Annotated in this window: 106 protein-coding genes, 1 tRNA gene and 1 rRNA gene (1 of these 108 only partly in view); 56 read left to right on the plus strand and 52 right to left on the minus strand. The window is 37.7% G+C overall.

All coding sequences use genetic code 11. The annotated features are described in order from the left end of the window. Positions 1-977, plus strand: partial view of an oxidoreductase gene (locus CSP5_RS08905; protein ID WP_277868663.1) — the 3' portion only. It extends 676 nt beyond the left edge of the window; the window shows 977 of its 1,653 coding nt (coding positions 677-1,653); its start codon lies beyond the left edge, outside the window; it ends in the stop codon at positions 975-977. Here the strand turns inward: CSP5_RS08905 and CSP5_RS08910 are convergent. The 4 genes from CSP5_RS08910 to CSP5_RS08925 all read right to left on the minus strand — a co-directional run bounded on the left by CSP5_RS08910 (position 966) and on the right by CSP5_RS08925 (position 4,088). Further along, complete coding sequence (locus tag CSP5_RS08910) at positions 966-1,712, minus strand: RNA 2'-phosphotransferase (RefSeq protein WP_172399461.1); 747 nt, start codon at positions 1,710-1,712, stop codon at positions 966-968. The two genes, CSP5_RS08905 and CSP5_RS08910, sit on opposite strands and share 12 nt — an antisense overlap. Position 1,713: 1 nt before the next feature. Further along, positions 1,714-2,568, minus strand: coding sequence for a ribose-phosphate diphosphokinase (prs, locus tag CSP5_RS08915; RefSeq protein ID WP_148690199.1), 855 nt, complete (start codon positions 2,566-2,568; stop codon positions 1,714-1,716). 65 nt (positions 2,569-2,633) lie between these two features. Then, the gene (locus CSP5_RS08920; RefSeq protein ID WP_148690200.1) at positions 2,634-3,368 is read right to left on the minus strand and encodes an enoyl-CoA hydratase/isomerase family protein; all 735 of its coding nucleotides are present in this window, start codon (positions 3,366-3,368) and stop codon (positions 2,634-2,636) included. Positions 3,369-3,413: 45 nt separating this feature from the next. Beyond that, the gene (locus CSP5_RS08925) at positions 3,414-4,088 is read right to left on the minus strand and encodes a uracil-DNA glycosylase (protein WP_148690201.1); all 675 of its coding nucleotides are present in this window, start codon (positions 4,086-4,088) and stop codon (positions 3,414-3,416) included. Between the two features lie 181 nt (positions 4,089-4,269). On the opposite strand from CSP5_RS08925, the gene CSP5_RS08930 reads away from it, so the two are divergent. Together CSP5_RS08930 and CSP5_RS08935 are read left to right on the plus strand one after the other, a co-directional pair. Beyond that, positions 4,270-4,728 (plus strand): hypothetical protein, encoded by a 459-nt coding sequence (locus CSP5_RS08930; RefSeq protein ID WP_077076689.1) that lies wholly within the window; start codon positions 4,270-4,272, stop codon positions 4,726-4,728. 46 nt (positions 4,729-4,774) lie between these two features. Next, entirely contained in the window at positions 4,775-5,419 is a 645-nt protein-coding gene (locus CSP5_RS08935) for a metal-dependent transcriptional regulator (protein WP_077076912.1), read from the plus strand. A gap of 32 nt (positions 5,420-5,451) precedes the next feature. Here CSP5_RS08935 and CSP5_RS08940 read toward each other — a convergent pair whose 3' ends face one another. Beyond that, positions 5,452-6,753 carry an MFS transporter gene (locus CSP5_RS08940; RefSeq protein ID WP_077076913.1) on the minus strand — a complete coding sequence of 434 codons (1,302 nt, stop codon included), beginning with the start codon at positions 6,751-6,753 and terminating at the stop codon, positions 5,452-5,454. Between the two features lie 457 nt (positions 6,754-7,210). Between CSP5_RS08940 and CSP5_RS08945 the strand changes: the two genes are divergently transcribed. After that, on the plus strand, positions 7,211-8,935 hold the full coding sequence (locus CSP5_RS08945) for an ABC transporter ATP-binding protein (protein WP_145984008.1): 1,725 nt from the start codon (positions 7,211-7,213) through the stop codon (positions 8,933-8,935). Further along, complete coding sequence (locus CSP5_RS08950) at positions 8,919-10,703, plus strand: ABC transporter ATP-binding protein (protein ID WP_021789752.1); 1,785 nt, start codon at positions 8,919-8,921, stop codon at positions 10,701-10,703. Before CSP5_RS08945 ends, CSP5_RS08950 begins: the two co-directional genes overlap by 17 nt. Positions 10,704-10,719: 16 nt before the next feature. Here the strand turns inward: CSP5_RS08950 and CSP5_RS08955 are convergent, their stop codons facing one another. After that, positions 10,720-11,646, minus strand: a complete 927-nt coding sequence (locus tag CSP5_RS08955; RefSeq protein WP_148690202.1) for a TIGR01777 family oxidoreductase — start codon at positions 11,644-11,646, stop codon at positions 10,720-10,722. Between the two features lie 143 nt (positions 11,647-11,789). On the opposite strand from CSP5_RS08955, the gene CSP5_RS08960 reads away from it, so the two are divergent. Beyond that, the gene (locus CSP5_RS08960) at positions 11,790-12,965 is read left to right on the plus strand and encodes a thiolase family protein (RefSeq protein ID WP_077076914.1); all 1,176 of its coding nucleotides are present in this window, start codon (positions 11,790-11,792) and stop codon (positions 12,963-12,965) included. Between the two features lie 32 nt (positions 12,966-12,997). Here CSP5_RS08960 and coaA read toward each other — a convergent pair whose 3' ends face one another. Continuing rightward, on the minus strand, positions 12,998-13,948 hold the full coding sequence (gene coaA / locus CSP5_RS08965; RefSeq protein ID WP_021789749.1) for a type I pantothenate kinase: 951 nt from the start codon (positions 13,946-13,948) through the stop codon (positions 12,998-13,000). Positions 13,949-14,121: 173 nt separating this feature from the next. Between coaA and CSP5_RS08970 the strand changes: the two genes are divergently transcribed. Genes CSP5_RS08970 through CSP5_RS08990 form a run of 5 tightly spaced genes read left to right on the plus strand, consistent with a single transcriptional unit; the run spans position 14,122 to position 20,105 of the window. Further along, on the plus strand, positions 14,122-15,123 hold the full coding sequence (locus CSP5_RS08970) for an ABC transporter permease (RefSeq protein WP_077076690.1): 1,002 nt from the start codon (positions 14,122-14,124) through the stop codon (positions 15,121-15,123). A 9-nt stretch (positions 15,124-15,132) separates the two neighbouring features. After that, complete coding sequence (locus CSP5_RS08975) at positions 15,133-16,152, plus strand: ABC transporter permease (RefSeq protein ID WP_021789747.1); 1,020 nt, start codon at positions 15,133-15,135, stop codon at positions 16,150-16,152. Continuing rightward, complete coding sequence (locus CSP5_RS08980; RefSeq protein ID WP_077076691.1) at positions 16,153-17,694, plus strand: oligopeptide/dipeptide ABC transporter ATP-binding protein; 1,542 nt, start codon at positions 16,153-16,155, stop codon at positions 17,692-17,694. Between the two features lies 1 nt (position 17,695). Then, positions 17,696-19,147, plus strand: coding sequence for an oligopeptide/dipeptide ABC transporter ATP-binding protein (locus CSP5_RS08985; RefSeq protein ID WP_021789745.1), 1,452 nt, complete (start codon positions 17,696-17,698; stop codon positions 19,145-19,147). Between the two features lie 58 nt (positions 19,148-19,205). Continuing rightward, positions 19,206-20,105: a hypothetical protein gene (locus CSP5_RS08990; protein ID WP_077076692.1), complete on the plus strand. Its 900-nt coding sequence runs from the start codon at positions 19,206-19,208 to the stop codon at positions 20,103-20,105. A 34-nt stretch (positions 20,106-20,139) separates the two neighbouring features. On the opposite strand, the gene CSP5_RS08995 is transcribed toward CSP5_RS08990, so the two are convergent. From CSP5_RS08995 to CSP5_RS09025, 7 genes are all read right to left on the minus strand, one after another. After that, positions 20,140-22,110 carry a 4Fe-4S binding protein gene (locus tag CSP5_RS08995; RefSeq protein ID WP_148690203.1) on the minus strand — a complete coding sequence of 657 codons (1,971 nt, stop codon included), beginning with the start codon at positions 22,108-22,110 and terminating at the stop codon, positions 20,140-20,142. A gap of 50 nt (positions 22,111-22,160) precedes the next feature. Further along, the gene (arsB, locus tag CSP5_RS09000) at positions 22,161-23,453 is read right to left on the minus strand and encodes an arsenical efflux pump membrane protein ArsB (protein WP_021789742.1); all 1,293 of its coding nucleotides are present in this window, start codon (positions 23,451-23,453) and stop codon (positions 22,161-22,163) included. Then, positions 23,440-23,844: an arsenate reductase ArsC gene (locus CSP5_RS09005; RefSeq protein WP_021789741.1), complete on the minus strand. Its 405-nt coding sequence runs from the start codon at positions 23,842-23,844 to the stop codon at positions 23,440-23,442. Before CSP5_RS09005 ends, arsB begins: the two co-directional genes overlap by 14 nt. Beyond that, positions 23,837-24,178, minus strand: a complete 342-nt coding sequence (locus CSP5_RS09010) for an ArsR/SmtB family transcription factor (protein WP_148690204.1) — start codon at positions 24,176-24,178, stop codon at positions 23,837-23,839. The genes CSP5_RS09005 and CSP5_RS09010 overlap by 8 nt, the downstream gene beginning before the upstream one ends. A gap of 116 nt (positions 24,179-24,294) precedes the next feature. Further along, entirely contained in the window at positions 24,295-25,785 is a 1,491-nt protein-coding gene (locus tag CSP5_RS09015) for an ABC transporter permease (RefSeq protein WP_077076694.1), read from the minus strand. After that, a complete protein-coding gene (locus CSP5_RS09020) occupies positions 25,767-27,254 on the minus strand; it encodes an ABC transporter permease (protein ID WP_172399462.1) in 1,488 nt (495 codons plus the stop codon). The genes CSP5_RS09015 and CSP5_RS09020 overlap by 19 nt, the downstream gene beginning before the upstream one ends. Next, a complete protein-coding gene (locus CSP5_RS09025) occupies positions 27,202-28,134 on the minus strand; it encodes an ABC transporter ATP-binding protein (RefSeq protein WP_021789737.1) in 933 nt (310 codons plus the stop codon). The genes CSP5_RS09020 and CSP5_RS09025 overlap by 53 nt, the downstream gene beginning before the upstream one ends. A gap of 89 nt (positions 28,135-28,223) precedes the next feature. Here CSP5_RS09025 and CSP5_RS09030 point away from each other — a divergent pair, with 89 nt between their 5' ends. Further along, the gene (locus CSP5_RS09030; RefSeq protein WP_077076696.1) at positions 28,224-29,159 is read left to right on the plus strand and encodes a hypothetical protein; all 936 of its coding nucleotides are present in this window, start codon (positions 28,224-28,226) and stop codon (positions 29,157-29,159) included. Between the two features lie 146 nt (positions 29,160-29,305). Then, on the plus strand, positions 29,306-29,449 hold the full coding sequence (locus tag CSP5_RS09830; protein ID WP_021789735.1) for a hypothetical protein: 144 nt from the start codon (positions 29,306-29,308) through the stop codon (positions 29,447-29,449). 642 nt (positions 29,450-30,091) lie between these two features. On the opposite strand, the gene CSP5_RS09035 is transcribed toward CSP5_RS09830, so the two are convergent. After that, a tRNA-Ser gene (locus CSP5_RS09035) sits at positions 30,092-30,174 on the minus strand. Between the two features lie 116 nt (positions 30,175-30,290). Here CSP5_RS09035 and CSP5_RS09040 point away from each other — a divergent pair. Both CSP5_RS09040 and CSP5_RS09045 read left to right on the plus strand, forming a co-directional pair. Continuing rightward, complete coding sequence (locus CSP5_RS09040) at positions 30,291-30,743, plus strand: universal stress protein (protein WP_021789734.1); 453 nt, start codon at positions 30,291-30,293, stop codon at positions 30,741-30,743. Between the two features lie 484 nt (positions 30,744-31,227). Further along, positions 31,228-32,592, plus strand: coding sequence for an aspartate ammonia-lyase (locus CSP5_RS09045; protein WP_021789733.1), 1,365 nt, complete (start codon positions 31,228-31,230; stop codon positions 32,590-32,592). Between the two features lie 49 nt (positions 32,593-32,641). On the opposite strand, the gene CSP5_RS09050 is transcribed toward CSP5_RS09045, so the two are convergent. Then, entirely contained in the window at positions 32,642-33,250 is a 609-nt protein-coding gene (locus tag CSP5_RS09050; RefSeq protein ID WP_021789732.1) for a class I SAM-dependent DNA methyltransferase, read from the minus strand. Between the two features lie 129 nt (positions 33,251-33,379). Between CSP5_RS09050 and CSP5_RS09055 the strand changes: the two genes are divergently transcribed. Continuing rightward, the gene (locus tag CSP5_RS09055; RefSeq protein ID WP_021789731.1) at positions 33,380-34,513 is read left to right on the plus strand and encodes an amidohydrolase; all 1,134 of its coding nucleotides are present in this window, start codon (positions 33,380-33,382) and stop codon (positions 34,511-34,513) included. A gap of 79 nt (positions 34,514-34,592) precedes the next feature. After that, positions 34,593-35,810, plus strand: a complete 1,218-nt coding sequence (locus tag CSP5_RS09060) for a tRNA (N(6)-L-threonylcarbamoyladenosine(37)-C(2))-methylthiotransferase (protein WP_021789730.1) — start codon at positions 34,593-34,595, stop codon at positions 35,808-35,810. On the opposite strand, the gene dph2 is transcribed toward CSP5_RS09060, so the two are convergent. The 6 genes from dph2 to CSP5_RS09090 form a co-directional block, all read right to left on the minus strand. Next, positions 35,800-36,801: a diphthamide biosynthesis enzyme Dph2 gene (gene dph2, locus CSP5_RS09065; protein ID WP_021789729.1), complete on the minus strand. Its 1,002-nt coding sequence runs from the start codon at positions 36,799-36,801 to the stop codon at positions 35,800-35,802. The two genes, CSP5_RS09060 and dph2, sit on opposite strands and share 11 nt — an antisense overlap. A 24-nt stretch (positions 36,802-36,825) precedes the next feature. Continuing rightward, a complete protein-coding gene (gene hutI, locus CSP5_RS09070) occupies positions 36,826-38,076 on the minus strand; it encodes an imidazolonepropionase (RefSeq protein WP_148690205.1) in 1,251 nt (416 codons plus the stop codon). 5 nt (positions 38,077-38,081) lie between these two features. Then, positions 38,082-38,783, minus strand: coding sequence for a hypothetical protein (locus CSP5_RS09075; RefSeq protein ID WP_021789727.1), 702 nt, complete (start codon positions 38,781-38,783; stop codon positions 38,082-38,084). Beyond that, the gene (locus CSP5_RS09080; protein WP_021789726.1) at positions 38,776-39,636 is read right to left on the minus strand and encodes an NAD(P)-dependent oxidoreductase; all 861 of its coding nucleotides are present in this window, start codon (positions 39,634-39,636) and stop codon (positions 38,776-38,778) included. Before CSP5_RS09080 ends, CSP5_RS09075 begins: the two co-directional genes overlap by 8 nt. A gap of 4 nt (positions 39,637-39,640) precedes the next feature. Beyond that, the gene (locus tag CSP5_RS09085) at positions 39,641-40,414 is read right to left on the minus strand and encodes an MBL fold metallo-hydrolase (protein ID WP_021789725.1); all 774 of its coding nucleotides are present in this window, start codon (positions 40,412-40,414) and stop codon (positions 39,641-39,643) included. A gap of 129 nt (positions 40,415-40,543) precedes the next feature. Then, the gene (locus tag CSP5_RS09090) at positions 40,544-41,128 is read right to left on the minus strand and encodes a flavoprotein (RefSeq protein ID WP_021789724.1); all 585 of its coding nucleotides are present in this window, start codon (positions 41,126-41,128) and stop codon (positions 40,544-40,546) included. Between the two features lie 355 nt (positions 41,129-41,483). On the opposite strand from CSP5_RS09090, the gene CSP5_RS09095 reads away from it, so the two are divergent. The 4 genes from CSP5_RS09095 to CSP5_RS09110 all read left to right on the plus strand — a co-directional run bounded on the left by CSP5_RS09095 (position 41,484) and on the right by CSP5_RS09110 (position 46,100). Further along, a complete protein-coding gene (locus tag CSP5_RS09095) occupies positions 41,484-42,008 on the plus strand; it encodes a hypothetical protein (RefSeq protein ID WP_021789723.1) in 525 nt (174 codons plus the stop codon). Between the two features lie 14 nt (positions 42,009-42,022). Next, positions 42,023-42,862, plus strand: coding sequence for an ABC transporter ATP-binding protein (locus CSP5_RS09100; RefSeq protein WP_021789722.1), 840 nt, complete (start codon positions 42,023-42,025; stop codon positions 42,860-42,862). Continuing rightward, positions 42,843-43,601: an ABC transporter permease gene (locus CSP5_RS09105; RefSeq protein WP_241810757.1), complete on the plus strand. Its 759-nt coding sequence runs from the start codon at positions 42,843-42,845 to the stop codon at positions 43,599-43,601. The genes CSP5_RS09100 and CSP5_RS09105 overlap by 20 nt, the downstream gene beginning before the upstream one ends. A 111-nt stretch (positions 43,602-43,712) precedes the next feature. After that, positions 43,713-46,100 (plus strand): M1 family metallopeptidase, encoded by a 2,388-nt coding sequence (locus CSP5_RS09110; protein ID WP_148690206.1) that lies wholly within the window; start codon positions 43,713-43,715, stop codon positions 46,098-46,100. On the opposite strand, the gene CSP5_RS09115 is transcribed toward CSP5_RS09110, so the two are convergent. Together CSP5_RS09115 and CSP5_RS09120 are read right to left on the minus strand one after the other, a co-directional pair. After that, the gene (locus CSP5_RS09115) at positions 46,097-46,732 is read right to left on the minus strand and encodes an HAD family hydrolase (RefSeq protein ID WP_021789719.1); all 636 of its coding nucleotides are present in this window, start codon (positions 46,730-46,732) and stop codon (positions 46,097-46,099) included. The two genes, CSP5_RS09110 and CSP5_RS09115, sit on opposite strands and share 4 nt — an antisense overlap. A 49-nt stretch (positions 46,733-46,781) precedes the next feature. Continuing rightward, positions 46,782-47,924, minus strand: coding sequence for a cytochrome P450 (locus CSP5_RS09120; RefSeq protein WP_148690207.1), 1,143 nt, complete (start codon positions 47,922-47,924; stop codon positions 46,782-46,784). A gap of 335 nt (positions 47,925-48,259) precedes the next feature. Here CSP5_RS09120 and CSP5_RS09125 point away from each other — a divergent pair, with 335 nt between their 5' ends. The 7 genes from CSP5_RS09125 to CSP5_RS09155 all read left to right on the plus strand — a co-directional run bounded on the left by CSP5_RS09125 (position 48,260) and on the right by CSP5_RS09155 (position 60,718). Then, the gene (locus tag CSP5_RS09125) at positions 48,260-49,726 is read left to right on the plus strand and encodes a hypothetical protein (RefSeq protein ID WP_148690208.1); all 1,467 of its coding nucleotides are present in this window, start codon (positions 48,260-48,262) and stop codon (positions 49,724-49,726) included. Between the two features lie 200 nt (positions 49,727-49,926). Beyond that, complete coding sequence (locus CSP5_RS09130) at positions 49,927-52,443, plus strand: YncE family protein (protein WP_148690209.1); 2,517 nt, start codon at positions 49,927-49,929, stop codon at positions 52,441-52,443. Between the two features lie 217 nt (positions 52,444-52,660). Continuing rightward, positions 52,661-57,664 (plus strand): S53 family peptidase, encoded by a 5,004-nt coding sequence (locus CSP5_RS09135; RefSeq protein ID WP_148690210.1) that lies wholly within the window; start codon positions 52,661-52,663, stop codon positions 57,662-57,664. A gap of 39 nt (positions 57,665-57,703) precedes the next feature. Continuing rightward, on the plus strand, positions 57,704-58,237 hold the full coding sequence (locus tag CSP5_RS09140; protein WP_148690211.1) for a class I SAM-dependent methyltransferase: 534 nt from the start codon (positions 57,704-57,706) through the stop codon (positions 58,235-58,237). Between the two features lie 107 nt (positions 58,238-58,344). Continuing rightward, positions 58,345-58,533 carry a hypothetical protein gene (locus tag CSP5_RS09145; RefSeq protein WP_148690212.1) on the plus strand — a complete coding sequence of 63 codons (189 nt, stop codon included), beginning with the start codon at positions 58,345-58,347 and terminating at the stop codon, positions 58,531-58,533. Positions 58,534-58,573: 40 nt separating this feature from the next. Next, on the plus strand, positions 58,574-59,776 hold the full coding sequence (locus tag CSP5_RS09150) for an NAD(P)/FAD-dependent oxidoreductase (protein ID WP_172399465.1): 1,203 nt from the start codon (positions 58,574-58,576) through the stop codon (positions 59,774-59,776). Between the two features lie 324 nt (positions 59,777-60,100). Further along, positions 60,101-60,718 carry a DUF981 family protein gene (locus CSP5_RS09155; protein WP_148690214.1) on the plus strand — a complete coding sequence of 206 codons (618 nt, stop codon included), beginning with the start codon at positions 60,101-60,103 and terminating at the stop codon, positions 60,716-60,718. 94 nt (positions 60,719-60,812) lie between these two features. On the opposite strand, the gene CSP5_RS09160 is transcribed toward CSP5_RS09155, so the two are convergent. Next, the gene (locus CSP5_RS09160) at positions 60,813-61,124 is read right to left on the minus strand and encodes a transposase (protein WP_148690215.1); all 312 of its coding nucleotides are present in this window, start codon (positions 61,122-61,124) and stop codon (positions 60,813-60,815) included. 153 nt (positions 61,125-61,277) lie between these two features. Here CSP5_RS09160 and CSP5_RS09835 point away from each other — a divergent pair, with 153 nt between their 5' ends. From CSP5_RS09835 to CSP5_RS10005, 4 genes are read left to right on the plus strand one after another with little or no spacing between them, the layout of a single operon-like run. Continuing rightward, complete coding sequence (locus CSP5_RS09835; protein ID WP_172399466.1) at positions 61,278-61,430, plus strand: hypothetical protein; 153 nt, start codon at positions 61,278-61,280, stop codon at positions 61,428-61,430. 5 nt (positions 61,431-61,435) lie between these two features. Then, the gene (locus CSP5_RS09165) at positions 61,436-61,669 is read left to right on the plus strand and encodes an MFS transporter (protein WP_148690216.1); all 234 of its coding nucleotides are present in this window, start codon (positions 61,436-61,438) and stop codon (positions 61,667-61,669) included. 21 nt (positions 61,670-61,690) lie between these two features. Continuing rightward, a complete protein-coding gene (locus tag CSP5_RS09170) occupies positions 61,691-62,635 on the plus strand; it encodes an MFS transporter (RefSeq protein WP_148690217.1) in 945 nt (314 codons plus the stop codon). 11 nt (positions 62,636-62,646) lie between these two features. After that, a complete protein-coding gene (locus tag CSP5_RS10005; RefSeq protein WP_277868664.1) occupies positions 62,647-62,769 on the plus strand; it encodes a hypothetical protein in 123 nt (40 codons plus the stop codon). Between the two features lie 178 nt (positions 62,770-62,947). On the opposite strand, the gene CSP5_RS09175 is transcribed toward CSP5_RS10005, so the two are convergent. The 5 genes from CSP5_RS09175 to CSP5_RS09195 all read right to left on the minus strand — a co-directional run bounded on the left by CSP5_RS09175 (position 62,948) and on the right by CSP5_RS09195 (position 68,411). Continuing rightward, positions 62,948-63,133 carry a DUF1059 domain-containing protein gene (locus CSP5_RS09175; protein ID WP_148690218.1) on the minus strand — a complete coding sequence of 62 codons (186 nt, stop codon included), beginning with the start codon at positions 63,131-63,133 and terminating at the stop codon, positions 62,948-62,950. A 146-nt stretch (positions 63,134-63,279) separates the two neighbouring features. Beyond that, a complete protein-coding gene (locus tag CSP5_RS09180; RefSeq protein WP_148690219.1) occupies positions 63,280-64,212 on the minus strand; it encodes a TIGR00269 family protein in 933 nt (310 codons plus the stop codon). Further along, positions 64,212-65,507 (minus strand): tryptophan--tRNA ligase, encoded by a 1,296-nt coding sequence (locus tag CSP5_RS09185; RefSeq protein ID WP_077076706.1) that lies wholly within the window; start codon positions 65,505-65,507, stop codon positions 64,212-64,214. The genes CSP5_RS09180 and CSP5_RS09185 overlap by 1 nt, the downstream gene beginning before the upstream one ends. Before the next feature lie 10 nt (positions 65,508-65,517). Further along, complete coding sequence (locus CSP5_RS09190; RefSeq protein WP_171970483.1) at positions 65,518-66,420, minus strand: Rossmann-fold NAD(P)-binding domain-containing protein; 903 nt, start codon at positions 66,418-66,420, stop codon at positions 65,518-65,520. A 5-nt stretch (positions 66,421-66,425) separates the two neighbouring features. Then, complete coding sequence (locus CSP5_RS09195; RefSeq protein WP_021789705.1) at positions 66,426-68,411, minus strand: (Fe-S)-binding protein; 1,986 nt, start codon at positions 68,409-68,411, stop codon at positions 66,426-66,428. Between the two features lie 83 nt (positions 68,412-68,494). Between CSP5_RS09195 and CSP5_RS09200 the strand changes: the two genes are divergently transcribed. Then, positions 68,495-69,085 carry a HemK2/MTQ2 family protein methyltransferase gene (locus CSP5_RS09200; RefSeq protein WP_148690220.1) on the plus strand — a complete coding sequence of 197 codons (591 nt, stop codon included), beginning with the start codon at positions 68,495-68,497 and terminating at the stop codon, positions 69,083-69,085. On the opposite strand, the gene CSP5_RS09205 is transcribed toward CSP5_RS09200, so the two are convergent. Further along, positions 69,064-70,008 (minus strand): hypothetical protein, encoded by a 945-nt coding sequence (locus CSP5_RS09205; protein ID WP_077076708.1) that lies wholly within the window; start codon positions 70,006-70,008, stop codon positions 69,064-69,066. The genes CSP5_RS09200 and CSP5_RS09205 overlap by 22 nt on opposite strands. Before the next feature lie 334 nt (positions 70,009-70,342). On the opposite strand from CSP5_RS09205, the gene CSP5_RS09210 reads away from it, so the two are divergent. From CSP5_RS09210 to CSP5_RS09220, 3 genes are read left to right on the plus strand one after another with little or no spacing between them, the layout of a single operon-like run. Further along, positions 70,343-71,005 carry a hypothetical protein gene (locus CSP5_RS09210; protein ID WP_148690221.1) on the plus strand — a complete coding sequence of 221 codons (663 nt, stop codon included), beginning with the start codon at positions 70,343-70,345 and terminating at the stop codon, positions 71,003-71,005. A 39-nt stretch (positions 71,006-71,044) separates the two neighbouring features. Further along, positions 71,045-71,233 (plus strand): hypothetical protein, encoded by a 189-nt coding sequence (locus CSP5_RS10085; RefSeq protein ID WP_148690222.1) that lies wholly within the window; start codon positions 71,045-71,047, stop codon positions 71,231-71,233. Continuing rightward, positions 71,233-72,495, plus strand: coding sequence for a cobyrinate a,c-diamide synthase (locus tag CSP5_RS09220; RefSeq protein WP_077076710.1), 1,263 nt, complete (start codon positions 71,233-71,235; stop codon positions 72,493-72,495). Before CSP5_RS10085 ends, CSP5_RS09220 begins: the two co-directional genes overlap by 1 nt. A gap of 38 nt (positions 72,496-72,533) precedes the next feature. On the opposite strand, the gene CSP5_RS09225 is transcribed toward CSP5_RS09220, so the two are convergent. After that, positions 72,534-73,442 (minus strand): branched-chain amino acid transaminase, encoded by a 909-nt coding sequence (locus tag CSP5_RS09225; RefSeq protein WP_021789700.1) that lies wholly within the window; start codon positions 73,440-73,442, stop codon positions 72,534-72,536. A gap of 206 nt (positions 73,443-73,648) precedes the next feature. Here CSP5_RS09225 and CSP5_RS09230 point away from each other — a divergent pair, with 206 nt between their 5' ends. Both CSP5_RS09230 and CSP5_RS09235 read left to right on the plus strand, forming a co-directional pair. Further along, on the plus strand, positions 73,649-74,173 hold the full coding sequence (locus CSP5_RS09230) for a hypothetical protein (RefSeq protein WP_148690223.1): 525 nt from the start codon (positions 73,649-73,651) through the stop codon (positions 74,171-74,173). A 136-nt stretch (positions 74,174-74,309) separates the two neighbouring features. Beyond that, positions 74,310-75,074, plus strand: a complete 765-nt coding sequence (locus tag CSP5_RS09235) for a hypothetical protein (RefSeq protein ID WP_021789698.1) — start codon at positions 74,310-74,312, stop codon at positions 75,072-75,074. A gap of 111 nt (positions 75,075-75,185) precedes the next feature. Here CSP5_RS09235 and CSP5_RS09240 read toward each other — a convergent pair whose 3' ends face one another. Next, positions 75,186-76,076, minus strand: coding sequence for an electron transfer flavoprotein subunit alpha/FixB family protein (locus CSP5_RS09240; RefSeq protein WP_077076713.1), 891 nt, complete (start codon positions 76,074-76,076; stop codon positions 75,186-75,188). Continuing rightward, positions 76,073-76,822: an electron transfer flavoprotein subunit beta/FixA family protein gene (locus CSP5_RS09245; RefSeq protein WP_077076714.1), complete on the minus strand. Its 750-nt coding sequence runs from the start codon at positions 76,820-76,822 to the stop codon at positions 76,073-76,075. Before CSP5_RS09245 ends, CSP5_RS09240 begins: the two co-directional genes overlap by 4 nt. A 156-nt stretch (positions 76,823-76,978) precedes the next feature. On the opposite strand from CSP5_RS09245, the gene CSP5_RS09250 reads away from it, so the two are divergent. Genes CSP5_RS09250 through CSP5_RS09260 form a run of 3 tightly spaced genes read left to right on the plus strand, consistent with a single transcriptional unit; the run spans position 76,979 to position 80,294 of the window. Further along, complete coding sequence (locus CSP5_RS09250) at positions 76,979-78,169, plus strand: acetyl-CoA C-acetyltransferase (RefSeq protein ID WP_241810758.1); 1,191 nt, start codon at positions 76,979-76,981, stop codon at positions 78,167-78,169. Further along, complete coding sequence (locus CSP5_RS09255) at positions 78,170-79,294, plus strand: acyl-CoA dehydrogenase family protein (RefSeq protein WP_077076715.1); 1,125 nt, start codon at positions 78,170-78,172, stop codon at positions 79,292-79,294. Continuing rightward, on the plus strand, positions 79,287-80,294 hold the full coding sequence (locus CSP5_RS09260) for an acyl-CoA dehydrogenase family protein (protein ID WP_077076716.1): 1,008 nt from the start codon (positions 79,287-79,289) through the stop codon (positions 80,292-80,294). Before CSP5_RS09255 ends, CSP5_RS09260 begins: the two co-directional genes overlap by 8 nt. Positions 80,295-80,357: 63 nt before the next feature. Here the strand turns inward: CSP5_RS09260 and CSP5_RS09265 are convergent, their stop codons facing one another. After that, on the minus strand, positions 80,358-80,822 hold the full coding sequence (locus CSP5_RS09265) for a hypothetical protein (RefSeq protein WP_145984012.1): 465 nt from the start codon (positions 80,820-80,822) through the stop codon (positions 80,358-80,360). A gap of 170 nt (positions 80,823-80,992) precedes the next feature. On the opposite strand from CSP5_RS09265, the gene CSP5_RS09270 reads away from it, so the two are divergent. Beyond that, a complete protein-coding gene (locus CSP5_RS09270) occupies positions 80,993-81,526 on the plus strand; it encodes a cob(I)yrinic acid a,c-diamide adenosyltransferase (protein WP_021789690.1) in 534 nt (177 codons plus the stop codon). Positions 81,527-81,541: 15 nt separating this feature from the next. Here CSP5_RS09270 and CSP5_RS09275 read toward each other — a convergent pair whose 3' ends face one another. The 4 genes from CSP5_RS09275 to glgB are packed head-to-tail and all read right to left on the minus strand — an operon-like array spanning position 81,542 to position 88,545. Next, positions 81,542-82,870, minus strand: coding sequence for a hypothetical protein (locus CSP5_RS09275; RefSeq protein ID WP_077076717.1), 1,329 nt, complete (start codon positions 82,868-82,870; stop codon positions 81,542-81,544). Next, positions 82,867-84,522 carry a maltose alpha-D-glucosyltransferase gene (treS, locus tag CSP5_RS09280; protein ID WP_077076718.1) on the minus strand — a complete coding sequence of 552 codons (1,656 nt, stop codon included), beginning with the start codon at positions 84,520-84,522 and terminating at the stop codon, positions 82,867-82,869. Before treS ends, CSP5_RS09275 begins: the two co-directional genes overlap by 4 nt. Beyond that, positions 84,519-86,438, minus strand: a complete 1,920-nt coding sequence (locus CSP5_RS09285) for an alpha-1,4-glucan--maltose-1-phosphate maltosyltransferase (RefSeq protein WP_021789686.1) — start codon at positions 86,436-86,438, stop codon at positions 84,519-84,521. The genes treS and CSP5_RS09285 overlap by 4 nt, the downstream gene beginning before the upstream one ends. Position 86,439: 1 nt before the next feature. Beyond that, positions 86,440-88,545 (minus strand): 1,4-alpha-glucan branching protein GlgB, encoded by a 2,106-nt coding sequence (gene glgB, locus CSP5_RS09290; RefSeq protein WP_197683162.1) that lies wholly within the window; start codon positions 88,543-88,545, stop codon positions 86,440-86,442. Positions 88,546-88,801: 256 nt separating this feature from the next. Between glgB and CSP5_RS09295 the strand changes: the two genes are divergently transcribed. After that, positions 88,802-89,671, plus strand: coding sequence for an Mrp/NBP35 family ATP-binding protein (locus CSP5_RS09295; RefSeq protein ID WP_077076719.1), 870 nt, complete (start codon positions 88,802-88,804; stop codon positions 89,669-89,671). A 271-nt stretch (positions 89,672-89,942) separates the two neighbouring features. Here CSP5_RS09295 and CSP5_RS09300 read toward each other — a convergent pair. The 3 genes from CSP5_RS09300 to CSP5_RS09310 form a co-directional block, all read right to left on the minus strand. Continuing rightward, a 23S ribosomal RNA gene (locus CSP5_RS09300) occupies positions 89,943-92,856 on the minus strand. Between the two features lie 240 nt (positions 92,857-93,096). After that, entirely contained in the window at positions 93,097-94,065 is a 969-nt protein-coding gene (locus tag CSP5_RS09305) for a PhoU domain-containing protein (protein ID WP_077076720.1), read from the minus strand. 60 nt (positions 94,066-94,125) lie between these two features. Next, the gene (locus tag CSP5_RS09310) at positions 94,126-94,902 is read right to left on the minus strand and encodes a hypothetical protein (protein ID WP_077076721.1); all 777 of its coding nucleotides are present in this window, start codon (positions 94,900-94,902) and stop codon (positions 94,126-94,128) included. A 228-nt stretch (positions 94,903-95,130) separates the two neighbouring features. Between CSP5_RS09310 and CSP5_RS09315 the strand changes: the two genes are divergently transcribed. Genes CSP5_RS09315 through pth2 form a run of 3 tightly spaced genes read left to right on the plus strand, consistent with a single transcriptional unit; the run spans position 95,131 to position 96,624 of the window. Next, positions 95,131-95,736 carry a CBS domain-containing protein gene (locus CSP5_RS09315; protein WP_241810759.1) on the plus strand — a complete coding sequence of 202 codons (606 nt, stop codon included), beginning with the start codon at positions 95,131-95,133 and terminating at the stop codon, positions 95,734-95,736. Continuing rightward, positions 95,717-96,271, plus strand: coding sequence for a CDP-2,3-bis-(O-geranylgeranyl)-sn-glycerol synthase (locus tag CSP5_RS09320; RefSeq protein ID WP_021789679.1), 555 nt, complete (start codon positions 95,717-95,719; stop codon positions 96,269-96,271). The genes CSP5_RS09315 and CSP5_RS09320 overlap by 20 nt, the downstream gene beginning before the upstream one ends. Next, positions 96,265-96,624, plus strand: coding sequence for a peptidyl-tRNA hydrolase Pth2 (pth2, locus tag CSP5_RS09325; RefSeq protein WP_021789678.1), 360 nt, complete (start codon positions 96,265-96,267; stop codon positions 96,622-96,624). The genes CSP5_RS09320 and pth2 overlap by 7 nt, the downstream gene beginning before the upstream one ends. Here pth2 and CSP5_RS09330 read toward each other — a convergent pair. Next, positions 96,621-97,145, minus strand: a complete 525-nt coding sequence (locus CSP5_RS09330; RefSeq protein WP_021789677.1) for an NOB1 family endonuclease — start codon at positions 97,143-97,145, stop codon at positions 96,621-96,623. The two genes, pth2 and CSP5_RS09330, sit on opposite strands and share 4 nt — an antisense overlap. A 1-nt stretch (position 97,146) precedes the next feature. Continuing rightward, positions 97,147-98,301: a citrate/2-methylcitrate synthase gene (locus tag CSP5_RS09335; protein ID WP_021789676.1), complete on the minus strand. Its 1,155-nt coding sequence runs from the start codon at positions 98,299-98,301 to the stop codon at positions 97,147-97,149. A 240-nt stretch (positions 98,302-98,541) separates the two neighbouring features. On the opposite strand from CSP5_RS09335, the gene CSP5_RS09340 reads away from it, so the two are divergent. Continuing rightward, positions 98,542-98,970, plus strand: coding sequence for a PadR family transcriptional regulator (locus CSP5_RS09340; protein ID WP_077076723.1), 429 nt, complete (start codon positions 98,542-98,544; stop codon positions 98,968-98,970). A 6-nt stretch (positions 98,971-98,976) separates the two neighbouring features. Here the strand turns inward: CSP5_RS09340 and CSP5_RS09345 are convergent, their stop codons facing one another. Both CSP5_RS09345 and CSP5_RS09350 read right to left on the minus strand, forming a co-directional pair. Next, positions 98,977-100,392, minus strand: coding sequence for an AMP-binding protein (locus CSP5_RS09345; RefSeq protein ID WP_171970484.1), 1,416 nt, complete (start codon positions 100,390-100,392; stop codon positions 98,977-98,979). Positions 100,393-100,457: 65 nt separating this feature from the next. After that, positions 100,458-101,870, minus strand: coding sequence for a bifunctional ADP-dependent NAD(P)H-hydrate dehydratase/NAD(P)H-hydrate epimerase (locus CSP5_RS09350; RefSeq protein ID WP_021789673.1), 1,413 nt, complete (start codon positions 101,868-101,870; stop codon positions 100,458-100,460). A gap of 58 nt (positions 101,871-101,928) precedes the next feature. Between CSP5_RS09350 and glnA the strand changes: the two genes are divergently transcribed. The 6 genes from glnA to CSP5_RS09380 all read left to right on the plus strand — a co-directional run bounded on the left by glnA (position 101,929) and on the right by CSP5_RS09380 (position 105,327). Further along, on the plus strand, positions 101,929-103,260 hold the full coding sequence (gene glnA / locus CSP5_RS09355) for a type I glutamate--ammonia ligase (RefSeq protein WP_021789672.1): 1,332 nt from the start codon (positions 101,929-101,931) through the stop codon (positions 103,258-103,260). A 169-nt stretch (positions 103,261-103,429) separates the two neighbouring features. Beyond that, positions 103,430-103,882, plus strand: a complete 453-nt coding sequence (locus tag CSP5_RS09360; RefSeq protein ID WP_021789671.1) for a 30S ribosomal protein S19e — start codon at positions 103,430-103,432, stop codon at positions 103,880-103,882. A 12-nt stretch (positions 103,883-103,894) separates the two neighbouring features. Further along, the gene (locus CSP5_RS09365) at positions 103,895-104,236 is read left to right on the plus strand and encodes a DNA-binding protein (RefSeq protein WP_021789670.1); all 342 of its coding nucleotides are present in this window, start codon (positions 103,895-103,897) and stop codon (positions 104,234-104,236) included. 2 nt (positions 104,237-104,238) lie between these two features. Beyond that, complete coding sequence (locus CSP5_RS09370) at positions 104,239-104,394, plus strand: 50S ribosomal protein L39e (RefSeq protein ID WP_077076725.1); 156 nt, start codon at positions 104,239-104,241, stop codon at positions 104,392-104,394. Between the two features lie 9 nt (positions 104,395-104,403). Next, positions 104,404-104,673: a 50S ribosomal protein L31e gene (locus tag CSP5_RS09375; RefSeq protein ID WP_021789668.1), complete on the plus strand. Its 270-nt coding sequence runs from the start codon at positions 104,404-104,406 to the stop codon at positions 104,671-104,673. Next, on the plus strand, positions 104,674-105,327 hold the full coding sequence (locus tag CSP5_RS09380; RefSeq protein WP_021789667.1) for a translation initiation factor IF-6: 654 nt from the start codon (positions 104,674-104,676) through the stop codon (positions 105,325-105,327). It abuts the gene before it with no gap. Positions 105,328-105,331: 4 nt separating this feature from the next. Here CSP5_RS09380 and pyrE read toward each other — a convergent pair whose 3' ends face one another. Together pyrE and CSP5_RS09390 are read right to left on the minus strand one after the other, a co-directional pair. Next, the gene (gene pyrE, locus CSP5_RS09385) at positions 105,332-105,835 is read right to left on the minus strand and encodes an orotate phosphoribosyltransferase (RefSeq protein ID WP_021789666.1); all 504 of its coding nucleotides are present in this window, start codon (positions 105,833-105,835) and stop codon (positions 105,332-105,334) included. Between the two features lie 76 nt (positions 105,836-105,911). Further along, complete coding sequence (locus CSP5_RS09390; RefSeq protein WP_148690225.1) at positions 105,912-106,769, minus strand: fumarylacetoacetate hydrolase family protein; 858 nt, start codon at positions 106,767-106,769, stop codon at positions 105,912-105,914. Between the two features lie 176 nt (positions 106,770-106,945). Here CSP5_RS09390 and CSP5_RS09395 point away from each other — a divergent pair, with 176 nt between their 5' ends. The 3 genes from CSP5_RS09395 to CSP5_RS09405 all read left to right on the plus strand — a co-directional run bounded on the left by CSP5_RS09395 (position 106,946) and on the right by CSP5_RS09405 (position 109,722). Further along, positions 106,946-107,989, plus strand: a complete 1,044-nt coding sequence (locus CSP5_RS09395) for a cell division protein FtsZ (protein WP_021789664.1) — start codon at positions 106,946-106,948, stop codon at positions 107,987-107,989. A 56-nt stretch (positions 107,990-108,045) separates the two neighbouring features. Then, positions 108,046-108,672: an orotidine-5'-phosphate decarboxylase gene (gene pyrF / locus CSP5_RS09400; RefSeq protein WP_148690226.1), complete on the plus strand. Its 627-nt coding sequence runs from the start codon at positions 108,046-108,048 to the stop codon at positions 108,670-108,672. A 162-nt stretch (positions 108,673-108,834) separates the two neighbouring features. Beyond that, positions 108,835-109,722 carry a coiled-coil protein gene (locus CSP5_RS09405; RefSeq protein ID WP_021789662.1) on the plus strand — a complete coding sequence of 296 codons (888 nt, stop codon included), beginning with the start codon at positions 108,835-108,837 and terminating at the stop codon, positions 109,720-109,722. On the opposite strand, the gene CSP5_RS09410 is transcribed toward CSP5_RS09405, so the two are convergent. The 4 genes from CSP5_RS09410 to CSP5_RS09425 all read right to left on the minus strand — a co-directional run bounded on the left by CSP5_RS09410 (position 109,719) and on the right by CSP5_RS09425 (position 115,201). Beyond that, positions 109,719-110,807 (minus strand): sugar phosphate nucleotidyltransferase, encoded by a 1,089-nt coding sequence (locus CSP5_RS09410; RefSeq protein ID WP_148690227.1) that lies wholly within the window; start codon positions 110,805-110,807, stop codon positions 109,719-109,721. The two genes, CSP5_RS09405 and CSP5_RS09410, sit on opposite strands and share 4 nt — an antisense overlap. Positions 110,808-110,936: 129 nt before the next feature. After that, positions 110,937-112,610, minus strand: a complete 1,674-nt coding sequence (hutU, locus tag CSP5_RS09415; RefSeq protein WP_148690228.1) for a urocanate hydratase — start codon at positions 112,608-112,610, stop codon at positions 110,937-110,939. Positions 112,611-112,694: 84 nt separating this feature from the next. Then, a complete protein-coding gene (locus CSP5_RS09420) occupies positions 112,695-113,282 on the minus strand; it encodes a DUF998 domain-containing protein (RefSeq protein ID WP_148690229.1) in 588 nt (195 codons plus the stop codon). A gap of 86 nt (positions 113,283-113,368) precedes the next feature. After that, positions 113,369-115,201 carry an alpha/beta hydrolase family protein gene (locus tag CSP5_RS09425; protein WP_148690230.1) on the minus strand — a complete coding sequence of 611 codons (1,833 nt, stop codon included), beginning with the start codon at positions 115,199-115,201 and terminating at the stop codon, positions 113,369-113,371. Between the last annotated feature and the right edge of the window lie 142 nt (positions 115,202-115,343).

The raw sequence follows: 115,343 nt of genomic DNA on the forward strand, positions 1-115,343 counted from the left end.
CTGATTATGGACTTAAAATAGCCAATTCTCTGAAAAATTTAGATTATGTTCATTTCTCCGCTGGTAGGACAGCCCCGCCCGGTTCTTCGGCCTCATATTATTCTGAGAGAAATCATATTGGTAATAGCCTAAAGAAGAAACCAGATATAACAACAATAATGGTTGGGTCAATTGTTGATATTGAATCCGTAAGAAAGGCTCTTGAAAAGAGTGATTTGGTTGCCATAGGCAGGGCTGCACTGGCAGATCCCTACTTTCCACTTAAGCTAAAAGCTGGCATGATGCCAAGACCATGTATCAGATGCAATCAGGCCTGCAGAGATTTTGGATTTGGACAGGTAAGATGCACTGTCAATCCAATAACAGGAAATGAAACCTATTACCATGCTGAACATATCACAGGACATGTAAAAATAGCAGGTGCAGGTGTCGCAGGGATGGAAGCTGCAATATATCTAGCTAGAGCAGGAATGGATGTAGAGATCAGTGAATCAGATGACAAAATAGGGGGCCAGATCAATGAAATAGATGACCCCTCAAAGAGAAAAGAGTTTATGGAATTGTTAAATTTTTACAGGCAGGAGATAAAAAGACTCAGAATAAGAGTTAATTTCAACAAGAGAGTGTCAGAAAAAGATGTAGATATCTTTCTAGCAGGGGGAGACAGGTATGAGAATATAAAAGAGAATGATGATGTATTCATTGATTCAAATATTTACAAGAATCTTGACCAGGCACTTAACATCGCTAAAAGATGCCGGGTATATATTACAGAGAGGAGTCTCACTTCTCTGGACAGACATAGACAGATGGTGTACAGGCAGATGGCAGAGAGCAGGGGAATTATATTTGTAAAAGAACCTGATCAGAGATTCAAGTCAAGTAGTATAGAAAGGTTTCAGTACGACATATATGGGGCAGCCACAAGGGGAATTACAGCCGCAAGGGATTATATTCGACTTAAATCAGTGCTTTAGATTATTCTTCTCCCCTAGAATTCTCCTTTCCCTCCTCTCCTTATAATTTTCAACTTCTTCCCTTTCTTCATGAGATAATTCGATTTTTTCCTGTTCGATAGATAATATGAATTCAGGCGGAATTTCGGTTGTTAGATAAACCTCTTTTGAGGCCCTGTAAACCGGTATTTTCTTCCTTAGTTCGTCGGTATTTATACCTATGACCAAAGGATCATCTACGTGGAATAGTCCTGTTACATACGTTTTCCTGAATGTGGAAGAGAGATGTATATACGTCTTGTCAGAAGGGCTAATCCCTGTTTCCCTGATTAGTGAAAACTCTTCTTCTGTGGTCTGGTAATAAAGTATGTCAGGTATATCGTCAACTGGAAGATCATCAAGAATCACTGGGATAGTATGATCGTATGTTGCTCTTATTTCTCCCCTTTCATTCACCTGATATCGCCCCCTTTCATCAGTTTTACCAAGTGCTTCTATATGAATTGGCGCCAACCATCCAAATTTTCTTCTCTGAGTCTTTATTGCTGGGACTATAGAATAAATTTTTGCATAACCATTTTTTGATAACTTTATTCCATAATTTTCTGGAAAATGTCTAAGGATTCCAGCAAGAATTCTACCAATTGCATCCACCTCGTCTGGATACATCAGGTTTCGTCCCTCCTGTCCACACTTCGGACACTCAAACCCTCTGTAAAAACCATCAATTGGGCATACCCTCAGATTCTTTTCCAATCTAATCACCAGTGATGAAATCTGATAGTTTCCGGGATACATTAATCTTACTATAACTTGACTTAATTGTATCTGTGACAACTAATTCTGCACACTCTGCAGCGATTTTTCTGGCCGAATCGTTTATAAATAGGCCGTGGGTTGCTGATACAAACACGGCTGAGGCCCCAGAATTTTTTATAATCTCCATTGATCTCAGGATTGTTCCACCTGTAGAAATGATATCGTCTACGAGCAATACCCTCATTCCTGATGCATCTAAATGATCCATGTTATATTCCACAGTCGTTGCGTCTATTCTCTTTTTATTCATGAATCCGCTTTTACATCCAAGGATGTCCGCAACCTCCTTTGCTCTAAAGAATGCACCATCATCAGGAGCCATGACAAGATCTATATTTTTTTCCTTAAAATAATCTGCTATGCTTGCTGATGCATGAAAATCTCTGCATTTACTTTTTGAGTACCTGAACGAGGATGTATCATGAATATCAATGGTGATTATTTCATCTGCATATTCCGATATGGAAGATATAAGGACTTTTGCGGATATTGCCTCACCTTTCTTGTAGATCATATGCTGCCTGGCATATCCAAAATAGGGTATCACCGCAATCAATTTAGATGGATGTTCCTCCCTTGCAGCATCAAGCAGGAATGACAGTTCAAGTATATCAGAATCAATGTTAGTATTTCCAACAACAGCAACCTCTCTGTCACCAAGATCCTCCAGTAACCTGAAATATCTTTCTCCATCAGGGAATACTTTGCGTTCAACCTCCACTTCTTTCATTGAACTGCTGGTCATCATGTTTTTTGCAAATTCACCGGTTCTGGAGGTTGAAACTATATACATATGTGCCGAATGTCATTTTTTTATAAATATATATTTGAATTTGCTAGACCACACTACTCAATATTCTATTTATTGAGAAAAGCTTTAAGGAGTTCCTTAGTTGTTGTGTTTTGAGTTAGTTTTATAAAGGACTCTTCTTCTGCCTTCATATCCTCTGACGGATTAAAATTTAATGATCTCCTCATGGATTTCTTTATTGCTACTATTGTCGCACTATCCTTAGATGCAATTTTTCTTGCAATTTCAAGCATCTCTTCCCTGGTCCTTACGGTTTCCTGTATTATCCCTCTTTCTTTTGCCTCCTTGGCTGAAATTATATTACCAGTGAGCGCAAGATACATTGCATTTTTATACCCCACTTCCCTCGGAAGTATAGTGTTTCCTCCAGCCCCTGCATTTATTCCAATATTAACTTCAGGCTGTCCTATCCTTGACTTCTCATCTGCTATGATCATATCTGACCATTGAGCTATTTCAAAACCGCCACCGAGCGAAAACCCGGTTAGATATGAGATAAATATTTTGTCAGAATTGATCATTTCACTAACAATATTGGACATTTTTTCCCTGAAGGAAATAGCAAGAGCGGTATTCATCTTTAATAGTTCATTTATATCAGCTCCAACCGAGAAGTCACCACTGCTGGAATCGATTATAATCACTTTCAGATTCTCATCTTCTTCTATAACTCTAATGGCTTTTAACAGCTCTTCCAGTAATTCCTGGTTAATGGCATTTCTCTTTTCCTTTCTTGAAAGTGAAATTTCTCCAATGGTGTCATTTTTAGATATATCTATCATATTGATCAACTAAGGAAAACTATTATCTCAATGGCTTTAATCTTTTCACTCTGTCATTTCTTTAGCTTTCCTGAACAGCTCCACAAATTTTTCCGCTGATATTCTTCCAGTGTTCACATTCCTTGGACTTGGGTGAAATATGCACATAACTCTGTATCTATCAATTTCATAGATTTCACCATTTCCAAACTTCCATCCTCTTACTGTTTTTCCCATTTCCCTCAGGGATTGAACTACCGCATCAAACGCTATCTTTCCCAGAACGACTATAATCTTCAGATTTTTCATCAACTGGATCTCTTGAAGTAGATACATATTACAATTAGTTATTTCTCCTTTTTCTGGCTTGTTTTCTGGTGGAACACATCGAACAGCAAGTGATATATAGGAATCAAAATATGTGAGACCATCATCTTTTGAAAGAGACGTTTTCTGGTTTGTTATGCCTGCATCGTATAAACATGAAATGAGAAATTCTGAACTTTTATCCCCTGTAAAAACACGACCCGTTCTGTTTCCTCCTGAGGCAGCAGGTGCAAGTCCTACTATCATCATTCTTCCGTTTATATCTCCATACCCGGTTAGTGGTTTTCTCCAGAATATTTCTCGTTCGTATTTTTTTGACTTTTCAAGAACATGCTCCCTAAAATCTACAAGTCTAGAGCATTTTCTGCAATTGATAATTTTCATGTTAAGAGCAGATATAGAATCCTCATCCATGGAAAGACATAGCTTTCTTACTAAAAATAAACACCATCAACAGGACACCATTTTAATCATAAAATAAGCCAGAAAAATAAAAGAATTCGAGAATAACATAAAATTGATGAATATATGTATGTTACAGTAAAATTACCAATTGTTTAGAATAATATTAATAAATTGATTGAATTGAAGTGCTATGAAGCTTACATCAGTACTGGGGGGTGTTGCCCTTCTTTCATTTTATATATTCATAGTAGTATATTATAAGTTTATTTTATTTTATATTATTGACCTAATCCCGGTGCTGGCCCTTGGAGGTTTTCTACTTGTAAGTGGTGCGCGATCAAAGAGTGTTAAGAATATCAAGAGAAAATCTGATCAGTCCATATTTGATGGTATTATGAATATAGGTCTTGAGAAGATAAGGAAAGGAGACCTTACCGTTGATGAAACCACATTTTCAGTCATAATGAATAAGATTAGTAAATTCATAGTTGAGCAGCATGAAGTTCCAGAATTTGGCTTTAATTCTCTATACCTTAAGTCAGGTACAGAGCCTGAGGCTGAAGATCTTGAAAATAAAATTAAAAACCTTGGTATATCCTGTAAAGTAATCCAGGATCGTGGAAAATATTACGTAATGATTGAACTCTGAATTCTTGGAAGGAGAGTATATTATCCAGAATGGAATTATTATTATTATGAGTACAAATCTTTCGGTCACAACTGAGGATTATTTAAAATCTATATATGAATTAAATGAATACAAGGGTTTTGCGACCCTGGCTGATATTTCACAGATACTTGGAACAGCGAGGCAGACTGTTTACGATGAAATAAAGATACTTCTTGATAAGAACTTTGTGAAAAGGAAAGATAGGGGAAAGTATTCTCTCACTGATGGAGGTGAAAGAGAAGCTAACCTGTTTTTGAGGAAACATAGAGTTGCCGAGATACTTCTCTGGAAAGGGTTGAATATGAAGTGGTCCAAACTTGATGATCAGGCAATGGGCATAGAGCATGGCATGACGGAGGAGATTATTTCAGCGGCGTGTAAGAAATTTAACTGCGAAAAATGTCCTCATGGAAATCCAATACCAAATAGCAATGGAGACGTTTTCCTTCCTGCAGACCTGAAATATAAGGAGCTTGAAGTTGGAAAAAGGTACTTTCTGAATAGAGTGATTTTTGAAACTCCCGATATCCTGAAATTTCTTGAAGAAAATTCTCTCCTTCCGAATGTCATTGTACTGAAGGACAATAATCAAAATGAGCTAATGATGAGTGATGACAGGAGAATTGGTATTCCCGATTATGTACTAGATGCTCTGAGATTCAGAAAATGAATTTTTAGGATCAGAACGTTTCCCTCAGTTCATCAGTTGTTAATAGGATCTTTAAGCTTGTTTGAACTCTCTTTTGATAATAGTAATCCTATGAGAAGAACGATTGTTCCAATGAACAGAAAGACCAACCATGATTGTCCAGTTGTACCGAACAGATTTTTAGAAGAGAAGTATATTACTGCAGAAATTCCAAAGCTAGCTGGTATTGCAGCACCGTTGTATATGAATCCTATTGATGTAGTCCTGTGTGACTTGCTGAAAACCTCTGATAGGAATGCAGGTATGGAAGCGAATATTGCTGCTTCGATGAATGCCTGAATGGAAAATGCAACAATGGTTAGTGTGAGATTTCCAGAAAATACAAGGTAATAAAGCGGTATTAATGATATAAGGAATATTATGGAAAACACAGTCATTGTCAATTTTCTTTTAAATATTAGGAATGCAAAAACTCCGCCAATCCAGACGCCTATCAGTGATATGAGATTTATGTAAGAATTATAAAGATCATCGGCAGATCCTGATATTTTTGTATACAGCTCCCCAAGAAATGTGGGATAGAAACTCAATGTTATTGTATTTAACAGTAGCAGGCCTGCCACCAGCAAAAAGGCTGAAACGAGTATTCTTGTTTGTAATATGGTACCTTCTAGTGGAACTTTTTCAATTTCATTCCTGGATTTCATTTCATCAAAAACAGGGCTCTCGTGGGTAAATAGCCTGATGATTACTGCAACTATTCCTGGTATAATGGTTGTTGCAAATATGACCCTCCATACAAGATCGTCTGCCTGTGCTGGACCATAATAAGACCTGATAAAAGACGCGACAAGCAAAAGAATGAAATATCCAACACCATAACCACTCTGTACGAAAGCACCTACTGCTACCCTTTTTCCCTGAGGTATTGCTTCCATAGATAGTGCTGTTCCTCCTGAATATTCGGCACCTGCAAAAATACCAACTAAGAATAGGAGTATGTAAAGTATTGCTGTAGCAGCATAACCTGCGGACTGGTAAGTTGGGATAAAGGCAATCAGGAATGAAAAGAATGAAAACCCTACTATTGAGTACAGTAACATCTTTCTTCTCCCAAGCTTATCTCCAAGAAAGTTCCCAAGTGCTATTGATCCAACAAATCTTGCAAGGGCTCCTACTGCAAGCCCCAGAAATGTCAGAAAAAGAGAATCTGAAAAGTTTGATGGAAAGAATACACCAGATATGGTTACAGCAACAACCACGTATGCTATTGATGTATAACCGTCCATCAGCCATCCAGAGAATGCCGAAAGGATCTGGGCAACCTGAGTTCTATTCAGCTTTTCCGATTTCATTTGATTACTTTCATTTATAGCCATGAAGATATTCACCCATCTACTTATATTTGAATATACTAAATTCCAGTGATTTCAAAGGTTTTACAAATGTAGAGCTTACGGATCTATCCTGTATTCTTCTCCCATCCACTTCATTGAATTCAAACCTTTTCACTCAGCCTTTATGAATCACGTATATATATTTATATTCTTATTTTATATTCATATTTAGATCTAAATTCCCTTTCATTTATACTTCAACAATTTATTCATTTATTTGATTATTGGCATCTTGTAGATTAGAAGTGTTGAACGATAAACTCCTCGGATCATCACCATGACAAATTTTAATCGTTTAAGTTTTAGTAATCTGCTTCAATCTCTACACTATTATAAAAGTTTTGGAATCAACTACAAAACTTTAAAATTCTCGTCATAATATAGGGTTATTTTGAATGATAATAAAAAAAGTTTTTTGAAAAAAATAAAGGGAGTGTTTGAACCTCTTCTATTCTCAAGAGAGTACCTTAAGAACAAGAAGTGGGTAATTTACCTTATAATTGGATTTGCAGTGCTTTCTACTGCCACAAGGTTGCTTGTCCCAATTATAATTGGAGCAATAATTGATTCCCTGGAATCCAAGAATTTCAACGCGATTTATCTGGAGATTGAATACATTCTTCTTCTGGCAGTGCTATCAGCAGTTGCCTCTTTCGTGGTTAACTTTGGAGCGCAGTACTCCAGTCAGATATATGCCTATAACCTGAGAAAGAAAGTTGTAAATAGCATGGTAAAGAAAAAGACTAAATTCTTTCAGGACAAAACATCTGGTGATCTTCTCTCCAGAACAACAATGGATATTGACGCGAGCAGAAATTTCATTATGAATTCTCTATCACAGTTAATTCCAACTATTCTAATAATAATATTTGCAGTTGGTTATCTCTTCTACATCAACGTATTCTATTCCCTATTCTTTCTTGCAACTGTTCCAATTCTTATCTTTATAGGCATAAAGTTTCAGAGGAAACAGAGACCACACTGGATGAAGATAAGAGAAACCTATGGAGTTATGACTGAAAGCATTCAGGAAGACATCACTGGACAGAGGACCGTCAGATCATACCTGCAGGAAGAGCCTCAGATAAATAGATTTACAGGAATAACAGACACGTATTACGGCGAATACATGGAAGTGGCTAACCTGCGGGGATTTTACAACAACCTAATGCCATTCATAATAAGTGCTGCCGCCACTGCTGTAATATTCTATGGAGGTTACACATCAATTATAGCTAGAAGCGATGTTGGTGGACTGGTAGCTGCTGTAAATATATTTACAATGGTAACTTTCCCGGTAAGTTTTCTTGGAAGACTGATTGCATTTTCAGAAAATGCCAGAGCGGGAATAGGAAGGATAAAGGGGGTACTCGACAGGGATCTTGATGAGGATGTTTTAACAGATGGTGATTTCCCAAAAGGAAATGGTATAAGCATGAGGAACATCAGATATAAGCGGGGAGACAGAGAAATCTTAAGAAATATTGATTTAGAAATCCCTCCTGAGTCGTTTGTGTGCCTTACAGGTGAAACAGGTACTGGTAAAAGTTCCCTTGTTAATCTCATACCAAGACTTGAAGACCCCGCTGAAGGAGAAATTTTTATCGGTGGTGTAAACATAAAGGATATTCCACTTTCTTCATTGAGAAAGAATATAGCTATAGTTCCTCAGGAAATAAGTCTTCTCTCAGGAACTATAAGTGAAAATATAATATTTGGAAGAAAGGGAATAACAGAAGAAATGGCCAAAAGGGCAGCTAAGATTGCAAGAATAGATGACTTTATAGAGAATCTTCCAGAAGGTTATTCAACAATTATTGGGGAACGGGGAATAACACTTTCAGGAGGTCAGAGGCAGAGAGTTGCACTTGCAAGGGCAATAGCATCAAATCCAAGAATACTGATTTTGGATGATGCCACTTCAAGCGTTGATCCAGAGACTGAGCTAGCAATTTTCTCGAGGATCGTGAAGAACATAGAAGGCATTACTGTCGTGCTCGTGTCCCTGAGATACTCGGCTATGAAATATGCAACAACAGTTTATGAGCTTGAGGATGGGGAAATAAAACAGCTCGATAGTATTGAAGAATTAAACTACGCGATGGAGAAAGAGGGGTACGAAAATGAAACAGACCTATGAAGAAATAGAAGAAACTTACATAAAGACCCTAAAGGGAAGGGCGGCCCTTAAGAGACTCTTAAAGGACATGGCAAAAAACAGGAAGCAAATGGCTGTACTCATTGCCTCAGTGATGATAACGGCCATTGCAGCTACCTTCTCTCCTCTCGCTATTGGGGATGCAGTCAACGGAGTGGCTGATAGAAGCTTCAAGGTTATACTTGATTTCAGCCTTCTATTCATTGGACTGGCGATGATACAGTTTGCATCTAATAGATTCAGGGTGATAAGCTCAACCATACTCGCTCAGGGTACTGTAAAAAATCTTAGGGACAGATCATTCAAAAGCATCCAGCACGTTCCCATATCATTTTTCAGCAAGGTTAAGGCAGGTTTTTTGATCAGCAGAATGACAAACGATGGTGAAACACTTGGTGAGTTTCTTACCTTCCAGATCCCCTCAGTTGTCTCTGGAATGACAACAGTAATCCTATCAATTGCAATTATGCTATATCTAGATTTTAACCTTACACTCTATGCCCTAATAGTGCTTCCTTTTCTTTCTATTTTCACCATATCACTTCAGGGAAAGGTGAGGAAGAATTATCTTAGAACAAGAAGGACAATTGCAGCCATTACAGGAAATCTTGCTGAAAATATATCGTCCATAAGAAGCATAAAAGCATTCAACGTAGAATCATATACTGAGGAAAGATTTGATGGTCTCAACAATGATAATCTTAATGCAAATATCAGGGCATCACGGCTTTCTTCAATGTACGGTGCGATAGTAAGAATAATTGAATATTCTGGAATAGCTATCGTTGTGCTGGCAGGAGCAATACAGTTGAAGGCAGGATTAATTTCAATTGGTATCCTTGTTTCATTCATCTTTTACGTTCAGGAGTTCTTTGACCCAGTGATCCAGCTTTCACAGCTTTATAACTCTTACCAGTCGTCTATTGTAGGAGTAGGAAGGATTTACGGAATTATAGACAGCAAGAAAGAGGTTCAGTCTGAGGGAGAGATAAATATATCAACTCTCAATGATTCAATTGTTCTGAAGGATGTGAACTTCGCCTATGACGATTCAGATGCCCTCAAAAATATTAATCTCACCATAAAGAAGGGAGAGAATATTGGAATTGTTGGGCACACAGGGGCTGGGAAAACCACACTTTCTAACCTGATAATGAAATTTTATACTCCACAAACCGGGGAGATACTGGTGGATGGGAGAAATCTTTCAGAAATTAACACAGAATCCTACAGGAACCTCATATCTCCGGTACTACAGGAACCATTCCTTTTCAGGGGCACCATATATGAGAATGTAAAGATTGCTGCCCCTGACAAATCAGAGAACGAGATAGAAAAACTTGCTTCCGATTTCAGCCTAAAAAGAATCTTTGACAAGTTACCAGAGGGAATGGAAACTAACGTCGGAGAACTTGGGAGAAGTCTATCAGAGGGACAAAAACAGGCAATAGCAATTCTGAGAGCATTATGCAGGGATCCACAAATCATCATAATGGATGAACCAACATCAAACATTGATCCCTACTCCGAAAAATTCATCTTTCAGAGTCTGGAAAAATTTGCCCGTGAAAGAACACTTATTCTGATAACACACAGGTTCTCTATGATATCTCTGGTAGATAAGATAATAGTGCTACAGGACGGCAAGATTGTTGAATCTGGAACTTTCCCAGAGTTGAGGGAAAAGAAAGGAATATTCTCCCAGATGTATGATATTCTCTACGGAAACAGAGGCGAAAGCATAGAATAGGTGAAAAAAAGTGAACTCAATTAACTTTTTTCTTCAGGATATCCTCCATTGCTATGTTGATGTCTGAAAATTTAATTTTATAACCAAGAGATTCTATTTTTTCTGATTTTATTAGCTGACTTTTTAGGACAAGATCTGAAGCTTTACCGAAGAGAGATTTTATGATAAAACCTGGAATAGGCAGACCAGACTTTTTCTTAAGTGCCTTTCCTACACTTTCAGAGAATATTCTGGACGTACAGTTACCTCCTACACTGTTTATTGGACCTGAGAAGTTAGGGTTTTCAATTGCGGATGTTATAATTCCAATCTCATCATCCATGTGAACCCATGGGAATATCTGGCTACCAGGTCTTACATATCCTCCCAGACCCTTTAAGAAATATGGCACTAATGCGGCCAGTGCTCCTTCGCCATTTTCAAGTACCAGGGTTGTTCTTACAGTTACAACTCTAACACCAAAATCCTTCGCTCTATATGCTTCCCTTTCCCAGTTGGATACAAGGTTTGCCCAGAAGTCTTTCCCCTCGGGAGAGCTTTCTGTTGCTGCAACATTTTCTGAATATCCATATATGCCAGCCGCAGATCCATTTATTAGTACTTCTGGCTTTATACTGCATTTTCCTATTGCTTCAACTATGTATCTGGTTCCCTTTACCCTGCTATCTACTACCTCTTTCTCATAATCTCCTCTCCACTTTGAAAAAATAGGAGCTCCCGAGAGATTTACCACACCTTTTATTCCGTTCATGAATTCAGAGAGTTCATCTGGTCTGTTTATGTTGTATTCTATATAGCTTACAGCACCCGGTAATATTTCCATGGCTCTCTGAGTATTCCTTGAAACCACATACAAATCATAATTCTTCTCCTTAAGTGAATTGTAGAGCCTTTTCCCTATGGAACCTGTAGCTCCAATTAACATAACTTTTTTATTTTCCATATGGGTAAAACAGGACTGAGTTTAATAGGATTTATTAAAAAAATTTTTTATGAATATTAAGTTATACATTCTTTCTATTCTATTTTGCATTTATAATTTCTTCAGAATGATAAGTGATAATTATTGGAACGCTATTCTCAAAGGTGAAGAGAGAATTAAAGGAAGCTTATGTAATTGAAAATTTGAGAACGCCATTCGGGAGGAGAAACGGATACTTCAGGAACACACACCCTGTCAATCTTCTTGGAAATTTGGCCCGTGAGTTGCTTTTGAGGTTGGATATAGAAGCCTCCAGCGTTGATGATTTTATAGTTGGAAGCGTAGATCAATTTGGTGAACAGTCAGCAAACATAGCCAGAAACGCCTGGCTATCAGCAGGTCTCCCAGAAACTGTCCCAGGTGTTACAGTAGATAGACAGTGTGGTTCAAGCCTACAATCCGTACAGTTTGGTTACAGTGGAATCGAATCTGGAATTTATGATCTTGTGCTTGCAGGTGGAGTTGAATCGATGACGAGGGTACCAATGTTTTCTAGCATTAAGAGTGATTCAACACCCATGACCAGTGAACTCAAGAAAAGATATCCTGTAGATGATGAATGGTTCAGCCAGGCCAGAGCAGCATCAATTGTTGCCGAAAAATATGGTATAACGAGGGAAGAGATGGATACCTTCAGTCTTGAGAGTCACAGGAAAGCTTATTCAAAATCCAGAGAGACAAAATCCGAAATTTTCCCATTAATGGGAATGGATAGGGATGGAAATAGTAAGGTTATGGACCGGGATGAGGGTGTGAGAACGGATAGCACCATCGAAAAGCTATCAGGATTGAAGAACGCATTTGATGGTGTTGAGAATATCACTGCTGGAAACTCCAGTCAAATATCTGATGGGGCATCCCTCACCCTCATTGCTTCGGAGCAGAAAGCTGAACAGCTAAATCTGAATAAAAGGGCAAAGCTAAAATCCTTTACCGTTGCCGGAGTGAATCCAGTTGAAATGTTAACAGGGCCGATTGATGTTACAAAGAGAATACTTAAGAAAGAGGGTCTTACAATAAACGACTTTGACTATTTTGAAGTTAATGAGGCTTTTGCTTCCGTTGTACTTGCATGGATTAAGTCTACAGGTGCTAACCCGGATAAGGTCAATGTCAATGGAGGGGCAATAGCCATAGGTCACCCACTGGGAGCTACCGGTTCTAGACTTGTGGGGACAATGGTTAACGTTCTTGAAAATAGAAAAGCCAGTAGAGGTCTCATTGCCATATGTGAGGGCGGAGGTATGGCAAATGGAGTTGTGGTGGAAAGGATAGAATGAGGAAATTATCGAAATTTTTTAACTTTAAGTAGTTATATCTTCCTTAACTGAATGTAATTTACGTCATGGTTTTCTCTCTTCCTCAGGATTAACTGTGCATGATATTTCGTTCTCTCTATATTCATCCTAAGATTGAGTCCATTTATTCTCTCCCATATATCCAGTCCGATTTTTATTGCGTCCTCATCTGGAATTGATGCATATTTCCTGAAATAAGAGTTTGGATCTTTGAAGGCTGTTTCCTTAAGTTTCAAAAATCTCTGGATAAACCATTCTTTAATTGTCTCTTCCTCAGCATCCACATATATAGAAAAATCGAAAAAGTCAGAAACCATAAGATCGTGAAAGTTGTCGTTTATCCTGTCAGAATGAGATTGAAGAACGTTCAGACCTTCAAAAAGTATTATGTCAGGGTTTACAATTTCAATTTCTTCCTCTGGAACAATGTCATATTTTAAGTGTGAATAAAAAGGAGCCTTTAGATGACTCACACCAGATTTTATCCTGTATAGGAACTTGATCATAGATTTAAGGTCATAACTTTCTGGAAATCCCTTTCTTTCTATTATATTTCGTCTCTTCAACTCCTCATTTGGATAGAGAAAACCATCTGTGGTAACAATATATACATTAAGTGAATTTTCCCACGAAGAAATAAGCTCCTTCATAATTCTAGCTGTTGTGCTCTTACCCACTGCAACACTACCTGCAATTCCAATAATATAAGGAACCCTCTCATTTTCCATTTCAAGGAAAGCCTTTCTTGTCCGGTTCAGACGTCGGTAATTGTCATAGTATACCTTGAGTAATCTTGTCAGTGGTGCATAAATATCCTTTACCTCCTTCATAGATATATTTTCATTTATGCCTCTGATTTCCCTTAATTGATCCTCTGTAATCGTGATTTTTTTTCTGTCTCTAAGTTTTCTCCACTTCTCCCTTTCGATCGTCACAAATGGTGTTTCATAATCTGAGGATTCCATTTTTACATCAGATGCGAGATTGCTTGTAGAATTTAAACAATATCATAACAAGTCATAGAAACTCACCATGTTTGAACTTTATTAAATTTTATAACTCATTATTCTAGGAAATTCTATTTTTAATCCTTATACAAAACCAAATAGGTTATATAACACTGTTTTTTAATAGATTAATGGATTTGAGATTCTACATTCTAAGGAGGGTAGTGGTTATTATCCCCACATTGTTCCTCCTATCTTTCATTACTTTCATATTTGCAAGGCCATTTTTACCTGTTTATGGTAGTTTTTCAAATGGATATCTCTCTTTCCTCTCTATGATTTTTCATGGAAATTTTGGGACCATAAGTACTTCTATTTTCACAGGTCCTTTCATAATAGGTTTCGAACTCTATTTTCCAGTTACTGTAGAGATAGTAATCCTGACTGTGATACTAACATTTGTAATAGGTGTCCCACTGGGGACATATATAGGGAGTTCAAGAATTAAAGAGACAGACTTTATTGCACGGATATTTTCACTTATATTTTATTCCATGCCACTTTTCTGGATTGCAATGATTCTGGAATTCACATTTGGTAGCGGAATTGGAGTTTTTGCCGGACTTTTTGGTAATCATGCAGGATTACCTGTTCTAGGGCAGGGTTACTCATCTACCACGAATGTCCCGTGGATATCTGATCAGGTATCCTACCCTACTCACATGTTATTTTTTGATTCACTTCTTCATGGTGATTTTACTTTAGCTTATATCTCATTTCTGCACCTTATTATTCCAGTTATTGCTCTTACATTGAGTATCCTTGCAATCATAATTAGATACATAAGAGCGGGAGTTATAGATTATTCTAGCAATACATATACAAGAAATGCTGTTGCCAGAGGAATAGGTCAAAAGAGAGTTGTTATGTATTATTCAAGGCGAAATGGATTCTTCCCATCAGCTACCATAATAGGACTCATAATTGCATATCTATTAACTGGAAGCCTGCTTTTAGAGTATTTCTTTGGAATAAGGGGACTTGGATTCCTCATTGTTGAGATAATAGGGAATATAGGGGCAAATGGCCTGGCCATGGCCTCCCTTGTTCTCGTTTTTGGCATTATATTCATGATAGTGAATATTGTGGTCGATCTGGTATATGTGATACTGAATCCTGAGGTGAATTTTTGAGGTGTATCGATGAATAGAGTGAGCTCACTGTTTAAAATTGAAAAACAGGACAGGAGTGATCATGGATATAAACTAACCTTTAGAATGTTACTCAAGAGGAAGGCATTTACTGTGGGATTCATCATCCTTATGGTTTATTCCATAATAGCAATACTTGATGTGGCAGTCCCTCAATATTTGGGAGCTGGTTATGGCTTGATTTCACAGCTAACACGATTTTCTTCGGATACTGGATCTACACCGTTGCCGCCAACACTGAAACCATCCTCAATGTATGGTAATGGTCCAGCATGGTGGTATTATTTTGGGACTACCTACGACGGCATCCCAATACTTCCTGCCATTCTTTCGTCTTTGTATATAGATCTTGGATATACAGGTCTTGTAATTCTCGTTTCTTCACTTTCTGGATTACTTATAGGGACAGTATCAGGATATTTTGGAGGTGCGATTGATGAGGCACTTATGAGAATAATGGATGCATTCATCAGTATTCCTTTCTATGTTACCGCAATCGGTCTGGCTATTCTTTTTTCGATTTCTCTGGAAGCAAATGGCACATCATTTGATGGACTTGATATAATTTCACTTGCCCTCATAATATCTCTCTTCCCGATTTATGCAAGAATATGCAGATCGGCAACAATAAACCACAGAAGGATGAGATATATGGATGCAGCAAAAACCAGTGGGCTAACTCCCCTAAGGAATGCGTTCAGCCATGTTATGCCTGATGCCATTGCCCCTGTGATCGTCCAGATAACGCTCAACTTTGGGACAGTTATCCTGTTTCTTTCCCTGATTGAATACCTTAACATTCAGAATATTATTGGTGTATCAATCTACCTCCCTGATCTGGGTAATCTCATAGCTCAGGGTAGTCTGCTTATTAAGTTCATCCCTGGAGGGTTTTCTAACTGGTGGACAACAGCTATTCCAGTATTTTTCCTGCTTCTTATAGTTGTTGGAGTTAATATAATGGGTGACAGTCTAAGGGATTCACTTGATCCAGAAAGGAGGTGGAGATGAATGGATAAGTCTTCTTCTAAGAGTAAGGCACAGATTTCACTGAGTGTCGAGAACCTTATAACCTCCCTGACTGTTAATGGAATCAATTACAGATCACTCGATGGGATAAGCCTAACCATAAAAAAAGGGGAGGTTTACGGTTTAACAGGGGAGAGCAATTCTGGAAAAACTCTACTTGCTGAGAGTATAATGAATCTAATTCCTGAAAATAAAGGAATGGTCGAAAGCGGAAACGTAATATTCAACAAAATTAACACCATGTACTATCATACAGGAGAGACAAGAAAGTCACTTTTTTCAATAAAAAAGGACAAAGAAGTAAAGAAAAAGAAGCCAAAGAATTATGACAAACTTATGGAAGAACTGAGAGGAAAACGTATTTCTTATCTTATGCAGGATTCATTCCATTCACTAAATCCATCAATGACCATAGGAGATCACATGGTGGAAGTACTAATGAGGCACAGAATTCCGGAGATTGGTAGAAATATCATTAAAAAATCCAAATTAACAAGAGATTCTTTCATTGATTTCCTTGAGGAAGTAAAGGGTATTAAAGTCTTTAAAAAACGTGAATCTATGGTTGTAGATTACTGCAAGACTAATGGGCTAGACTCACATATTTCTGAAGTGATGGAAATAGTTGAAAATGATATAGATTATGAAATGCCCGTTTCTCTACTAATGGATAAGGTTAACCCAGGGCTGAAGGAAAAACAGGTCAGACAGATAGAAAAGATCTCTGACTATTATAATTTGCTTTCAAGAATAGATATGATGAAACTTGAGATGTGCTCATCTGATTTGCCGGAGCGGGAGAATTTAAAACTAAATATTAAAACTCTGGAGAGAGAGTGTAATAAGAAATATTTTCCTCTAAAGATCTCGTTATTGTTTAGTAAGAGATTCATGTTAAAGGAATTCGTAAAAGAAGCCAGGGCATATTCCATAGAGACCATGAAATCAATTGGAATTGAAAGGGCGGAGTCCATATTTAATAAATATCACGATCAGCTACCTCCGGGAATAAGACACTTATGTCTTTTTGGTCTCGCAATAATAGGAGACCCAGATCTTATGATACTGGATGAACCCACTTCGTCCATGGACACTTTTACCCAGACGAAGTTACTTGACTCTGTTAGAAAATTATCACATTCAAAGGGAAAGACAGTTCTTTTTATCACAAACGAGATTGCATTGCTTGCAGGAATAGCTGGAAGATTGGGAATAATCTATGCGGGGAACTTAATAGAGGAATCAACAACTCTTGAGATATTCAACAATTCAAAACACCCATTTACCATTGATTACCTCTCATCTTCAAAAGTCAGTATGGAAGGTACTGAAAATAATGTTCCTCTTGAATTCATACAGGGTGAACCGCCAGATCTGGTGAATCCACCCAGTGGATGCAAATTTCACCCCAGGTGCAAATTTGCAATGGATGTATGTTCAGTGAAGGTTCCGGGAATGATAGAAGTGTCAAGAAATCACAGGGTAGCCTGCTTTTTATATTCTGACAAAACGGAGGTTCAGTAAAATGGTTGATGGTAAAATTGTGCTTTATGCCTCTCATATCTCCTATAATACTCCAAAAAGTGATATATTTGGTATGGAAAATTCAGGTATAAGAATACTTGATGATATATCATTTAAACTTCACGAGGGTGAATCCATGGGTATCATAGGAGAATCAGGAAGTGGAAAAACTGCACTTATTGATATTTTATTATCCCTAATTAAACCAACTTCTGGAGAATTATTCATGGATGTTACTAAGGAGGTTGGTGAAGAGCTAGATGAAATTAACAGGCGAATAGAAAAGATAAATGAACTTTTTATAGAAAAATATGGATATAATCCTGATGAAGAGGAGATAGAGGGAAATGATGAACTCGATCTTCTTACAGAGAGATATGAAGAATTGTGCAAAGAGCTCTCCATATTCAGGATGAATAATAGAGAGATAAGCAAAAAACGTGGATATATTCAACCAGTATTTCAGGATGTATATTCAACTCTTGATCCAAAAAAGGACATTATGAGTTCCCTGTCAGAACCCTTAAGGTACATCCAGCACATTAATCGTGAAGAAATAGGTTACAGGTTACAGAATATTATGACTGAAGTAGGAATAGATGAGAAATCACTTTCCAAATATCCAGTCCATCTTAGCGAGAGTGAGAAACAGAAAGTTGCCATTATGAGAGCATTATCAGTAAACCCCAGGATAGTTGTTATGGATGACCCTACAGCATATCTAGATGTCACAATGAAAATAAAGCTATTCAACCTTATAAATCAGAGAAGATCAGAGAATGGGACGTCATTTATAATAGCCAGTAGCAACCTAAGTTTTATCAGCACTTTCACACAAACTGTGGCAGTCTTATGCAGGGGGAGAATAGTAGAAATAGGTCCATCCATAGATATTTTCTCCAATTCGCTTCACCCTTACACAAAGGCACTGATTTCTTCCATTCCCAGTTCTGATCCGTCAATTAAAATTGAGGGCATAGCTCTTAGAAAACATGGACCTGACTATGAACAAATACCAAAGGGATGCGTATTCCATTCCAAATGCCCAAACGTTATGAGTAATTGTGGCTGGTCAACTGAGGATATTCAACCTTACATCAGAGAAATTATTGATGAATATAGACTTGATGATCCTGCTTCCATACCTGAAATTGAGAATATAATATCTGACGAGGGCGAAAATCTGATTGAAATTTCATTCAGGGATGAAGAGAATTATGATCAAAATATAGTGAGAAGAAAGATTGAGGAGCTTATTGAAATAAGAAAACAAAAACCTGATGGAATCAAATTTGGAGCAATTGATTTCATAGAGTTTGAGGCTGAGAATAATAATCTTATCATACAGTTGATAAAGCCGGTTTTACCAAAAATGATAGAGGTCTCAGAGGATCATTTTGTTTCATGTTTCATGTATACTGTAGATGAAGAAGAGAAAGAGCCCCAAAACTAAGTTCACACATTTTAGAAAAGTCTATACTGTATTATACTAATTTTTAATTCTGCTCCATATGCATGATCTCCTGTATATTATTCTTACAGAAATACTAATGACGCCATTCATAGTGTTTGTAGTACTTTTCGTTTCTTCAAAATTTAGTTCCATGACTGTAAGAAGCATTTCCCTCATCCTCTTTCTACTGTCAATGATGTCAGGAATGCTGAATTCTCTGAACTATTATCTTCTGTATCCTCATGGCTTCCTAAACCAGGTAATGGCAATCAACATTTCAATGTTTGAAATGACAATTATTATTTCATATATTCTTGTTTCAGCTTTCAACGGTAATATTGGCAAAATGACAAAGACACATGCTAAATGGATAGGAATACTTGTTGGGTGGAATGAGGTCTCAATGGCTCTGTTCCTGTACTCACTAGCATATGGCTTTGGGACAAACGGAGAACTGGTGAATACAATTAATATAATCGGAGCTGGAATCACGAACTACCTTTTTACCATCCCCATGATTATTGAAATGGTATCGCTTCTATTTCTAAAGATTCACAACGGATTGACGTTGAGAATTTCAACTGGAATAATTGCAATGCAGGCCTCAGATCCTGGTCTTTTCAGTGGTCTCTATTCTATTCCGCTTATTATTGTGTTTTCCACAGTAATGATAGTAGTTCTATATTTTGTTCTATCGTACACATATAAGAACAGAAAGAATTTGGAAAATGAATGGAGAAAAATGTTGAATTATTTCATCTTTCTAATACTTCTTTCATCTATTGGTCTTGTCATGAGTGCCATAATTCCAGGGCCATTTGGAGTTAAATGGATAATTTTTGCCCTTTCAATGGCCTTCTCAATGGTATATTATTTCCTTATATCCTTTAAGTTCTTTGACTCCAGCACACCAGTAGCAATCAGGAGGAAATTACTTGAAAGTGAAAGCACAGACTGATTATGAAAATATACATCAATGATTCGTCACTACTTCACTCTTTCTTCATTACCTTTTCTTTTAGGAAATTTCTAACATCATAGAAGAATATATTTTCATATGGGCATGCCTCTACGCAATCTCCTACGCCAACGCATCTTGAATTCTTGAACTGTCCTTGGGATATAAAACTGCCTGGCTGGGATGATAACCCTACTGGGCATGCAAGAGCACAGTCTTTTGTCTTACATGTTACACACTGACTAGGATCCTTAACCTTTAGTTTAAAAAGCCCATATTTTCCAACAAAGCGATTGAAATTTCCCCAGTGGCAGTAACCTGTGTTAATACATCCATAATTTCCGAAATATGGCATCGTGAGGAAAACTGCGTACCACATTATGTCAAATATAATTATGTACATGAAAAAAAGAGGATCAGTACCGTAAATTTCGTAGTTTAGGATATGATAATGATATAAGAAGGAGAAAAGGGCAGCAACTGCCAGAGAGATATAGATTGTAAATGAAACTACCCTGTAAATAAGATTTCTTTCTCCCCCAGTGCTCAATTTTTTGGCAGTAGGTGTTGTCCTGTTAAATTTCTTCATAGAATCGTAAAAAGTGCCCTGATACATAAGTGGAGCTGTACAGAATACTGAACACAGTTGCCTTGCACCAAAGAGAAGTGATAATGAACCACTTATAACGTAAGTAAGAAGCATAGGTATTATTAGAGCTGGAGCAAGCCCTCCAGCTGTGCCTATTCCCATGGACCACCCAATAAAGGGGTATATCCTGGAGTTTGTTACAAGGAAGCTTGGTATAAGGATTGAGTAGATACCATAGGCACCAATCATCAGTCCTAACCTGATTTTGTTTTCAAGTTCTCTTGTTTTCATTATTTTGAAAACTACCAGGGAACCCATTTCAAATCCCATCATTATGAGAAACCATGAGGAACCTGTAATACCACCTACAAATACAACTGTATTATAGAAGAATTCTGTAATCATATTGATGATACTTCCAGAAAAAACAGCAAGATGGAGACTGTTTATGAAGAATGACGTTCCATAATATTGAAAATCAAATGTTGCTCCCATTGCAAATTCAGCAATAAAAACATCCATAAGGAAGAGCGTTGACCACTCTTTATTAGCAAGCCAGTAAACTTTTCCCTTGCCACTAAAATAATTCTTTCTAAGAATTGCATTGATATATACAATCATTTCAAGAAGAACCGCGATAGATACAATTAAAACTGATGATTCGTACTGAAAAATCATTACCCCAATCATCATGAGGCCGTAGATCAGCAATATCTGTAATAGATATCTTGAAAAATTCTTATTGACATAACTTTCCCTGTAGAGACTTTCGAAAATGAATATGAGAAGGGCAGTCATTACTGCGCCACCAGCGAACACTGAAATGCTGATCCATGTATTTTGAGGGATAGCAGTTGGTGTGAAAAACATGACCAGTGACTGAAAAATTATGAAAATGAATGCTATCTTTTCCCCTTTTCTTATTGTGAAAATTGCGGTTAGTCCCATTTCCAGTGCCATGGGAAAAATGAACCAGAATGATGAAACCGTTTGAGAGATTAATGCCACAAAACTTGTTCCATAAATCGTAAATATTGTTTTTGATAGGATTATTGAATTAAAATCAAGACTCATCAGAAATTCATTCAGTAATGTGAGAAATATTATGACTGGTATGCTTATTCTTATTTCAATATCTTCCTGTTCAATTGAACGTACAAAGAGGATCAGTGGGTATATGATTTCTATTGCCATCAGCCCTGCTGAGATGACAATTGCATCTTCCAGTGAGATTGTGATAACTCCTGAAAGATATATCGAAGGACCGAGCAACATTCCGTTCATCATTGCCAGCAATATGTATGTGATAATTTTTCTCAGAGGGTTTTCAGCAGTTCTTGACAAATACAAAATATATGATGTGAATATTCCCATGAGACCCGCAATAAGTCCCAGTATCCACATATCATAGTTCATCAGAATCAACTTAGTAGAAAATATTGGTATTTAAGATATGCCAGAAAAATTTAGAGAACGATAATACTTTCCACGTAAAGTGTCATCAGCGTAATAAACAGAACGGGAATACCTACAATAAGTCCCAGTTTCATATATTCAATCGTATTTATCTTTATCTTGGCCTTTCGATCCAGCATATATAGCCATACGAGAGTCGCCAGAGATCCTATGGGTGTAAATTTTGGCCCTATGTCATTGCCTATTGCATTTGTCAGTAGAATTATTCCAGATATGTGAAGATGCTGTAGTGTAAGATCACCCAGCAATACTGAAGGAAGATTATTCATTATAGAGGCTGTGAATGCAAACAGGAATCCAGTCATAACAAAATTCATACCAAAGGGGAATGATTGAAAGTACCCTACTGCCTTTGCCATGTAAAAAACCATCCCATTTGTTGCAAGTGCATAGACCACTATGTACATTCCAAGAGAGAAAAGGATAATCTGCCATGGGGCTTCTTTCACAGGCTTTACATAATCTATTTTTCTGTTTTTTCTTGCAAGTAGCAACATGAAAACTGCTGCCGGCATGGCAACTATTGAGACTGGAATATTATAGATTCCACCTACTGAATATAATACCACAAGACTAATGATTACTGGAAAGAAAAGTTTAAAAATTACAGGATCTTTGATATCCTCATTCTTGAACTCAACTTTTTTTGGGATTTTAACGGGTATTGACTTTCTGAAATAGATTAAAAGAAATAGGAGGCTCGCAATAATGCTCACCAGATCGGGGACTATCATTACCTCCATATAAGGAAAGAAATCTATTCCAAAATATGTGGCTGCTATAATATTTACAAGATTACTAACCAGAAATGGGATACTGGCAGAGTCAGCTATGAAGCCAACTGCCATTATATAAGCGAATATAGCTTTCTTATCAAGACCTATCCTGTACAGAAGGGCCACTATCACCGGGGTTAAAACGAGGGCCGTACCATCGTTGGCAAAAAAGGCTGAAATAAAAGATCCCACCAGGATTACTAGTATGAATAATCTCTTTCCCGATCCACCTGAATAATTGAGTATCTTTGTCGCAAGATATTCGAAAACCCCTGCTTCATCAAATACCAGTGCTATAATCACGACGGATACAAATGTCAGGGTTGCGTTCCAGACAATCGATACAACATTTAAGAAATCCACAAATGTTGTGAAACCAGCTAAAACTGTTATTATTGCTCCGATTGATGCTGAGTATCCAATTTGAATTCCCTTTGGCTTCTTAATTACAAGACTTAGGGTAAATATGAAAATTCCAAGACTTATGATGAAATCAACTAAGTTCACTTGACAGTTCCCCGACCTTTTTAATGATTTGATCCCTAATGCTCCTTACCTCTTCCAGAGATTTTCCCTTAGGGTCCTCTAATTCCCAGTCTACCATTTTTTTCTTAAGTCCAGCAACCAAAGGAGCTGGACATGAGTCTTCTGCTGAACATCCCATTATGATCACCATATCGGCCCATTGAAGCATTTCTGCATCCATCTTTTTCGGGAGGGTTAAATTAATATGAATTCCAAGTTCTTCCATTACCTCAATTGCCAACGGGTTAATACTAGTCCCGGGCAATGTTCCTGCACTTTTGCAAGTTAATCCAATATGATTTCCATAGGCCTCAGCCATTTTGCTTCTGGCTGAATTCTCAACACACAGGAAAAGTATTCGGTTTTTATTCATTTAATGAACCTTTCAAAATTTTAGATCCTATTGCACTGGTTTTGTAATAAATCCACCTTCCATCTTTTCTTCTGTTCAACAACCCACTTCTAAAAAGTTCTTTTATTTCATTTGATACAGTTGGCTGTGGTGAATCGGTTATGGCTGAAATATCACATACACATAACTCCATTTTTTCAAGCAAATGGATAAACAAGAGTCTTTTTCCATCGGACAATGCTCTGAACATCATTTCTTCCGTACGAATATTTGAGACAAACTTATTTTCAGATACAAATTGCCTAAGCTCCAGAAGTTTCTCTTGGTCAATTTTTCTACAAGTTTCAACATTCATATATTCTGATATATAAATGTGTTACTTAAAATTGACTATATATTTTATGGATGGATATGCCCAGATGTGACCACAAATTTTAAAATTCCTTCGGTTTTCCGAAAAGGGTTTAATTCCTAAGATTCTAGCCTTCCAAATTGGATTTCCCCTAATAGATAGAATATGATAGTCCAAATCAAGCTAGCTGTAAAAACTTCTATGAATGTAAAACCTACTGTATTTGCGTTTATACTTAATTTCTGAAAAGCATTTATAGGGCTAATGATAGAGATATAAGTTATATTTGGAGTGAGGAGTAAGTCACTCCTAATAGTGCTGAAAGGAACTAACCTCGTAAAGAACAAAGATATTCTACTAAAACCGTAGAAAAGGAATAGAATGAGAGTCAGTGGATAAATGAGCTGTTTGGCCTTGTTTTTCGTTCCGCTAATAAGAAAAAAAGTTAGGGATGAAGCTGACATGCCAACCATGAAAAGATCGCTAAAAACATAAAGAGAACCAAATTTTGTCAAAAATGTTCCAAGGAGATATATTGATGACAGATAGGATGTTAGGAATGTCGCCAAAACTGCAAGGAAATTTGCTGTTGCTAAAGCCAGGTATTTACCAGCATAAATATTCCATCTCTTCACGGGTAGAGAGAGAATAAAATCAGTTTGACCATCGCTTACGGGAAAACCTACTATAAATATTATTGTAAGAGCCTCAAATAAAATTAGAAACAGGGATAACACAGTAGATATCTCTCCAATGAATTCTGAATTCACTGTACCTTCTGATGGAAGTATGTAGAACAACTGATATGTTTTATTATTGATCTTATCTGTGCCGTTACTTATTCCATAATCTCTAGGTATGGATAGATGAGACGTTACCCATGATCCATTTACGCGATGTTCTAGTAATCCCCATGCATTTCCGTGGGTAAAATTATATGAGATAGATAATGTCTCGTGAGTAAAACCCCCACTCTCCCCTAGATTTATGATTTTACCATTAGAGAGGAGAAGACGATAATCCATTGTTTTTGTATATTCAGGGAATACATTTACATTAATTATTTCAAGAGATCCCTTGTACGCCAATGCACAATCATAAACTGGAAAGTAATAAGTAGTGTTTACTGGTGTAGAATTTACCGGCACAATAATTTCTGGCTCAGAGCCGTATTTTGCAATTGGTGAAAAGACACGATAAGCTTTATTAGATCGAAACGAAGTAAATGCATATCCATTCTTTATTGTAAAATTAAGACGGTGAATAATGCTGCCCGAAGTGAAATTGCAGTTTGCCTTATCTGTTGGACCAACCTCAAGGAAACACTTCTCATTATTGAATGGAATCCCGCTAGTCGCATGATAATAATATATGCCAAAGTTATATGTACCATTTTCGTAATCATAAGTAATAAAACCTCTTTCCTGCGCCCCGATGGATTTCTTATTTTTTGGAGAGTAAGCAAAGGCAGTAATAGACATTATTATAATTATAAAAATAATCATTGCAATGAAGCTTTTTTTTCGGACTGTGTTGATAAAAGTATTTATTATCTTGTTTTTGCACCTCTTTCCCTTAAATGAAATTCCATTCATTCCTTTTTTGACCAAATAATAACGCCTCCAACTGAAAATATAACAATCCAAAAAATTATTGAAACTATCACTTTTTGATTGTCTGGTAAGCAAAGAGAGTGAACTGGAGAACCCTGATAGGAAAAGAAGATGCGATAGTACTCAAAAGGGTTGAAAAATTCAAAGTTTAGTACTTCTGAATAATAAACGAGGAAACTAGAAACTAAGCGATCATAGACATAGTAAGTAAATAAAGTTATTACTATCGGCAATGATATTATTTTAATAAGACTCTTTGATATTGAAGTTATAAAAAAGGATAGGGATACACCAAACATGCCCAAAAGGAGTATGGGAATAAAAACCTGAGCAATTCCGGAGTTGTTTGTAAAGAAAGAGTTTAAAATAGTATTCGTTAAATATGAGGATAAAAGTACTGTCAAAGTAAATATCCCTGTGACAAATAACAGAGAGATGTACTTCCCAAGGAAAATTTGCCATTTCTTTATTGGCATAGAGTTGGCAAACTCTATTTCCCCGTTAGTTTTTTGAAACCCGAATGCAACTGTGGAAATTATGGAGCAAAAAATGACCAAAATTAGAGAAAATTGTCCAGAAAATTGCATTCCAAGGTTATCAGTAATTATGGTAACTGAGGGGTATGAATAGAAATAGATTGGGTATTGTGTAGAGTGTAAAGATGAGGTTGTCCATGTGCCATTTACCTTTTTCTCAAGCTCTCCGGTTACAACACATCGTGCAGTTAATTCTGAGCTGGATAGTAATGGACCTGAAGCATGATTATTCTTAAGTTGCTCCTTTGTTGGCACCGGAATTGATATAACTCTGTGTTCAAACCCGCCTAATAACCCGAGATTAAGAGTTACATTGTCCGATTCAACAAGCCGATATTCATAGTATGAGGTTGGTTTATAATTATAAACATTGTTTACCAATAGGAGAAAGCCAATGTTTGTATTATTCCCATCATAAACGGATTGGTAAGAGATGTTATTGTTAGAAATATTCCCATTTATAGGGCTCAATGTCCCTCCTGTGCTTCCCAAATTATTAAATGATACGTGGCAACACCAATATTTGTCAGATTTAAAAGAAATATTTGCATATCCACTTGAGTTAGTTGTAAAATTGATTGTAATAGTCCTCTTTCCTGAAAGGCTTTGGTTTTTTATCAGAAGGTCGGGGCTTAGTCTGACATGTCCTTTTAAACCTGACAAAGGCTTACCGCAGTTTGAGGAGTATGCGTGAATTCCGAAGTAGTAAGTCTGATTGTGATAAGTAGTACAGGATTCACAATAATTTGCAGCATTTATGCTCTCACTTGTTTTTTGGGTTCCAGAGATGCTAAACACAGTTAGAAAAATCATAAAAAATATGATTGACATAAGAAATATCTTCTTTCTAAAAGTGTTTTTAATTACTGACACAATTCTATTCGCTGATCTTCCTTTTGAAATACTCCTCCACCTCCTCTTTTCTTTCACTGAGAGAAATGACATCCAATTGTATTTTATTTAGTGATTCTGCAACCTTGAAGGAACTGCCCTTTTTTCCTGAATAGTTTTTGATTGTTGCTTTTCCATACCTTTTACTTTCTTCAATTGATAATTCCACATCTCCAAAGGCAGACAATATGTTGACGATATTTTCATTATCAATTTCATTTTTACAGTAGAATGAGACTTCCACCGTTACTTTATTCACTATGTCATCTACCATTACATTGTCTAAGATCTTTCCCTTATTAATGATGATGAGTCTGTCACATAGTTCGGATATTTCCGGAAGTATGTGTGTGGAGAGAAGTACGCTCTTCCCTTCTTTTTTAAGATTCCTTATGGTGTCCTTGAGAAAGAATACTCCAGATGGATCAAGACCATTGAATGTTTCATCTAACAGGTAGTTCTTAGAATCCATGAATATTCCTATGGCAATATGCATCCTTTTCCTCATGCCGTTTGACATGTTTCCGATTCTGATGTTTGCCTTGGTATCTAAGGACACAGCCTTCATGGCTTTTTGCATTCTCTCAATGATCTCGGCTCTTCTCATACTCAAATAAGTACCGACTTCCATGAAAATGCTTTTGGGTTTTTCCATATTATCCAATAGGGAGTTCTCCGGAACCCATGCAACTGCACCATTAATCCTTATTTTATCTTTTCTTACAGACATACCGTCAATAAGAACATCTCCTTGACTGGGGTTAATGACCCCACAGGCTATTTTCATTGATGTGGTTTTGCCAGCACCATTCAATCCTGCAAAACCTACCACTTCTCCTTCTTTAACAGTAAAGTCCACCTGATCCAAAGCTTTAAACTTTCCGAAATTCTTTGATACATCCTGGAATTCAATGGACATATGCAGGAATTACAACTAATGTACTTAAATGTTGCTAAGTATTTATTAAAACGGTATATATATATATAGTGGTTTGTGTATTATATTTTATGGACGAACAGAAAAAAAACCTTGAGAAAGTTATTCTTTCTATTGCAATAGTGTTTTTGTTTGTTGCGATGGGAGGTATTAATGTTATGAGCGATAGACCTGGAAGTGCTGTTCCGAGACAGCATTATAAAATCGAAGCCAAAAATGTTGTCATGGGAGGACTAGCTGATAAGGGAAATATAACGATGGACAATTTAGTAACAACTTATAATTGGGCAGGATATTGCTTCTTTGATGCGAAACCTTGGTACTATTTCACATCCACGCCGTATGAAATTGACTGGGTATCGGAATATATACATGTGCCAACTACTTCACCGCCTCCCGCAACTGATACTGAACCTTCTTTGATAACTATGTGGGATGCCCTTTCATCCAATTCACAGGGTGATAATATGTACCAAGCAGGAATTCAGATAGACCCATACAATGGTTGTGTCTCTGTTGTTTGTGAACATTTTGCGGAAGGTGTGCCGGGGCATGAAAAAATATATGACTATGCCTCACATAACAAGAAGCCTGTGCTTGAAGGACAAAATTTGTATATATATCTTGTGCATAATCAAAACAAATTCACATTTGAAATCAGCGATATAAGTAATGGATGCGTGTATGAAAATAATACCACAATAACAAGAACCCCATTAACTCCGAGATTTTTCTTGTCGGTAATTGAAACTCCAACAATCAACGAAGTGAATGGCGAGTATCGCTACTTTTCTGTACCTCCATTTACAACTTTCGTTGTAAATAGTTTGGTTTATCAATCCAACGAAAAAATTACTGGAGCAAGTTCATACAATTCTGGCAGTTATGGAAAATATACATTGAGGCAGTCAGGCAGCATATCGCAAAATATAAAGACAAGTTTTAGCACAGCTTGCAGTCCAGATGGTGGTTATTCCGTTCAGTACTGTAGCTCAGATTATACTTAAAATTATAATTCCCCATTATTTTTATAAAATTTATTCTTTTTATGCAGTTCCTTGATGGAAGACCTTAGTATCACTTAATGAAAATTTCTGAATGTGTTAAATCATAGATAGATATTAAATTTATAAAATACAAACTGGTGCAACCAATGTTGATAAATGTATACCTAGGACGAAAGAGTGCAATTGTGAGTAAATCGCTTGATGTACTTTCAATGAAGGGAAATAAAAAGCCCTTTATAGAGGATTATTCTTCAATGGAGATTCATCTTCACCAAGATGTTCACATGTAATTTTCAAATGGTTAGATAATCAGACAAAGATAGAAAATTTATCAGAAGGGAAGGTTGAACCCACAGTTCAAAAGGAATTACTGCTTGTGATGACTAACTCAATCTAAATTATTATGTCGCAGCGAATAAATCAAACATTCCGAACATCCACTATGTTCTCCAATGGAACTTAGGATGTAAAGCATTTACACACACCATCTCCGAAAAATATAATTGCTATTGAATATAATGTTACAATATGCTTGGATGTCAACTATGGCGATCCCGTTAAAAATGTAAAACCAGAAATGACTCTTTTACTGCCTGAATGTTTCTACAATCTTAGAAATGATTTGGCAAAAAAGGGGAATCACCTAGAGTTTTTTTCAGAATGCACCAGTAGCTTATTTTTACATTAAAATTTTGTTACGTAACCTGTAGTCTCCAACTAATAATTTAAAACTGAATTCTTATATTTTGAACTTAACAATGATTACCTAAGTCTGAAGTTCTAATCAAACAAACGTAATCCTTTTCAGTTTAAGCTACATATATCCATATCTTCAAATTATAGGGATTTGATTAGGGATATCTCACCTTCAAAGAGGGTTAAATTGTTGGCTCTGAACCCATAGTAAAAATAATATCAGAAATTTCATAAAGCGCTGGGAGGGAGATTCGAACTCCCGAGCTACAGGAGCACAAGCTTTCCAGACTTGCGCCTTACCAGGCTAGGCTATCCCAGCTTGTACCTCAATTGTTTTAACATATTTATTACTTTAGAGAATTAAGTTGAGGGCTATAGATAACATATATGGCATTGTATTTATATATCCTTAGGTTATGATATAATGGTGATTACATGACTCAATTAAAAATTAAAAAAATCCTTTGTACAGTCGACTTTTCTGATGAGTCAAAAAAGGCATTGGACTTTGCTTATTCGCTATCTTCCCAGATTCCTGGGTGTGAACTGGTTGTTATAAGTGTGTTAAGGCCCATACCCACCCCGATAGGAGATTTTACCGGCGCAAACGAGACGTTAATCGATGATGATCAGGATAACCTGAAGGCAGTGAGTGAAAGACTCAACACTCTGGTCCATGACACCAAGGGAGACTGTATGGCAAAGATTACAGATAAGGCTGTACTTGGAAACCCAGTTGATGAAATACTCAGGAACATAAATGAGGAAAAACCTGATCTTGTAGTGATGGGTAATAAGAAACACGGATTCAGGAGAGGTATTTTTACCGGTTCAGTTTCTGAGAGAGTATCTGCTGATTCTCCTGTATCTGTGTTGATTGTAAGGTAAGATCCACTCCCTGTCTAGAAATGGCAGGTGTAAATATCTTAATTTGCACGAAGAGGCAAAGGTGGCTTTATGTTACATATTTAATCATTTGATTTCCTGAAATGTGGAGAACTGAATATAAATTCTTGGAAGTTTAACTATTGTTGACTTTTCTTCGAATCAAGGAATGATTGGTGAATGATTTACTTCACTTATTTTTTTCTCTTATATCATTCTTTGTCTTCCCGTGAATGGTTCATATTCTCAATGAACGATCACTTAATGAGTCCGAAATACTTCTTGATCAGCACTAATGAAACTATTCTGAGTGCATATTAATCACAGAAGTTTTAAAAACTTTTCATTAAAAAAATTAGTTTCCCATTAGATGTGTGTATATTTTTAGGAATTAATAGATTCATATTACTTCATTCAAGCAACTGTGGGTGTTATAAAACAATATAAGCTTTTGAAATGCTTTTAATTGAGTTTGCAATATCAATATATGTCAAGAATTGAAAGGGATGTAATAGGTGAAGTAAAGATTGAAGATAATGAATATTACGGAATAAACACGTTCCGTGCAATGAATAACTTCCAAATTTCTGGAATCGTTGAGGATAGAGATCATATAAGGTCAATGACAATTGTGAAGAGATCTGCTGCAATTGCCAACAACAAACTTAAAGCTCTTCCTGATGATAAAAAGGAGTATATTGTAAAGGCTGCCGATGAGGTACTATCAGGCAAATATGACTCACAGTTTGTAATTGACGTTTATCAGGCTGGAGCTGGAACTTCCTTCAACATGAATGCAAATGAGGTTATAGCAAACATTGCACTGGAACTGTGGGGGAAGAAAAAAGGAGAATATCAGTATCTTCATCCTAACGATCACGTTAACATGAGTCAATCAACAAACGACTCCTATCCTACCATGATGAGGATCAGTGCCATAATGAAGGCTGAAAGATATATTGATGAAATCAAGAATCTTATAAAATCAATGGAAAAAAAGGCCGAACAGTTTAAGAACAGTAAGAAACCAGGAAGAACGCATCTTCAGGATGCGGCCCCTGTTACGCTTGGAATGGAATTTTCTGCATACGCCTACACTTTGAAGAAAAACCTGAAGGATTTTGAGAATGCCATAGATTTTGTTCTTGAATTGAACATCGGTGGCACTGCAACCGGTACCGGTATAAATACACCAAAAGGGTACAAAGAGGAGATTGTTAAGGAAATATCGAGTTTCACTGGATTCAACTTCAGACCAAGCGATAATTTACCTGGAATAATGGAATTCCAGTCTGATTTTGCAAGGATGATGAATGCCATAGCGGTTAATGCTCTTGATATAAACAAAATGGCGAATGATATAAGATTAATGTATTCCGGACCTGGGGCAGGACTTCATGAGATATTTATTCCCGCAGTACAGCAGGGATCTTCCATTATGCCTGGAAAGATAAACCCTTCAATAGCAGAGGCAATGAACATGATTTGCCATTCAACCATAGGAGCCCAACAGGCACTGAATCTGTCAGTTCAGGCGGGGCAGCTTGAACTCAACGTGATGATGCCAAACATTGACTATGAACTATCAAGGTCCCTTGATATAATGACAAACGGAATGAAGATGTTCAGAACATTGCTGATTGATGGTATAAATGTGAACGAAGAGGCATGTAATGAACATCTCTCAAAAAGTTTCGGATCAGCAGCACTATTGAACCCCGTTCTTGGATACGATACTGTAGCAAAAGTGGTCAAAGAGGCTCTTGATACACACAAGTCAATAAAGGAAGTAGCATTAAAAACGGGAAAGATAACTGAGGAACAGTACACAAAGATAATGACAGGAAAGTGATTCTAAAGAATTTGGAATTTATCATTTTCTCCCAAATTCTCCGAATTCCCTATTTTTTTAGTTTCAGAAGGTAGTTCATGTATACATGGTTTTTAGGCTGATACGTTTTCATTTCCACAGTTTCAAAATGAGTTCCTTTCAGTAAATCCCTGATCTTGTCCTCAGTGTACATCTCAAAATATCTGACATAATTTGAATCACCCATTTTTCTTTCTTCGTTTCTTTCTCCCCTGATTAAACCCAGTAACATAACTGTCCCTTCATTCATGCTTTCAGATAATTTCATGAGAAGTTTCCTTGATTCTTCAAAAGAGATGTGTATCAACGAAGAATACGCCCAAACTCCATCATATCCAGACATATCCAGTTTAAGATCTCTCAAATCAGAAATTATGGTTGTGAATCCTTTCTTACGTGTCTGTTCCGCCATTTTAGCCGATGCGTCCACACATAATACATCCAGCCCTACTTCTCTTAGAAGAACAGCATCTCTACCGGGACCGCTTCCAAGATCAACAACCCTACTGCCTTTTAAATTACTCTTAAAGTCTTGAATTATGTCTTTAGGAAACCCATCCCAGAAATCAGCCGTTTCAGCATCGTATACCTCACTATATATATCGTATGCCTTAATGGTTCTATCATCTTTCTTTTGCATTATATTTGATCCTAAGTGGAAATTAGAAATATATATTTTAAAATGACCTTCTATTTCTTTCTCTCCATTGTATATTAGAATTTCGTGCTCTGCGATAATATTAAATCTATTAGTCTTATCCCATAAAATATGAAAGCAGTAAAGGCAAATTTACTCTATGACGGAAGGTCATCGCAAAAAGATGTGTATATTGAATTTGATGGTACCACAATAAGAAATATTTCACAGAAGAAGCCTGAGTGTGATATTGTTGCAGAGGGCATAGTTACGCCTGCCTTCATAGATCCACACAGCCATATAGGGCTTGACAGGGCAGGAGAACCAGGATCAGAAAGTGAAGCGAATGATAAGCTTGACTCAATGATTCCACTGGGAAGAGCTGTTGATGGCGTATACATGGATGATCATGCATTTAGAGAATCTGTTGAGAGTGGTGTTTTGTACTCTGTTGTACTTCCAGGAAGTGGAAATATTATAGGTGGAATGGGGTCACTCATAAGAAATTTTTCTTCCAATATAAAAGATGCACTGGTAACTGATATTGGGGTTAAGATGGCACTTGGATACAACCCGAGAAGCACCACTGAATGGAAGGGAAAGAGACCAACCACAAGAATGGGTGTAGGTGCTATCATAAGAGAAAAATTCACCATGGCACAGAAAGCATCAAACCTTCTGGATAGTGGAAAGAAGACCCTTGATGAAATTGATGTGGAGACGGAATTCCTCATCAAACTAATAAAGGGGGAATATAGAATAATGTGCCATCTTCATAAGGAAGATGATGCCCTGTTCTTAATGTCACTCGTTGATAAATTCTGGATTAAACCAATAATTAATCACGGAATGGATTTTCACAGCAAAGATATTTTTGATGAAATAAAGAGGAGGGACCTTTCTCTGGTTTACGGTCCACTTGATTCCCATCCGTACAAGGTAGAATTAAAGCATGAATCCTGGAGAAATGTTGGACTTGTACAGAATTCTGGTGTAAGGTTCTCTCTTATATCAGATCATCCAGTTATACTGCAAAGAACACTCTTCCTGACTACCAGACATTTCATGAGATTTGGTGCCACTAAGGAACAGTGCATTTCCTATGTCTCATCTCGTCCAGCAGAGATTCTAGGTCTTAAGGACCTCGGAACTGTGGAGAAGGGCAAGCTTGCTTCATTTTCCGTATGGAACAAGGACCCATTTGAACTGGACGCCTATCCGAAATTTGTATTTGGTGAGGGGAAACTTGTTCATGAAGAGAACTGAAACTGTGTTTGTAAATAGTTTCATAAAACACTTTTTAAAAATAAAAACTTTTAACGGTAATCAAAATTCCCATAAATAGATGTCAAGGAAGATTTATGTTGAATCGTATGGCTGCACTCAGGAAAAATCTGAGACAGGACTATATGTCAACAAAATAATGGGAGATGGAGACAAAATAACACAGGATCCTGAGGATGCGGATCTGAGGGTAATAGGAACCTGCGTTGTTATTAAAAAAACAGAAAATAAGATGCTGGAGAGAATCGGTTATCTTTCAGAACTTGGACAGACTACAGTTATTGGGTGTTTGCCTCCCATATCATCTGGTACTCTTATAGAAAAAAATGTGAATGTAATCAGTCAAAGTGAGTTCAGATCCCTATACAGGGGAGATATGGACGATATAGAGATAAAGGAACCTTCTATTCTTGATGGGGTACCAATTAACCAGGGCTGCACAGGGAATTGTAATTTTTGTATTTCAAGGGTGGCAAGAGGTAAACTCCTTTCAAGAGTTCCTGATAAGATATGCAATCAAATAGGAATGATACTTGAAAGAGGAAAAAGAGAGATAAGAATAAGTTCCCTTGATACCGCAGCATACGGTAAGGATATTGGTATAAGACTTCCAGATCTAATTAAAAAGATTACCTCCATTGATTCTTTTTTCAAATTGAGAGTAGGAATGATGGAACCAAAAAATACTGAGGAAATACTTAATGATCTGATAAGAGAATACAGGAACGAGAAGGTATTCAAATTTCTACATTTACCAGTACAGGATGGGGATGATCGTATCCTTGAACTAATGAACAGAGAATATTCAGTAAGTTCTTATTATAACATAAATGAAAAATTTAGAAACGCATTTAAAAATGGGGTTTTTTCTACAGACATAATCGTTGGCTACCCTGGTAGTGATGAGGAATCTTTCCAGAAGACGTGTGAATTGCTTTACAAAAGTCGACCAGACATAGTTAATATTACAACCTTTTCTCCCAGACAGTATACAAGAGATTTTAATAAGAAGATGCCCCAGTCGAATCTCATAAAGAAATGGAGTGCGGAATATACAAGGATTCATAAGGAAATTTTAAATGAAAATCAATCGAGGTTCGTTGAAAGAGAAATTAGTATATTCATCACCGAGCAGGGAAAGACAGGAACTGTTATTGGTAGAGATGAATCTTACAGACCTGTTGTGGTGAAGAATGAAATACCTCTTTACTCCAAGGTAGATGTAGAAATTGTTGAAACGGGACCCACATATTTAATTGGAAAACAACTCAGGGCATAGTATCGACATTAACTATCTCATCCATGATATATTTCCCATTTCCTTTCTTCTTGAATATCATGTTGAATTCCTGTGCTGTTAGAATAGGACTCTTGTATCTGTCAAAGTCATCTGTTGCAACTCTTGGACACCCTGTGAAGATTATGCAGTCTGCCATCATGTTTTCAAATTCAACTGGCGATGATTCGTTAGAGTATGCAAGTACTGCACTTTTACCCATATCCTGAATTTCTTTTATCATTTTTTCTGCAAGTTTCATTCTGTACTGACCAACCTTTGTGTCTACAACTACTACGAATTTTTTAGCCTCAAGCGCCCTTGCCATATTGGCATATCTTCTTCTTATGTGCCGCTCAGCCTCACTTTTCATTGATCTGAGCCTGAACGGTTCACTCATATCCAGTATAAATACCTCCTTTTCAACAGATAGTTGTGCCCCAAGAGCATGAAATACCCCTGTGGATACAATAATATGACAATCATTCCTGCTTTCCTGATCGTGTAGTGGGCTAAAGTTACAGCCAAGTAACTGTCCATCATATTTTAATCTGCTATCATGCTTTCCCATGCTTACATTGTATCCCTTTTCCTTAAGGAATTTAGAAAGTTCTTCTGCACTTTGTCTATACTGTATGGAATATGCCAGACTTATATTCTTATAATTATTGCGTTCTAATTCTGTCAGATCAAGATCGTTAAAGCTTCTATGATCCTCGTTTATGTATTCCTCGAAAATCACTGGTACCTTATAATTTACATTTGGAATCTCTGTATGACCCAGTTGAACTACTGCATCCACGTTCTTCCATTCATCCATAGTCCCTGTGTCACAGGCACCGTAGAAACCAGAGGAACTAACAATTACATTGAAATTCTTCGAAAGTTCATTGAAGTAATCGAAGACATGAGGTTTTAATCCGTCAGGTAACTGCAATAATATTCTTTTTGCCTTTATTTCCTTTAATCTCTCTATGACCCTTCCTGGGTCCATGTATGCCAATAGAAAGATATCTGATCAGGGTTTAATGCTTTTTCTCATAATTTTTTTCATATCCAGAACTTTACCTTCCTGAATAACTGTAACCTGTGTATTTGTCCAGTCGTAAAACATGTCTCTCATCTCCCCTGCAGAAATAATAAGAAGATCTGCGTCTGCTCCATGATTTAAATTTCCCTTGACACCATCAAGTCCCAGAGAATGGGCCGGAATGGTCGTTAAACCATTTAACAATGCCTCCGGACTCATAGAGCAGTTACGTATGGCAAGATTTCCATGAAACTTGATATCAGTAACTGGATTGAGTGGTGATATATCAGAAGCGACTGCAACTGGAATATGCCTGTTTATCCACTCCCTGCTGTCAACATATTTCTCACCCAGTGAGAATGCTGTCCCCGGTAGAATTGTAGCCACTATATCCTTACCTTTTATCCTTTCCATATTTTCTGTGGATGTGTGAAGGAGGTGATCCACTGATTTTAGCAAGAATTTATCCGCCAGTTCAAGTGCACCCACATCCTTAATTTCATCGGCATGAATCCTGAGTGCCATACCAAGCTCACTGGCCTTCTTGAAAAAATTAAAAGTTTCTTCTTTCGTGAAGGCTCCTTCATCACAAAAAGAGTCAACGAAATCTGCCCTTTTATAAAGTTCAGGAAGTATAACTTCTGTGCTTTCCTTAACATATTCTTCCTTTGTTTTACCTGGTGGCATTGCATGTAATGGTAATAGTGTCTTTACAATGTTTACCGGTAAATGTGATTTCATTATGTCCATCACATCAAGTAATTTCTCCTCGTTTTTAAGGTCAAGACCATAACCTGTTTTCACTTCTACAGTTGTAACTCCGTTCCTAATATGGTTTAATAATCTTCTGGCAGATTGTGAAACTATCTGATCTGTAGAACATGCCCTGGTATCTCTTACAGTTTTTAGAATTCCATTCCCACTTTTCAAGAAATCTATATATTTTGCCCCCCTGGCTCTCAGAACAAATTCCTCACTCCTCTCTCCACAGTAAGCAAGATGAGTATGACTATCTATAAATCCAGGAGTGATGATCATTCCAGTAGCATCTACGATTTCATCAACTTCATATCTACCAGATATACTTGCTGTGGAAACTATGGAATCTATAGATTTTCCATTAATTATTATGGAGCTATCCTGAAGAATTGTTACATCTTCCTGATTCCCATTTCTCACTGAATCTATGGGCTCCGGCACGTAGATTTTATCTGGATTAAATATGATTTTCTTCTTCATTTTTCTCAAATCACCGTTGATAATGAAACAGATATAACAGTCAGAATAAAGGCTATGGTGATGAATACCATGAAAGGTATGTTATACGATACATACTCACTATCCCCAATGGTTACTCTCCTGAACTTTATTTTACTTATATCATTGTTGTTGTTCACTCTGGCACGGTAAGAAAATTTTCCAGTTTTCATATATGTGTAGTAGAGTGAGAAAATCATCGCAATAACAGAACTGAATCCAAGATTCAGGAAGAATATTATTGAAAAAGGCAACCTTATTATTGAGTAGGAAATTGTTAAATAAAAGTTAGCAGTTGAAAATATTATAAGAACCAGAGCCTTAATATCTCCAACTCCGAATAGTACCTCACCTATAACCATATTTGCAAAGATAATTTCGATTACCCACGGAACTATAAGTGCAGGTTCCTTGAGTAGTATTAGAGCTGAACCTGCAATGGCTATAAGTGCAGATAGTGTGATGAACAAGCGGGTTTTCGTGGCTAAAAACAGCAGGCCAAACAGTACAATACTTAAAACAGAGAAGAGTTCAATTCTAAAAAATAAGACATTAATTATAAGACTAACAATTAGCGCCGGGACAAATATGAGATACCAAATTCTCCTCTTCTTAATATCATAATATGAAGCAATGATCAAAGAAACGATAATTATGAGATATAGTAAAGTGCTTAAAATTTCATTCATTTTTCTTCTTTGTGTAGAAGAGAGACACTGCACTCATATCATCCTTACCGTGCTCTCTCATTTCCATTGAATAAATGCTCTTTGATACCGCTCCAAGAAAAGACGGTATTCCAAGCTTACTTTGTTCCTCCAGAGCGTAGTTAAGATCCTTATACTGATGTGCAAGCAGGAATTGTGGTGAAAAGTCCCCATCTTGAAGTTTTTTTGCCTTCAGATCGAGTATTTTTAATGCTGCCCCACCTGCCTGTACTGCCTCCGTGAAGACATCATCCTTTATCCCAAGCTCTCTGGCCAGGCATAATCCCTCAGAAACAGCAATCATATTGATTCCCATTATGAGGTTATTTACAAGCTTCATGGCAATCCCCTTTCCTGCATCTCCTGCATATATCTGTTTTGAAGTAAACGTTTTCAGCATCGGGCTAATTCTAAGAAATGCTTCCCTTGCGCCGCCACATGAAGCAGCCAGTGTTCCAGTTTCTGCGGCAGGTACGCTTCCTATCACAGGACAATCAAGATACTCAACGTCTGAAGTAAAACATATTTTGTGGTTATCCAGACTCTGTTCAACTGATATTGTTGACATATCCACGATTAACTTTTTATCTCCACTGTGAGTTTCTATGATTTCCTTCAATATTGAAGCAGATGCTGCAGAATCAGTTACTATCATGAAGATGATGTCAGAATTTCTTACAAGTTCTGAGATTGATTTCACAGCTATTTTCCTAAATTCCTCAGGAATCTTAGATTCTGTCCTGTTGTATACTGATACTAGAGAGAACTTTTCTCCAATCCTCCTGGAAATTGGGATGCCCATTCTTCCCATTCCGATAAATCCTATCCTTTCCATTAACCTACACCTCAAATATAGACGACCCATAAAGTTGTCTTGCACATTCTATTCCCTTATACTTAATATTTCTATTGTCCAGAAAATCTCTTACGGTAAGATATGCAATTTCCTGTGTATTATTTTCGTCTGAGAGATGGAGTAATATAATCTGTGACTTTTGTTCGCTCAGTTCTCCAAGTGCAAGTGCACACTGATCATTAGAAAGGTGTCCGTAGTTACTCATTATTCTTTTTTTTAAACTTTCCGGATAAGGCCCAGTTTTCAACATATTTGTATCATGGTTGGCCTCTATTGCAAGTATATCAGACCCCTTAATCAGGTCAACATTATCCATTGGAAAATATCCAAGATCAGAGAAAATTGATATCTTCCTTCCCCTGTTTTCAATGACATATCCAACAGGATCAACTGCATCATGAGACACTGAAACACTCCTTATGAAAAAATTACCTATGGTGAGTTCATCTCCAATAGTGAAAGCACGGTCGAAACCCATCTTTAATTTTGCCTTTTCACGGAGATATATTTCTGCTTTCATTTTTCTTGAAGCTGCCCCGAGTCCGGAACTGTGATCACTGTGTTCATGTGTAATCAACACTGATAAGGGGATATCCCCAATGTTTAATTCTTCAAATCTCTGTTTGAATCTTTTTACAGAAATGCCAAAGTCAACTACTAATGCATCGCAATCATCCCATATAATTGTGGAATTTCCCTTACTTCCACTCGATACAACATTCATGAACAGGTTTGACAATATTTCAGAATACTCCACTCACACTTAAATTTTAAGTGAAATTCAAACTTTCAAAGGAGATTACTGCCAGAGAACATGTGTTTACTGATTAATCTGTATAAACAAAAGGGGAATAAATAGAACTATTTGAATATTCATTATAGTGAATTAGGGAGAGCCAAATCTGCTTAAATTTATATTATTCCTTATTGCAGAAAGAATTTTCTCAGGTTCTGGCATAGATCCATTTTTCTTTGTTCCATTACCTGTACCTGTTTCCTCAGAATTAGCTTCAACAATTATGTTCCCAAAGCTCCTCAGCTTATCTATATTGCTTTGCACTATCCTGTTTCTTCTCATCTTCTCGTTCATGTTTGGAACGAAAATAATTGGTTTTTCATATGCAATAAAAGATGTCGATAGAAGATCGTCACCTATCCCACTAACTGCCTTTGCCAGAGAATTTGCACTGGCAGGAGCAACAATGAAAACATCGGCAAGTCCTGTCAAATCAACGTGTGGTATTCTGATATTCCCCTCCTGGCTAAACATATCGCTGAATACAGGATTTTTTGTTTTTAATCCTACAGAATATGGAGATATAAAATTTCTTGACGCATCTGTCATTATGGTCATTATTTGGCAATCCAGATTACTCATCACATAACTCATATAATCAGTTATATTTATAGAACCCAGTGATCCGGTAATTCCCCACAGTATTGTAACTTTTTTAACCTCTTCATTTTTCATGTTTAAGTATTAGTCTGTGATATTAAACTTCTTTATTCACTCAGATATAATATACGATGGATCATTTTAACTGGGAAGTATCTGATGTTGTATAAAAATGAAGTAAAATGTCCTATGCATTAATTACTCCCCTATTAAAATTGAGGCTTAATTATTATCTTACCTGTCAGGGTCCAGTTTAAAAATAGCTGAAATATTCCTTTTTATCTCTGCTGGCTGATGGTGTTCCTCCTCTTAAAAAAAAGGAATTTCTATTTATCTCTATAATTAATTTGTATATCTTATTTAATGTCTATTGAGCTTAATTTTCATCGATTAAGTTAATTTACCACTTTTTGATTTACATGGGAAAATAGTGAGGAAAAATATTGTTAGAGTTGGGTTGGTTCTAATCGTTTTTGGTATCATACTTGTTGTTGCTGGAATAGGTTTGACCTCGGATTACCTCACTGTTAGTCATACATTTGTAAAGGATAAATATTATTATGCATCAAAGGAGATAAACATTACAAGTGATGGCCTGGTAGCTCTTGATGGCAATACAACATTCTACCTTGTTAATGCTAACAATATTTCACTGGTGAATCAAACAAATGTGCAGAATTATTCAATAGCGCCAACTGGACCCACCCATGATGGTTACGGAACAGAATTCCTCGTGGGCTCAGGGTCTTACTACCTGGTGTCGCTTCTAGCTCCCTCAACAGGACTTGTTTATTCTTATACAAGTCACTTCAGCACATTTACAGATCTAGGGATAATTCTTCTGATTGGTCTCTTTCTCATAGTCGTGTCGATAATCATGCTGGTTATTGGATTCGTCTTAAAGGGTAAGAAGAGAGATAAAGAAGAAGATTTTTTAAACGATGAAACACAGTAAAATAGGTACAATTTATGATTGAAATCAAAGATATAAGAAAGGTATACAAAGGAGGGAAGGTCGCTGTAGACGGAATTACTGAAGTGATGGACAAAAGAGTCACAACTCTGATAGGCAGAAATGGGGCTGGGAAGACCACACTTTTGAGAATGCTTTCAACACAGCTTTATCCTACCTCAGGGACTGCTCTAATTAATGGACTTGATATTGTAAGAGATGCTGCTAAGATAAGAAAAATTGTGGCCAGCATACCACAGGAGGCGTCACCTCTTGGAATACTTTCCCCTTATGAACAGGTCAATATGTATCTATTGGGTAGAAAATTCAATTTTTCCGATGCAAAGAAAGCTGCAAACGATGCTCTGGAAACAGTTGGACTGTGGGACGTGAGAAATAAGCCATCAGATACTCTGAGCGGAGGAATGAAGAGAAAAATGTTTGTTGCACTTGCGCTTGCATCTAATGCAGAACTTGTTTTTTTGGATGAACCAACAACAGGTTTGGACCCACTTTCCAGACTTGAGATATGGTCAGCCATCAAGAAGCTTTCAGGAAATGTACTGCTAACTACCCACTACATGGAAGAAGCAGAAAATCTATCAGATGTTGTATATCTTCAGGACAGTGGCCATATTATAGATAGGGGAACAGTTAAGAAACTACTATCAAGATTCGCAGGTAAGGTAAGGGTTGAATCACAAACAGAACTGTCCGATTCGTTTAGAGTGGGTGGGATATACGTGAAATATGATACAATTGAAAATTCTGAAACATACATACGAGAAGGCAGGACTGTTAAAAAAATCACACTGGACGATCTATTCATAATGAGGGGTGTTGATCTTGAATCTTAAATTCATTTTTACCTTTGCATGGTATTATGGTGTGAAGGTAATTGTCAGAGGTCCTTCGTACATTATAGCGTCACTTGTAACGCCTCTTACACTTCTCTTTGTTGTGTATGTTCTCACTCAGGGAGCACTTGTACAATATGCAGTAGTTGGAGGAATGATAACGCTGATAGCATCCATAGGCCTTCAAAGCGCAGGAGATGCCACGTTCATGAGACTTCAGCTAAGAATACAGGAAATGTACGTGGCCAGTGAAGTAACTCCTATAGATTATATGCTCAGTATGACCCTGAGCTTTCTTGCCTTCTCCATACCAGGTATAGTTGTGTACAGTTTCCTTGGTTCCTATTATCATTTGTACAACATTTTTACAGCACTTTACATGCTGTTCCTGATCTTTATACTTATCCTTTCTACTTCTGCAATTTCATTTATCATATCAAGCCTCGTAAACCACGTTAGGAATATATGGGGAATCACCTCAATCCTTTCCATTGTGATGACGGTAATCCCCCCAACGTTTTATCCATACACTTATCTTCTCGGGAAGTTCGGGCAGAATGGTCTCATTTATGCACTCTCGCTCTCACCTGCAACTCCAGCAGCGGTGTCGGCACAGATATTCTTCGGGCTAGAGCCATGGAACTATAATGAGTTCATAACAATGGTTATAATCATGTTGATTGAAACCATTGTTTACTTTGCCATTGCAAAATACCTTACAAGATGGAGAGAGCACTGATCAGGTAAGCTTTAATTTTTAATTCTATCTTAAACTTACATTCTACCTACACTGTAGCTGAATCCTATACACGTTTAACAATAATTAAATATAATATAAAGATGATATTAAATGAATCCAATTGTAGAAAAATATTCATTATCACTGAATTTCATGAATGAAAATGAATTCAGCGGAATATGCCACATTTTCTTAAAGAGCGAAGAGGAGAATTTAATACTGGACGCCAGAGAAATGGAAATAGAAAAGTTACTGGCCAATGGAAAAGAAGCATCCTATTCCTATGATGAAAGAAAGAGAAAAATTGTTTTAAAAGAAATAAGAACTGGTGAGGTTGAACTGGAAATCTCTTATAAGAGGAAATATGGAGAGGGACTGGCAGGCTTGTACAGAGCAGGTAAGGGAGATCAGTCCATGATAACAACACAGTTTGAATCCAATGATGCATCCACAGCTTTTCCCTGCTTTGACAGTCCAGCTATTAAAGCTAAATTTGAAGTCACACTTACAATTAGTGAGGATCAGGATGCAATTAGTAATATGCCTCAGATATCAAACAGAAAGATATCAGAAGGATCAAAAGAAATAAAATTTGATACAACGCCACCCATGTCTACCTATCTTCTATATATTGGTGTTGGAAAATTCCTCACAAAAACAAGAAATCACGGAAAATGTGAAATTATTCTCGCAAGACCAGGGAAAGATATGAGATCGGATGACTTTCCACTGGAGGTAGCGGATAAGTGTATAACCTTCTATGAAGACTATTTTGGAATCCCATATGCTCTCCCGAAGATGCATCTTATAGCAGTTCCTGACTTTGCTGCAGGTGCAATGGAAAACTGGGGCGCAATAACATTCAGGGAAGATGTACTGCTAAATAATGAGAATACAGACTCTGAGGGAAAAATATTGATTGCCATAGTTATTGCCCACGAGATCGCTCATCAGTGGTTCGGGAACCTTGTAACAATGAAATGGTGGAATGACCTGTGGCTGAATGAGAGCTTTGCCACTTTTATGTCTTCTCTCTGCGTTAATAGTTTATTCCCTGAATATGAGGAAGAAAAGACGTATTATCTAAATGAAACCGTAGGTTCAATGGCAAGCGATGCACTTCTGAGTTCCCATCCAATTAATGTAGAGGTGAAGGAACCTGAGGATATAGAACAGGTTTTCGATGATATAAGCTACGGAAAGGGTGGGAGTATTCTAAGAATGATACATCATTATATGGGAGAGGAAAAATTTAGATCAGGACTTTCCTCCTACCTTGAAAAATTTAGATATGGAAATGCAGAAGGAAATGATCTCTGGACTGAACTTGAAAAAAGTTCTGAGTTGAATATATCCTCAATAATGAACAACTGGATAAATCAATCAGGTTTTCCACTTATAAATGTGGATTACGATGGAAAAAATCTTAAACTGGAACAGCACCAGTTCCTTCTATCTGGAGAGAAAAGCGAAAAGATATGGAAAATACCAGTTTTTATACAGACAGAAAATGAGGAAATTAAAATCCTGATGGAGAATAGAACCTTTGAATTAGAGGTGAAAGGGTTCCAAAAGTTAAATTCTAGAGGAACGGGATACTATCAAACAATCTATAATGATTTAATGCTGGACAGTTTGAAAGAAAGAATGAAGAAAATGGATCCAATGGATAAGGCCGAGATTGTGGGAGACAGTTATTTCCAGCTGATTTCAGGCAGAATGAGTGCTGAAAAATTCTTCGCCTCTGCAAATGAAGTTGCAACATCTTTTTCAACACCATCCTCTCTTTTACTCGTCAATAATCTTGATCGGTTAAATGGTATTCTGTATGATAAGAATGAGTTTTCAAGATCAAGTGCTAAAATAATCAAGAAAATAATAGAAAGCGGTGAAAGTAAAGGCAGCAAAATGACTATACTTGACCAGATCACCATAAAAAAAGCAAAGGTCGCATATGCTAAAGTAAATCATGAGTTTGCAATGACAGAGTCTGAAAAATTCAATTCCTATTTCAACCTGAAACCTGACGATAGGGAGTTGGTAGCACTGTCTAAGGCAATAGTGGCAACTGATCTGGGTGAAATGATAGCTAAACTGGAAGAAGCAGAGGATGATTCAGATAGGGAAACGCTTATAGTAGCAATGGGATGGGCAAATGGAAAGAAGAACCACAAAAAAATAATTAAATTACTTATACAGGGAAAAATAAAGAAACAGGATGCTCCATCTGCAGTGTTCACACTCATAAGAAACCCGGATTCAAGAAAGTATGTTGCCAGTATACTTCTTCCCTTGCTAAGAAATATGAGCAAGGCTTTTGGGAACACTGGAATGCTCTCAACGGCTGCGTTTATGACAATTCCGTTACTTGGACTCGAGAATGAGGCAAAGGTTAGAAAGGTGATGTCTAAACTTAATTATAATGAGATAAGAATGGGTTATGAGAAAGGATTAGAAATGCTTGAAGTGTACAAAAAGATGAGGGCCTCTATTTACTAGGCCTTTCTCACCACAGTGATGAACTCTTCTATATTCCTGCATATAAATTCAGGATTGTACTCTTTTAGAATTTCTTCAATTCCACTTCCCCAGGTAGCACCTGCACTCCTTATTCCTGCAGCCCGTGCCGCGATTATGTCATAGGGTTGATCTCCAACATATATTGTATTTTCACTGATCGCACCTATTTTTTCCATACACCTAATTATGGGATCAGGTTCTGGTTTATGATATAGTGTATCTTCCTGACCTACAACAGCATCAAAATAGTCTATAAGACCAGTCATGGTTAATAAAAGATACGCAGTGTCACGGTGACTGGATGTTACCACTGCCATATTGATTCTCCTTTCCTTTAGATAATTCAGCAGTTCAATAACCCCTTCAAATGGAGATATGCTCTTTATATGCTTCTCGAAAAATTCTCTCCCCTTGAGATAGGCTATTTCCCCCTTCTGGTCATAGAACTCTTTCATCAGTAATTGCACAGGTCTCCCAATGAGTTTAGAATGTTCTTCATCTGTTAGCTTTCTCCCAAAAACTTCCTGAAACCCATAATCCGTTGCAACTCTTGAAAGGGTTTCACTATCAAGAAGCGTCCCGTCCATGTCGAAAATTACTGTTTTAATCATAGAATATCCCTCTTTTATTATTAATCAAACATATTTTCATTTTTCATGATTAATTCAGTTTAACCCAGAGTTCCTTGAACCCATAAACTATTGTACTTTCCTGTGGAATCATCTTCCTGTTTCTTAGTATTTCATATGAATCAAAGTTTTCAGTCATGTACTCCATCGCAATTTTAGCCTCAAGTCTGGCCAGGGGTGCACCAAGACAGTAATGAATGCCTTCTCCAAAGGCTATGTGTCTGTTTTCCTTCCTGCCAATAATGAATTTATCTGCATCTTCAAAAATACTTTCATCCCTGTTGGCTGAACCGATCCACGGAACCATTATGCTCCCCTTCCTGATTGGAACTCCACTCAGATCTGTATCGTCTCTTGCTACTCTGTAAATAGATTGTACTGGACTCCTGTATCTAAGCACTTCCTCAAGAGCCTGTGGAATAAGTTTGGAATCATCTCTCATGGCCTCATAAGTACCTGGATTTTCACTGAATGTGAGAAGAGCATTTGAAAGCAGGTTGGTTGTGGTTTCATTTCCAGCTACAAGTAGAAGGATAAAAAATCCCAGACTTTCCATCATTGTCAGCTTTTCTCCATCTACTTCAGCATTTAACACGGAATATACAAGGCTTTCGTCAGGGTTTTTCTCTTTTTCTATCATAAGTTTCTGGAAATATCCTTTCATATCTTCTATGGTTTTAGGAAAATTTGTAAAAGAAGTCTCAGACCCTCCAACTATTGTATCTGACCATTTCTTGAACATATCCATATCTTTAAGTGGTATTCCAAGCATGGTTGCAATAACAGTAATGGGAAGGGGTGATGTGAATTCTTTTATTATGTCGACTTCGTGTCCTTTTTTTGCATTCAAGAGGCTTTCTGCTATTTCCCTGATCTGTGGAGCCATTTTTTCAATTGTCCTTGGGGTAAATGCCCTCGATACAATATTCCTGAGCTTTGTGTGCTTTGGTGGATCGAGATTTATGATGCTCTCAGATATTGGTCCACCTGCTGGGTTGAAAGCTTTACCAAACTGTGATGAGAATTTGTTAAAATTTCCCAGTGTTTCTTTAACATCCGTATATCTGAAAACATTTACGAGCCTGTATTCTGGATCATAGTATACAGGGTTCTCGGATCGCATTCTTTTGTACCAGGGGAAGGGATTCATTATATCCCTGCTCATCTCATCCATATTCTCATAATACTGGATCTGAATTTATAATTATCTTCATTTATTGCCTGCTATGAACTCAGTTTGTATTATCTTGATTTAACGCTTTTGCTTTAAATATATGTGATTGTACATTGAGTTTAATTTGGGATAATGTCTTTATTGATGATATTAAATGAAATTTTAGTGTGAATTTATTAATTTCTTCTTACCTGTAGATTAACTTTAATGAACTCATAGGGCTTTATATAGTAATTTTTCATGTTATAACGTTGTCCTTCCCTAAGTTAATAATTATTGCTCTTAGAAGAAATTTGCAACCTCGAATTTTACTTGTTATACTATTTGCTTCCATCTTGTTGGTTCCGGCTTTTACATTTGATAATAATGAAATTTCCAGAAATATATCAAACAACTACTTTCTTGGAGATGTCCAATCTCAGAATAATACCATTATTAACAACAATACAGTTTGTTTTGTTTTGATAGGAAATTCTCTTGATGAATTAAACAGCACTGGTGTAAATTTTTACATCTCAGCAGAATATATTGTTTTGGGAGTACCAGCTTCCGATCATCTAGGTAACAGGGCTTCAATATTTTACAACACAGTGACCAATAAAGGAGGGAGGGTCTATATCAAAACTTCCCATATTGACTACCTTATATATTCAAGACTTAAACAATACGTAAACATTTCTTTGAATCAAATCTTTATGGAGAATTACCAGATAAATTCATTCACAATCCCAAATGATACAAATACTCAAAATGATATATTTTTCAACTTTCACAGAACTGACTATCAAGCAAATTCTCATATTTCAACGGTGTATTTCTACACACTTCCAACTTCCGAACTTGGATATTATGGACTTTCAGAAATTTTTTATACTTTACCTTCCCAGAGTAGTAAATTCAATGTTACGGTAAAAAATCCAGATAATTCTGGAGCGCAAGTGTCTATTGTCCATGATGGAATTCCAGGTGTTATTTACTCTATTAAAAACTATCAACTTCTTGTTTCACTTAACACTAAGGGTTACGGTAATTTCCGCTTTGGAACTTCTACAGAAAGACTTATGATGGACTCGTCTCCTCTTGCTTATAAAAACACGGCCAGTCCGTACTCCAACGTGGGACTGGCTCTTATGATAAGCTTTTCTTCACTGTGCATAATTGTATCGTTCACCTATTTTCAGAAAAGAGAACTTGTCAATAAGTTTCTATCTCTGCCAGTAAAAAGATATCAGTTCATACTAGCAACTTTTATTTCCTCTGTATCTTTCATACTTTTTGCATCTGCAGTTTCATTTCTTCTATTAGATATCTTCTGGAAATTCTACTCTGGCTTATTCCTAAGCCCACTAGATTTAATATATGTTGGAATAACGGAAATTCTAATAGCCCTCGCAATTTGTTCAATATATGTTCTAGCTGGGAGTTTTCATTCTTCAGAAAGGAATAGTTTTTTAAACACCTTCTTTGTGGCAATCTTTCCCCTAATCAGCATCCTTGCATCAGTATACTTTTTCGTTACTGGATCTGGCATTCAAATAACTGGTGGGACATATCTGGCAACACCACTAAATTCATACGCAATAAATTACAATTTTATTAGAGATATAATACCGCTTGAGAGTGATATTCAACTTAATAAATATCTCTCCGCATCTCCTTTACTTGGTTTAAAAATGACTAATAATATGGGTCTCCTGGGGATGGACCCCTTAATCATAATACTCTCTGCTATTGGAATTCCTCTTATATTCATGTCTATCGGAGTGTGGATGTATTCGAGAAAAACTGCAAATTTAATTTGAATCTGACTAAATAATATAAAATACAATTGGTTTGTAAAAAAAGATAGCCTCTCCTACTGCATGATGAGCTTATTCAATGTGAAAAATATGAATTTTATATTGGTCTAAGAAAAGTATATTAGTTTAAATTCCTTTAATCAGCAGTGCTGGGATTTAGAAAAAAACTCATCATAGTACTAATTTCTATTGTTGTATTTCTTATGTTAGCACCGACAATGATACCCACGGAGCCTCAGAACTATAAAAACCGATCGGTATCTCTTGATTCAGCCTCGCAAACAGATATAATTAAAAACCTACCCTCAAATGAACCAGTAAACCTATCCGGTAATTACAATTCAGAAACTTATGTTTTCACAAATCACAGTTTGATTAATGGGTATTACTGTAACCATGGAAACGTAAGGCAACCCTATGATTCCATATATGATCCTACGAATCATCTTATTTACGTAATAAAGTTATTTTCCAGTAGTATTTGTATTGTAAATGCTTCCACAAAGAGCATTGTCAAACAGATACCTGTTAATACCCTCGCCTCTTGCATGGTATACTCTAAGATTAATAATAGAATTTTTATTTCCAGCATCTGTAATGATTATGTTGTGGTATTGAACCCTTCCACAGACAAGGCTGTGAAAGATATACCCGTTGGCATAAATTCATACTCCCTTGTGCTGAATCCATCAGATCAGAGACTCTATGTATTTAATGAATTTAGTAAAAATATATCAGTTATTAATACAACAGATTGCAGGAGCGTTAGTTCGATACGCACTAAATATGGCACAACAGAGGGATATGTAAGTGAAAATAATGAATATTTGTTCGCGATTACAAATGAAAGTGAGAGCCTCTGTGTAATAAATATTAGCTCTCAAAAAATTGTAAAAATCATCAATACAGGAGCAATAATAAGTGGAATTACCTGCGATACTAACACCGGGAAACTATATATATCCTCGGCTGCAGGACCGGATATACTTTGTATTGATAGGAATACTTTAATTTCGGGTAATGAGATTCAAACGCCACTCGATGGAAAACTGTTCTTTTGTAGCTTTAACAACAGAATATACCTCTCTGATTCTATATCTAGCACATTTTCCTATCTTAACCTAAGTACAATGACCATGGGAAATATGTATAATGCCTCATCTTTTCCAGTATCGTTTACCCTCATTCCTTCATATAATATCATTTTCATTGATGAATTTGTTTCATGTAGTCTTTCTTTTATGAACTTTTCTACTTTTTCCATAATAAAGACTATCAATACGACCTATTCACCATATTCAGCAATTTACTGTGAAATAAATGGATACATATATATTACTCAGGAATTCAGGAATGATATTCTAATTTTAAATCCCAGTAATTTTAACATAGTATCAATAATTCCAGTCCAGTTATCGCCAAAATTAATTAGAGTTAATCCCTTTGATAGAAAAATATATGTTATTAATTCTATCTCAGACACTATTTCCGTTATATCACCCATAACGAACAAAATTCTTTATAATGTTAGAGTGGGTAATGATCCTACAGATATAGCTTTTAACCCGTTTAATGGAACTGCTTATGTTTCTAATTATTTATCTGGGAATATCTCTGTTATAAAGGCTAACTCAGGTGTTGTAGATTATCAATATCTTACAGGAGAAGGAGCAACATCCCTATCATATGATTCTAAAACTGGCGAATTGTTCATAGCAAATAAACAGGAAAATGAGGTTTGTATGATTCCAACTACTGAGACTAATACCAGCACAGGAAGCATATTGATTAATGAACCTTATTACGTGCTTTACTGCGAAGCAAATGAACTGGTGTATATATCTAACAGATCTCATTCACTTACTATTTTCGATCCTTCTAGCAGTAAATTAACTGAGATAAATACACCAAATTTACTAGGGGGGATGCTGTTTAATAATCCTTCAAAAGGTGAAGTTTACTATATGACATATAACGGGGAAATACTTATTTTTCAGAGTGGCAGTAAAGCTCCTGCCTATTACATTAAATCAACTTCTAATTTTGAATGCATTGCATTTTCTATTAACAGTAGGGAGATTTTGTTTACTGATCCTTCTCAGGGTACCATATCAATTCTCCATCTTAAATCGGAATATCCCCTAAAATTAACAGAGACTGGGTTATATAAGGGAACAACATGGTTCTTTAACCTGACCACATCAATTCATTCGGGTCCAATATCAAACCAAACATACCTTTTGTGTGTTCCAGAAGGTTCATATTCTTATACTGCTCAATCATCAAATAAGGTTTTCAATTCCTCAATTGAAGGCAATGTTAACATCAGTGAATCTGGAGCAAACCTAAGTGTGGAGTTTAAGAAAGTTTTTAATACAGTTATATTTGAAACAACTGGAAATTTAACTCTGAATTCGTGGAGCATTAGCACAAATAATATATCTAAAGGGTCTGAAGGAAATATTATAGAGATGCAACTTCCAAATGGCAGTTATTTTGCTTCTGTAGAAATGAAATCTTCATCTGGATCAATTGGATTCCCCTTAGAATTTTTCGTACACGGAACACAACATTATATCTATGTAAAAGAACCGTCTGTAAATAATGGTATTTACTACTTTCCCAAAGTAGTCATCGGTTCAGCCTTCCTTTTTATTTCGCTGCTTCTTTTGCTGTTAATCTACTTAGTAGTGGACAGAAGATCAAGGAATAAACTCTAAAATAATTGGATGTTCCAAATTTAATAACCAATGATTTTCAATATCTTATGTCAAGCTTATGTGAAACCGTAGACTTTCCTTATTTCAAGTTTAATTTGTCTGAAATTAAAAATGTTCAATAGCTACCATAGCTGATGAACCAATTCATAATTCTAATTACTCTTAGGGAATAATTGGGAAAGTTTATTATCAGTCTTTTCACTATTAAAACCGGGTTATGTCTATATCAATGGAGAGAAAAAAATTGGCTATTTCATTTGGAATAGTAATTCTTATGATTTTTTCCTCATTTACAGTATTATCAGCTAATCAGAGCGCCAGCATGAACAGTACCGCCCATACCAATTTCACGGAAAATGAGAGAAAGATTCTTTGCAGCGAACTGGGACCCAGAACCGAATTGCCTTACAGAGTAAGTCCCGGTAAAAACATATCTGGAAGGTATTATGAAGGTGAAATGAATGTAATGATTACATTCAAACTGCGGAATGAAAGTAGACTGGAAGGCTATCTAACGGATCTTTCTAATCCTTCCAGTAGTCTTTATCACCACTATATCACAAGAAGCCAGTTTACACAAAACTTCTCTGTTCCTGAGAAGCTATATAATCTGGTTGCAGATTATTTTTTAACCTTTAGGAACGCAACAGTAAGAAAATATTCTGATAGAATTTCTCTTATGTTAAATGCCCCTTCTAATACAATCGAGAATATATTTAAAACAGAAATACTGGAAAATAAGAGTGACAATGGGATCAATTATTTTGCAGTTGAAACACCTTCTCTTCCGCGTTTAATTGAAGCCCAGATTTCTCAGATATCAGGATTAAACAATACACCAGTAGCCCAGATAGCTTCACTCAGTCATGAGTTAATCGGCACAGGTTCTTCCAGTTCAACAAACTATTTGAACGGCTATCCTGCCCCAATTGTGTCCTCTGGAGTGCAGTACCTCTATGGAGCTGATCTTCAGGTTGCATACTGTACAGATCCTCTCTACAACGTAACATATCCTACCAACACAGTGGTTGCCACCATATTATGGGCGGGAAACACCAGTACAGGACAGCATGTTGGGCCTTTCAACCCCTCCAATATTTATGATTATTACAATACTACTATTCCATCTGGTGAGCCTCATTCCATATTACACGGTGTGCCCATAGGAGGAGCGCTTTATCCTGGAAAATCGGCGAACGATGATACTTCAGGAGTTACGCTTGAAAATACACTGGATCTTGAGATGATCGGTAGCCTGGCCCCTGGGTCTAACATCTACAACGTTTACGGTCCATCACCAACTGAAGCCTGCCTGAACGCTGCCTTTGCATACATTCTGAATCCAAATTCCACTGAAAAAGGTCTGAATAATGTTTCCGTTATTTCAAACTCATGGGGTACTCCTGAATTTAATGATACTGCATGGTTTGAATACCTTCAGGAGGCACAGGCAAGGGGAATCACAGTTCTTGCAAGCAGTGGTGACTCGGGGGATAATTCTGCAAGCTCAGAATACAGTGCTAATTCTAACTATACCAGCGATTTCCTAAACTTCCCAGCCTCAATGGCATATAACAGCTTCGGGATTACATCTGTAGGTGGTACAACACTAACGCTGACTGGAAATCTGCATATAAAGAGTCAGTCAGCCTGGTATGAGTACGAAAAATTGCTCACTATTCCTGTTGATCCAATCGGGAGCGTCGGAGGAATAAGTCAGGTTTTCAGTGAAACAAGTTGGCAGAGAGATAGTGAGGCAAACGATGTAATAAAAGGTGCAGGACTAGGTGTACCAGATATCGCTTCGATGGCGAACAACACTCTAATGTGTGTTACAGTAAATGGAGCTCAATCTATTTGTTCTGTTGCAGGAACAAGTGTGGCATCACCAACTGAAGCGGGAATAGTAGCTGATATCAATGCAGTTCTGAATCATTACGGTGAGAAAAACCTTGGATATATCAATCCAGAAATATATAAGGTTGCAAACCTGGAATTTTTTGGGAATTCCAGTATAAAGAATGTATCTTACTCAACCAACAGTGTCAATCAGATTTTCCTTCCTCTTGAACCTTTTTATAACGTCCATTCCGGAGGCAATGCACTTTACAGGGCAGCATATGGATATAATTTAGTAACAGGTTGGGGCTCCATCAACGCGTATAATTTCACGGAATTCCTGCTTGATCAGAACTTCAAGAATAACCCTGTGGCTATTTCGGGGGTTGAAAATATGATTAATATTTCATCCCTTAACTTCATTGATGAAGGGAATGGAAGATCCGTTGATATTGAACAACAGTACATAGTTTCTGATCAACTGGGCGAACCCATATACAATGTACATGGAATATTGAATCTTACACTGGATTCAAATTCCCAGTGGAGTGGATATATTCTCGTTGAAGCACAGTACACCTCATTTCAATCTAGGAATTTAATAAAGAACTACGAGTTTTCAGATAAACTAAAGCTTGGCCTGACATCATTCCCTTCACACCTTGAAATGAAGTCCATCCTGAATTCCACTGGAGATATGTTCGGTACATCCCTAATCTTCGGAATTAATGGAAGCTTTTTAAAAATACCCATGCCTGGTGGCGCATATATAATTGGATCTGAGAATTATAGTTACATTGACCCCTACTCATCGATCACATTCCCAGAACCACCCATAGTTTCATCAGGAGGAGCACTAGATCCAGAATTCGGCATAACTTCAGATTCATCCGGAATCACTTCGGTATTTTCTATTAAATCAGATGCAAACACATCCTTTCTCCTTCTTCCATTCGGCCGTAATGTATTTGTTAAGAGCAACACGCATATTCTAGCTAAAAAAAGTAATCTTTTGGGTGGGACAGTAAATAATATTGACTGGGAAAGAACGGGAAAAGATCAATGGTTCGTCACCTACGTTAACGGTTCAAGCGATTACGGTATTACGGCATCCCTTGAATCATATGAAGTTGATTTCGTGGAGAGCGGTCTACCCATAGACCAGAAGTGGTCATTAGATGTTGGGAATAGATCTTTTCATACAGATAGAAATTTTATTAAAGTATCCCTTATAAATGGTACATATACAGCGTCTCCTTTAACAATCGGTGATCAAACAGGATCCCCGGAAAATTATTCCTTCACTGTGTACGGGAAATCAATTTATTCTCTACCAATAGAGTATGAAACAAATACTAATGAAACTCTGCTTAGAGAAATCTATACTTCAATACCATCACTAAAATCATACGTAAAGGGAAATTCAATTAACAATCTCAATTTAAGCCAAACTAATCAGGATACTGGAACTGACACAGCGGCCATTGATAATTCCCTTGGCAGGATGTATACGATTGATTTTAGAACCGGGACAATGAGTATTCTCAATCTCACTACTGATGTTTATTATAACAATGTGCAACTTGGCAAGACTTCTGAACCTTATGACATTATTTATGATGACTACACTGATCAAATCTATATATTCAGCATGAAAACTGGCAATATCACATTTATAAATCCATCAACTATGAGTATTATATATAATGTTACTGTAGCATCACTTGAGGGAAAAATGGCATTGATGGAAGTCATGCCTGGAACCAGTCATTTTCTCATTTTCAGTAACCAGTCAGGATTCTATGAAATCAACAGCTCATCCGGTACAGTAAGAGATATCTTCAATGTAGAGAATTTTGATGAGTATTCTCCATATTACGCATATTCCTTAGGGAATATATATACAGTAGACACAAATTCAAACAGTGTTGTTAAGCTAAATATTTCAACGGGCCATATATCTAACTACTCTTTGCCTGGAGATATTAAGCCTCTATCCATATTCAACTCTGGTTTGAATTCGATACTTTTCATATCAGGAGTTGCAGGGAAAAATTATCAGTTGATTTCCTTTAACATGTCTGATAATTCATTCAAGATTGGTCCCTATTTATCTGGATCGGCAATTCATGCAACCTTTGACCCCTTAAACGGACTTGATTATATAGATACCTCCGGGACCACAGGTAGAATCTGGATTCTGAACCCGGTCAATCTAAGTCTAACAGGGAGTGCTTCTTACATCGTACCGGATTCTAGTGGCATGTTTCCTGGAATTACTGCATTTGAACAGAAAAATCAGTATATATATGCAGTTAACCCTTTGACTTCCTCAGTGTGTATATACAATGTTCAGCACTATTATAAAATAACTTTCAGACAAATTGGTTTGCCATCTATTTCAGAGTGGTTCCTTAACTTAAGTAAAAAGACATCTGGACCTCTCAGTACGAGAGAATATTTAATGAATCTGCCAAATGGAACATATATCTACTCCGGTTACAGTAATAACGTTAACTACATTCTTTTTCCCTATGAAAGCAAATTGATTGTGGAAGGAGGGCCGGAAATCACCAATCTATCCTTTGAATTTTCATATTTAGTCACATATAAAGAAACGGGGTTGCCCTCTGGACTTCCATGGTATGTAAATGTTTCAGACCTCAGGCCATCAGGTGGAATATCTGGAAATAGCTTCATAATAAGGATGCCAAATGGAACACATAAATATGGTGTGGCCAGTTCAAATAAGATTTACGCTCCGTATTACCATGAGAACAGTATAACAGTTAGTGGACATCCAAAAAATGTTACCATAGGTTTCTACCTCGTAACATTTAATATATCTTTCATACAGAATGGTCTGTCAACTGGCACGACTTGGGAAGTTACAGATGATGGATATAAAACAATTGCATCTACTACTTCTCATATTATTTTCAGTCTTCCTAATGGAACATATAGATTTAACTTACCGAATTTACAGTATTACTACAATGTTATAGGGAATATGTCCGTTAAAATTAATGGAAAAAATCTGACAGAGGAAATAAGTTATTTTCATTTTGCGTATATATCAGGTAATTTACTGCCACCCAATGCAATCTTAATAATTAATGGGAAGGTCATAAAATCAGTAAATGGTGCATTCAATGTGAGCGAGGAGGCTGGATATTTCCAGCTTTTTGTTAGGGCCAATGGCTACAATTCTTTCCATAGTGATTTTTCGCTGAGACCCGGAAAGTCCAGGAATTTTGAAGTGAAATTAACCAAAATTCCAACTCTGAATGTGTATTTTTACCTCGAAGTCTATGGAATTATAGGGGCAATAGTGGCAGCTATGATTGTTGGATCAGTATACCTTGCAATTAGAAAGAGGTGAAAAGAATACCTATAAGTTCTTCATTTAACATGTGATAAGATGGAAGATCAGGAACCTGTGTTTGATTACATAGCTGAAAATTATGATAAAACCCGGGGAAACCTTGACGAAATAGAACTTAATGTTCTATTGAATGCGCTAAAGGATTGCCAGAATATCCTTGAGATTGGGGCTGGAACAGGCAGAATAATGAAACCACTGCAGGATCATGGCCTTGATATAACAGGGGTTGATATATCAAAAAAGATGCTTCAAAAAGCCAGTGAGAAGGGATTGAATCATTTGGTAATAGGCAATGCAACAAATCTGCCGTTTCTGGATAAATCTTTTGATGCTGTGATAACAGTACACGTTTTCCATTTAGTTAACGATCTCGATAGAGTATTCACGGAAGCTTCCAGAGTTTCCAGAAAGTATATCCTCACATTTATCAGGGAAAGAAAACAGATAGAAGGTAAATTACCCAACAGGAGAGGTGAATTGTTTAATGTTGCTAGGGAAGTTGCCAGTAGATATGGGTATAGTATAGAACCGGGAGAGAGAGAATTCACAACCGAACAGAGGGAGAACTAATCAGGAGGTTTCCACCTGATGAAAAAATAAAGGTAAGAGAATATACAAGAAAGACTAATCCTGAGAATTTTGTAGAAAGGATGAGATATTCATCAAGGTTTGTTAAAATGTTCAGCCGAATTCCAGAGGAAGATATCTCAAAAATATTTTCTTTTACAAAGAAAGAGATAAAAAAACTGAATATAAAACCAGTTGAAACTGTAATCTATGAGTATCTGGCAATATGGTATCCAGATAATATGGAAAAAAGAATACTGGAACATAAAGGTGACAATCTCAGGTCTGAATCTAATTAAAGACGCAAAAGAATATTAAAATTGTTTGAGATATGAATGTGTGTCTATTAGTTCAGGAGAAACAGTAATCATTGGAGCTGGAAGTACTGGCACCAGCATTGCCTACTCAATGATCAGGAGTGGAATGAAGGTAAACCTTGTAGATATGAACGGCGTTGCAAGCGGTAACACAGGTAAATCCAGTGGCCTAGTAAGAAGTCATTATAGTAATGAAACTGTGGCCAGGATGGCAAAATTCTCCCACGAGGTACTTAGTAATTTCTCTGAGATTGGTTATTCAGGATATACCAAAACAGGGATGGTATATGCATTTCCAGAAGCAGATATACAGTCTGAGAAAATGAATGTGGAAATGCTAAAAAGAATTGGAGTTGAAATTGGAGAGATTGGGAGTGATAGACTTAAATCATTTTATGATCCAATAAATATGGAAAATTTTGATTACATTACCTTTGAACCCGAAAGCGGTTACGCTGATCCTGTCGCAACATCAAATTCATTCGCTTCCAGAGCAGGGGAACTCGGTGCCACAATTAATATCAATAAAAAAGCGAAGAAGATTAAAAAAGATGAGAGTGGTACAAGAGTTTATTTTTCAGACGGAACGGAAAGAGTATATGATCGTGTAGTTATGGCAACGAATATCTGGACCAATAAATTACTCAGAGATTCAGGTGTAGATGAAAGTGATCTATTACCAATTAATGCATCAAGGCATAATGTGATTTATTTGAGAAGACCTCATTTATATGCAGGTCCAAAACCAGTTCTCTGGGATATGGCCCAGCTTTCCTATTACAAGATGGAAGGAGACACTATAACTGCAGTTGGAAGCCTTGACCCAGAACTTGATAAGATTCAGACAGACAGTGAAGAAGAGATATTTGACGAAGCAAGTGAGGAGTTCATGGAAAAATATCTGGGAAATATATCCAGGAGATTGCCTTATATGGAAAACGCAGAATATATATCAACTGTGAGTGGAAGATACGACATGACGCCAGATGGAGAACCCATTATTGACGAGTTGTTTCATCTTGGGTTAGGTGATGTTTACGTTTGTGCTGGTTTAAGCGGACATGGATTCAAACTATCCCCTGCCATTGGAAACATTGTGTCAGATATGATTCAGGGAAAGAAATCCAGAGATTGCATGTTTGACTGGGAAATATTTAACCGGAAAAGATTCAGAGATGGAAGACTCATAGGTAGAAATCATAAGGATATAGGCACTTTATACTGATAAATGGTCAGTTATAGTACATTGGATCAGTTTCAAAAACTATAAATGATCTTTCAAAATAAATAATTCTTCAACGATTGATTTGAATACAGAATCCAGAAATTTTTCAAGTGGTGTATTAGGGATTTGATTATAATTACAAACGGTATTTGCAATATTTATTTTAAAAAATTTAACGATTTTCTTTTTTCGATTTTTTGAAAAACGTAATTGTGCCCTATAGACCTTTAAGTAATAGATAGCCAGATTTGATTTATAATGGAAATGCCTTACGTATTAGGTTAGAATTTTAATAGTCAATAAATAATTATAAAAAGATGAAAAATGTTCATAGATGATTTGGCTTTTGAGCTTCTTACGATGTCTCTGGCTGCATTGATGATACTGTATATGACATTGGGCATATATGTGGGATACAGAAGGAATGGTGATAAGGATATTGAGGGTCATCTGAAACCTGGTATGGCACCACTCACACTTCTTGGTGTAGTGATGCTTGCTCTTGGTCTATACGGTGAATTTGTATGGCCACTTCCAGGGGCATTCAACATACTGTACTATGATATGTATACACTGGTAGCAATAGTAGTGCTTGCCTTTGCAATCACTATCCGTCTTGGATACAAGATGCAATATGTTGGACTGTTTGCAGCCTATTCAGGTGTGATGGCCATATATTACGGTTTCAGGGCATATCAGCTCAGTTTGATAGGTTCGACCACATTGGAACTTTTCCTGATGTTTGTTGCATTCGGTGCAACCGGTATAATGTCTTACCCAGTTACATTAATAATAGATAGAATACCGCAGAGAGGAAACCCCAAGTGGATCGGCTGGACTATAATACTGGTGATTTTCTGGATAGCTGTGCTCGGTGCAATGATAGCATCAGGATACATAGGATTTGATGCAGTCTTTTCACACCTGGCTTCTCCCCCATAGACTTAAGTGGGAGAATTTTTTAAATTATTTTTAAAAAATTAAATTCGAGAATTCTCTTTAAATTCTTTTTTATACTATTAGAGTGTCTCATATTTCAACAACTGACGATTCTCTTAATCTTCCTTGGCCTTTCTCCTGATAATATGTTTGATATTACCATGAGATTGTATGCAGTGATCTTAAAACCAACTGCATGATCATATGATCTGTTATTCGTATACCACATATTCTCACAGTGTAATATTTCCTCTAAGATGGAAAATGTTCTTTCTATTTCCCATCTTAAGGAATAAAGGGAAGAATATTCCTTTCTGAGATCTATTCCTATCATTCTGTTCATGGTTAATCTATCAGATCTGATGCCTCTTCTTCTATTGGTATCAATTACCCTTATAGAATGTGGCATAGAGGAGGAATTACTGGGATCATAATGCTCTTTTCTGCACCGGCGTCGTGCGCAATCTGTTCAATATGTGAAGGTCATAGAATAGTGTACCACACTCAGACTCATAAAATGTATATATATATTAAAGTGTATTAATGTTATAGAAGTGATAAAGTGGACATAGATTCATATGGAAGAATATACAAAATTGAGGAGATGGGCTATATATTATCTGGATTACCTTCTCCAGAGATCTCAGTATGCTATGCAGCATCAGTTAGTTCATATGTCCATGACAAAACTGAAAATAACATTGCATCTTCATGACACAAATGAAAAGGAAAGGATACTCCAGAAACTTTAAACTTTCCATTGCGGGCCAAAGTATAGATAATATTTCAAGTAGCATGATGTTGGTGCTATTCCCATGGATAGTTCTTTCCATAACCAATTCTTCCTTCCTTACTGGCCTTGAACTTGCTATATCTGATCTGCCTCTTTCGGCTAGTTTTCTCGTCGGGTATTACCTGACAAAGTTGAAGAGGAAGAAAACAATTGAAGTCTGAGCAACAGCAGTTAGGGCACTCATACTTTTATTTATTTTCGTGGTGTTTCTCACAGGAGATAAGTTCTATGAACTTATTTCCATATTCATTGGATTCTTCGTCACTTCATGGACTGAGGACATAAGCACACAAATAGGTGGCTACTGGAGTAAGGAATTTATGGATGAGGATCAGTACCAGAGCGGAATTTCTCTATCAAAGTTTCTCAATATGCTTAGTATTTTAGTCAGTTATGTTATGGCCGGATTATTTATAGCTATAGGCATCGATCTGGCCTTTCCTTTGTTGATATTAGGTTATGCAGTCTCCACAATTATCAGGTCATTTATAAAGCCGAAGTCAGAGGAGGCACAGGAGGAACAGCCTCATTCGTTTAAAGGGGGCATTTCATACGTCTGGAAAAACAAGATCCTGAGGTACCTGATGATTCGAAATCTGCTGACCAGCCTGGCATTTGGTGGCTTCCTGGTAGTAATAGAGGTCCTTGTGAAATTTAGATACGCCGGTTCCCCCTTCGTACTTACGGTATTGCTGGTTGGTGGCATGATTGGCGGTGTGGTAGGGAGTAAACTGGGCAGCAATGTAAAGGGAAATCCCAGGAGAGTAATAGGGGTGTTAACAGCTGCATACATACCCATAGTAATTTTCATTCCTTTCAGCCCATCCTACATTTTCATAATTCCTGATTTATTCCTATTAATGTTTACCTCCCAAATAGATGGTGTAGTATTCAGCACGCTTTTTTTTAAAGCCACTCCAAAGGACTATATGCTTCAGGTACGTGGAGTACATAACACTTTCTCGCTTTTTCCAGCCGTAGTTTCAAGCGTTATACTGGGTGCGATAATACAGTTCATTTCCCTGGATTGGGCATTCTATGCTACTGCTATCCTAGTCGTCGGACAAATATTGGTGATCTGGAAAGCTAAAGAAATTGGAGACGTTAATATGGAGGAACAAAACTAGGTGTAATGAACATGGGTATTTCCAAAGGCAATATGAAAAATAATAAGCTTCCCTGCAAGAACCTTCTGCTGGGAATTACCGGTTCAATTGGTGCAGTTAATATGCCGGCTTATGTGCAATATCTTCTTTTTTAGAAGCTGAATCCAGAATATACGTATCCATAAAAATAATCTATTTATTCTTTCAACGGTCAAATATTACCGTGATTATTGCCATGGGTCAGTAACAATATTTAGTGAGTAATCTTTTGGAAGTCAGAAAAGATTTACGATTAAGAGTTACCTGTTCTACCAGATACTCCCTATCAAAACTTTAGAACATTGACTTTTTTATTGCGCCTTCCACTTTCTTCTGAAGGTCAGGTGTTATTTCTGTTATGTTATGAGCAGTTTTGGCATGCTCAACAATTTTTGGCATTAACTCTTCCTTTGACTTTGCGTCTGTTTTGAAGCCGCATTCCATTCCTATATCTGCACATGCAAATTTATATTTCGCCATTGTTATCTAAATTCTATTACTATTTAATATTTAAAATTAATGATTTTAAATTTTTTAATATCTATTTAAAACAATTTCAAATCTTAAACACAGTCACTATTTTAACTTATAATATTATAAACGTTTTTTACAATCATGTGAAAAAATTAGATGCTTAATTTATTGCTTTTGGCTTTTCCATTTCTTATGCAACTTTGGCAGTAAGGTCCGTTTGATGGATTACCGCATATCAGGCATTTCTCTGTTAAAATTATTTCTTCTTGCTTTATTTCATGTTTCTGAAGTTTCTCTAGAAAACCCTCTATGGCTAGCTTAGTTCCAGGACTATTCTCCTCTATTGAGTTGAGAAGTGACCTTACCTTATTTCTCTGTGCTTCCATTGCATATGGACACCATCCCATGTCGTGCTCTATGCCTTCAAGTATGGCATATAGCTTAACCTCCTTTTCATATATTTTCCTGAGTGGTATTATCCTTGGTACCAGTCCCTGGATTCTGTTTTTGTGTGGAGCCATCCTTAGCATTTTTTCATAATCCCCCCTGAGTACATTCATCATTATGCTTTGAGAATAATCATCAAGGTTTATCCCAAGAGCCACGTAATCTGCATTAAATTCCTCAGACATCCTGTTCATTAAATCCCTTCTCATAGGGCCACAATACGCACATGGTGAACCCTGAAGATTTCCAGATCTTACAACCTGATCCATTTCTGTGTTAAAACTGCCACTAAATGTAATAACCTCATGCGAGATTCCAAGCTTATTGCAGAGTTTCTCTGCTGTTTTAAGACCCTCACTTCTGTAACCTTCTATACCCTCATCTATGGTAAATGCCTTAAGAACAACATTTTTTTTCTTTTGCATTGTTTTCCATAAGAGATATAGTAGAACGGAACTATCCTTTCCACCCGATATGGCAACTCCTATTGTTGTATTTCCATTGTTGAAATGCACCTGCCTGCGTATCTCCTGCTTGAACCTTCGCTCTACACTTTCTACGAAATGAAATTTGCATAGAGAAGATCCTGTTGGTTTACTTTCAAAAACCGCAGTTTGTTCACACTTTGAGCATTTCATCACTCATTCTCCATATAATCCTTAATGAGATGTCGTGAATTTTCTCTCTTTTCTTTTAACTCTATAAGGAACTGCTTCATTAGTTCAGATGCCTCAATCTTACATGATCCACACAGCCTGACGCCAGATTTACACTCTTCTTCAACCTTTTTCAAATCTTTATCTTCCCTTGATAAATGATACATGTAAAGCTCAAAAACAGGGCATATATATGGATTTCCGCCTAGCTTCTTCTGTTCTTCCACACTTTCTCTTCCCCCTGTAAGTGCCCGCCTGATCTTTTTATCAGCTTCCACCGTTGTGTCATTTAGGGATATGGTCGAGTCAGGAACGGATTTGCTCATTTTTCCCCCGCGGATTCCAGTCTCAAGCCTCATAATCATTGAGGATGGTGCAATGGTTGCATTTACATTAAGACTTCTTTCCATTTTCGCTATTTGCAATTCCAGTTCATAGAGATCGCCTTCAAAGTTCTCAACCTCTGCTGTTCTGTATTTAGCGTTTTTTCTGCTTATTTTGAATTTGAGTTTTTCTGAAATTTTACCAATTATCTGGAAAACCGGTTCAGGAGGATCATTACCGCCTATGGAAAACATGAGGCCGTTTCCATTTTTTTTCACCTTGATTATATCCATCCTTCCACTTATATCCCTTGTGAGCCTTATATGCGGGTCCTGATCAGCACCAACTGGGACTATGGTTGGCATTGGCTCCCCATATATCTGAGGGCTCAGTATGTCTGATGCCTGTATAATTGGAGAATTTAATTCCAGCATCCTCTTTGATTCATCAAAACCATAGATTGCCTTCATCTCAGAGAATGTTACCTCCTTCGATAATACGAATGCAAATTTCTGTACCCTGGAGTTTGTGGACTGGAAATAGAAATGGCATTTCTTAAGCCCAAGAGCAATGTAATTGAGAAGGAAGTTCTCTATGGCTATGGACCTTGCCTTTTCCAGAGATATATTTCTGGTTGCATATGATTCCAGATCTGCAACGGCAATGTAAACTTCTGCCCCCTTCTGCTGGAAATAGATCATCTGTTCTATAATGGCTTTGCTGCCCAGGTGCATATCTCCAGAGGGCATCAGCCCTGTCATTGCTGCAAATTTATCCTTTCTTTCAATTGCTTCCCTGATCCTCCAGAAGTCTCTCTGTCCAACTATGAGATTCCTTCTTGCCATTTTGTTGTCGTTGAGATCGAAGTTGAATGGCTCTATGCCGAACTCTTCCCGCATTTTTTTATAATCTTTTACCTGCAAAGATCCCCAGGGATCAAGATTTGAATCCACGTTAATCAGCTCAGATTAGTCCCATATTCTTTACAACCAGATAACCGGCAACTATGTCCTCAAGTCCAATACCCATTGTTTTGAATACAGATCTTCTTGACTGTATTGGGCCTTCCCTTATGAAATCCTTAAGTTCCATAAGTTTCTCTGAACCGTTTACATCCTGGATCTCAGCGGATTCGAGCATTGCCTGCCCCATGTGTTCAACAATTACAAGATCAGAGGATCTCATCACATCACTGCTTACCTCCCTTCTGTTAAGCAGGTTTGCCCCAATAAGGTTCATGTGATAATATTCTGGTGCATTCTTCTCTGTTATTACAGGGTCCTTGGCATTAGTGACGCTGTTAATCACATTATAATTTCTAAAATTTTCCCTGTTATTTTCGACCCTTATATCCATGGAAAGTTTTTCCCTCATTTTCTTTGCAAATTCCTCAGCGTGTGCAGTTGTTCTTGAATAAACTGCAGCCTCATCCAGATCCAGAGCAATCTTCATTGACTCGAGCTGTGTCTCTGCCTGATATCCTGAGCCTATAAGTAGAAATTTTACATCTGATTTATGATCCTTAAGTAATTTTCTTGAAACCATTCCCGGTAGAGCTCCTGTTCTCATCTGACCAAGACGGTTTGCCTCCACGACAAAAAAATTCTCAGGGTCCTCCGTAAGAGAAAACATTACAACAAATTTCGCCCCATTTACCCCAGCCACATATGTTTTCAGCCCTGCGATTCCGTATTTATCTATGTATGCTGGCATTGTATTCAGGAAGGCAGACCCTGTAAACAACCTATCCCTGGGGCTTGCATCGGCCCTGCCCTCACCATATTCCACGAATGCATCCTCCAGTATGTCCATTAGTTCCTTCATTCTCAGGTTATTCTCTACATCCTTTTCGGTTATGAATTTCATATTTATCATTCCTCAATATTTTCCTTTATTATTTCTGAGATATCTCTTACCCTTATCTTGCTTTCTACATCCATGGTTCTTGTTGCATCCTCCAGCATTGCCGTACAGAATGGGCATGCAACAGCAACTGTGCTGGCTCCTGTATCAAGTGCCTGTTTCATCCTTATTTTACTTATTGATTCCTCTTTTTCAACCTTGTACCAGTAGTTTCCTCCGCCACCACCACAACAGAAACTCTTACTCTTACTGTTTTCCATCTCCTTAAGATTTGATGTGCTATCAACGATTAATCTTGTATTGTCGTATTCACCATTGATTCTGCCAAGATAACAGGGATCATGAAGTGTCACAGTTTCACTGCTGTTCCTTACTTTTATCTTTTCATCCCGTATTAGGTCAGCAAGAGCCTCAGAATGGTGTACCACTTCAGCCTTTAGTCCGAATTTTGGATACTCGTTTCTGAATGTGTTCATGCAATGTGGACAGGATGTTATTATTTTTTTTATTCCGTATTTATTGAATGTTTCTATGTTCTGGAGAACAAGTTCCTGAAATCTCCCCTCTTCTCCCATTCTTCTTGCCGTTTCACCATTGCATTTTTCCTCTGACCCAAGAAGTCCGAAGTTTACACCTCCTTTCTTCAGTAAATCTATTACATCTCTTGCGACCTTGTTATATCTTGGATCAAACGCTCCCATACATCCAACCCAGTAAACCGTGTCCATGCCTTCCTCCATCTTCTTCCCGTACTGAAGCATTGCATCCCTGTCTGAATTGTTGTTACCAAATGGGTTCATTGTATTTCCTAGATTATTGAGGTATGTTGATGTTTCTTTAGATAATTTATTGTCCATTACAAGGGTTCTTCTTGCTTCCAGATTATATGACTGCGGATCTATAAGCACTGGACATTCTTCAACACATGCCTGGCATGTGGTACACGACCATGCTGCATTCTCACTTATTATACCGTCAATCATTGGTGCGTCCCCATTCCACAGGGCTCGCTGTATGTTCTGAACCACCACCCTTGGATCAAGATCTGTACCAGATGAAACTGCCGGACAGGCCCTCTCACATCTACCACAGTCTGTGCATGCTATTGCATCCGTTTTCTGGAAATAACTAAGATCCATTATTGTCTTTGCCCCTACCTTAAAATCAAAATTCCCTGATTCCAGTGCCTCAGAAAGAATAAATGGAGTTGACATTTCTCCCCTCTTTTTTTCAGGATGAATCCCTATCCCAACTGCTGAGTAAAACATGTGTGATAATTTTGAGAATGGAAGGTAAGCAGCGACGCCGAATGCAGTCAGTACATGGGCAAACCAGAATATCCTGTAAATCTGAATGCCGTAGTTTCCTGTTACTCCCATTGGTGTATAAATGTAGCTCAGTGGCCATTCAACAAACCTGTATACATCAAAGCTCTCCCTGTACAGAGCAATCTTGAGGGCTCCAAGGAAGAAACCTTCAAGCGATAGGATGAGAAGTCCGGCAATTATGATGAAATCCTGGGTTATGGTATCTAGGGGCACCTTTTTCCTTATCCTTCTGAATAGTGCCAGTAAAAGCCCGGCTACAAGAAGAACTCCACCAAAATTCGCCCATACCTCAAAATTCAGGTAGAAATCACCTGTAAGTATGCCGAACCCCAGTATAGTCTTAAGAATATCATGGGATAGGGCAATAAGCGATGTTGCAATGAAAAGTATCAGGATTCCATAGAAGATCATCAGATGCATTATTCCAGCATACCTGTTTTTTATGTTTTTTCTGTGAAAAGCACCATAATTAAGAATCTGTGCGATGAATCTCCTGAGGTTTTTAAGAACATATTTTATTGCAGGAATTAATGTTACTCCTGCCTTTCTGTACCTGATGTAGAATTCTGCAAGGACAAATATAAGGACTGCAAAGGAAAGTACATAATCTGCAATCAGCTCACTTTCTGGTATAAATACAAGAGTTGGACTGGTGACGACAACCATATTTATAGCTTATAATTGTAATTTATATAACATTGTCTGAAAGTCGATAGTGTTTAAATTGAATAAGGATACCCTTTGTATTCATGGAACCGGTCTCTTTTTCTGTTAATGGCGAGAATATAAAAATTTCAAGATGTCCTGGAGTTTACTTTCCATCCGATGACACATTTCTCATTCTTGATAAACTAAGACCAGAGGGAAGGTGTCTCGAAATAGGGAGTGGAAGCGGGATTATATCCATAATATTGGCAAGGAGAGGCTACTCCGTAATTGCATCTGATATTAATTCGGAAGCTTTAAGTTGCACAGAGTTGAATGCTTCCCTCAACGGTGTAAAATTTGAAGTTATACTTTCTGATCTGTTTGACGGGATTAGGGGTAAATTCGATACAATTATATTCAACCCACCTTATCTTCCTGGAGAGGAAGAGGAGGCAAAAATTGAGGAGAGCGAGATGTGGTATGGAGGAACTGATGGTCTCACAGTAATAAGAAAGTTCCTCCACGGACTTCCTGACCACCTAAACAGAGGAGGGAAGTGTTATACAGTACTTTCTTCACTTACAGATATATATAGCCTGAAAAGAGAATTCAATTTCTACAGATTTGATGTTCTGGAGGAAAAAAGTTTCTTCATGGAAAAAATCTTTGCCTACTCCCTTTCACTTATCTGAATACTACGGTAAAAATTCTTAATTTCGCTATAAAATGTAGTTTCGAATCTATCTATGGTATATATCTCGTTGAAATTTTCTGAGAGGAATTCGGTTATATTATCTATCTCCTCCATACTTTCTCCGAATACGGTCAACGTAAGTGTGTGGGGGTAGTTCCCGTAATAGATTAGATTGTCCCTTATCAGCTTCTTTGATCTGAACCACCTTGTATATTGTCCCGTGTCTGCCTCAGGCACCATTATTGATATCTGCTTTGTTATAATATTTGGTATTTTTTTGAAATTGAATATTACCTTTCCTTTCACAAACCTGTTTTCCACGATCATGTCAAGATTTTTTCTTGCTCTCTTTCTCGAGTAACTAAGTTCATCAGTAATCTCTTCAGTAGAAAAATTCTTTACGCTCTTGTATGCAATGCAGTTTACCAGGCGTATCTGACCCTGTGTGGGTGTTGTACTGACTTCTGAATATGGAAAATAGTTCATCATTTTGAATTCCAGGCCTGATTCACGAAATGCATTTCCAATTTCATCCAGATTTTCCATCAGGTGATCCTCATTTGATATAAACTGAATATGTCCTATTTCGCTGTAATTCTCAACTCCCTGACTTTCCCTTTTCTTCTTCAGATAGTTGGATGAGTGAAGGATCTCAACGAATGGTAACTCCCCAAGTTTGTGCTCAACATCCTTCAGGTACTCAAATGGTAGCATTGCCATTAGGTAATATCGTCTGAGCCCACCTGGAAAAACTTCTGGCATTATGATCATATCCTTTATGTACTCCTTTTCGAAGATCAGGTTCCACATCTTATATGATGAATTTGCAGAAATGTTTATTTTTCTTGCTATCTGGTATGGTGAAGGAATTGATTTTATAGTGTTTTCTCCATCCTCTGGCCAGGAGGAAATTGCCTTCATATATGACGATAAAAGTTTAACATTGTGAAGCATCATAATCACTATTTATTTACTAAAAAACCTGAGGTATATAAATATAATTATATCTGCCCATACAATATGAATTGATTTTAAAACGTATTTACAAAGAATTGGTTAAGAATGGTAAACTGTCACCATAAAATTTGCACAAACATGGTAGAAATTAAAAATTGTACAGTATCGATCTAATCAAATAATTAAAAACTGCTTCCAGATCCTGTTTGTAATCACCAGCAAGTGAATGCATGTTTTTTATATGTTTAGATAACTTTAGACAAACAATATTAATACTATTATTTACTTTTATAAGTGCATGATACTAAGCCGATTTAGACCACCTTCATTCAAGACATGCATAATCAGGTTTAAGATCAGCGAAGAGCTACTTGAGCCATCCCAAAGATCTAAGCTTCGGGGGATTTGCTATGTAAGTAACGGCTCTTATGTTTCCAGCATAAGGAAGAGGAAAGACGGAGATCTAGATTACAACTTCTTTGTATCAAAATCAAAGGTTTCAGAGGGGAGATATTATTATTTCTGCAGGATATATTCAGGTAAACTTGTAGAGAATCTCAATAAACTATTTGAAAATCAAACCATGATTAATGAATATGCAATATTCTTTGATGGAGCAATTCACATAAGGTTCTCTTTTTATGAAAAGTATTCACATATCGTTTCAAACTTTATAAAAGAAAATTATGAAAATGGTATAGAGGTAGTATATCTCGGAAATTTCACCAATGTTGATGCTGAAATGAAAAGTGAAGGTCTTGGACTTAAGATCATAACACTCAGGATGGAAGTTCCCCAATACCTTCTGGAAACAGATCCAAGTACTTCTGTTAAATGGATACGATTTATAAGGAATTTTAACATGGAAAATTTCAACTCCCTGTATTTAATACAGAACAACGGTCTTAACAATATTCCGGACATGTTCAGAGCTGTTGATGCCAGTATTGGCCTTTATTAGGGAGAAACAAGCAATGAAATAATTCAGGAGCTTGAAAACATGATAATAGAGACAGGTTTGAGGCCAGTTATTAGCACAAATGAGTTTGATGGGAAATACCTATGGCTTGAATACTTTGTCATTGAGAGGGACCTCACAAGTATTATTAGAATCATGGGTGACCTGAAGGATAGAAATTCAGAATGGAAGGGATTGATATTTAAGATAAATAGTGCTTCTGATGAATAATGAAAATCGTTGGAATAGCAGCTATGTCCACTGGGTCCGGTAAGACAACTGTTACTGGGGCCATTCTTTCTGCAGTGCCTCACAGCATACAGATAAAGATTGGACCTGATTTTATTGACCCTTTGATTGAATCTAAAATTACTGGAAAACACGGGTACAATCTGGACAGATGGCTTCAGGGCAGAATGGAGAGAAACATTGTTGGGCTTGCATCTGAAAAAGCAGATTTTGCAGTTGTTGAAGGTGTTATGGGGCTATATGATAGCGGTGTTGGAAAGGAATTCAGCACCATTGCCTACTTTGAAAGGCTTGGAATTCCATATATCCTGGTTGTGGATGTGTTCAAGTGGGCTGAGTCAATATATTATGCTGCTAAGGGCTTTATAAAGAAAAACTGCATCGGTGTGATCCTGAATGGTTACGCTGGAGAAAGACACCTTAAAATGATTGAAGATGTTTTTCTGTCCCATGGTATCAGGATCGTTGGAAAAATACCTTATAGAGAAGAGTTCAAAATGCCTGAGAGACACCTTGGGTTGAATCTGGATCAGGATAACGAGAAACTGATCTATAGATCCAGAGAAATAGCTAAATTTATAGATCTTTCATTCACTGAACATTTACCTGAGATTTCTGGTATGAATTCTATAAGAAGAACGAATGTTCAGAGGAAAAATGTCTACATAGCAAGGGATGATGCGTTCTGTTTTTATTATGAAACTTCCTTAGACTATTTTTTGAAGAGACATAATGTAAGATTTTTTTCGCCCTTAAATGACGAAGTGCCAGAGAAAGCTGATCTAATATACATAGGTGGTGGATATCCAGAACTTTTTGGCGAAAGGCTAGAATCCGCTCTTAAACTGAAATCCTTCCTGAGGGATTATGTTGATAATGGTGGGTATCTATACTCTGAGTGTGGTGGTACTATGTTCCTCATGAATTCCATGGAAAATAATGATAAGAAATATGAAATGGCAGGAGTTTTTAGTGGAAAAACATGGATGGAAAAACGACCTGTGCTGAATTATACTAAAATTTTGTGCGAAACAGGAGGTCCATTCTTTAGAAAAGGACAGGTTATTAAGGGACATGAATTCCATTATGGTCGAATAAAAACAGAAGATAAAATGACGATGAGGATGATCAGAGGAAATGGAATAGAAGGCTACGACGGCATAACAAGGAAAAATGCTTTTGGAATGTACACGCACATAGATTTCATGCGTTACGGCAGTAGCATGAAATGGGAAGAAAAGTGAAATGGGATTTATTCCTAACTGAAAGTATTCAGTTTGAATTAGACATAGGTTAGATAATCCTGATGGGTGTTAGATTTTCCCTGAACAAGGTTGAAATAGGTTTCCCATACCTTCTTTGTTATACTGCCGACCTTTCCATCTCCAATGGTAATTCCATCTATATTGAGTATGGGTGTCACCTCAGCAGCTGTTCCAACAAAGAAAGCTTCATCTGCAGTGTAAAGCTCTTCTCTATGAATAAATCTTTCAATTACCTGCATACCGTTCTCTTTCATGAGTTCAATGATCGTATTTCTGGTTATTCCCAAAAGGATCTGGCTGTCCCTTCCTGGGGTTAAAAGTGCACCGTCCTTTACTATGAAAATATTTTCTCCGGGCCCTTCTGCTACATAACCATCTCTTGATGTGAGTATGGCCTCGTCGAAACCAGAAGCCTTAGCTTCCTTCATGGCTATAACAGAATTCAGGTAATTCCCGCTTGCCTTTGCCTCTATAGGTAAAATGGATGATTCCATTCTGTGCCATGATGATACTTTGCACTTTAGTCCGGTATCAGCCGCAGAGAAATACTTTCCAAAAGGAAATGCACCGATATAAACACTAATCTTCTTGCCAGCTGTTCCCACACCGACACTGTGGTCATCATAGAAGGCGAAAGGCCTTATGTAGCATGACTTAAGCTTGTTTCTTCTAACTACTTCTATTATTGCCTTTTCAATGTCACCTTCTGAAAAGCCAAGATTCATTCCATATATTTTTGCAGTATTGAAGAATCTCTTAACATGTTCCTTGAGGCGAAAGATTTCTGTTCCCTTTGGTGTCTCATATCCTCTTATGCCCTCAAATATACCACTACCGTACTGAAGTGAGTGTGTCATAATTGGAACAACGGCCTTCTCTTCGTCTATAAAATTTCCATTTAACCATGATAGTTTTTCATCTGTCATATTCTATCCTATATTATTTTTATATTAAACACTTTATCGCCTTATATATTAATATAATTATAATCATATAAATTGCTTTTCTGTTAGGTTCTGTGTAAAAATATTTAATAATGATCTTCTCTTAAATAGGATAATTGTCTCTGGCTTCTTGAATGAATACAGAGTTTTACCTTATCCTAATCACCATTACGCTAGCAGTGCTCCATATGATCGCTCCGGATCACTGGATGCCAATTTCAATTATATCTGCAAAAAGGAAATACACGGACAGCACAACTGCAACATATGGCCTCACCATAGGAATAGTGCATGGAATATTATCAGCAATCATTGCACTTTTAGTTGCATTCCTTGGAGTGAGCGTAATAGGATATGATAGGATAAAGATAGGATCAGTTTTTCTTCTGGCAGTGGTTTGCCTTTACATACTACTTAACATAAGAAAAGAGGAAAATAAAAGCGAAAAAATTGAAAACACCAGTCTTCTTGTTAGTTTCATACCTGATCCTGCTTTTTTACCAATTGTGCTTGCAGCAACAGTTTACAGTGAACCTTTTATAGGAATTATGAGCCTCTTATTCATAGTTTCAGGTGGAATTTCCCTAATGATTATCGCATTATTTGCAAAGAAAGGGATGCTTAAGGGGCTTGAGAAAATAAAACCTACTAGGGTTGACTATGTAATTGTTGCTGTACTGGCTATTACTGCAATTTTTATATATTTCACATGATCTGAAAAAAAATGGTGAGTTCATAGGACCACGCATATTTCTTAAAATTTTTACCAAGGAAAGGAACATTTAACATCGTAAGCAAATTTATATAAAATGATGTGATTGAAATAATAATTCATAAGAGAGAACTACTATGAAAAGAAGAAATTTATTTATAACACTTTTATCCATATTAATATCTATAGTTTTCATAAGTGTTGGTGTTCTGTCTGTTTCCGGTGACGGCAACATTGCTGTAAATTCTATAACTGATCACCCCTCTAAATATACTGGAACTTTTTCTCAAATGAATCCCTCTGAAACTACCATAAACGGGTATAACTTCATGGATATTGGCAATATATATCACTGCGATAAAATCAGTGATCACACACATTTGAAACTTAACATGGATATATATGTTAATATGACTGATTCCACTGCATTTTATATTATATGTGGCGCCATTAATGCAGAGAAAGGATCAAATATCGCCAGTGGGATTTCTGCCCCAAACGGTACAACAATTTACATATCGACTGGGAACAATCTTGAAATGGTAAATGATGGACATGAAATAAATATTAGCAACAATTTTGTTCTACCAGGAATAGCGAGAAATCAGACCTCTCCTATCACATGTTGCTCTGGCAATCTCAAATATGAGAAGAGAAGTGAAATATTTTCAAGCTCTATTTTGCAGGGAGTTAAGGCTCTGAACTGTGTGGGAGGAGAAACATATTTCCAGTTTAAAGTTACAATGGAACAAAAAATCTTCTCTAGAGGAAATGTAACTGAACAGATAAATGTTGGTGGATATACAACTTATTACAAAAATAATCCGATAGGGATAGGAAGAACACTGGAACTTAGCTCATCAATCATTTCAGAGAATATAGAATTTGAATATGACCCCTAATAATATAAATAATTTTAAGACTTCTGAATGATCTGAAAAAACGGCTTGAAATTAAAAATTTATTGGTAAAAGTGTTATAAGATAATTGATTTGTTTAGGATATTATTTATTTCATTGCTTAAGGGCAGCAACAAGCTTTGGTACAACCTGAAATAGATCGCCCACAATTCCATAGTCGCATTCCTGGAATATGGGGGCTTCCTTATCCTTATTCACTGCAATGACTATCTTTGAGCCCCTCATGCCTGCAATATGCTGTATCTGACCGGAGATACCAAGTGCTATATATACCCTGGGCTTTACCTTCTTACCTGATAGACCTACCTGCCTCTCTTCGTTAAGCCATTTATAATCCAGACACACCGGCCTTGAACCGGACATTTCGCCATGAACTGCCTCTACCAGAGGTTTTATCTGATCGATGGCTTCCTTTTTCCCAACACCTCTTCCTATGGAAACAAGAATGGAAGCTGATTCGATATCTGTTCCACTTCTATCTTTTTCCATTTCCTGATCTATGGAAAGAACAGAATTCTCTAATTCCATGGGTGAAACCTGGCTCTTTGCATCTATCTTTTTAGGTTCAAATGATCCTGGTTGTACCGTTATTACCTTTGACTTGCTTTCTTCTTCCAGTATTGTTTTGCCTCCAAAGAAGAATCTTTTGGTTTTTACACTCTCCCCTTCTATCTCAAATTCAAAGACTTCCGTAACCACGGTGGACTTGAGTGTGGCCGCTATCATCCCTGCAATGTCTCTTCCCAGTGGAGAGCTGGATATGAATATCCTGTCAAATTTTGAGATGTCAATCTTGTTTAAGGCCTTGAAGGTATTGTCTCCCATTGGTTTACCCTTTAGCACAAAGATCTCCTTTAGTCCGTATTCAAGGCATTTTTCCTCCTGCCCTTCAAGTGTTACACCGTATACTTCTCCCTTTTCTCTGAGTTTTGTAGCCAAACCTCCCAAATTTGTACCATCTTCCGAAAATAATAGTAACTTCATTTAATTTCACCTCGAATTATCTTTGTTATCTCAGATACACCTTTATCCATGTCCTCGAAAATCAACCTCTTTCTATCACTTTTTGGAGCGAGATTGCTGATTATCTTTGGTGTTTCAAAGTTCCCGACTGGTGCTGGAACAGTGTTTATGGGTTTCCTTCCTGCTGCCATTATCTGCAGGACAGGAGGCAGTCTTGGCTGGTTTATTTCCTGCGTTACAGATACAATGCATGGCTTTACAGCAGATATTATCTCGTCTTTTTCGTCCAGTACTCTCTTTATCCTTATCCTTTCCCCCTCCACTGATACACTTACAGCATTACCCAGAAGTGACATATTCAGTTCTGTTGAAAGAAGACCCGGCAGTAACCCTGTGTAGGAATCTGCCGACTGGTTTCCAAGTATTACGCAGTCAACATTTCCGAGTTCCTTAATCTTGCTGCTCAAAACTGAGGCTGTGTACGCAGGATTATTACCCTTATAGCCAGTTATTATAAACCCTTCGTCGACTCCCATTGCATAAGCTTCCTTCATTGCGGAATTTGATTTTTCTGTTCCAAATATGATTCCAGTCACTTTTCCCCCATTCTTTTCTTTAAGCTGCACAGCTGCTTCAATGGAGTTTTTGCTCAGGTTCTCGATCCGAAGTGGTATATTCTGAGTGAGTGGTTCACCACTGTTTGGATCTGTCTTGAGCTGATCTATATCTATTATCTGTTTGATTAAAACAACTATATTCAACGCCATAACGTTCACTCCTATTCCAGATTGTTTTCAAGGTAAATATCCCTTACCTGATTTAAACATCTGGTAATTTTTTGATTATTAATGAATGTGTCGATTTCGTATGTCGATATCGAAAATATATTTATGTTAAATATGTATATGGCTCATGGTGAAATAGTGAATAACGACTCAGTTCATATAATAGATTTTAAGCGAAGTGCGTTCTCAAGGTCAAGGCCTCAGGATCCGGAGAGGGACATGCTTAACTCAATGAGAATGGATGAGGTTCTTGGAAAACTTATAAAAGATACAGTATCGAGAAATGGGATCAATACAGAAGATATTGATGACGTGATAACAGGATGCGCAATACAGGCTGACGAAAACTGGACTTATGGTGGAAGACATCCTGTATTCATGGGCGGGATGCCATTCAATGTTCCAAGTATGTCTCTGGACAGGGCCTGCTCATCATCACTTAATGCGATTTCAATTGGTGCAATGGAAATAATGACTGGGAATTCAAGAATAGTCCTTGCAGGGGGCATGGAACATATGACCCATGTACCACTCAGCAACAATCCTCATGTAAAGCCAAACATGAAACTCATGGTCAGACCTGAGTTCATGAAATATCAGATGAACATTTCATACAACATGCTTGCCACTGCTGAAAAACTGGCTGCTCTGAGAAATATAGGAAGGGATGAGATGGATGAATATGCCTATGAGAGCCATCTTAGAGCTGTCAAGGGCCAGGAGGAGGGTTTTTTCAAGGGAGAAATACTTCCAATTGAAGTTGAGAATGATGGAAAAACAGTGATATTTGACAGAGACCAGGCAGTTCGGAAAGATGCAACTCTTGATGGAATGAAGAAACTCAAACCAATTTTAAAGGAAGATGGAGTCATAACAGCAGGAAATTCATCTCCTCTCAATGCCGGTGCATCTCTCGTTGCTCTGGCAAGTGGAGAGAAAGTAAAGGAATATGGTTTTAGCCCAATGGCTAGAATCCTAAGTTTTGGATGGGCTGGAGTAGATCCATCTATAATGGGAGAGGGTCCGGTACCGGCAACAAAGAAAGCTCTGGAAAGAGCAGGACTAAAGCCGGATGATATTGATCTCTGGGAAATAAATGAGGCTTTTGCAGTTGTTGTCCTGAATGCAATGAAAGCGTTCAATATTCCAAGAGAAAAGGTAAATATTTACGGAGGAGGAATTTCAATAGGTCATCCATTGGGGGCTACAGGTGCCAGAATAGCTGGAACACTGGCAAGAGAGCTAAAGGAGAAGGGCAAAAGGTATGGAGTTGCCACCTTATGTGTTGGTGGTGGACAGGGATATTCTGTTGTAGTGGAGGCTGAGTGAATGAATTTTGATCTTGACACAGAACTTGAGGAATACAGAAACAGGGTTAGAGACTTCTCCCTCAGGGAATTTGGAAATGAAGTTGCATCAAAATACGATATGGAGGAGAAATATCCTGATGAATTGAGACTGAAAGCTTTAAAGGAGGGAATAATAGATTTTTCAAACCCATGGAAAACCATGATAGGGATTGAAGAAATGTGCAGAGTTGACCCTGGTCTTGGTATTTCCGTAACAGTGCCGTACTTCGGGGCTGAAGTACTCATGCTCCACGGTAGTGATTATTTGAAAGAGAATTATCTTGGAGAGGTTGCTGCAGGAAAGAAGATAATGGGACTCGGTGTAACAGAACCAGGAGGAGGTAGTGATGTTGCTGGGTTGAAGACGGTTGCAAGGAAAGAAGGATCAAAATATATCGTTAATGGATCGAAAATGTTCATAACAAATGGAACACTTGCTGACTTTTTTGTGATGCTTGTCAGAACATCTCCGCCTGATGATCCTAAAAAGAGACACAGAGGATTGAGTGTGCTTGTGGTTGAGAGAGCGTTCAAGGGATTTGATTCTAACAAACTCACAGGAAAACTTGGTGTAAGGGCAACTAACACTGGAGAACTCATACTGAATAATGTTGAAGTACCAGCCGAAAATCTTGTCGGAGAAGAGGGCAAGGGATTTTATTACATAATGGAATTTTTTAACATTTCAAGAATCTTTGTAGCTGCGCAATCCATTGGCATCGCACAGGGCGTACTGGACAGAACAACTGAATACCTCAAGAAACTGGAAAAGGAAGGAAAATATGTTGGTGAGGAGAGAAAATTCAAACTGGCTGAAATTGCAACAAGGGTTGAAGCCTCGAGACTTCTGATGTACAAGGCTGCAAGCTTCCTCTTTAATTATAAGCCAAATCCAACCCTTACAAGCATGGCAAAGGGGTATGCTTCAGAGACTGCAAGTTTTGCTGCTGAAACTGCAATGGAGATCACAGGACAGACAGGTCTCAATACTGAAATTGAAAGATTCTTCAGAGATTCAAAGATAATGGAGATCTGGGAAGGAACCAGCGAAGTTGAGAAAATAGTCATTTCAAGAATGATATTGAAGGGTGATAAGAATGAATGAACAGGCTGAATTAATGAGGGAAACCGTTAAGGAATTTGCAGATAAAAATCTGAAAGATCTGTCATTAAAGGTAGAAAGAGAAGGAATTCCAGACATAATTAAGGAGAAGATAATAGAACAGGGTTTCCTTGGATCAACCCTGAAATCAGAGTTTGGAGGAGCTGGATTAGATCCCCTTAGCCATAGACTGATTCTCTTTGAACTGGCAAAGGTATCTCCTTCTGTTGCAGCATATGTTTTCTTCCATAACGACATTGTTCTGAAACTACTTTCTGATAAGGGAAAAAAGGAACAGATTAAAGCAGTGATAGGTGGCAAGGATTCTTATGCAATATCGATTTCAAGACTGACTGATGATAGTGCTGAAAATAAGGATAATGAAGTTCTGAAAAGAGCCCTGAATAGTAAATCAAATAGATATCTCGATCTTTCTGAAAATGGTGTTGTCTTTTCAGGAACAGGAACTGCTCAAAAGATCAATGATTTCAAGCCCCTGGGTCTGAGAGGCATGGGAGTTTGTGATTTTAGACCTTCAGACAGGGAAGAAGTAGGAAAGAAAGAAGATTTAGAGAGTATACTGGTTCGTTCCTCTGGTGATATCAGTGCAATTTTCCTTGGAATAACGGAAGGGGCACTTGACAATGCTATTGAATACACGAAGGTAAGAAAAACGTTTAATGAACCACTGAAAAATTATGAGCCAGTAGCTTTTAGAATTGCAGAGATAAAATCAGAACTGGATATGCTGAAGTTCGCCTTATTTGCGGAAGACTGTGATGAGATAATGCTGCTTATGCTCAAGGATTTGTCAGCTTCTCTGGCGAGAAAGGCAACAAAATATGCACTACAATTCCACGGGGGTTACGGATATCTCGAAGATTTCGGTGTAGAGAAATACTACAGGGATTCTGTTGCACTCAACGCAATCATTTACAGGCCGATTGAGGATAAGAAATTCCTTGCAACAAAAATTTATGATGGTAAATCAGGATATATCTGATTTAACCATTTAGGGCATATTTTAAGGATTATTTTTGAAGTTAACTCCAAAAACATCTAACATTTAAAGATTTAATTTTTTATAATTTTTGGCCACAAACAGAATGAGGAAATAGAGTATAATTGACAGTAAGACTGCCGCCAGCATTATGAGTGAAAATGCGCTGTTGTTAAAGTAAACGTCAACAATAAAAAGCCCAACTGCCGCTGCACCTATTTGAGCTATGAGTGCCATGAATGTCAGGATTGAAAAAATAATTCCATATTTGATTGAAACCAGAGAAAGATAAATACTCCATATGATCAGGATCAGTCCTATAACACCATGAAGAAGTAGCGCTATGTTAACTCCTGAGAATATGAAATAAAATGTGTTGAATAACCCCCTGGTTCTGTCTGTTGTACTGAGAGGTGAGTGTATTGTAAATGCTGAAATTACACCCGTCACGAACTCCAGTACTAGAATGAAAATAGCAATTTTTGTAAGTTTTCTCAGTGTAAGATAATTTTCTTCTTCCATTACCTGCATGGAATATCTATTGTGCCTGATTACATAATAATATGCAATATAACACATAGTAGATCATTTCAAGGATTTTTTAATATGATAAATACCTGAACACGAATATCATGAAAAGATCTGTAAATTTAGTAAAGTTTACTTCATAATATTTATTTATACTTTATTGATGAACTACTATGTATACAAAACGAGGGGATAAGGGAGAAACTGACACAGGCACAGGAATGAGAGTTACGAAGGGGTCTGCTATTATTGATACAGAAGGAGATATAGATGAGGTAAACTCATTCATAGGTTTTGCCCTTGTTAATACAAGATGGGATGATATTAGAGAAGATCTTCAACAGATTCAGGTGGATCTATTTACTCTTGGAGAACATATAACAACTCAGGGAACGAGAAGAACCATAACCCCGGAGAGAGTCAAATGGCTTGAGGATAGAGTTACATATTACAGGAAAGAATACGGGAGGATAAGATTATTCGTGATTCCTGGAGGAAGCAAAGAGGCAACAAGCCTTCACATGGCAAGAACAGTCTGCAGGAGACTTGAGAGGGATCTCGTAAAATCAAAAAATGAAGTGGAAATCCCGGCAGTTCTTGAGGAATATGTAAACAGGTTGTCTTCAGTACTCTTCTTCCACGCGCTTGTTTCCAATAAGCGACTGGGAATAGATGAGAGAATATTTTATCTTAGAGAACTTCCATAGACTTTTTTATCCTTTTCACTCCTCTTCTTCATTTATGAATGAATAAATAAAACCAAGAGGAATATGGATCCACTCAGGTCTGTTTCTTGACTCATAAATTGTCTCATACATTGCCTTTTCTAGAATGAAAGCTTTTAGCACAGAGATAAATAAGTCCTTTGTTTCCCTGAAATCTGGATTTAGTTTTATCATTTCGTTCAGGTATGCAGATATTACAATATTTTCAATTATTTTGGATGTTTTCCCTGGCTTACTCATTCTTCCCCTGCAAAGGTAGTCGAAGGATCGTATCAGACCTGCAAGGTCCTTCATGGTACTCTGTTTTGAGGATTTCTCCCCGATGGACCTCATTGGTTCACCTTCGAAATCTATAATCTGCGGACCTGATTCTGTCTTAAGAATCTGGCCAAGATGAAAATCACCGTGAATCCTTTGCTTCAGGAAGTGATCTGTCATTAATTTTTCAAACTCCTCACCAGCTTTACTCAATACAGGAATTCCATTATAAACTTCGTGGAAAAGATTTGATTGAGCCTCCCTTGTTTTACATAATTCAATTACCATTTCTTCATATGCTTTGTATGAGTTTCCCAGTGACTGGATATCTTTTAAATTGAATGGTTCTGCTTCAAATCCTTCAACGCTTACTGTGGATAGAGAGTAATGCATCTTTGCTGTCACCGATGCTATATTCCTTGCGGACTCCATTACAATATTGATAAAGTTCTCATCTTCTGGTATGCGATTGAGATAGCTCCAGTAATCACCCTCGTTTTCCATAAATCTTGAAAATGTCATAACACATTCCTTATCTCTTAAAGTTATCATTCCAAGAGGTTCCGGTGTGTTCCTGAAATCAGTATGTTTCCAGAGATTTAGTGGTATAATGTAATCTGGGTTTTCCACATCCGAAGATGTTCTAAAGAATTTGCCTATCACTTTTCTATTTATTATGAATGATGAATTGCTCTGATTTCCGTTAAATGCATGATAAGAACCCAGATTTTGAAGAATTTCATCCCTGTTCCCATTGAACTTGATTTCTGACGTCCTTCCATCTTCCAGCAATTTTTTAATCATGATGAGAACTTTTCCTGACTTTATTGAATCTTCCGTTTCATCCTTTGCGTCATCCCTCACATTGAGCAGAAGATTGATCATCATCCCTGTTTCAACCGATCTTAGTTTTAATATGAAAGGCTCATTTCCTGATACTTCCTGTGGATAAAATTCTATTACCTCTATATCCTTAGGATCACTTCCCTTGAGAGGATACCATCTCTCATTTACCATTTCCCTGAATATTCTTTCCCTGTTTTTCTTAATAATCTCTTCAGTTTTCATGTCGCATCTGGTTTCTCCAAGCTCATCCAGAAGAATGAGTTTCTCTGTAAGGTGAAGAAATAGGGAAGTTCCCCTATATCTGGAAATCTTGTGAGACTTATCATTTCTCTTACATGCCAGCCTGAATACTTTCTAAGGTCCATAGTCACATAGGATGGTTTTCTTGATAGATTATAAACACACAGTATAACCTGATTCTCATATGCTCTTATGAAGGCAAGAATCTCCTTTTGATCTGAATGAATGAATTCTATGGTTCCCCTTCCAAAAACCTGAGCACTCCTTTTCCTTGTTATTATTAGCTTCCTTAGCCAGTTAAGAAATGAGGAGGGAAGCCTTGACATTGATTCTACATTATTTACCTCATAGTGGTAATTGGAATTTATTATCACAGGTGCATATAACTGTTCTGGATCGGATCTGGAAAACCCGGCATTTCTGTCATAGGACCACTGCATTGGTGTTCTTACACCATTTCTATCTCCGAGATATATATTATCACCCATGTTAATCTCATCCCCATAATAGAGAATTGGAGAACCAGGCAATGACATTATGAGAGCGTTGAGGAATTCCAGTGCATATCTATCATTGTCAACCAGAGGTGCAAGCCTTCTCCTGATACCAAGATTCAATCTCATCTTCGGTACCTTTGCATATTCGCTGTACATTATATCTCTTTCCTCGTCTGATACCATTTCCAGAGTTAATTCATCATGGTTTCTGAGGAATAAGCCCCATGAACATTTTTCAGGAACAGGAAGCGTTTTGGATATAATATTCTCCACTGGGAAGGCATCTTCCTTTGCCAGGGCTATAAATATTCTTGGCATTAGTGGAAAATTAAAATTCATCTGGAATTCGTCCTCATTTCCGAAATATTTCTTTGCATCTTCTGGCCACTGATTTGCCTCCGCAAGTAGTATCCTGCCTGGATATTCCTCATCTATCATCTTCCTGATTTCCCTGAAGTACTCATGTGTTTCAGGAAGATTTTCACAGCTTGTCCCCTCTCTTTCAAAAAGGTAAGGTACTGCATCACATCTGAAGCCGTCCAATCCCCTGTCCAGCCAGAACCTTATGACCTTCTTCATCTCATCCCTTACCTCTGGATTGTCATAATTCAGATCTGGCTGATGACTGAAGAACCTGTGCCAGTAGTACTGTCCGGTTTGAGGGTCCAGTGTCCAGTTAGATCTCTCTGTATCTATGAATATTATCCTGACCCCTTCGTATTTATCTGGCGTATCTGACCAGACAAACCAATCCCTCTTTGAGTTGGTCCTGTCCTTTCTTGCTTCCTGAAACCACTTTATCTGATCTGAAACGTGATTAAGAACAAGATCGGCTATCACTCTAATGCCTAGCCTGTGAGCCTCAATCATGAAATTATCGAAATCTTTAAGTGTTCCATATTCCGGGAGTATTGAGTAATAATCCCTTATATCATATCCATCATCCTTTAGTGGAGAATCGTAGAATGGGAGGAGCCATATGCAATCTATTCCGAGGCTTTTTATGTAGTCAAGTTTCTGAGTAAGCCCTGGAAAATCTCCTATACCATCCCCATTTGAATCGTAAAACGATCGTACCGGCACTTCATAAAATATAGCATCTTTATACCACAGGTTCTCCTGTGAATCAGACATCATTTCAAAACCCTCTTAAGTATGTGTACTGGCTTGAATTCAGGTGTTAAACGCACATAATTCCTGCCATCCACCCATGAGTAGCTTTCAAGGTTATAAATATCCATCACATTTACCCTGGAATAGCCCTTCCATTCATCTGGAAGTTCAACCATACCTTCCTGCATCTGTTCTGGGTTTAAATTTACTATTACCATGATTTTGTTCTGTCCAAAACCTCTGGTATATGCAAGCAGTGAGGGATTATTACTTTCAATGAATTTCAGGTTTCCTCTCTCCATGAACACTGGGTTCTTTTTTCTTATCTCATTAAGATGCGCTATTTCTTCCCTGATATTTATTGGATCATTGAAATCTCTGGTTTTAATTTCATATTTCTCTGAATCCAAATATTCTTCCCTCCCTGGAATTGGAGTGTCTTCGCATATTTCATACCCGCTGTATATTCCCCACGAAGAAGAAAGTGTTGCTGCAAGTATTGCCCTGATAATGAACTGGGCCCTTCCTCCGTGCTGTAATGTGTAAGATAATATATCTGGCGTGTTTGTGAATAAAACTGGCGTGAAGAATGCGCTTACCTCTGGACTGTTTAATTCGGTGAAATAATCCCTTATTTCCCAGTCAAAATTTTTCCATGTAAAATAACTGTAAGAAAGCTGGAATCCAGCCTTACTCAGACGGTACATCAGGTTTTGTGTGGTGAATGATTCACTCAGAAATACTGTATCCGGATATTCCTTCCTTACTGACTGGATCATCCATTCCCAGAAACCCACGGGTTTTGTATGCGGATTGTCTACCCTGAACATCCTTACACCAACCTCAGCCCAGTACATGACAACACTTTTCAATTCTTCCCATAATTCATCCCTGTTCTCACAGTAAAAATTGAATGGATATATGTCGAAATATTTCTTTGGTGGATTTTCTGCATATCGTATTGTACCATCTGGCCTCCTGTAAAACCATTCTGGATGTTCCCGCACATATGGGTGATCAGGTGAGCACTGGAACGCCATATCAAGTGCTATCTCCATGTTCTTCGATCTGGCTTCCCTGATCAGAAATTTAAAATCATCCAGTGTCCCAAGCTCTGGGGCAATTGATTTAAAACCCCCCTTCTCACTTCCAACTGCCCATGGGCTTCCGGGATCATCTTTTGTACATGGAATGATTCCATTTTTCCCCCTCCTGTTAGTTTGGCCTATGGGATGAATTGGCGGCAAATAAACTACATCAAACCCCATTTCAGAAATATAATTAAGCCTCGCTGCGAGATCTCTAAAGGTTCCAGATTTTTTGCCCTCAGGAGGTTGAGATCTTGGAAATACCTCATACCATGATTTTGATAACTCGTCACCCATTACCTCTAACCAGAATTTATTAGTGTTTGTCTCAGATTCTTTTTTATCATATTTATCCAGAATAGAAGAAAAAGCTTCGGGAATTAATGCAAGTTTTTCCTTTTCAGGTTTCTTTAGGTTTACTATCTTCCACATTTCCCTGAATGCCTTCCTGTTTCTTCCACGGGCCTTGCTTTCCATCTGTGAGATTCTCTGCTTCAATTCCAGTAAATCACTGTCAACACTTTCACCTGCTTCCAGCCAGGATAGTATCCCTCTGATAATGGTCGTTGTTCTGTCGATCCACGCATTTATAGTCATGCTGTAAGACCCTCTTTTTGGCAGTTGTACTGTAGTCCTGAATACGTCGTTCATTCCTGTGTATTTCATTTCTGTCCTTGAAATAATTTTACCACTAACTGATCGGATAACAACTCTAGCCCTCAGAAATTGATGCGCTGTGGAATATATTACCGCTTCCACTGGAACATTATCACCACATCTTACTCTAGCTGGAATACTACCATTGTCAACTGTAGGCATTACTTTTTCTATGTAAATATCTCTGTATTTCATTTTATAACCTCCATTCAAGAATAAGGCATCCCAGAGGTGGAAGCGTAATCTCTATTGAATTCTCCATATTATGCCACCATTTCTTTGATGCTATCACTTTTCCCTCGTTTCCTACTCCTGAGCCACCATAATACTGTGAATCTGAATTGAATATCTCTTTCCATTCTCCCGATCTGGGTACACCAATTCTGTAATCTTTTCTGATCACAGGGGTACAGTTGAACACAAAAACCAGGAAGTGATCTGATTGCTGATCTCTTCTAATAAAGGAAAATATACTGCTTTCCCTGTCAGAGTAATCTATCCACTGAAATGCCCCGCCGTTGAAGTCTCCTCTGGCCAGGAAAGAGCGTGAAATGTATATATCATTAAGGTCTCTCAATGTTTCCCTTACGCCGTTCATGAATGAATTTGTTTCAGCGTTGTTTATTAACCCTTTTGAAAAATCCCATTCCGAACTTACGGCAAATTCGTCTCCCATGAATATCATCTTTTTTCCGGGAAAGGAGAACATATAAGAGTATAGCAATCTGACATTTGCATATTTTTGCCACTCATCACCGGGCATTTTCTGAAAGATAGATCCCTTCCCGTAAACAACCTCATCGTGGGACAATGGTAGAATGAATTTTTCTGAAAATGAATACCAGAAGGAGAATGTGATCCTGTCCTGGTGGTACTTTCTGTAGATGGGATCATATGAAAAATATTCAAGAGTGTCGTGCATCCAGCCCATGTTCCATTTCATGTCAAATCCAAGACCACCAGACTCAATTCTTGATGTTACCCCTGGCCAGGAGGTGGACTCTTCTGCAATTAACACTACTCCCGGAAAGGATCTATGAATGTGCTCATTCAGGCTTCTGAAGAATGCAATCGATTCCAGATTTTCATGACCTCCATAAATATTAGGCTCCCATTCACCATCTTTCCTTGAGTAGTCGAGATAAAGCATTGAAGATACTGCATCTATCCTGAGTCCATCACAGTGGTATTCCCTGACCCAGAATGCTGCATTCGAAATGAGAAAATTTATAACGTGTCTCCTTCCAACATCGAAAACATATGTACCCCAGTCAGGTTGAATTCCTCTCTTTGGGTTCTCATATTCATAAAGATGGCTCCCATCGTAAAGACCCAATCCATAGGAATCCATTGGAAAGTGCGCTGGAACCCAATCCAGATATACACCAATATTATTCTCATGAAGGGCATTTATCAAATGCTTAAATCCTTCCGGGTTCCCATGTCTGGAGGTTGGCGAATAGTAATTTACAACCTGATATCCCCATGAATCATCAAGAGGATGCTCCATTACAGGAAGAAATTCTACATAGTTGAACCGGTTCTCCTTGAGATATGGTATGAGCCTTTTTTCAAGGTCAAGATAGGATGCGTAAAGTGATTCGTCCTCCCTTAGCCATGACCCCAGATGGATTTCATAAACCATAATGGGCTCTACTTCATAATTAGTTGAGAATCTTCTTTTCATCCACTCCCTATCATTCCATCTGAATTCATCAATATTAGTTACAGATCCTGTTCTTGGCCTGAGCTCCGTCTTAAATGCATATGGATCACTTTTTTCAAGTAAATCCCCATTTCTGGTTCTTATGGCATACTTATAGATTTCATCACCATTTATGTCAGGTATGAATATTGACCATATTCCACTATTATCAATGTTCATCATGGGATGGCTTCCTGCAATCCAGTGATTGAAATTACCTATTACTGAAACACAGTTAGCATTTGGCGCGTAAACTGTGAACATTATACCCTCACATTCTGGAAACTTTATTCGATGAGCTCCCATAAATTCGTATGCTCTGTAACTTTCCCCTGACACGTATGAATATAAATCCTCTTTTTTCAAATATGGTTCAAAAAAATATGGATTATGCTTCTTTTCTACGTACCCTGAGCTATCCATATAACAAATGAGGATCGATCTAATGGGTTCCGCAGATGGAATTGAGAACCTGAAGATGGCGTTATCCTCTGTTTCTGGTTTTATTATTTTGCCTTTCAGTTCTATCCATGCCCTCGATGCATTTGGCAGATAGCATTGGAAGGTTCTATTTTCCCCTTCGTTAACAGTGGACAATAATTGATAGGCATCATATAACTTAAATTCTCTTAATAGTTTTAATTTATTTTTTAATTCAGAAGGATTCATTTTGCAACACTTTGATCATGTATGTTATTATTCATATTTATATATGATTTTTCCACATTTATTAAATAGCACTTCTCTCGATTGAGAATTATACAGGAAATCTATTAAATCGGCGCCTTATAGTTCTGACTAACAGAACTTTAAAATTACAATAATCATAAATAAGCTTCATAAATATCTGAATATGACAGAAACCAGTAACGGAAATCCAAATTATCAACCGAAGGGAAAGATAAAAATAAACACACCCCCTCCACCCATACAAACGGCTCCACAGGCCTCAACGAAATACAAAGGCGTAAAGCATACCATAATGGTTATGAGTGGAAAAGGTGGAGTGGGTAAAAGTACATTTTCAGTTAATATTGCAGTTACTCTGGCAAGAAAGTATAGAGTTGGTCTTATCGATGCTGATATCAATGGACCGGATGACCCAAAACTTCTTGGAGTGACTAAAGAGAAGTTATACACTCAGGATGGGGGTATATTGCCCATAGATTCACCATATGGTGTGAAGGTCATATCAATGGCATTCCTGCTCCCTGATGAAAAAACCGCCGTAATATGGAGAGGGGCACTTAGACATAAGGCTGTCCAGCAGTTTCTTGAGGACACCATATGGGACAATATAGATTATGGGATTTTAGATTTCCCACCAGGGACTGGTGATGAAGCACTAACGGTTTCACAACTTGTACCTCAGGCAGACGGTGTAGTAATTGTGGTAACTCCCCAGGATCTTGCCCTTTTAGATGCGAAAAAAGCCATAAACTTTGCAGAACAGATGCATATTAAAGTTCTGGGAATTGTTGAAAATATGAGTGGATTTGCATGTCCACACTGTGGAGAGATTACAGATATTTTCAGATCTGGAGGAGCTGAAGAACTTGCAAAAGAACTCAATATACCATTTCTTGGTAAGATACCGATCTTCCCTGAAATAGTCCAGAATGGAGATGAGGGGATACCAGCAGTAGAAGCCTCTGAAAAAGTAAGAGAAGTATACGAAAAAATAGCAGAAAAATTACTGAATCAAATAGAGAGAAAACAGTAATCTCTAATTATAATATTTGACAATCTCAAAACCATAAATTTTACCATTTAGCATTTTCCCTTAGTTAAAGAATTTACTTAAAACTCATAGAAAAATCACAAAAAAATAAGACATTGTCCTATTCATATAAAATACCGTAAGAATGAATATTAACAATTACATAATTTAATGTAACATATTTCAAAAATTTATATTCTCAAATTAACCTAGAATTTTTATTATCTATAAAAAATAGGCACTTGGTATGATTAACCAGTTAAGTTCTTTAGCATGGATTGTACATTTGGCCGATTAGTAACTGTGGACTGAATACCTCGGCGAACCTTGATACTTACATCCCAGTTCTATCAATCTCATCTTTTATGAGTGGCCTCAAACGATGTCTCTTTTCAGGGTCGGCTTCAAGCTTAGATGCCTTCAGCTTTTATCCGTGTATGGCGTGGCTACCCGACAATGCCCTGCCGGACAATCGGTAAACCAGAAGCCACGAACCCCCGTTCCTCTCGTACTAAAGGCTCCTTCCCTTCAGACATCGAACACTCCCACAGAGAAGCAACCCTACTGTCTCGCGACGTAGTGAACCCATCTCAGGATCCCTTTTAATGGGCGAACAGCCCCACCCTTGGCACCTTGTTCAGCACCAGGATAGGAACAGACGACATCGAAGTAGCAAACCCTCGGGTCGATGTGAACTCTTGCCGAGGACAACTCAGTTATCCCTGGGGTAACTTCTCTCTTATCACCCGCCCTCATCAAGAGGGGACTGGGTGGTTCGTTAGACCATGCTTTCGCATCTGCGTCCCTTGTTGACCAGAACACAGTCAAGTTGGCTTTTGCTCTTACACTCCACGGAGGATTTCTGACCCTCCTGAGCCAACCTTTGGGGGCCCCTGTTTGATTCTCAGGGGCGTGGCGCCCCACCCAAACTGCCCACCAATAGTTGTCCTTTTTCACAAAAGTTAGTAACGCAGTTATTAAAGGGAAGTGTTTCATTGACGTCTCCGCTTGAGCCGAAACCCAAGCATTAACAACTCCTTCCTACGCTACGCATTGATAACCGTATTACAGCTACAGGCTGCAGTAAAGCTCCACGGGGACTTCGCTTTCATGTGGGAGATACTGGATTGTGCACCAGTGCATCAATTTCACGGGGCTGAACGCGGGGACAGTGGGACTCTCGTTGAACCTTCATGCAAGCCGCCAATTAAGCGGCTAGGTATTACGCTACCTTAAGAGGGTCATAGTTACCCCCGCCGTTTATCGGCCCTTCTTTCCCTTGAACGGGACTTTCAGGTACCGACACTGGGCAGGTTTCGACCGCTATACACATCCTTTCGAACTAGCAGCGGCCTGTGTTTTTGGTAAACAGTCGGGGTCCCCTTGCCACTGCGACCTGTTCCCTCTCGGAACAGGCACTCCTTCTACCGAAGATACGGAGCTATTTGGCCGAGTTCCCTCGCGTCCATTATTCCCAAACGCCTTGGACTTCTCATCCAGGGGCACCTGTGTCGGTTCTTGGTACGAACATGAACTTGACCCATTAATGGTTTTCACAGGATCCAAGAATTAAAGGAATTCCCAAACGGGAACTGCTAATTTTTTGCAGACTTTACGTCATTACAACTCTCCATCCACTTATAATTAGAAATACACAGGCAAGTGTACTCCCCTTATCTCGAACCTTCATTAATGGCAAAACATTCATGGTGACGGAATATTAACCGTCTTCCCATTCGGTCATCTCCTGTTAGGAATAACCTTAGGATCGACTAACCCTCGGCTGACGAACATTGCCAAGGAACCCTTAGCCCTTTCGGCGGAATTGATTCTCACAATTCTTATCTGCTACTTTTACCAAGATCCGCGATGCCATTCGGTCCACTCCTCCTCTCGAAGAAGCTTCCGCCCAAATGGCACGCCCCCCTACCAGATCACCTTTCGGTGCTCGAAGGTCTCGGTAACTAACTTTAGCCCCTTCCATCTTCGAGGCAAATAGCCTCGGTGAGTGAGCTGTTACGCACTCTTTGAAGGATGGCTGCTTCTAAGCCTACCTCCACACTGTCTTAGGCCATTAACCTCTTTAATTTGCACTTAGTTAGTTTTAGGGACCTTAACCCTCGTCTAGGATGTTCCCTTCACGGGCACAGAGCTTATCCCTGTACCCTAGCACCCAGCTTCTACGATTTGGACAAGTTCGGAGTTCGATAAGTCGACGCTGATTTTCATCAGCTAACCAACTATTCGGTCGCTCTACCTCGCCCAACATCTCTGCTGAGGTCTACCTGCGGGTAGTATCGGGGGGAACCCGCTATTACCGGCCTAGATTGGCCTTTGACCCCTACACCCAAGTCATCTGAACGATTTGCACATCAGAACCAGTTGGGTCCTCCACCAAGTTTTCACTTAGCTTCAACCTACTCAGGTGTAGATCGACCGGATTCGGGTCTTCCTCAAGTGACTGACGCATTTATTACGTTACACCTCCATTGCTGTGCGTGTAATTGCTTTCGCTACGGCTACCTCTCATAAGAGTTAACCTCGCCACTCAACAAAACTCCCTGGCCCGTTCTTCAACACGGATAATAGAACGCCGCTCACTTCGTGTTAGGAAGATCACCGCTTTAGCGCCCTATAAGTTTATCACTGTCTGGTTTCAGGTACTTTTCACTACCCTTCCGGGTTGCTTTTCAGTTTTCCCTCACGGTACTTGTACGCTATCGGACTTGAGAAGTATTTAAGGTTGGATGTTGATGCCACCCATCTTCCCGCGCGAATAACGACGCACGGTACTCCGGAACTTCTTCCTCGTAACCTTTATACTTACTCTTACAGGACTATCACCTTCTTTGGTTGACCTTTCCAGGCCATTCTGATTCGTATACTAGATGTTGGGAAGAGTCCATACACCACAACTTTTCCTTTTCTTCAAAGGAAAATTCGGTTTGCCTTATACCGCTTTCGATCGCCTTTAGTAACGGTATCTCAATTGATTTCTTTTCCTTCAGGTACTAAGATGTTTCAATTCCCTGAGTTCCCTCTCCTTTCGGAGTGTCTTACGACAGGAAGTCCCATTCGGACATTCTCGGATCAAGGGCTCCTTGCGCCTCCCCAAGACATTTCGCAGCTTGGCACGTCCTTCATCGGCTCTCAAACCAAACCATCCCCCAGACAGTTTTCACAGATTGCACAATCCATTTTACTGGAACATTAACTGGCTTCATAGATTAACTAATAATCTCATACCCTTCCCCTCTGATATCTATTCAAAGAGTGCATCTTTTAGTGCGTATCACTCGTATTAAACGGACCTTTATTAATATTGTGGTAAAGCCATGATTTTACCTATTTCTTCTCGTTTGCATTTATATTATTATCCCTGAGTATTGCTGTTCTTTAATTTTCTTACGTTGTTTGTTCCTGAATATTCAGAGTTTAATGGTTAGATTCTTGTTTACATATCTATCCATTGTAATTTCAGCTATATCAGTTGAATAGAGGCCAATTCTTGAGATTTCCTCTACTATTCCTGAGTATGAAACGTCTCCATATTTCTTTTTCATCAGCTGAGCCTTGTTTGCTATTATGTTAGTTTTTACGTTAACTATTTCATTCAACGTTTTTAGGTCGGCGCCGAGAAATGAGGTAGTAGCTTTTTGGAATACCTCGTAGCAGTACATTATGAACTGCATCAATTCTGATTTCTTTTTCTGATCAAAATTCGGCGAATCCTTGAGTATTGTACAAATATTTACTGTATGATCTGCAACCCTTTCCAGTATTCTTGAAAAAATAAGATTGAAAATGGTATCTTTTCCCTCATATTTTCCTATAGAAATCTCCTTCATCATATAGAAGTGATATCTGTCTACATCATCGTCCCTGCCAATTATATTTTCCATCAGTTCAGATTCCATACTATCCAGCGCCTTGGCAGTGTCCCCCAGCATGAGGTTTACGTTCATTATCATTCTTCTTAGAGCAGTGGTGAGAGGAAATGATTCAGAATCCAGGACATTTTGCAGTGTTAGGGCTTTAGCGGATTCTTCAAAGATTTCTACGCCCATTACCAGTCTTGAGAATTTCTTCACTATATCCTTTATCTCCTGACTTATGTAGCTCTCACTTTTAATTATAAGAGTGTCAAAACCTGAAATATATAGTGAAACTAGAGTTCTAGGTAAAAGATCGTTTGAAAGATTACCTGTAATTTCAAGTTCTTTTACAACTTCTCTTTTCTTTCTTTCATTTGGATATAATGTAAGAGAATCGCCCAGTGATTCAATCGTAACTGTACTTCCCTTCTTTATCTGGTTTGCCTTAACCCATGTAGGTGGCAGTGATACTATATATGTTGAACCTCCTGTTATCTGTATCTTCCTTGATTCAGTAGTCATATGAATCTATATGGAAAATACATATTTAGTTTACCTATATAGTAATCATAAAAATATATATTATTTTGTCATTCTCTGTGTTAACTTCCTTTTAGAGTTGCTTATGGATTTGCTGAACAGCAGGAATATAATGAAAATCACAATTAACAGAGCGTATAGTGGTGTATAATTAAGAAGCAATGAAAGTGCAAAAATGTTTTCAGAATAAACGATTGGACCCCGTACAAATCCCGTTGTAACATTGTAGCCCCTGTTTGAATGTGTATAGTTTAGTATTACTTCCACGTAATAATCACCATCGTGCAAATGGTTAAACGTATAATTAACTGCTATTACGCCATCACTGGTAGTAACGTTTTGAAGTGAAACCTTACATGTAAGATTTAGAAACTCTCCTGATGAATATGCCATGAAATAAGGCTTATATGAATGACTTGTGTTCAATCCATAAAATGTTGCGTTTACGCTGTATTGAGAATATACACCAGAATATGGCGATATGTAGACGGAGAAATGCGAATCGTTTGGTGTTTTTCCCTGTAAAATTCCTGGATTTTCATAGGAAACGGGCGTGAGTATTAGCGTCTGTATGAGGAGTAATAGAACAAATACTGGGATTGCATATTTTAAACGTTTCTTCATACCCCATGTGTCGGTGTAATGGGCTGCGATAAAGATAATTATTGGAATTAGAAAAATTATGTAAAGAAGTGCAGTTACGAAGATGAAAATCAAAACTATTAGTATCGATGGTACTAAGGCAAGAAGTGGAAATGTTAAAACCCTATTCTTTTTAAGGAAAGTGGATAAAGGCGTTTCATTCTTTTTTGAGCTCAACTATATTCAAACGGGTAATGGAAAATTATCATTTTATAGTTTCCCCTTAAATGATGGTAATAGAGAACTACAAAATGTGAAAAGTTAAACTGATTTTTGGATTAAATAAGTTTGATATTTTTATAGAATTCAAAGACTCTGAGATTATACATAATCAATTTTACGGAATATGATATTACGAAAGGTAATATTTTCTAAAAGTTTTAACAATAATAATATTACCCAAATATGAATCATACCTTCATGCTTCCTACAGTTAAGGAGATTTCCAAGATGAGAAAATCTCTTGGAATTAGACAGAGGGAACTCGCTTCTGTCTGTGGAGTTAGTCAGTCGTATATTGCAAGGCTTGAGAAGGGAGACATAAATCCAACTTATGAAAATATAAGAAAAATCTATAACTATCTACAGAGCCATTCGAAGAAGGCAGATCAGATGGATATAGAAGTTTCAAAGATTATGACCACAAATGTTGTAACCTGTCAGGCTACTGATTCTATACTGACAACCCTTGATATTCTGAAAAAATATGGCATTTCACAGATGCCTGTGCTAAATTCAGAAATGAGGGTAGTTGGTACAATAGGAGAGGGTGAAGTCAATGAATTTCTTATGAAAGGGATTTCCCCAGATGCTTTAAAAAAGATGACAGTATCAAAGATTATGAGCCCCGCACTTCCTCAACTTCCTCCAAACACTCCCATATCTGCTATTTATCCAATACTGAGATTCTCCAATGCAGTACTGATAACTGACAAGCTTGAATTAAAAGGCATAATAACCAAGGCTGATATACTGAAGGCTGTAGAGACATATGCAGAATCTGGCATTTAACATCCTTGCAGGATTATTTGCCTTTATTCCGGCACTGGTTGCCAATCCAGGTGCAGTTATCACAGGAGGAAAAGGCAGAATGGATTTTGGGAGGAATTTCATAGATGGAAGGAGAATATTTGGAGATGGAAAGAGTATAAGTGGATATTTTGGTGGAATATTGATTGGTTTCATTTCTGGAATAATAATTCTCCCAATCCTTTCTATTGCAGGACTATTTCAGTTCCAGGTTTCATTTGAAACTATGATAATTGCCTCAGTTAGTCTGGCATGGGGGTCACTAACAGGTGATCTAGTAGGATCATTCATAAAGAGGAGAAAGAATATGAAAAGTGGAGAAAAGGGTAATCTTCTGGATATGTGGCCATTCGTTATCTTCGCTTTCCTATTCCTGTTTCTATTTTCGAGATCTTTCTTCTTATCGCTCTATGGAAATTTTATAGATATTGTGATAATACTTGTAATAACACCACTTTTGCACAGGGGTGTAAATATACTTGCTTATAAGATGCATAGGAAGGATGTTCCATGGTAGAAGAAATGAAGATGATAATTGGCGTGAGAAAAGATCTTGACATGGGGAAGGGGAAGATAGCAGCTCAGGCTTCACATGCTGCTGTAAATTGCGCTCTCTGGGCTCAAAAAAATAACAAAAAAGTGTTCAGAGAATGGGAATCCCAGGGACAAAAAAAGATAGTGATAAGACTGCAGAATCTTGAGGAACTTTATAAACTAAAGGCAGAATGCGAAAATATTGGTCTAAATACCTCAGTAATATCAGATGCTGGTTATACACAGGTTGATCCTGGCAGTACAACATGTATAGGGATTGGCCCTGCTCCAGCTGATGTAATTGATAAAATTACATCCGAATATCCCTTGCTTTAACCCCTTTTATTTTCATTCTCTGTTATGGCATATCGGGTTATCCAGTGCCCACATATGCTGCATTTATCCAGTCTTTTAGTATATTTTGTACCGCAACCTCTGCAAAGATATCCCCATCTTATACTCTTTTTGATAGCCTCTATGCCGCATCCATAATATTCTATGCTCATTTCTGAACATACATTTTGAAGGGAATAATCATCAGAAATAACAACCCCACCATATTCCTTTGCTATTGCAATGATTTCCATATCAGTTTGGCTCAGATATGGAAAGTCTCCAGTCTTTTTTGAAGCTTCCCTAACCTGTTCCATATATTCCTGCCCGGGAGAAGCGGTTCGTATGATATTTAGATCATGCCCAATGACCCTGCTCATTTTACCATGCTTGATCTCTCCTATAACGCTTGTTGGGACAATGCAATTCATTGACAGAATCTCTATTTTTCCTGTTAATATGGCTGAGGTGTCCGGAATTATGAGCTTTTCACCGAGATTTATTCTCTCCTTTTTTACTGCCATTTCAGTCTCTATCCTGTATTGGGATGTATTTTCTTGGCCCTTTTTCTCCTACGTAAAGTGCCTTTGGCCTGAATAATCTATTTTCTGTTGAATATTCCAGTGCCCTTGCTACCCATCCTGAAATTCTGCCTGTTGCAAAGATTGGAGTGAAAATCTCAGTTCTGAACCCCATAGCGTCGTATATAATCCCGGAGTAAAAATCAACATTCGGAAAGATTCCTCTCTCTCCATACTTATTAATCATCAGTTCTTCGATTATTTGAGCGGTTTTGAATGTTTCGTTTCCTTTCCGTTCTGCAAAATATTCTGCATATCTTTTCAGAATCTTTGCTCTCGGATCGTATACCTTATAGACACGGTGCCCAAATCCCATCACGCGCTCACCTTTATCAGTCATAACCTTGAGCGCTTTCTCTGCATTTTCTGGCCTTCCTACTGATTGGATCATTTTCAATGCTCTTTCATTAGCTCCACCGTGCAATGGTCCTTTTAAAGTACCTATGGCAGAGGTGATGGCGGAGTACATATCAGCCATTGTTGATATGGTAACAAGTGCTGAAAAAGTAGATGCATTCATTCCATGATCTGCGTGAATTATTAGAGCAGTATCCATTATCTTTGATTCAACAGGATCTGGCCTAGCACCAGTGGACATATAAAAGAAGTTTGAAGCATATCCAAGCTCAGGGTCTGGTTTAATTATTTCCTTACCGGAATATACCCTGTGTATGGCTCCAACTATTGAGGGCATTCTTGCAATAAGACTTATACCTATCCTTTCCTGATTTTTAGTGGAACTATCAGATTCCATACTGTCCAGCACTGAAAGATATGAAATTACTGTTCTCAGTGCCGACATTGGATGGGTCCTTCCCCCTATGTTTTTTATTAGTGATAAGACCTCATCCGGAAGTGGCATCTCTTCCCTCAATCTCTTCACATATTCCTCATACTCTCCCCTTTTCGGAAGATGACCATAAAGAAGAAGATAGGATACCTCTTCATAATTGCTCTGTTCTACAAGACTGTTGATCTCATATCCTCTGTAAAAAAGCTTCCCATCAGATCCATTTACATATCCTATTCTGGTCTCTGCTGCTAGTACACCTTCTAATCCCCTTCTCAGTTCTTCCTTTGCTTCACTCCCTTCATTCATATTACTCAACCTTTTTTAATGAAAATTATGTTCTTCCCTTGTGAATTCAACACACAGACCTTAATATATGAAAATGGCTAATTAACATTTCTTTGAAAGTAATGCTTTTCTTTGCATACAATAAGAGTGATTAATTTTACCTTTTTAGTATAATATGAATCTCTTTAGTTCTAATAAAGACATTTCAATATCGAAAGCAATATGTTTATATATCGATATCGAATAACCGATATGATAATCATGATGGGAAACATGTTTGGAAAAAGAAGAGATTTGAGGTTTACTATTCTTGCAGTGCTGAGAAGTGGACCTAAGAACGGTGCTGAGATAATGGATTCTGTGGAAAAAATGACCTTTGGGATGTGGAGACCATCACCTGGATCACTTTACCCGATGCTACAGAAGATGGTAGATGAGAATATGATCAAGAAGGAACCTTCAGGAGCTTACAGTCTTACGCAGGAATCTGATAGCTGGTTTGGTATGGGACATATGCATAATCCATTTTCCGGAAACTCTCCGAGAAATTATGATGAGGCTGTAGATGAGATCAATGGTCTTGTCAATTTTCTTGAAGATATAAAGGCAAATGGAAGCACAAAATTGAAGGAAAATAAAGAAGTACTTGATAAGATAGCAGACAGAATAAGGAAACTTACATCTGATTGAGTACATTCAATTATTTTTTATAATTTTTAAAGGTAGTAAGAGGTCAGGAACCTCATCATTAATATTTATTTTTGTCGGAATTGCTGTTTTTTTATCCAGTATGATGTCGATTATTCGCCAGTCATCCTTGTCCTGTAATAATGCACAGTTTTTTACATGGAGTTGGTTCTCAAAAAACTTAATCATCTCATTTAAAGGAATTGATCTTCCCCTGTGCAAATAGACAGATTCATTTTCAATATCCCTCGCAGACATGCTTTCTATGTTGATGTTTGCAATTGTGTAGAACTCTTCCTCGTCTTCATATTTGTCGCAGATGTACATATACGGGATTTTAAAAACGCCAGATTTTTCTTTGCCACCTGATATGAAATTACTCTGACCAGGTCCATCACCGATGAACTGTTTTGAAATTATGGGAACTGAAACGCCTTCATATTCCATTATGGAGAACAGGGAAGACCGTTTCTTTCCCAGAAAACTAACTTCATCCATGTTCCATTGAAAATTTGTTAGGATTATAGATATTTTTTCAATTGCTGACTCCCTGAATTCCCTCAACGCTTTGAAACCATGCATATTTAACCAGAGTACAATTCCCTCTTCTGGATCGTTTTTCATTATTATTTTTTCCAGATTTTCCCTGAAATTCTCTACCATAATGATTCTCTCTCCCTTTAATATAGGTATCAAGAGTCCTTCGATCACATCTGGACAGGATGTTGGTTCTTTCTGGACTGCAAATGCCTGGTTCTTCCTCATTGGAAAGAGGTCCATTGTTAGCTTCAATGCAGAAATTACTTTCTTAAATGTATAATTCAGGAAAGTAAATGATGAATCTTTTTTCCACTGTATTTCAGATATTGCTATATCTGTGAATATATCAATATGTTCACCTTCCTTAGCTTCATTATAACACATTTCTTCCATTACTGCTCTCTGTCTGGTCCCCCTTATTCTATAATCATCCATATCTGGATTTCTTTTTGAAATTATTGACCTAAATTCAGAAGAACTGGTCAGTATATTGTAAATATTTGATGTTTCATCCCTGTTTATATGGCTGAATAGAGAGTCATAGGTGATTATTCCAGATATTTTTCCGCTTGTTGCTATTTTATCAATCAATTCCAGAGGCGTTTTTACATCGAGTGGAATTGCACTCACTCCGTTTCTCCACAGTGCGAAATAAGAAAGTAACAGCTGATAGCTAGGTGGGAGAATTATGAGAACTCTCTGGCCTTTCTTCATTGGAAAATTTTCTATCATGGATGATGCCAGCGATTTTACCATGTCGCTAAACTGTCTATAACTCCACAAATTGTTTCCATAACCTGCTACAGGGTCGCTTTCAAAATTTTCTACTATGTAGTCAAGGATATCATCCACTGACCTTATCTCTTCAGGATCTATATCGCCCAATGACCTTGTATACAAATAATTATTAATAACTTTAGTCAATACTGTCATTTAACTTTGGAATTTAATTATTCATTACTGATAATGAAGTCATAATATTGTCGAAATGTCCTACCCATGCTTCCCAGTAGATCATATGTGTTAAACCAGTATGATCTTTCTTTTTCCACCCTCTCCCCGTTCTTTTTGTTTATAAAAGACCCAAGGACCGCTGCGTGAAATGGGTCCATGTTCCTTGCCATGAGTCCAGTACATAATCCTGCAAGTATGTCGCCTGTTCCGCCCATTGCCATTCTTGGGCTTCCTCCTTCGCTGATAACTGTTTTTTTGCCGTTTGTTATTATATCAGCGGGTCCCTTCAAGAGTATGGTGCAACCATACTTCACACTGAATTTTTCTGCGTTTTCCCTGTTGGCCTCAGTTCCTGTCAGGACCTCGAATTCATGGCTGTGAGGAGTGAACAGCATATTCTGATTTATCAGGTCTCTATGTTCCGCCATTATATGAATAGCGTCAGCGTCAAAAACTGCTTTCTTTCCACTTTTACATACTGCTAGAACGACCTTAACTGAATCCTCAGATATTCCCATCCCTGGACCTGTTAGTACTGCATTGCATTTTTCCAATTCATTTTTCATATTCAGTGAATTAAAAACTCCTACAATCTGATCCTCTAGTTTGATGGAAAATATTGTTGATGATGCCTTTGGTACCAGCATTGTTATGAGGTCTGGAAGTGCATTCTCTGCGGCTCTTGCTGTCATACAGCCTGCACCAGTGAATTTCCATCCTGCCATGATGAGAACTTTTCCGTTCTGCCCCTTGTGCCCATTTTTCTCGATTTTTGGGAAATATACCATGTCACCTGGACCAGCATAATTAATTTCCCTTTCATCTATACCTATATTTCTTACGTTGATTGATCCTGAATTTTTCTCGTTCATTCCCTCCTTTACATCTGTAAATGTAACCGTTGCATCAGGAAGAACGCTGTGGGATGTTCCCAGCCCTGATGGAACATCTATGGAAATAACTTCTGCCCTGCTTAGATTAATTTCCTCTATAATAGAACTATATGGTTCCTTGACTGGATCCCTTATTCCTGTTCCGAAAATGGCATCTACAATAATGTCAGACTCCGATATCATCTTCCTTATATCCCCTGTATTTGGATTTTTTATTATTCTATCATTACCGAATTTTTCCATAGCTCTTCTGGAAAGAGAGCTTACAGAACCATCGCTCCTTGTCATCACTATTAATTTTAGATTATTGTCAGAATCAAGATTGTGGGCAGTGATTATTCCATCTCCACCATTATTTCCACTGCCACTAATGACCAGTATATTTCGATTTTTTCCATATTTTTCTGTTATATATTCACTTACTGCTTTTCCAGCGTTCTCCATTAGAATAAAGAGATCACCGTGATTCCACTTGTAATTGAAATCTATTCTTTTTCCTTCAATGTTTTCCATCATGGCATAATGTAGCCCTTTCTTTTAGAAAAAACTTTATGTTTATTCACATGGGATCACCATGGAAGATAAAATCCAAACCAGTCTGGAGAGACTGAGGAAGGAACAGATTGAGTTTTTGTATATGCAGTTCACCGATATTCTGGGAAGAGTGAAAACACTTACTCTTCCGAAGAACAGGTTTGAAGATGCCCTTAATGAAGGGGTTGTCTTTGATGGCAGTTCAGTGGCTGGTTATGCACAGATAGAAGAATCTGATATGAGAGCTGTTCCTGATCTGGATACATATGCTGTGTATCCCTATAGCAGTCAGGGAAACGCAGCAAGGTACCTGTGCAATATCTATAATCCAGATGGTACAAGATTCCCTGGCGATCCGAGATATGTTCTGGAAAGAAATTTGAAGAAGGTCTGGGACAGGGGAATGGAGTTTTATGTTGGTCCAGAGTTTGAATTTTTCATTTTCAAGAAGAATGAACACGGTGATCCTATTCCTGAACCCAGTGACCACAGTGGGTACTTTGATCACACACCAAATGACAGGGCGGCTCAGGTGAGGCTGGAAATACTGACACAGCTAAGAGTCCTTGGATATGAACCAGAGGCGGCTCATCATGAGGTTTCCTTTGGCCAGCATGAAATAGACTTGAGATACTCAAATGCAATGCTAATGGCTGATAGAATTACTGTGTTAAAAAGTGTCATAAAAAATGCAGCAGAAAACCAGAACCTCTTTGCATCCTTTATGCCAAAACCGCTGAATGGCCTGAACGGATCCGGTATGCACATCCACCAGAGTCTAATGGGAAAAGATCAGAAAAAGAACTTCTTTTACGATGAGAAAGACAAATACGGATTGAGCAAACTTGCCAAGAATTACACTGCCGGTATATTAAAAAATATAAACCAGGGATCAGCCATACTTGCCTCCACCGTAAATTCATACAAAAGGCTTATACCTGGATATGAAGCCCCTGTTTATATTTCGTGGGCAAACAAAAACAGGTCAGCCCTCATAAGAGTTCCAGCAGGAGTCAATATGAGGAAAAGGATAGAACTAAGATGCCCGGATCCAGCAGGAAATCCATATTTACAATTTGCAACTGTGCTTGGAATGGGAATGGATGGAGTGGAGAATGAATATGAACTGCCGGAACCGACAGAGAAAGATATCTTCCATATGGATGCAGAAATGCGCAGGAAAGAAGGAATTGAGTCTATGCCTGAAAGTCTGGGTGAAGCTATTCACCATCTGAAAGGAAGCAAGCTAATGGAACAGATTCTTGGAAAACATGTCTATCACAACTATCTGACAGTAAAGCAGAAGGAATGGGATGCTTTCAGATCTCATGTGACAGAGTGGGAATTAAATAGATATCTAGGAACCCTGTGATTCAGCATCCTAAATTATAATTTTTAATTAATTGATGTTTAAATCAATCCATATTTATAAACAGTCGAAAGGGGTTCAACCACTTCCGATCTGGCATGGGAAAACATGCATGGTTCTTAAGAAAAAGTTATTAATGGTTTTTATATGCACATTGACTGAGTGATAGTTAATGGTAAATGTTAAAGAGGTTCCTGCTGACCTTTTGATTGAAAAGCTTACTGAGGAATTCAGTAAGAATGATAAGATTAAGGTCCCAGAGTGGGCAGAATTCCTTAAATCAGGTGTTCACAGAGAGAAGAGCTGGGTACAGGAAGACTGGTACTACAGAAGACTCGCATCAACACTGAGGAAAGTGTATGTGAGGGGAAATATAGGTATACAGAGACTTAGCGAAGAGTATGGCGGAAAAAAGGATGGCGGATCCAAGCCCTATCACCCCGCATCTGGCAGTAGAAGTATAGTGAGACATGTTCTCAACGAACTTCAAGACCTTGGATTACTGGTTAAAAAGGAAACGGGGAGATCCGTATCTCCAGTTGGAGAGGCAATGCTTCAGAAGGCATCAAAACAGGTAATGGAATCGCTTTCTGAGAAACAGGTAGAATTAAAGAAATATCTTTAGAGGCGTATAGGCATGGATTCAGACAGGGAGCTTGAAGAGTTAAGAAGGAAAAGAATGGAGGAGATGCAGAGAGCTCAGGGTCAGGAACAGGCCGAAGAAGAGCAAAAAAATGCCCAGGAAGCAGAAAGGGCCAGAAAGCAGCAGATATTGAGGCAGATTCTTGATATCGCAGCAAGAGAAAGGCTTGCTAATGTCAGGCTCGTAAGACCAGATGTGGCTGAAAACGTGGAGAATCAGCTTATTCAGTTGTATGGCATGGGGAGAATCAACAGAGTAATTTCAGATGATGAAATAAAGCAGATACTTGGACGGATGACAGAAACAAAGAGAGAAACACATATAGAGAGGAGATGAGGATGAGTAGGAATAAGGAAACAGGCAGAAAAATAAGATTAATGAGAAAGGTCAACCAGAACAGGAGAGTACCTGGTTGGGTAATAATGAGAACTGATAGAAAGGTAACCCAGAATCCATACAGGAGACACTGGAGAAGAAATAATCTGAAACTTTGAGGGAATGAAATGGCAGAAGATAGTGTTAATGATGAAATGCTTATGAATATCCCATTGAGAAAAGCCTTTGCCAGCTCCAAGAGGAGAAGGGCAGATACAGCTATTAAGGTAATTAGAGAGAATGTTGCAAAATTTACTAAATCAGATATTGAAAACGTTTGGATAGATAGCAAAATTAATGAAGAGATATGGAAGAGAGGAAGGTTCAAAATTCCAACCAGCATCCAGGTAAAGGTTCTAAAATTACAAAATGAAGAAATAGAAGTTTTGATGCCATAAATGATTAAGAAGCTTTCTCTCTTTGAGAACAATTATATTGGACTTTATCTACGCACCTGGGATGACATGGTTTTAGTACCATCATCTCTTGAAGATAGTGAAATAGAAGCCATACAGGAATCTCTTCAGGTTGATATCAGGAAGAGTCGCATGGATGATTCTGGAATGTATGGAATTTTTTCAGTTATGAATTCCAATGGGATAATAATCAGTGGAATGTATAGAAATAAGGATATTGACTTTGATACAGGACAGAGGAATGTGCTCTTCCTGAAAGACATGATAAATGCCGTTGGAAATGATATAGTAGCTAATGATCACGGAGCTATGGTCCATGAAGATTTTTCCAAAAAAAGTGTTATGGCAATTGAAGATGCACTTGGGGTAGAGACTATTCAGGGAACCATAGGTGGTTTTCCAACGGTTGGTTCCAGTTCAGTCCTCACAAGCAAGGGCATGATCGTTAATCCAGAAACAACAGATGATGAGATTGAGATTCTAAAAGATTTCTTCAAGGTTTCAGTAAAACTCGGAACAGCAAACTTTGGAAGTCCAATGGTTGGTTCGAGTATAGTGGCAAATAAAAACGGAATAATTGTTGGGAATGATACTACTTCCATAGAACTGACAGCAATAGATGATATACTCTCCTGATAATTTATTTTTGAAATATTTCCTTTAATTTTACAAGAGATATTAGTTCTACTCCGTTGTCTCTTAGAAGTTCATAACCTCCTTCCTCCCTGTCAACGACTGTAATCGCCCTGTTTACAATACATCCATTATCTCTCAGGAGATTAACTGCCTTGAGTACAGAATTCCCTGTTGTAACCACATCCTCGATTATGTTTACTTCTGAGCCTTTTTCTGGGTTCCCTATGATCAGTTTCTTCATACCATGTTTTGATTCTTTCCTTATTATAAGATAGGGTATGTTCATCTGATATGACACACCAATAACAATAGGTACTGCACCAAGCTCAACCCCTGCGACTACCTTTGCATTCAGTTTCTTAACCACTTCATGTACGATTTCCTTCATTATGTGGGGCCTAGCACACGCATCCTTTATATCAACGTAATATTCAGATTGCTTACCCGATGTAAGTGTGAAGTTCCCTTTTTTTACAGCATTCTCCTCAATAAGAAGTTCTTTAAGCATAAGTGGATAAAATTTAGATATATTTAGAATTAACTAATTTAAGGATGCTGTATAACCCCACTCAGCCAGGGAAGCCTTAGATTACATTGTTCTCCAGTGAAAGACTATTCTTACCTTCGATTATACATCTGACCTTATCTCCACTATGTATTTCGACTGCACCAGGAGTACCGGTGGATATTATATCTCCAGGTTCCAGAGTGAAAATTTTAGAGTGAAACGAAATGAGTTTTTCAGGAGAAAACATCATATTTTTTACGATGTTTGCGTGTTCTATCCTGCCATTTTTGATCGTGCTTATCTTCAGTGTGTGAAGATCTGGAAAATCATCTATTGTTGCAATTTCCGGTCCAATACTAAAAAATGTATCAAAGCTTTTTGACAGTGTCAAAAAACGTGGATTCTGCTCAAGAATATCAAGGGCCGTCATATCTATGATAGGAGTTATACCAAAAACGTGAGATATTGCATCTTCTTCACTGATATTTTTCCCCTTCTTTCCAATGATTATGCCAAGTTCTGCCTCCGCGGTAATTCTCCCCCATCCTTTTGGAATTACAATATTTTCTCCCTGAGTTATCATTGAGGTTTTTGGTTTCATGAAACTGGCAGGCATGACTGGCTGTTTCACATTCAGGTCCCTTGCGTGTTCAATATAATTTAGACCAATTGACCAAATCTTTCCAGGGTGTGAAATAGGTATAGCATATTCAGCCTCATTTTTTTCTAATTTATGTAAATTTGATACTTTTCCTCTGTTATAATCAATATGCCTAAGATTATCCACAATACCGCTATTTCTTATCATATCATCAAGCGTATCCGGCATCCTTATACCCATCAATTCCTCCATATCTTTGAGCTGAAGGAATTTATCATTCAGGCAAATGGATGGAAATCCTCCTGAATAGTTTTTTAACATACAGAACTTCATATGGATGCAATTATACTGTATTCTTAAACGTTGGCTCAATACCAATCTTGTTAACTTAAACCCAATAAAAATCTGATATCATTTTGCGAGTGATGCTAACTATGTCAGATGCTTGTCCGATATTTGTATTTCGAATTTAAAAAAAGTTTATATATTTGTCTGTCAATTGTCTATCAATGATGGAATATGACAGCGAGATGGAAAAAATCCTTAAAACCGCTAAAGTAAGGATTAAGGTAATAGGCTGTGGTGGTGCAGGATGTAACTCTGTTACAAACCTTAAGAAGTTTGGACTATCAGGTGCAAAACTCATTGCACTTAACACTGATGCCGCACATCTTAAAGATAAAACTGATTCTGATGTGCTTATGCTCATTGGGGAAAGATTAACTAATGGACACGGTGCAAAAGCTGATCCAAATGTGGGGAGAGATGCAGCCATAGAAAGTAGAGATTCGATTATGAAGGCTACTGCAAATGCAGATCTTGTCTTTATTATAGCCGGGATGGGTGGAGGTACTGGAACCGGAAGCGCACCCATAGTTGCTCAGGCAGCAAAGGCCAATGGTGCACAGGTTATATGTTTTGTAACCCTCCCAACAAAAAGTGAGGGCGAAATAAGAAAACAAAATGCAAAGATAGGTCTAGAGAGTCTCACAAAAGTCTCGCATACAGTCATAGTTATTTCAAATGAAAGGCTCAAGCAGATAAACAACAAAAAAAATGAGGAGGAAAGCTATGCTATGGCCGATAAATTCATTGTAGATCAGATTTCAGGTATTGTTAATACGATTACAGACACCAGCCTGATAAATGTTGAATTCTCTGACCTCATGAGGGTGTTATCGCACTCAAGAGCTGCATATGTTGGAGTGGGAGAGTCTTCAGGTGGAGAAAAAAGAATGGATTTTGCCCTTAATGATGCCTTAACAAACCAGTTGATTGATGTGGATATATCAAAGGCGAAGGGATGCTTGATGAGGGTCATAGGAGGTAACTTTACCATCGATGAATTTGATGACATATCAAAGAAAATGCTAGGGATGATGAATGAAGATTGTGAATTTATAGTTGGAGCAGACATAAAGGAAGAGATGGGCGACGCGGTTAAAATTTTCCTGATTATTACAGGTGTTGATTCCAACTTCATAATCGGAAATGGTGACGATATCGATCCTCACCTTTTTGGCGATGATGACAGTGACAATAGAATTGCATAAAGTCTGAAAACTACATTTTACCAATTTTTTTATATTATTTGTAATTAGCCATCATTATGAATCATAAAATTGTTGCATCCCTTGATATAACAGACGAGAAGAAGTTGATTTCTATTGCTGAGGAAATAAGTAACAGCGTGTTTGCAATTAAAATAAACTGGCCAACAATATTGAGCCTCGGAAAATCAATTATAGGAAAACTTTCCATGTTTTCAAAAGTGATTTGCGATCTGAAGATAGCAGATATACCGAATACCAACAGGCTTATTATTGAACAAATTTCAAAGGAAAACCCATGGGCAGTTATTGGACACCTCTTTCCAGGACCTGATTCTATGAAATCTCTTGTTGATAATTCTGGTGAAATAAAAATAATTGGAGTTGCATCAATGAGCAATCCCGGGTCTAATCTGTATCTTAACCCAAACTTTGAGAATCTAGTTTCTGATGCTATAACTCTTGGATGTTACGGTATTGTGGCACCTGGAAACGATTATGAACTCCTCGGAAAAATATCAAGGACAAAAGGACCATTGAAGATTTTCTCTCCTGGAGTTGGCGCACAGGGTGGTGGATACAAAAAAGCAATTAGCTCCGGCTCAGACTATGTAATAATAGGTAGATCTATCTATGAGAATCCTGAACCACTGAAATATATAATGAATCTGGAAGGAGAAAACTAACCACGAGAAAATGTCACAGGTCGTTAACTATTCGGCCGTAAAGTTGATCCAGTATTTTTGTAAGTATAAGTAAGATTTATGGGAGTATTTATGCAAATTAACTACGAAAGTTATATATTGTAATCAAAAATACAGGTAATATCACTACAAAGACTGATCATTATGAGTGACGTCCTTCCTGAACTAGAACAGAAAAGAGAGATTTTAAGAAATCTGGTCGAAGACCATATCAAGAGGCGAGATGAGCTTTCGCAAGAAGCCCATTATTACGCTGAAGAGAGGGATAAACTTAACCAGAAATCTAAATCTATGCGAGAAATTGTTATGAAAAAGATTGACGATAAGGGACAGCTTATCGAAAAAATTCAGAAAATGAGAAATGAAAAAGAAGATCATTTTAAAGAACTTTCTGAATTGAGAAGGGAGTTAAGAAAATACCGTGATTCATTTAAATCACAGGGTGCTGATCCTTCTGAATTAAGAAGAAAGGAGAAGGAACTTCAAAGGCTTGAGAAAACCCAGCAGACTACGCAGCTTAAGAAGGATGAGGAAAAAAGGATAGTTCTTGAGATCAGGAAGCTCAGCAACGATATTAGAAAAACAAGGGAAGCTGTAGAAAAAGAACTGAAAGAAAACGACAGTGTTAAGGATTTATCTGGAAAGATAAACGAGAAGAGAAAAGTTGTAGATGAGTTCAAGAAGGAAATTGACGAAATATCCAAACAGATAAATGGGCTTGGAGACGAGATTAGTAAGGGTCTTCAGGAACTTGATGAAACAAGAAAAAAAGCCGATGAATTTCATGAAATGTTTATAAAGTTCAATAAGGAATCTGAGAAAGAACATGAAGGGTTCATAAAGGCAAAAACTGAACTCAGAGACCTTGAAAAGATACTTGGTGGAATGGCAGCAAAAACTAGAGCCACCAGAAAGAAGGAGAAGGAAGGGGAATTACAGAATAAGGCAAATGTTCTTTTTGATAAATTTAAGAATGGGGAACAGCTCACAACAGAGGATCTCCTGATTCTCCAAAAAGCTGGATTTCTCTAATCCAGGCTATTATTACTTTCAGAAGAAAGAGATACATTATAAATTCTTGACCCGTCCTGTATATTTATGTTTGATGAAAGAGCGCTCTCTATTACCTCACAGTCCTTCCCTATGGACGTCCCTTTCATTATTACTGACTTTGAAACAGTAGATTTCTTTCCTATACTACAGTTTTCAAATATTATAGAATCCCTGACATTGCAGTTCTCTGCTATTACAGCATTGTCATAAACTGTTGAATTCTCTATTAAGGCATTCTTTCCAATTTTAACTCCTTCTCCTATATAGCAACTTCCTGTAACAGTAAAATCTGATCCTGCAGGTCTTTCCCTGATTATCATTTTCCCTTTAAAATTGGTCTCATTTATTTCGTTACCATACTTTTCTGACATGAGCTGGTTTGCAAGTATAAGTTCTCTTGGTCTTCCTGTATCAAGCCATGCTCCCTTGCCGTGATAAGTATTTATCTCAACTCCCTCTCTCAATAGTTTAGGAAAGAGCTCCTTGGCAAAGTCATAAGTTTGATCTTCAGGTATATGATTGAATATTTCTGGTTCAAGAACATATATTCCGGCATTCACCATATTTGTAAAAACCTCAGCAGCAGTAGGTTTCTCAAGGAATCTCTTAACAATATTATTTTTATCCTCAACAATACCAAACTGCGTTGGATCTTCAACTTCAGTTAGTACTATGGTTGCAATCTTTCCACTCTCCCTGTGTGACCTCACCGCCTCTTCTATATCAAAGTCAGCAAGAACATCTCCACTTGCTACAACAAAGGTATCATTCAGAAAACCCTCAACCATTTTTACAGAACCTGCAGTTCCTGCTGGTTCTCTCTCTACAGAATACAGTATACTCTGCTTCTGGTGCTTTGTTTTTATCAATCCTGAGATCAGTGCTTCGAATTTATATCCTGTAGTAACTATGATATCTTCAATGCCAGCCTGTGCAAACGATCTAATTGGGTATTCCATACAAGGTATACCAGCAATGGGTACCAGTGGTTTAGGTATTGCATAGGTTATTGGCCTCAGCCTTGTTCCTCTTCCACCGGCCATTAAAACTCCCTTTAGAGACATAGTTCTACATACTCATTAATATTAAAAATATTGAGTATATAGAAGATGTGGAGGAAAATAGATAAAACCTATATTTTCTTCATTTGGTTTATAACTTCCCGTGATAGATTATAAGATCTATAATGCGGATTATTTCTCTTCTTCGCCGTAGTATGGAATCTTAAATTTTACCCCCTTTCTCAGTAACTCCTTCGATGATTCATATCCCGCATCCGCATGTCTTATAACTCCAATTCCGGGATCTGCATTGAGTACCCTTTTAATTTTATCCTCTGCTTCCTTTGTTCCATCGGCAACAAGTACAAAACCGGAATGGATTGCGTTACCTATTCCTGTACCTCCACCATGATGTACTGAAACCCATGTTGCTCCAGATGCAGTGTTTAGTAGAGCGTTAAGTATGGGCCAGTCTGCAATGGCATCAGAACCATCCTTCATGTTTTCTGTTTCCCTGTATGGAGATGCCACAGAACCCGTGTCGTGGTGATCTCTACCGATCGCAATTGGGGCCGAAAGATCTCCATCCTTTACCATGTCGTTCATTATAAGACCTATTTTTTCTCTTTCTCCATAGGCGGCGTAACATATCCTTGCCGGTAACCCCTGGAACTTTACCTTTTCCCTTGCAAGTTTCAACCATTTCACGAGGTGATCATTATATCCTAGATGATATGAAATTGCCTCGTCAAGCTTGTAAATATCTTCCGGATCACCAGATAGGGCAACCCATCTAAACGGACCGGAACCAACTGCAAATAAATCTCTAATATATGCCGGCACGTATCCCTGTATCTCAAATGCCCTGCTTTCTCCACCTTCCTTTGCTCTGGTTCTCAGGTTGTTACCATAATCAAAAACTTTAGAACCATATTCCTTCATCTTCAGTATCGCCCTAACTTCCTTGACTATGGATTCATAAACCTTCTTTCTGTATGCCTCGAAATCCTCTTCCCTAAACTTTGCAGCACTTTCAACGGTATATCCTTCTGGTATGTAACCTAAGTTCAGGTCATGGGCCGCTGTCTGATCCGTTACCACATCCGGAACTATTTTCTTTCTTGCAAGCTCATCGAAAATAGTTGCAGCATTTCCAAGCAAACCAATTGATATGGGTTTTTTCTTCTGCACGTATTCATCCTTAATCCTAAGGGCATCGTCAAGATCCTTTGCCTGTACATCAAGATATTTTCCTTTCAATCTTCTGTCTATTTTCTCCTGATCGACATCTACAACTAAGCCAACACCATTATTCATTGTAATTGCCAGAGGTTGAGCACCTCCCATCTCTCCAAGACCAGCTGTGAGAACCCATTTTCCTGTTAGATCTGGTTGATTGAAATCCTTCTTGGCCATTGCGTGCAATGTTTCGTATGTACCCTGAAGAACACCCTGACTTCCTATGTATATCCATGAACCTGCCGTCATCTGCCCAAACATTGTGAGACCTCTCTTTTCAAGATCCCAGAATATATCATCAGTTGCCCATTTTGGGACTATCTGGGCGTTGACAATAATAACACGTGGTGCTTCCTTTGTTGTCTTGAAAGCACCCACCGGCTTGCCAGACTGAATCAGTAGTGTTTCGTCGTTGTAAAGCTCTTTCAGCATTGCAACAATTTCATCAAAATCTTTCCATGTTCTTGCTGCCTTTCCTTTCCCTCCATAAACTATAAGGTTTTCTGGGTCCTTTGCAACTTCTGGATCGAGATTGTTCATAAGTAAACGAAGTGCGGCTTCCTGTTGCCATCCTCTTGCATTTAATTTTTTCCCTCTTGGAGCCCTTATTTCTTTATATTCTCTCATAATTGTGTAAGGAAAATTAGTTTAATAACTCTTCTTTACCTAATAAGGGGTATTTCGGTGGTTCCTGCATATTATTTATGAAATTTATTTTTCAGTTTTTACCGAATAGTAGAGACTCCCACCAAACGCTAGCGCCCAAATTATATTCGGAATCAGTATCAATCGTTCTATTCCCCCTACCCCAAGTCCCAGATCATAGTATTTTGAAACTTCTATAGTTAGAGTGAAGAGTATTAAAGCTACCAGACCAAATGCTCCAAGAATGGCCCATATGATTGCCATTCCATCTTTCTTTTTGAAAAACACAAAAAATGAAGCTATTGATGCAAACACGAAGGCAAACAGTGCAAATATGAGATGGATATCTCCAAAGTGTTCATTGAATATTCCAACACCTGCTGCCCCTATTCCAGATAGTATAAGTGATACAGTTACCCCCATTGAATATTTCTTAAGAAATATTCCAGATAGCACCTCAAATATACCAAGAACAATTATGCTGATATCAAAAATATAGGGAGTACTGTCGATTCCCAGATGACTTATGGTGTTGTTTGATATACTGTATCCCTTGTCCACAAAAGCAGCTATATTCAGAAATATGAAAAATTGGGCTATCCCTATGAAAAGGAACAAACCCCCATATTTGAAACTTTTATTATTTGATGCCATAAAATATCAGTAGATTATACAATTTAAACTATAGTATAATTCTATTTTATTTAATAACTAAAATGGTTATGTGGTTAAAATTGATTTTACTTCATTGTTTTTTCAAGAAAGTTCCTTGTTTCCTTCATGGATTGTAGTATATGTTCCTTCTCTGTAAAACCGTGGCCTTCTCTGGGAAATAGAAGCAATCTTACGTCCTTTCCATTTTCCTTTAATGCTCTGTAGAACTGGAAGGACTGGCTTACTGGAACACATGGATCGGATTCTCCATGCATTATGAGAAGTGGTGTCTTTATGTTCTTTACGTATCTTAAAGGTGAGAACTTTAAAAATTTATCAAACTCGAGTGCTTTCTGATCGTACTGAATTTCATCCCATTCTGGGATATTTGTTGTACCATGAAAACTGATCCAGTCAGAAATTCCGAAGAGAGAAATCGCTGACCTGAAAATGTCTGTTTGTGTAATTGCCCATTGAGTCATGAATCCACCATAGGAACCACCTGTTATTGCTATTTTATTCCTGTCAGAATATCCTTCTTTAATCAAGAATTGAACACCTGTTATCACATCATGCAGATCCATTCCTCCCATGTCACCAAAGTTCAAGCCCGCAAACTTCCTTCCTCTTCCTGTACTGCCCCTAAAATTTGGCATGAAAATGGAGTACCCCTCAGGAAGAAGGTATGAATATCTGTCCATGAAAGTTTCCTTTACAGAACCGGTTGGACCTCCATGAACTATCACAAGGGACGGCATATTCTTTCCTGGGTTCCTCAGGAAACCATTTATCTCAAGACCATCAACTGATTTCCATGATACAGATTTCCATTCATAGGCCTTTATTTCCTTCATTTTCTCATTGTGTGTTGTGATCTGTTTATCGTTTCTTTCACCAATATTTACTACGAAAATCTCAGATGGATTACTCTGGTCCGAAAACTCTATGAATATTTTTCCTGAAGTATAAACAAAGTCTGGAGCCATACCTGGACCCACACTTCCTCTCTTTTTCCATAATATTTCAGAATTTCCGCTAGAAAATCTCTCTATCATGAAATATTCCTTTTCCTGACAAATTGCAAGAAGATTTCCATTTTCATCCCACCTGGGTCCGCTATAGCTTTTTTCTGCATCCTTACTTATGTTTGTAACTTTACCTGATGTCGTTTCAAGGAACATTAGGTCCCCTGTCGTTACACCTCTATCACTCCATATAGATTCCACAAAACTTAGTCTCGAACTATCATTTGAAAGTGATGGTAGTGCAACTTGCCCATTACTTGGCCTGTAGATCTTTCTCCATAATCCATTCATACTTATTTCAGCTATATAATTCTCGAACCAGCTCCCTTCTCTTGGTGAATCCGATGAAACCGCGTAAATCTTGCCGCTTTTATAATCGAATTCCCATATATGAGGAGTATCCTTTATTTCACTGAATCCTTCTGTTAACCTGAGTTTGAATATTCTATTCTTTTCATCAGTTTCTTCAAAGAAATGCCCATCTTCTGCCTTCTCAATTTTATCCTTTGTGATAGGGGACGTGAGCATAATGATCTCATTATCTTTGCCCCACCTATAGTCTATTGGGGCCCCAGGGCACTTTAATTCCATTTCAGCTTTCTCCATTAAATTCCTTATATGAAGATTCCAGCTATCGTCCGTTCCTGAAATATACGATAGATGCTTATCGTCCATAGAAAATTTAGGAAGAGAAAGTTGATGACCAGATTCTGATATAGATTCTTCAGACCCAGAGTCGATATTTTTCAATATAATTTTATTTTCCTGAGGTTTCTTAAATTCCTTATATCCCTGACCCAGTACATAACTTAATAACTTTCCATCACCACTCACAGTTTTCCCGGTTATGGTACTTAGATCGAAAATGCTTTCAATAACTGGTTCTCTTGACATCTGGAACCATTGATTTCTGATATTTATAATTATTTAGGATTCACGATGACTTCCGTTGCTTTATTATATGGTAAAGATTTATTGATTATATTACTTGGAACAATTTGAATACCCATTAGATTAGTCGCCACTGTGATAAGAT

The organism is Cuniculiplasma divulgatum (assembly GCF_900083515.1).
GTDB classification, from domain to species: Archaea; Thermoplasmatota; Thermoplasmata; order Thermoplasmatales; family Thermoplasmataceae; genus Cuniculiplasma; species Cuniculiplasma divulgatum.

Coding starts and splice junctions, on each gene's coding strand:
- CSP5_RS09055 (WP_021789731.1), top strand. CDS start 33,380: ATGAAAGCAGTAAAGGCAAATTTACTCTATGACGGAAGGTCATCGCAA.
- CSP5_RS09830 (WP_021789735.1), top strand. CDS start 29,306: ATGTTGATAAATGTATACCTAGGACGAAAGAGTGCAATTGTGAGTAAA.
- CSP5_RS08970 (WP_077076690.1), top strand. CDS start 14,122: ATGGATTTGAGATTCTACATTCTAAGGAGGGTAGTGGTTATTATCCCC.
- hutU (WP_148690228.1), bottom strand. CDS start 112,610: ATGAGAGAATATAAAGAAATAAGGGCTCCAAGAGGGAAAAAATTAAAT.
- CSP5_RS09045 (WP_021789733.1), top strand. CDS start 31,228: ATGTCAAGAATTGAAAGGGATGTAATAGGTGAAGTAAAGATTGAAGAT.
- CSP5_RS08925 (WP_148690201.1), bottom strand. CDS start 4,088: ATGGATGAGGATTCTATATCTGCTCTTAACATGAAAATTATCAATTGC.
- CSP5_RS08930 (WP_077076689.1), top strand. CDS start 4,270: ATGAAGCTTACATCAGTACTGGGGGGTGTTGCCCTTCTTTCATTTTAT.
- CSP5_RS09100 (WP_021789722.1), top strand. CDS start 42,023: ATGATTGAAATCAAAGATATAAGAAAGGTATACAAAGGAGGGAAGGTC.
- CSP5_RS09260 (WP_077076716.1), top strand. CDS start 79,287: ATGAATGAACAGGCTGAATTAATGAGGGAAACCGTTAAGGAATTTGCA.
- CSP5_RS09180 (WP_148690219.1), bottom strand. CDS start 64,212: ATGAAATGCTCAAAGTGTGAACAAACTGCGGTTTTTGAAAGTAAACCA.
- CSP5_RS09135 (WP_148690210.1), top strand. CDS start 52,661: ATGTCTATATCAATGGAGAGAAAAAAATTGGCTATTTCATTTGGAATA.
- CSP5_RS09350 (WP_021789673.1), bottom strand. CDS start 101,870: ATGATGGAAAACATTGAAGGAAAAAGAATAGATTTCAATTACAAGTGG.
- CSP5_RS09155 (WP_148690214.1), top strand. CDS start 60,101: ATGTTCATAGATGATTTGGCTTTTGAGCTTCTTACGATGTCTCTGGCT.
- CSP5_RS09080 (WP_021789726.1), bottom strand. CDS start 39,636: ATGGAAAGGATAGGATTTATCGGAATGGGAAGAATGGGCATCCCAATT.
- CSP5_RS09320 (WP_021789679.1), top strand. CDS start 95,717: ATGCAGAATCTGGCATTTAACATCCTTGCAGGATTATTTGCCTTTATT.
- CSP5_RS09255 (WP_077076715.1), top strand. CDS start 78,170: ATGAATTTTGATCTTGACACAGAACTTGAGGAATACAGAAACAGGGTT.
- CSP5_RS09175 (WP_148690218.1), bottom strand. CDS start 63,133: ATGGCGAAATATAAATTTGCATGTGCAGATATAGGAATGGAATGCGGC.
- CSP5_RS08995 (WP_148690203.1), bottom strand. CDS start 22,110: ATGAACTATGATATGTGGATACTGGGACTTATTGCGGGTCTCATGGGA.
- CSP5_RS09410 (WP_148690227.1), bottom strand. CDS start 110,807: ATGTCTCTAAAGGGAGTTTTAATGGCCGGTGGAAGAGGAACAAGGCTG.
- CSP5_RS09270 (WP_021789690.1), top strand. CDS start 80,993: ATGTATACAAAACGAGGGGATAAGGGAGAAACTGACACAGGCACAGGA.
- CSP5_RS09005 (WP_021789741.1), bottom strand. CDS start 23,844: ATGAATAAAAACCGAATACTTTTCCTGTGTGTTGAGAATTCAGCCAGA.
- CSP5_RS09220 (WP_077076710.1), top strand. CDS start 71,233: ATGAAAATCGTTGGAATAGCAGCTATGTCCACTGGGTCCGGTAAGACA.
- CSP5_RS09285 (WP_021789686.1), bottom strand. CDS start 86,438: ATGAAATACAGAGATATTTACATAGAAAAAGTAATGCCTACAGTTGAC.
- CSP5_RS08990 (WP_077076692.1), top strand. CDS start 19,206: ATGCATGATCTCCTGTATATTATTCTTACAGAAATACTAATGACGCCA.
- CSP5_RS09375 (WP_021789668.1), top strand. CDS start 104,404: ATGGCAGAAGATAGTGTTAATGATGAAATGCTTATGAATATCCCATTG.
- CSP5_RS09040 (WP_021789734.1), top strand. CDS start 30,291: ATGACTCAATTAAAAATTAAAAAAATCCTTTGTACAGTCGACTTTTCT.
- CSP5_RS09145 (WP_148690212.1), top strand. CDS start 58,345: ATGTTCAGCCGAATTCCAGAGGAAGATATCTCAAAAATATTTTCTTTT.
- CSP5_RS08920 (WP_148690200.1), bottom strand. CDS start 3,368: ATGATAGATATATCTAAAAATGACACCATTGGAGAAATTTCACTTTCA.
- CSP5_RS09405 (WP_021789662.1), top strand. CDS start 108,835: ATGAGTGACGTCCTTCCTGAACTAGAACAGAAAAGAGAGATTTTAAGA.
- CSP5_RS08940 (WP_077076913.1), bottom strand. CDS start 6,753: ATGAAATCGGAAAAGCTGAATAGAACTCAGGTTGCCCAGATCCTTTCG.
- CSP5_RS09420 (WP_148690229.1), bottom strand. CDS start 113,282: ATGGCATCAAATAATAAAAGTTTCAAATATGGGGGTTTGTTCCTTTTC.
- CSP5_RS09225 (WP_021789700.1), bottom strand. CDS start 73,442: ATGACAGATGAAAAACTATCATGGTTAAATGGAAATTTTATAGACGAA.
- CSP5_RS09165 (WP_148690216.1), top strand. CDS start 61,436: ATGAAAAGGAAAGGATACTCCAGAAACTTTAAACTTTCCATTGCGGGC.
- CSP5_RS09330 (WP_021789677.1), bottom strand. CDS start 97,145: ATGGCAGTAAAAAAGGAGAGAATAAATCTCGGTGAAAAGCTCATAATT.
- CSP5_RS09240 (WP_077076713.1), bottom strand. CDS start 76,076: ATGAAGTTACTATTATTTTCGGAAGATGGTACAAATTTGGGAGGTTTG.
- CSP5_RS09275 (WP_077076717.1), bottom strand. CDS start 82,870: ATGAAAACTGAAGAGATTATTAAGAAAAACAGGGAAAGAATATTCAGG.
- CSP5_RS09380 (WP_021789667.1), top strand. CDS start 104,674: ATGATTAAGAAGCTTTCTCTCTTTGAGAACAATTATATTGGACTTTAT.
- CSP5_RS09060 (WP_021789730.1), top strand. CDS start 34,593: ATGTCAAGGAAGATTTATGTTGAATCGTATGGCTGCACTCAGGAAAAA.
- CSP5_RS09075 (WP_021789727.1), bottom strand. CDS start 38,783: ATGAATGAAATTTTAAGCACTTTACTATATCTCATAATTATCGTTTCT.
- CSP5_RS09245 (WP_077076714.1), bottom strand. CDS start 76,822: ATGGCGTTGAATATAGTTGTTTTAATCAAACAGATAATAGATATAGAT.
- pyrE (WP_021789666.1), bottom strand. CDS start 105,835: ATGCTTAAAGAACTTCTTATTGAGGAGAATGCTGTAAAAAAAGGGAAC.
- CSP5_RS09140 (WP_148690211.1), top strand. CDS start 57,704: ATGGAAGATCAGGAACCTGTGTTTGATTACATAGCTGAAAATTATGAT.
- CSP5_RS09195 (WP_021789705.1), bottom strand. CDS start 68,411: ATGGTTGTCGTCACCAGTCCAACTCTTGTATTTATACCAGAAAGTGAG.
- CSP5_RS09335 (WP_021789676.1), bottom strand. CDS start 98,301: ATGAATGAAGGGAGTGAAGCAAAGGAAGAACTGAGAAGGGGATTAGAA.
- CSP5_RS10005 (WP_277868664.1), top strand. CDS start 62,647: ATGGGTATTTCCAAAGGCAATATGAAAAATAATAAGCTTCCCTGCAAG.
- CSP5_RS09205 (WP_077076708.1), bottom strand. CDS start 70,008: ATGAAGGCAATTTCCTCCTGGCCAGAGGATGGAGAAAACACTATAAAA.
- CSP5_RS09230 (WP_148690223.1), top strand. CDS start 73,649: ATGATCGCTCCGGATCACTGGATGCCAATTTCAATTATATCTGCAAAA.
- CSP5_RS09120 (WP_148690207.1), bottom strand. CDS start 47,924: ATGGATGAGATGAGCAGGGATATAATGAATCCCTTCCCCTGGTACAAA.
- CSP5_RS09030 (WP_077076696.1), top strand. CDS start 28,224: ATGGACGAACAGAAAAAAAACCTTGAGAAAGTTATTCTTTCTATTGCA.
- CSP5_RS08985 (WP_021789745.1), top strand. CDS start 17,696: ATGGTTGATGGTAAAATTGTGCTTTATGCCTCTCATATCTCCTATAAT.
- CSP5_RS09050 (WP_021789732.1), bottom strand. CDS start 33,250: ATGCAAAAGAAAGATGATAGAACCATTAAGGCATACGATATATATAGT.
- CSP5_RS08975 (WP_021789747.1), top strand. CDS start 15,133: ATGAATAGAGTGAGCTCACTGTTTAAAATTGAAAAACAGGACAGGAGT.
- pyrF (WP_148690226.1), top strand. CDS start 108,046: ATGAATCATAAAATTGTTGCATCCCTTGATATAACAGACGAGAAGAAG.
- CSP5_RS09235 (WP_021789698.1), top strand. CDS start 74,310: ATGAAAAGAAGAAATTTATTTATAACACTTTTATCCATATTAATATCT.
- CSP5_RS09190 (WP_171970483.1), bottom strand. CDS start 66,420: ATGAAATTCATAACCGAAAAGGATGTAGAGAATAACCTGAGAATGAAG.
- CSP5_RS09305 (WP_077076720.1), bottom strand. CDS start 94,065: ATGACTACTGAATCAAGGAAGATACAGATAACAGGAGGTTCAACATAT.
- prs (WP_148690199.1), bottom strand. CDS start 2,568: ATGTATATAGTTTCAACCTCCAGAACCGGTGAATTTGCAAAAAACATG.
- CSP5_RS09365 (WP_021789670.1), top strand. CDS start 103,895: ATGGATTCAGACAGGGAGCTTGAAGAGTTAAGAAGGAAAAGAATGGAG.
- CSP5_RS08955 (WP_148690202.1), bottom strand. CDS start 11,646: ATGGAAAATAAAAAAGTTATGTTAATTGGAGCTACAGGTTCCATAGGG.
- CSP5_RS08935 (WP_077076912.1), top strand. CDS start 4,775: ATGAGTACAAATCTTTCGGTCACAACTGAGGATTATTTAAAATCTATA.
- CSP5_RS09315 (WP_241810759.1), top strand. CDS start 95,131: ATGAATCATACCTTCATGCTTCCTACAGTTAAGGAGATTTCCAAGATG.
- CSP5_RS09395 (WP_021789664.1), top strand. CDS start 106,946: ATGATGGAATATGACAGCGAGATGGAAAAAATCCTTAAAACCGCTAAA.
- CSP5_RS09090 (WP_021789724.1), bottom strand. CDS start 41,128: ATGAAAAATGAAGAGGTTAAAAAAGTTACAATACTGTGGGGAATTACC.
- CSP5_RS09425 (WP_148690230.1), bottom strand. CDS start 115,201: ATGTCAAGAGAACCAGTTATTGAAAGCATTTTCGATCTAAGTACCATA.
- CSP5_RS09390 (WP_148690225.1), bottom strand. CDS start 106,769: ATGAAGTTCTGTATGTTAAAAAACTATTCAGGAGGATTTCCATCCATT.
- pth2 (WP_021789678.1), top strand. CDS start 96,265: ATGGTAGAAGAAATGAAGATGATAATTGGCGTGAGAAAAGATCTTGAC.
- CSP5_RS09210 (WP_148690221.1), top strand. CDS start 70,343: ATGATACTAAGCCGATTTAGACCACCTTCATTCAAGACATGCATAATC.
- CSP5_RS09370 (WP_077076725.1), top strand. CDS start 104,239: ATGAGTAGGAATAAGGAAACAGGCAGAAAAATAAGATTAATGAGAAAG.
- CSP5_RS09160 (WP_148690215.1), bottom strand. CDS start 61,124: ATGCCACATTCTATAAGGGTAATTGATACCAATAGAAGAAGAGGCATC.
- CSP5_RS09265 (WP_145984012.1), bottom strand. CDS start 80,822: ATGCAGGTAATGGAAGAAGAAAATTATCTTACACTGAGAAAACTTACA.
- CSP5_RS09010 (WP_148690204.1), bottom strand. CDS start 24,178: ATGAATGTTGAAACTTGTAGAAAAATTGACCAAGAGAAACTTCTGGAG.
- glnA (WP_021789672.1), top strand. CDS start 101,929: ATGGAAGATAAAATCCAAACCAGTCTGGAGAGACTGAGGAAGGAACAG.
- dph2 (WP_021789729.1), bottom strand. CDS start 36,801: ATGGACCCAGGAAGGGTCATAGAGAGATTAAAGGAAATAAAGGCAAAA.
- CSP5_RS08980 (WP_077076691.1), top strand. CDS start 16,153: ATGGATAAGTCTTCTTCTAAGAGTAAGGCACAGATTTCACTGAGTGTC.
- CSP5_RS10085 (WP_148690222.1), top strand. CDS start 71,045: ATGATAATAGAGACAGGTTTGAGGCCAGTTATTAGCACAAATGAGTTT.
- CSP5_RS09110 (WP_148690206.1), top strand. CDS start 43,713: ATGAATCCAATTGTAGAAAAATATTCATTATCACTGAATTTCATGAAT.
- coaA (WP_021789749.1), bottom strand. CDS start 13,948: ATGGAATCCTCAGATTATGAAACACCATTTGTGACGATCGAAAGGGAG.
- CSP5_RS09200 (WP_148690220.1), top strand. CDS start 68,495: ATGGAACCGGTCTCTTTTTCTGTTAATGGCGAGAATATAAAAATTTCA.
- CSP5_RS09360 (WP_021789671.1), top strand. CDS start 103,430: ATGGTAAATGTTAAAGAGGTTCCTGCTGACCTTTTGATTGAAAAGCTT.
- hutI (WP_148690205.1), bottom strand. CDS start 38,076: ATGAAGAAGAAAATCATATTTAATCCAGATAAAATCTACGTGCCGGAG.
- treS (WP_077076718.1), bottom strand. CDS start 84,522: ATGATGTCTGATTCACAGGAGAACCTGTGGTATAAAGATGCTATATTT.
- CSP5_RS09340 (WP_077076723.1), top strand. CDS start 98,542: ATGATGGGAAACATGTTTGGAAAAAGAAGAGATTTGAGGTTTACTATT.
- CSP5_RS09295 (WP_077076719.1), top strand. CDS start 88,802: ATGACAGAAACCAGTAACGGAAATCCAAATTATCAACCGAAGGGAAAG.
- CSP5_RS09115 (WP_021789719.1), bottom strand. CDS start 46,732: ATGATTAAAACAGTAATTTTCGACATGGACGGGACGCTTCTTGATAGT.
- CSP5_RS09130 (WP_148690209.1), top strand. CDS start 49,927: ATGTTAGCACCGACAATGATACCCACGGAGCCTCAGAACTATAAAAAC.
- CSP5_RS09025 (WP_021789737.1), bottom strand. CDS start 28,134: ATGTCCATTGAATTCCAGGATGTATCAAAGAATTTCGGAAAGTTTAAA.
- CSP5_RS08950 (WP_021789752.1), top strand. CDS start 8,919: ATGAAACAGACCTATGAAGAAATAGAAGAAACTTACATAAAGACCCTA.